This is a genomic window from Aquimarina sp. MMG016, from assembly GCF_018100805.1.
Lineage (GTDB): Bacteria > Bacteroidota > Bacteroidia > Flavobacteriales > Flavobacteriaceae > Aquimarina.
In genome coordinates, this window is sequence record NZ_JAGJEA010000013.1 from 1 (window position 1) to 115,343 (window position 115,343).

The following is a 115,343-nucleotide window of genomic DNA, read 5'->3' on the forward strand; positions in this document are numbered from 1 at the left end:
GCCTCACACTCTAAAGTAACTCCTGCCAAAGTAGGCGTTACAGGTGCTGTAGTATCCTCAGCAGTAACTATAACAGCTAACTCATCAGTACAACCACTGGAAGTAGTTGCTAATATATAATATGTTGTAGTTGTTGATGGATTTACCGTACTACTAGCTAATTCATTAGCTCCTGTTGCAGGTGTAGCACTATGATAAGTATATGTTGCTCCAGTAGAATTTGCATCTAAAATTGTTATAGACGTTAAATCAAAATTTTCATTAGGACATATAGAAGGTGTGTCAGTCGTACTAATATCTGGAGTAGCATTCACCGTTACTCCATAGGCTACAGAAGGCAAAGAAGTACAACCATTTCCATCCGTAACTGTATAGGTAATATTAGTAGTACCAGCTGAAACTCCTGTAACAACTCCTGATCCATTAACTGTAGCTACACCTGTATCTGAAGAAAACCAAGAGATAGTTCCAGCAGTTCCTTCTGTTAAGTCTATTGTTGCTCCAACACATACCGCTGTTGGGCCAGTGATTGGATTTGCAGTAGGGATAGCAGGGTCAGATAAGACAATATCCAATGTTGATCCCGAACATCCCGATAAACCTATTGTTATATTTGTATAAGCACCTTCATCTAATCCGGCGATTATGACCTGACCTCCAGTATCTGATGTAATATTATTAGGACCAATAGCAACACCATCATCTAAATAACTAACACTATATACGGTATTTGCCGTTAATCCACTTAAAGTAATTGAACCATTATTCCCTCCACAAGTAGTTGGATTAGCACCAACGGCGATAGCCGAAACATCCGGAATGGTTAAGATCGCAGCATTAGATGTTACATCTCCACAGACATAAGCACTATTACCTACAATAACCTGATATTGGTTATTGTTCAATCCATCATTAGCCCCTGTAATTGTTAATGTTGTAGTATTGGTTCCGGAATAAATTCCTCCATTACTTAAATCATTAAAACTAGATCCACCATCAGTACTTAATTGCCACTGATAAGTAAGATTAGAACCACTTGCTGCAACTGTAAAACTTCCATTAGCGCCAGCACATATTGTTTGAGGTGTAGGTTGACTATTAATTGTTGGGCCTGTACCTACCTCTTGAAAATCAAATACTGTATTTGAATCTGCATCTGCTGGAGTCGTATATCCATCAGAACCACTGGTAACAAGACCATTACCATTAACTGTTATAGGTAAAGGTCCTAACAATCCATCACTATTATCATCTGTATAACCCGCCTCTTCTACATCATTACAAGAGTCATTATCAGAGTCTAATTGATAAGGGTCGTATGTTGAGTTAGTATCACTATCTGCAATCGTATAAGCTAACACGTTACTTTCTGCGGTAGTTTCTACGGAATCAAATAATCCATTTGCTCCAACCGTTGTAGAATCTGCACCATCTATTCTACCATTACTATCCGCATCTGCAACTCCTGAAACACTATCTGCATCCGCCTCAATAATATCAAAAACCCCATCATTATCAGAATCAAGGTCTAAACTATTAATTATACCATCACCATCTGTATCTAAAATAGCTACTACCCCATTTGAATTTAAAGAAGAACCATTAGCGGCAGCATAATCTGCATCTTGATAATTTGGTATTGTATCAGTATCATCATCTGCTGCGGGATCACTAGATAGACATGTAAACTTGGAAGATACGGCTACGGTAAAAGTTTGAATATCTTCATCTCCAAAATCGGGTAAATTAGCTGACGTAAATATATTGGTTCCATTTACATCAATTGCATAGCTTGCAGTACCATTCTCATTAGAGCCACCAGTACTATTTAACCCATCTCCAAAGGAGTCAAAAATGGTAAATTCATAACTACCAGTTGTATTTACAATTGTAGAGGAAGTTATTATAGAATCACCATTCAGGTATGGACCTCCACTTGCTATTAAATTAGAAGAAGGGTCTCTAAGCTCCCAAGTTGTTTCATTTTCATACCGATCTAAATCTATTGTAATCGTAATCGTTGTAATAACAGGATCTGTACCACACAATTCTTGTGTATCTGTAATACCATCATTATCATCATCTATATCAATGGCATCCAAAATCCCATCAGCATCCTGATCTCCTGCCAGAATTGGTGAAGTAGCAACACTATCCTGATCATCTTCGGTACTTATATTATTATTTGGAGTAGAATCCGGGTCATTATTATCACTTGCAGTAATTTCAGCACTATTTAAATATAAACCAGTTCCATTAACTGTAGCTGTAATTTCTATTGTAATTGAAGCTCCATTATTTAAAGTTCCAATGTTCCAAAGTCCGGTGCCTGAATTATAATCACCTCCACTATCATCACTCACATAAGTATAACCGGATGGTAATTGATCCGTAACCTGAACTCCAGTTGCATTGATTGGTCCATCATTAGTAACTGTTATTGAAAAGATCACATTATTACCAACTACCGGTGAACTATTATTTACTGATTTAGTTAATCTTAAATCCGCATTATCATTGGCATCATCCCTAAAATCTAAATCTCCTCCTGAACTTGCATCACTATCTTCATCAGGTAAAATAACTGCCCCACTAAGTGGATCATCAATACTACCGCCAGGGTCACTATAACCCGATGATGTATCCGTAACATTATCTAACCCATCACCATCGGCATCTGAATTCGTTAGTGTCAATCCTGCTTCAGTTGTATCATCTGCTCCTTCATTATCACTATCTGTGTCTAAGTAATCAGGATTATCAGTTCCATCAGTATTAACGGGAGAAAGACCAGTTAAATAAGCGGTATCTACTCCAAATATATTATAAATTCCATTTGGAGCTGTATATCCAACAGTTGTTTGGGCTTCGACATTATCAGGTATTCCATCTCCATCACTATCCAAATCCAAATAATTCTGAATGGTATCACTATCATCCGTACTTTCGGCAATTGTATAGCTCAGAAGACCACTTTCTGCAGTAGTTTCTATACTATTAAAAACTCCATTTGCTCCAACAGCTATAGACACTGTAGCTCCATCTATTCTTCCATCATTATCACTATCCGCTACTCCAGAAACACTAATAGCATTAGATTCTATAACATCAAAAATACCATCATTATCTGAGTCTAAATCTAAACTATTAATTATACCATCACCATCAGTGTCCATATTGGCACAAACTCCATTAGAGTTTAAGGTACAAAAATCAGGATCTTGAAAATTTACAACTCCATCTCCATCTGTATCTTCATTAGGGTCGGCGGTAAAACAGGTAAACGGATTAATATTTGTGTTTACATTGAAATTGGTAGTTTCTGAAGCTCCAAAATTACCTCCGCTAGCAACCGATGCACCGTTTAATGACACATCGTACGTACCATTACCGTTAGCGCAGCAAATTCCATTACTTCCACTATCAGAAATTGTAAATGAAAAGCTACCTACCAATGGTGTAGATATTGGAGGGATTATTACGTTTGTTGAAGGCTGACCAGTATATGGACCTCCAGTGGCAATTACTCCAGAGGGGCCAGTCAACGTCCAAGTAGTTTGCTCTGGTAAATTATCTGTTAATATAGATACAACTATAGTTGCGGGAACTACAACATTAGCAGGATCGGTACCACATAATTCCTGCGTATCCGTAATCCCATCATTGTCGTCATCAAGATCTTCATTATTCAATACACCATCACCATCAAAATCATCAGTATTGAAGATATCTCTATAATCAACATCTCCTCCAGTCGTTGCATCACTATCCACATCTGGTAATATGATTCCTCCTGTCAAAGGATTATCTATAGTTCCTCCCGGATCAGAATAATCTGCAGAAGTATCAATATTATCATCTAATCCATCACCATCTGTATCGTTATTTGCTAACGTAAGCCCAGCTTCTTCTGTGTCATCTCCACCATCATTATCACTATTGATATCTAAATAGTCTGGATTATCAAGACCATCTGTATTCTCAGGAGTAATTCCTTCTCCAGAACCAGGCGTCGTTTCATAAATATCATCAAGACCATTGTCGTCTGAATCTACTTCACTAGGAATAACATAACCTATAGTTGTCTGACCTTCTATATTATCAGGGATTCCATCATTGTCCGAATCTAGATCTAAGCTATTTATGATATTATCCCCATCGGTATCCCCAACACCTTCAACTGTATCTAAAATTCCATCATTATCATCATCAATATCTGTTTCATCAAAAATTCCATCGCCATCTGTATCTTGTAAACATGATGAAAAGAAAACTACCTGCTGTGTAAAATTAAATCCCTGAACAACTGCTGTGCTACAAGTAGCATTGGCGCTTATATCAAGAAATTGAAAATTAGCACTTGCAGCAGTTGTAACTGTATTTGGGTTAGTCAAATAGTACACATTTCCACTTCCACTAGCTGCTAAATATAAATTATCATCAGGTCCTAATTGAACACCTGCCCAAGACCCCAATGTTTCATCCTCAACTCTAACAGAAGTATTATCACCGATAATATGCATATATAGATCAGACGCCCAAGCCACAGCCACGGTAAAATTCTCATGTGTGTAATAGATCCTACTACCATCAGGAGAAAATTCTAAACTATAACCTGAATCGGTAAGCTCCGTGGTTGTTCTGGGAACATGAGTCCAAGCACCAACAGCTCCAGTTTCTTCATTAAAATCAGCATAAAAAACACCTCCATCAATAGCTTCGATTGCAACTGCGATTCGGTCATTCTGTTGAGAAAAACGAATTGAAGACCTATCCGCTATTACCGAAAAATTAGTCGGCAAACTAACAGATACATCAGGATTATTAGCTCTAGCGGGCGCCAAAAGATTATCAGAATCAACTCTCCACAAATTCAAACTAGCGGCACAATCTGATGTACAACTAGGGTCGTCGTATCCTAATGTAGCCACCCAAGCTCCACATAATGCACCATTATTAGTACCATATAAGGCCTCTGAGGTTGCATTATTTAATACATTATTTTTACTAATTACAGTTTGTGAAGGAATATCTATAATAGAATAGTACGTAGTCCCAACGCTACTACCACCACTATTACCAGAGCTACCATCACCGTGTAATAAGTACACCTGTTCCAAATTCGTACCGGGTACAGGCATTACAACAGCCATTTGAGTTCTAGTAGCATTTGTATTTAAAAGATCCGTAGGAATTGTAAGGTTATTATAAAGATTACCCGCATTATCCCTTACTGTACCGTTATCTGCATAAAAAACAAGTTCTCCGGTCAATGGATCACTCCACGCAGAAGTTGCCTCAAAAGCACCGTCTGAAGGTAAATTACAAGTAATAGTAGGAGGAGAGGTTCTAAAATCCATTAAATACCCCTCACCGTTCCACCAATGAGCATCAAAAGTAGAAGTTTGTGCAATTGCCGAAGCGGAATATAAAAAAAACAGAAATAGTAATAACGCCCTAAGAAGTAGGTTATTATATTTATACTTGTGCACATGTTGGGGTTGAGTAATAATTCTCATAGGCACTTTTGATTTGGGATAATAGTATGTTTACTTAAGCTTTACATTGTAGGTTACGGTTTTACCGTAATTCTACATAACGCACAAATATCGTAAAAAAAAATAAGTTATTAACAATTTTTTGTAATAAATCATTGATGTTTTGACGATTAAAGGCATTTTACAACGATGAAATGCATAAAATTTGCTTGAAACTTAACAACAATAAACCAGAATAACCTTTTTAGTTTATCTATTTTACTTATAAAAATATACGTGCATTATACAAGTAAAGTTACAAAAAAAATTAAATAAATTAACATAATTTTAATACTAGGGATTATTCCCTGCCTCTTATTTAGTAAGGCATACACCAAAATCAAGAACTGACTCCTCATAGTTAAAATAATAAATACTAGTAATTCCCAATATTAAATTAACATTTCGCCTCCGTAGATTTGTTTCAAGAATATTTTTAAAACTAAATTTCAGTCTGTTATTATATAATTGAATAAATAATGATCAAACGATTTGATTCGAAATCTATCTGTTATCCCTATTAACTGTAGAATTAACTAAATATATAATTCATTACAAACGAAAAAGTAGCACTCACTTCATTATATTTGCGCATTATAGAGTAGATGATATATGAAATTTCTTGAAGAAATAAATAGAAGAAGAACATTTGGAATTATCTCCCACCCAGATGCTGGAAAAACCACACTAACTGAGAAGTTACTCCTTTTTGGTGGGGCAATTCAGGAAGCTGGTGCGGTAAAATCTAATAAAATTAAAAAGGGTGCAACAAGTGACTTTATGGAAATTGAGCGCCAGCGTGGGATCTCTGTTGCGACCTCTGTTCTAGCTTTTGAATATAAAGATATTAAAATCAACATTCTGGATACTCCTGGTCACAAGGATTTTGCTGAAGATACATTTAGAACTCTTACAGCAGTAGATAGTGTAATTGTGGTCATTGATGTAGCAAAAGGTGTTGAGGAACAAACAGAGAAATTGGTTTCAGTTTGTAGAATGCGTAATATTCCTATGATCGTTTTTATCAATAAGCTGGATCGGGAAGGTAAAGATGCTTTTGAATTATTAGATGAAGTGGAACAAAAGCTTGGTCTTACTGTTACTCCTCTGAGCTTTCCTATAGGAATGGGATATGATTTTAAAGGAATCTATAATATTTGGGAAAAAAATATCAATCTTTTTAGTGGAGATAGTCGCAAAAATATTGAAGAAACCATAGAGATATCGGACTTATCCTCTCCGGAACTTAATGAAATCATCGGAGATGGTGCTGCAGAAACCCTAAGAGAAGAAGTGGAACTTGTAGAAGGAATTTATCCTTCTTTTGATGCTGAATCTTACCAAAATGGTAATCTACAACCTGTATTTTTTGGATCAGCTTTAAACAATTTTGGAGTACGAGAACTACTGGATTGTTTCATAAAAATTGCTCCTCGACCAAGGCCAAAAGAAAGTGATATACGCTTAGTAAAACCTGAAGAAGAGGATTTTACCGGTTTTGTCTTTAAAATCCATGCAAATATGGATCCTAAACATAGAGATCGATTAGCTTTTATAAAAATTGTATCTGGTACTTTTGAAAGAAATGTACCCTATTTACATACCAGGCATAACAAAAAACTTAAATTTTCTAGTCCAAATGCCTTTTTTGCAGAGAAAAAAGAGATCGTGGATATATCATACCCAGGAGACATTGTAGGACTTCATGATACCGGAAACTTTAAAATTGGCGACACACTTACTAAAGGCGAAAAGCTTCAATATAAGGGCATCCCCAGTTTCTCTCCAGAACATTTCAGATACATTAATAATGCCGACCCAATGAAATCTAAGCAATTGGCAAAAGGTATCGATCAGTTGATGGATGAAGGTGTAGCACAGTTGTTTACTCTAGAATTAAATGGTAGAAAAGTAATTGGTACTGTTGGAGCGCTTCAGTATGAAGTCATTCAGTATCGTTTAGAACACGAATATGGTGCTAAATGTACCTACGAAAACCTAAATGTGCATAAAGCTTGTTGGGTAGATCCCGAAGATCCTGAAAACGAAGAATTCAAAGATTTTAAACGTGTAAAAAGTAAATTTTTAGCAAAGGACAAACAAGGACAATTAGTATTTTTAGCCGATTCTTCTTTTAGTTTACAAATGACCCAACAGAAGTATCCGTCTATTACGTTTCATTACACTTCTGAGTTCTAAATCGATTTTAAGTGTATTTTAAAGCGTTTTTAAGCAAATAGCAACTAGTTATAAACAACAAATAAAAAAACCGATTTAAACAGCATTATTTAAATCGGTTTTTTATATAAATATAGTTTTAATTAATATAAAAATTAAAAACTATAATAAAATACTATTACACTAAGCTTGACCAGTCGGACCAAAATTTAAAGGAATTGGTGGTTGATCATAGTCTTTAATTTCACCATGAGCTGCTTCAAATCTTTGCACATTATCACCCAATGCTTTTAATAAGCGTTTCGCATGCTGAGGAGTCAAAATAATTCTACTCTTAACTTTACTCTTTGGCCTACCCGGCATAATATTCACAAAATCAATAACAAACTCAGAAACCGAATGATTGATAATCGCTAAGTTGCTATATATTCCATCAGCAATAGCTTCATCTAATTCGATATTAAGTTGGTTTTGTTTTTGGTTTTTATCATCAGCCATATTCAAAATGTTTTATATACATATTATATCCTACAAAAAGTGCAGGATTAGTTCAACTATTTATTTTGAAAATTACGCATTACTGCATTTCAAAATAATGTTTCACTAAAAAGAAAGCCTGCCTAAAAGGCAGGCTTTCTATATTAATTAAAATTAACTTCTTGTCGTTGTTCCATTCGGTCCTCAAACTCTTCATTAGAACCAACAATAATGCTTTCGTAATCTCTCATTCCAGTACCTGCAGGAATTCTATGTCCTACAATTACATTTTCTTTAAGACCTTCTAGCGTATCAATTTTACCATTTACAGCGGCTTCATTTAATACTTTTGTTGTTTCCTGGAAGGATGCCGCAGAAATAAATGACTTAGTCTGTAGCGAAGCTCTTGTAATACCTTGCAGTATTGGAGTTGCCGTTGCAGGAGAGGCATCTCTTGCAGTAACTAAGTTTTTATCTTCTCTGCGTAAAACAGAATTTTCATCTCTTAGATCTCTTGGAGAAATAATCTGACCTGCTTTTAGGTTTTCACTATCTCCAGCATCCTCAACTACTTTCATTCCAAAAATCTCATCATTTTCCTCAATGAAATCAGATTTATGAACTAATTGATTTTCTAGGAAAATAGTGTCTCCCGGATCTTGGATTCTTACTTTACGCATCATCTGACGCACCACTACTTCGAAATGCTTATCATTGATCTTCACTCCTTGTAGTCGGTAAACCTCCTGTACTTCATTTACCAGATACTGCTGCACTGCAGATGGCCCTTTGATTTTAAGAATATCCTCTGGAGTAATAGATCCATCAGATAATGGCATACCAGCACGTACATAATCATTTTCCTGAACAAGAATCTGATTAGAAAGTTTTACAAGATACTTCTTGATCTCTCCTATTCTAGACTCTACGATGATCTCACGATTACCACGCTTAATCTTACCAAATGATACCACACCGTCAATCTCACTTACTACAGCTGGATTAGAAGGGTTACGTGCTTCGAATAATTCTGTTACTCTTGGCAGACCTCCTGTAATATCACCTGCTTTTGCAGATTTACGAGGAATCTTAACCAAAATTTTACCAACTTTTATCTTATCATTGTCATCCACCATTAAGTGAGCGCCAACCGGAAGGTTATACGAACGTAATACTTCATCACCTTTGCCCATTATATGGAGTGTAGGAATCTTTTTCTTATCACGAGATTCAGAAATTACTTTTTCCTGGAAACCAGTTTGTTCATCAATCTCTACTTGATAAGTTACACCTTGTTCGATGTTTTCATAACTTACTTTACCAGCAAATTCTGAAATAATCACACCATTATAAGGATCCCACTGGCAAATAACATCATCCTTTGACAGTTTATCTCCATCATTTATAAACAATTGAGAACCATAAGGAATTAAGTTAGTACTTAAAACAATCTTAGTCTTTGGATCAATTATCTTAACTTCAGAAGTACGAGAGATTACTACATCAATTTCGTTTCCTTCTGCATCTTCTCCCTTAACAGTTTTCAATTCTTCTATCTCTGCTTTACCAGCAAATTTAGATTTTAATTGATTTTCTTCAGAAATGTTACCTGCAATACCTCCTACGTGGAAAGTACGCAGTGTAAGTTGAGTACCCGGTTCTCCAATGGACTGAGCAGCTACAACACCTACAGCTTCACCTCTTTGAACCGTTTTACCAGTTGCAAGGTTACGACCGTAACATTTTACACAAATACCTTTCTTAGCTTCACAAGTAAGTGCAGAACGTACTTCTACAGATTCTACTGGAGAATTCTCTATAATTTTTGCTGTGGCATCATCAATCTCCACTCCAGCTTCAATAAGCAATTCCTGAGTTAAAGGATTAATCACATCAACTAACGCAGTTCTACCTACTATTCTGGCAGCAAGGCCTTCTATAATTTCTTCGTTTTTCTTCAACGGAGTTACTTCTACACCTCTAAGCGTACCACAATCTTCGATATTAACAATAACATCTTGTGCTACATCCACCAAACGACGTGTAAGATAACCAGCATCTGCAGTTTTAAGTGCGGTATCTGCAAGACCTTTACGAGCACCATGAGTAGAAATAAAATATTCAAGAATCGAAAGTCCTTCTTTAAAGTTAGAAAGAATCGGGTTCTCAATAATTTCTCCACCAGCAGAACTAGCTTTTTTAGGTTTTGCCATCAGTCCACGCATACCTGTAAGCTGACGAATCTGCTCTTTTGATCCCCTTGCTCCAGAATCAAGCATCATATATACAGAGTTGAATCCTTGCTGATCTTCTCTGATTCGTTTCATTGATAACTCGGTAAGATTGGCATTCGTAGAAGTCCAAATATCAATTACCTGATTATAACGCTCATTATTAGTAATAAGACCCATATTATAGTTTGCTACAATACCATCAACTTGAGTATTGGCATCAGCAATCATAGTATGCTTTTCTTCAGGAATAATAATATCTCCTAAACTGAACGATAATCCGCCCTGGAATGCAAAGTTATATCCTAGCTTCTTAATTTCATCAAGGAAAACAGCTGTTTCCGGTACACTAGTTACTTTAAGGATATCACCAATAATATCTCTAAGAGATTTCTTAGTTAGTACCTCATTAATATATCCAGCTTGCTCAGGAACTTTTTCATTAAATAATACTCTACCTGTAGTAGTTTCGATTATTTTAGTTACTAATTCTCCCTCTTCATTAAGATCTTTTGTACGAACCTTAATATTAGCATTAATGTCTAATCTCTTTTCATTATAAGCAATCGTAACTTCTTCGGGAGAATAGAAAGTTAGGTCTTCACCTTTGATTTCTAATTCTGGAGTAGATCTACGAGACTTTGTCATATAGTATAAACCTAACACCATATCCTGAGAAGGTACTGTTACCGGAGAACCATTAGCAGGGTTAAGAATGTTGTGTGATGCTAACATCAATAACTGTGCTTCTAGAATTGCTTCTGGTCCTAATGGTAAATGTACTGCCATCTGATCCCCATCAAAATCCGCATTAAATGCAGTACATACTAATGGGTGTAATTGTATCGCCTTACCTTCAATAAGCTTAGGCTGAAATGCCTGGATACCTAAACGGTGAAGCGTTGGAGCACGGTTTAGCAATACTGGATGTCCTTTAAGAACATTCTCTAAGATATCCCAAACAACAGGCTCTTTTCTATCTATAATTTTCTTAGCAGACTTTACCGTTTTTACAATACCACGTTCAATCAATTTTCTGATCACGAATGGCTTGTATAATTCTGCTGCCATATTCTTAGGCAGACCACATTCGAATAACTTTAATTCCGGTCCAACAACGATTACCGAACGAGCAGAATAATCTACACGCTTACCAAGTAAGTTCTGACGGAAACGTCCTTGTTTACCTTTTAAGGAATCAGATAATGACTTTAACGGTCTGTTAGAATCAGTTTTTACTGCTGATGCTTTACGTGTATTATCAAATAATGAATCTACAGATTCTTGAAGCATACGCTTCTCATTACGTAAAATCACCTCTGGAGCTTTGATTTCCATCAAACGCTTCAAACGGTTATTACGAATAATTACTCGACGGTATAAATCATTTAAATCCGAAGTTGCAAAACGACCTCCATCAAGTGGTACCAATGGACGTAATTCTGGTGGAATTACCGGTACTACCTTAAGAATCATCCATTCAGGACGGTTCTCTCTATTTTTATTTGCATCACGAAAAGCTTCAACAACCTGAAGTCTCTTTAATGCTTCTGTTTTACGTTGCTTTGATGTTTCGTTATTTGCTTTATGTCTTAATTCATAAGAAAGTGCATCAAGATCAATTCTTCTTAAAATTTCGATCAGACACTCTGCTCCCATCTTAGCGATGAATTTATTAGGATCGGTATCATCCAGATATAAATTCTCTTGCGGAAGACTATCTAAAATATTTAGGTATTCTTCTTCTGTAAGGAAATCCATCTTTTGTACTGGTTCTCCTTCTTCATTTTTAGCAATACCAGGCTGAATTACTACATAACGTTCGTAGTAAATAATCATATCCAACTTCTTAGATGGAAGACCTAATAAATATCCTATTTTATTTGGTAAAGAACGGAAATACCAAATGTGTGCCACAGGAACTACTAAGTTAATGTGCCCTACACGGTCTCTTCGAACTTTCTTTTCGGTTACTTCAACACCACATCGATCACAAACAATACCTTTGTAACGAATTCTTTTATATTTACCACAAGCACATTCAAAGTCCTTTACAGGTCCAAAAATACGCTCACAGAACAAACCATCACGCTCAGGTTTGTGAGTACGATAATTGATAGTTTCAGGTTTTAAAACCTCTCCTTGAGATGCTGCTAAAACAGACTCTGGTGAAGCTAAACCAATAGAGATCTTATTAAATCTCTTTACTGTATTCTTATCATTATTTCTTGCCATAATATATGGTTGCTTAAGAATTATTGTAATTTAAAATTGAATAATTAATGATTATCGTACCCTTAGCCTGCGCTCAGGGTACGATTTCATATATATTATTCTTCTAATCTGATATCCAGACCAAGACCTTTTAGTTCGTGCATTAATACGTTAAAAGACTCTGGTAATCCTGGTTCTGGCATAGGCTCACCTTTTACGATACTTTCGTATGTTTTGGCTCTTCCTATTACATCATCAGATTTTACAGTCAGTATTTCACGAAGTGTACTTGAAGCACCATAAGCCTCCAGCGCCCATACTTCCATCTCTCCAAAACGTTGACCTCCAAATTGTGCTTTACCACCAAGTGGTTGCTGAGTAATCAATGAGTAAGGACCTATAGAACGTGCGTGCATCTTATCATCTACCATATGACCTAGCTTAAGCATATAAATCACACCTACTGTTGCAGGTTGGTCAAAACGATCTCCAGTACCACCATCATATAGATATGTATGTCCAAATCTTGGAATTCCTGCTTCATCAGTCAATTCATTAATCTGATCAAGTGAAGCTCCGTCAAAAATCGGTGTAGCAAACTTTCTACTTAATTTCTGACCAGCCCATCCTAATACAGTTTCATAAATCTGACCAATATTCATACGTGAAGGTACTCCTAGTGGGTTCAATACGATATCTACCGGTGTTCCGTCTTCTAAGAATGGCATATCTTCTTCTCTTACGATACGTGCAACAATACCTTTGTTACCGTGACGACCTGCCATCTTATCACCTACCTTAAGTTTACGTTTTTTAGCAATATAAACTTTAGCAAGTTTTATTATTCCTGAAGGTAATTCGTCTCCTACAGAGATTGTAAATTTCTCTCTTCGAAGATTACCTTGTAAATCATTTTCTTTAATCTTATAGTTGTGGATAAGGTCTGCAACCATATCGTTAAGATCATTATCAGTTGTCCAAGTACCTTTAGTAAGGTGAGCGTAGTCATCAACACTGTTAAGCATTTTCTGAGTATACTTCTTACCTTTAGGAAGTACTTCTTCTCCAAGGTCATTCATTACACCTTGTGAAGTTTTACCACCAACAATAGCAAATAACTTGTCTACCAACTGAGATTTTAACAATGCGAATTTAGCATCATATGATCTCTCTAATACAGAAATATCTTCTTTATCCTGAGAGCGCTTACGCTTATCTTTAATAGCTCTCGCAAATAATTTCTTATCAATTACAACCCCGTGTAATGATGGAGAAGCTTTTAAAGAAGCATCTTTTACATCTCCAGCTTTATCACCAAAGATAGCTCTTAATAATTTCTCTTCCGGAGTAGGATCACTTTCACCTTTTGGAGTAATCTTTCCGATAAGGATATCACCCGGCTTGATCTCTGCACCTACACGAATCATTCCATTTTCATCAAGATCTTTAGTAGCTTCTTCAGAAACATTAGGGATATCATTAGTTAATTCTTCATTACCTAATTTAGTATCTCTAACCTCCAGAGAATATTCATCAATATGAATAGATGTAAAGATATCATCTCTTACTACTTTCTCAGAAATTACAATCGCATCTTCAAAGTTATACCCTTTCCAAGGCATAAAGGCTACTTTCATATTTCTACCAAGAGCAAGCTCCCCATTCTCAGTTGCATAACCTTGACAAAGTACTTGTCCTCTTTCAACTCTATCCCCAACTCTTACGATTGGCTTAAGGTTGATACTAGTACCTTGGTTGGTTTTACGGAATTTGATAAGCTCATAAGTTTTTGAATCACCATCAAAACTTACCATTCTTTCTTCCTCAGTCCTATCGTACTTGATAGTGATCTTTTGCGCATCTACATATTCTACCTCTCCAGCGCCTTCAGCGTTAATCAGTACTCTAGAATCTGAAGCTACCTGACGTTCTAATCCTGTACCCACGATTGGCGCATCCACTCTTAATAATGGTACTGCCTGACGCATCATATTCGATCCCATCAATGCACGGTTCGCATCATCATGCTCCAAGAAAGGAATTAAAGATGCCGAGATAGACGAAATCTGATTAGGTGCAACATCCGTATAATGTACAGTAGATGGATCTACAACTGGGAAATCACCTTCCATACGGGCAATTACCTTATCAGCTTCGATAGTTCCATCCTCTTTCATAGGAATATTAGCCTGTGCAATTAACTTCTCCTCTTCTTCCTCAGCACTTAGGTATCTGAATTTAGAAATATCAACTTTACCATCTTCTACCTTACGGTAAGGAGTTTCTAAGAATCCCATTGAATTCACTTTTGCAAATACAGAAAGTGAAGAAATCAGACCAATATTTGGTCCTTCAGGAGTTTCTATAGGACATAAACGACCATAATGCGTATAGTGAACATCACGAACCTCAAACCCTGCACGTTCACGTGATAAACCTCCTGGACCTAAAGCTGAAAGTCTACGCTTATGCGTAATCTCTGCCAATGGATTTGTTTGATCCATAAACTGAGATAGCTGATTTGTTCCAAAGAATGAATTAATTACAGATGATAAAGTTTTAGCATTGATCAAATCGATCGGTGTAAACACCTCATTATCTCTAACATTCATACGTTCACGGATCGTACGAGCCATACGAGCTAAACCAACTCCAAACTGCTGTGATAATTGCTCTCCTACTGTTCTTACACGACGGTTAGAAAGGTGGTCAATATCATCAATCTCTGCTTTAGAATTAATTAACTCTATTAAGTATTTTATGATAGTAATAATATCTTCTTTGGTAAGTACTTGCTTATCCATTTCGATATTAAGACCTAATTTTTTATTCATTCTGTATCGACCTACTTCACCAAGGTTGTATCGTTGGTCTGAGAAGAATAACTTGTCAATAATACCTCTTGCAGTTTCCTCATCAGGCGGCTCTGCGTTACGTAATTGACGATATATGTGTTCTACTGCTTCTTTTTCAGAGTTAGTAGGATCTTTTTGTAATGTATTATGGATAATAGCATAATCACCTTTTTGATTATCTTCTTTATGCAATAATATAGTTTTTGCACCAGAATCAATAATCTCATCAAGATGGTCTTTATCTAAAATAGTGTCACGATCTAAAACAATCTCGTTACGTTCTATAGATACTACTTCTCCAGTATCTTCATCCACAAAATCTTCATGCCATGTATTCAATACACGTGCAGCTAATTTACGTCCAAGTACTTTCTTTAATCCAGATTTAGAAACCTTTACCTCTTCTGCAAGGTCAAATATTTCTAAAATATCTTTATCGCGCTCAAATCCAATCGCACGGAAAAGAGTAGTAACTGGTAATTTTTTCTTTCTATCGATATATGCGTACATCACGCTATTAATATCGGTAGCAAATTCTATCCAAGAACCTTTAAAAGGAATTACTCTGGCAGAATATAATTTTGTTCCATTAGCATGGAACGATTGTCCAAAGAATACTCCGGGAGAACGGTGTAATTGTGATACAACAACACGTTCTGCTCCATTGATACAGAATGTACCACTTGGAGTCATATAAGGAATTGTACCTAAATACACGTCCTGAACAATAGTCTCAAAATCTTCGTGTTCCGGATCAGTACAGAATAATTTAAGACGTGCTTTTAATGGCACACTATACGTAAGACCTCTTTCTATACACTCCTGAAGATCATATCTTGGAGGGTCAACGAAGTAATCGATAAATTCTAGTACAAATTGATTACGAGTATCCGTAATCGGGAAGTTTTCCATGAAGGTATTATAAAGACCTTCGTTTCCTCTTTCTTCAGACTTTGTTTCTAATTGAAAGAAATCCTGGAAGGACTTAATCTGAATATCCAAAAAATCAGGATAATCAGGTCTATTCTTTACAGAAGAGAAATTCAATCTTTCAGTTTGCGTTGCTAACATCAATGGACGGAATTAAATTAAAATTTAAAAAATGGGTGCGTACTATATACATAGTAATTATATACGCAAAATGGTTTAGACCCCGGAGAGTACTCTCCGGGGCTAAACCTTTGTGTCAATATTTGGTAAGCTTACTTAAGCTCAACCTCAGCTCCAGCCTCTTCTAATTGAGCTTTTAGAGCTTCTGCTTCATCCTTTGCTACTCCTTCTTTGATTGCTTTAGGAGCTTCATCAACTAATCCTTTAGCATCTTTAAGACCAAGACCAGTTAATTCTTTAACAAGTTTTACAACTGCTAATTTAGCACCACCAGCTGCTTTAAGAATTACGTCGAATTCAGTTTTTTCTTCAGCAGCATCTCCTCCACCAGCAGCAGCGCCACCAGCAACAGCTACTGCAGCAGCAGCAGGCTCGATACCATATTCTTCTTTTAATATATCAGCTAACTCATTAACTTCTTTTACTGTTAAGTTAACTAATTGTTCTGCGAAATCTTTTAAATCTGCCATTTTCTATCGTTTTAAATAATTTTTTTTAATTGAAATATAATTTGTTAAAAAGTGCGTACTCGCCAATAATTATCCTTCTTTTTCGGATAATGTTTTAAGGATACCGGCTATTGTACCTCCTCCAGATTTTAATGCTGAAATAACATTCTTAGCAGGAGATTGTAACAGACCGATAATATCGCCAATAACTTCTTCTTTAGACTTGATATTAACAAGTGCTTCCAGATTCTCGTCACCAACAAATATTGCTTCTTCAACAAATGCTCCTTTTAATAGAGGTTTCTCAGATTTCTTACGAAACTCCTTGATAACCTTAGCAGGCGCATTACCAGTTTCAGCAAACATAATTGAAGTATTACCTTTTAACACATCAGGTAACTCTCCAAAGTCCTTATCAGATTTCTCCATTGCTTTTGCAAGGAGTGTATTTTTAACTACTTTTAATGATACATTAGCTTTAAAACAAGCTCTACGTAAATTTGAAGTTGTCCCTGCATCTAACCCTGAAATATCAGCTAAATAAATATTAGCATTTTCAGCAAGCTGAGCAGTCAAGTCTTCAATTACCAATGATTTTTCTTCTCTTGTCATAATCGTTTATCTTAATTACCCAGCAAAGTTTTTAGAATCAATCTCTACACCAGGACTCATTGTAGAAGATATATATATAGACTTAATATATATTCCCTTTGCAGTCTGTGGTTTCAACTTCACTAATGTTGTTAATAATTCTTTAGCATTACCAGCTATTTTTTCCGCATCAAAAGAAGATTTTCCTATTGAAGCATGTACAATTCCAGTTTTATCAACTTTAAAGTCAATTTTACCGGCTTTTACATCAGAAACAGCTTTTGCTACATCCATAGTTACAGTACCAGTCTTAGGATTAGGCATTAAACCACGAGGACCTAATACTCTACCCAATGGACCTAATTTACCCATAACACTAGGCATAGTGATAATTACATCAACATCTGTCCAACCACCTTTGATTTTATCCAGGTACTCATCAAGTCCAACATAATCAGCACCAGCTTCTTTAGCTTCTGCTTCTTTATCTGGTGTAACTAATGCTAACACTTTAACATCTTTACCAGTTCCGTGAGGTAATGTTACCACACCACGAACCATTTGATTAGCTTTACGAGGATCTACGTTCAAACGAACTGCAAGATCCACTGAAGCATCAAAATTTACGTTTGTTATCTCTTTTACTAAAGCTGAAGCTTCTTCTAATGTATATGCTTTATTGCTATCTACTTTAGCACGTGCTTCTTTTTGCTTTTTTGTTACTTTTGCCATTTTGTAAACGTTTTTGGATTAAAAAGGAGCTTGTCCTTTTACAGTTACACCCATTGAACGAGCAGTACCAGCAATCATTTTCATAGCAGACTCGATAGTAAATGCATTTAAATCAGGCATTTTATCTTCTGCAATTGTACGAACTTGATCCCAAGTAACACTTGCCACTTTTTTACGATTAGGCTCTCCAGAACCTTTCTTCTGTTTTGCTGCTTCCAGTATCTGAACAGCTGCAGGTGGAGTTTTAATAACGAAGTCAAAAGACTTGTCACTATACACATTAATAACAACCGGTAATACTTTACCAGCTTTATCTTGTGTTCTACCATTGAATTGCTTACAGAATTCCATGATATTTACTCCAGCAGCACCTAGAGCAGGTCCAACAGGTGGTGATGGGTTAGCCGCACCTCCACGAACTTGTAGTTTTACAACCTTACTTAACTCTTTAGCCATTTTTGTAATTTTAAATTTAGGATTGTTCTATAGTTGGAAGCAAGAGAACAATTCAGGATATATAATGTAACAATTATTATACTTTTTCTACTTGCATATAACTTAGCTCCAATGGTGTTTTTCTTCCAAAAATCTTAACCATCACTTCTAGTTTACGCTTTTCTTCATTTACTTTTTCTACAGTACCATTAAATCCATTAAATGGACCATCTATAACTTTTACAGTCTCTCCTACTGTGTAAGGAATTGCAACGTTATCCGTTTTCACTGACAATTCATCTACCTTACCAAGCATTCTATTAATTTCAGCCTTTCTTAATGGCACAGGATCTCCTCCTTTAACTTCTCCAAGAAATCCAATTACACCATTAATAGACTTTATGATATGAGGAACTTCTCCCGCAAGATTAGCCTCTATCATTACATAACCAGGGAAATAAACTCTTTCCTTATTTATCTTCTTTCCATTACGGATCTGAACAACTTTTTCTGTAGGTACTAATATCTGAGAAATAAAATCTTCAAGACCCATATGAGCTATTTCACGCTCTATATAGTCCTTAACTTTATTCTCTTGACCACTAACGGCTCTTACCACGTACCACTTTTTTGTATTATCTACTTCAGCCATTTTTAGAATTTAAGATTTAACCCAAGTAAAATAATACTCTATTACATTACTAAATACAGTATCAACTCCCCAGATAGCCAAAGAAAAAATAACCGAAAAAACGATTACAACTAAAGTTAATCTTTGTGCTTCTGCCCAAGGGGTCCAAGTCACATGATTTTTTAACTCGTTATATGATTCTGTAATGTAATTTATAAATCCAGCCATCTTTTTTACTTTTTGAACGAATAAAAAATATATTCGCTATACATTCCATTTAATTAACAATCAACATTTAAAAAATATTGATTATCGAAACCCGAGTTGAGAGTCTCCTTTACCTTCGTTTAGGAAAGGATTCTCATCTGGTTACTTTTTTCAATCTTAAAGAACACCCTTTAACACAATTTTGCTTAAGTATATTCTTTTGCACGGGTTGAGAGGCTCGAACTCCCGACACCTGGTTTTGGAGACCAGTGCTCTACCAACTGAGCTAAACCCGTATACATAAGGCAAGGTATTCACCTGAGTGAATACCTTACTTTAATATATAATTATTGTATTAGTCTAAAATTTCAGTTACTTGACCAGCACCTACTGTTCTACCACCCTCACGGATTGCAAAACGAAGACCTACATTCATTGCAATTGGCTGAATCAACTCAACAGTAATAGTTAAGTTATCTCCAGGCATTACCATCTCAACTCCATCAGGAAGCGCAATGTTTCCAGTTACGTCAGTTGTACGAACGTAAAACTGTGGACGGTAGTTATTATGGAATGGAGTGTGACGTCCACCTTCTTCTTTCTTAAGGATATAAACCTCTGCTTTGAATTTAGCGTGAGGAGTTACAGAACCAGGCTTAGTGATTACCATACCTCTAGAAATTTCACTTTTCTCAATACCTCTTAAAAGGATACCAACGTTATCTCCAGCCTCTCCTCTATCTAATATCTTACGGAACATCTCAACCCCAGTAATAGTAGAAGTTAATTTTTCAGCTCCCATACCGATGATTTCTACAGGATCTCCAGTGTTTGCAACACCAGTTTCAATACGACCAGTTGCAACAGTACCACGACCAGTAATAGAGAATACATCTTCGATAGGCATTAAGAAATCTTTATCTACATCACGCTTAGGCAACTCAATCCACTCATCAACAGCAGCCATAAGCTCCATTACTGTATCTACCCACTTTTTCTCACCGTTAAGTGCTCCAAGTGCAGAACCAGCAATTACAGGCCCATTATCTCCATCATACTCATAGAAAGAAAGAAGATCTCTTACTTCCATATCTACAAGCTCTAATAATTCCTCATCATCAACCATATCCACTTTATTAAGGAATACAACGATTCTAGGAATACCAACCTGACGTCCTAAAAGGATGTGCTCACGTGTTTGTGGCATAGGACCATCAGTAGCCGCAACTACTAAGATCGCACCATCCATCTGAGCAGCACCTGTTACCATGTTCTTTACATAATCGGCGTGACCTGGACAGTCAACGTGCGCATAGTGACGGTTCTGAGTTTGGTACTCAACGTGAGATGTATTAATTGTAATACCTCTTTCTTTCTCTTCAGGAGCATTATCGATAGTATCGAAATCTCTTGCTTCAGAAAGACCAGCCTCTGCTAATACTTTAGTAATCGCAGCAGTTAAAGTTGTTTTACCGTGATCAACGTGTCCAATAGTACCAATATTTAAGTGTGGTTTGGAACGATCAAAAGTTTCCTTTGCCATAATTAATTTATTTAATCTTAGTTATATATTAGTGTTCAATTTATAATTCTGAACTAAGAGCCAATGACGAGATTTGAACTCGTGACCTCTTCCTTACCAAGGAAACGCTCTACCCCTGAGCTACACCGGCTTTTAAATGAGTATAATGATAACTCAGAGTTTTCATGTCATTTAAGAAAGAAATCTGACTCATCACTACACTTATATTAAAAATCCAATCTCAAAATAAGCTCTTAAGATCAGCTCTATGCTTAGAGCGGGAGACCGGGTTCGAACCGGCGACATTCAGCTTGGAAGGCTGACGCTCTACCAACTGAGCTACTCCCGCATTTTAAATTAAGAATTCAAAATTTTGAATCCATAATTAAAAAAGTGGGGAGAGCAGGATTCGAACCTGCGAAGTTAAAAAACAACAGAGTTACAGTCTGTCCTCGTTGGCCGCTTGAGTATCTCCCCAATAATAAAAATCAATATTTTCTTCTATGAACTTATCAATTTTGAGAGCGCAAAAATAGACAATTATTTTGCAATTCAAAATTTAATTATAAAAGCTTCAGTTTTTATTCAAACTTTTACTTTTTTAGAGCCGATAGAGGGACTCGAACCCACGACCTGCTGATTACAAATCAGCTGCTCTAGCCAGCTGAGCTATATCGGCTTTTCACTATGTTTTTGAACATAAAAAAGTCCGCTATTTCTAACGGACTGCAAATGTATAATAATTTATTTTTTACACAAAACTATTTTCTAAAAAAATAGTCAAACATGTGCATTTAATTTTTCTTTCCGTTTTTTTAACTGTCTTTCCAAAGAACTAACACATTCATCTACACCTTCTTCGAACGTTTTATTAATTTTTTTGATCATAAATTCATCTCCAGGTACACTTAATAGGATTTCAGTAATTTTATTCTCCTTACCACTCGTATTCATAACTTTCAAAAACACATCGGCATGAATTATTCGGTTAAAATGATTTTCTAACTTATCCAACTTAGTTTGGGTAAAATCCACCAGTTTTTGATCTACATTAAAATTTACGGACTGCAAGTTTACTTTCATAGATGTTAGTTTAATTGGTTAAACAATATATTTCTAGCCTAAAAGAACGACAAACAAGAGTGTTTATCTTTTACTTTTTATTCCGTGGATGAGATTGTTTATAAACTTTAGCTAACTGAGCAACGCTATGATGTGTATAAACCTGCGTTGCAGCCAAACTAGAATGTCCAAGCAATTCTTTTACAGCATTTAAATCTGCTCCCTCGTTCAGCAAATGTGTCGCAAAAGAATGTCTAAGGATATGCGGACTCTTTTTTACCTTTGAGGATGCCTTACTAAAATAACTATTTATGATTCGATACACAAGTGTTTCGTAGATTTTAACTCCTTTTTTAGTCAGTAGTAAAAATGACTCTTCTAAATTACTTGTCAATTCAGATCTTAACAACAAGTACCTCTCTATAGTTACACAAACCGAAGGAAGAAGAGGCAGGTATCTTTCTTTATTACGCTTACCCAACACCTTTATCTGTTTATCACCCACATCAACATCAGAAAGTCTCAAGTTTACCAATTCGGCTCTCCTGATACCTGTGGCATAAAACAACTCTACAATCAACCGATCTCTAACACCCTCAAACCCTTCATCATCTAACAGATCCTTTAGGACATCTTCTACCTCGTTAGCCGAAAATGGAATCTGCAGTTTTTTTGGAGCTTTTAATGCCTGATGTTTTGCTAATGGGTTTTTATCTATATGTTCGATTTTTAGCAAAAACTTGTAATAGGTTTTAAGGGAAGATACTTTTCTATTGACAGAACGGTTAGACATACCTTGATCAACCAACATCACTATCCAAGATCTGATTTGTGGATAATTAGCCTTTGATATTTCAGAAATATCATGCTCCTTTAGACAAAACTCCTGAAAAGAAAGTAAATCAGACTTATAAGCTGTAACTGTATGTATAGAATATTTTTTTTCGAGAAGTAAATAATCTATAAACTCTGAAATAAACATAAAAAAACCGTTAGAAAACAAAAGTATGAAACTTTTGGAATCCCAACGGTTAAAATTTTATACTGAAAAACGAAGCTTCCTTTATAAGGACAGACTGCGCTTCAACTTTTTAAATCTCTTCCTGGTCTCTCAAGTGCTGGATGTAAGCAGCTTTCTGAACCTGAGCTCTGCGCTCTACAGAAGGTTTTGTAAATGCTTGACGCTTACGAAGCTGACGCATCGTTCCTGTTCTATCGAATTTACGCTTAAAACGTTTTAACGCTCTATCTATATTCTCTCCGTCTTTAACTGGTATAATTAACATAGTTGCACCTCCTTTCTTTAAAAATTAGGATGCAAAGATACTATAAAAGTATTATCTACAAAGCTTTTTTTACAGTAAGTTAGTTAATTTATGTTTTTGCTCAACAATACTAGATATTACTATGTAGAAAAAACGACTTTTTATCTGTCTTAGGGCTTATAGACAAACAAAAAGTCGTTTTAGAATTTATAAGTAAGTAAAGAATCTTGTTTGTTAGCAACAAGAAAGTATTTTAATCTATTTTATTTTAAAGACCAAACAGAATACCCTTTTGGCGGTGCTTGAATTTTAACCCATCTACCTCCTTGAGTAGTTGGTTGCCAACCAGAAGCACCTGTGTAATCTTTTATTTGTCTATTTGACCAATTAGTTTGAACCCATCTTTCTTTCCAAGAATTAGAGTTATTGATATATACAACCAATCCATTCTTTCCTCCTCCTCCATTTCTTCTGGCAATATATTCATCATTATCAGTCCATAGATTAGAAGTGCTACCTCCCGCAAGGTTATTATGAATCCAAATAAGATTATTTAATTTATTCTTATCTAACCAATCTTCATAATCCCTGTAGAAAAGTGCAGGGTACCCTTCATGTGTAAGAATATATGCGTATGCTAATATCTTATTATTATAAATCTCATCAGTATCATGGTTAGCAACAAAAGTTACCGCTCTAGAAGCATTTCTTTTCCACAGCATATCGCCACTAAGGGCGTTTAAATTATTACCCACAAATGCATCTCTCATTTTATAATAACAAGCAAAATCGAATGCTGACATTTGTGCTTCATTTGTCCACCAATCCAATGTATTTACATTTCCATCCCAGTATTCACCAACTGAAAATCCTCCTACATTGTTTTTCCATTCCCTAACAACCCACGGTTCAAATCCTTTTACATAATCAAATCTCCATCCATCAAATCCCATTGTGTTTTTATAATACTTAGCCACAGAGTTAGATCTCCCCCATAACCAGTCCTGTACATATACCTTGCTATGACTTAAGTCTGGAAACCCACCAAAAATTCCACTATCTGACGAATATGCCTCGTTTGGATGAAAATCATATTTAGTTCTAAAAAACTTACCGGACATTGGCTCAAACTTTGTATAAGTATCCTTTCCTGCAAATTCGTTAGACTCTAAATCTCCTCCACTGTTATGATTAATTACAATATCAGCAATTACACTAAGACTATTATTATGTGCAGCAGTAATCAAACTGGTGAGTTCTGAACGAGACCCAAATCTAGTTTCTGTACTTCCCATTTGGTTAAACTCCCCAAAATCATAATAATCAAAAGGATCATACCCCATGGAGAAAGGTCCATTCTGGGCTTTACTAACTGGCGGCAACCAAATTGCATCAACTCCCGCATTACTCCATTCACCAACTTTACTCTTTACAACATTCCACCAGGTACCTCCCGCAGGAACATCCCAATAGAATGCTTGCATCATTACTCCAGAACCGATTGGCTTTAGAGCTTTAGAAGAAACTTCTTCTACGAGATCAATAGATTCAGAATCTACAGTCTCGTATACTTCATCTTTACTACATGAAACGAAAAACAACGTTGTAGTAGCAAACCCATAAAAAAGATTACTTAATTTCATAATAATTTAGTGTTTTGTGTTAATTTATTCTCAAATTATGAATTTAGAACTTTACGAAAACGATTGAAGTTAAACGAAAACGTTTTCGTGTTAATAAAACCCTAAAAATTAACGTTTAAAACTTGTAAAAAACAACATATTACGGTTTACCCATAAAAAAAGCGTCAAAAACCAATTGTTTATGACGCTTTCATAATCTTATTATATTTTATTCTAAAAAAACCTAGGAGCTGATTTGTACTCTTTTTTGTCAATCACTATTTTGGCGAATTGAAAAAACAATTTTCGCCAAAACATCAATCCTACCTACTGTTTCACTGCTGGTTTGTACTCTTTTTTGTCAATCACTATTTTGGCGAATTGAAAAAACAATTTTCGCCAAAACATCAATTCCACCTACTGTTTCACTGCTGGTTTGTATTCTTTTTTATCAATCACTATTTTGGCGAATTGAAAAAACAATTTTCGCCAAAACATCAATCCTACCTACTGTTTCACTGCTGGTTTGTATTCTTTTTTATCAATCACTATTTTGGCGATAATCTCTCTTAAGATTTCAGAAGTACCACCTCCGATTGGCCCTAATCTACTATCTCTAAACAATCTTGCTAACGGATATTCTTCCATATATCCATAGCCACCCAGAAGTTGAAGACAATCATATATTACTTTATCAGCCATCTTGGTAGAAAGCAGTTTAGACATACTAGCTTCTTTTACCACATATTGCCCATCATTAAGTCTCTTAGCAATAGAATAGTTAAACTCTTTACACATTTCTACTTCACTAGCCATATCAGCTACATTATGTCTTAATGCCTGAAACTTATCAATTGTTTTACCAAATGCCTCACGTTCTGACATATATTTAATAGCATATTCTAATGCATGTTCAGCTCTAGCATGTGCATTAACCCCCATTATCAATCGTTCCAAAGCAAAATGCTGCATAATATAAGAGAAACCTTTATTCTCTTCACCCATCAAATTATTAATAGGAATCTTTACATTATCGAAAGCTATTTCTCCAGTATCAGAAGCTCTCCAACCTAATTTATCCAATTTAGTAGCAGAAATACCAGGAGATTCTCGATCCACAATAAAAATACTGATTCCTTTATTGCCTAATTCAGGATTGGTTTTGGCAGCAATGACTAAATAGTCACTATATACACCATTGGTAATAAAGGTTTTGGATCCATTAATAATATAATGTTCTCCATCTTTTACCGCAGTGGTTCTCATTCCTGCTACATCAGACCCCCCAAATGGTTCTGTAATAGCTAAGCACCCAATTTTTTCACCAGAAATACTTGGAGTTAAATATTCTTCTTTAATTCGGTGGTCTCCTTCTTTATTTACATGAGTCATCGCCAAGTATACATGCGCCCACATTGCAGCTGCAAAACCTCCTGAATTGATCTTCTGTAGTTCTTCTAAAAAGATAATAGTATAGAACAAGTCTAATCCCATTCCTCCATACTCTTCGGGGTAGGCAATACCAAAATAGCCCATCTCTCCAAATTTCTCCCAAATAAAACGATCTATTGTTCCAGATTCTTCCCATTTATCAATATGAGGGGTAACTTCCTTTTGCAAAAAGTCTTTAAGACTCTGTCTAAAAAGTTCGTGCTCTTCTGTAAAATACATGTTATTCATGTGACAATTTTAATTTTTTTGAAGCTTCGTGTGTTACCATATTTTAAGAAATTCTGAAAGATTCTAAACAAATCAGTAGTCAAATTTCAGAATCATCAAAAAACAAGGTTATTTTTTCCGATTTTTATTTTAATGTCAAATATAATGCTAATCTATCAATTTTTTCTAAAGAAAACCCTTCAATTTTTCCTAATTCCTCAAAATTAGATATTCCATTATTAGCTTCTACAAAATCTTTGACCTCTAAAGCAGTTTCAAAATCAAAATAAGGGATCTCCATTAATTCTTTTACACTTGCATTATTTAGATTTATCCTATTAATTTTTGAAGGTGTTTTTACCGTATATGATGATAAAATCTTGTTATAGTGATACTCATACAATCCCGAAACATCTTTAAGCTGAATGTCATCAACATACCCTTTAAATTTATTTCTATGCTTAATAATCTTATCTGCAATAAAATCAGGTATACCTAAATCTTCTTGCAATTCTTGTACAGTTACCACATTAAGATTACCCTTCTGCTTAAATGATTTAATAGGAAACTTATTCGATTTATATTCCCTTGGTTTATTATTGTTATTCAGCCATTCCGGAAATTTAAACATAGGTGAAATTATGGCTAACAAAGAATCTGAAACTCCAGTAACATTTTTGAAATCTGCAGTAGAATTTATCCATTTGCCCTGTTTACGGTATTGGTATATCTTATCCAACTGTTCTGGAGTCAAACCCAAGCTATATCCTCTATAGTCAGAAATAAAGTTAGGATTAAAAGGTCGTTGTTTATATTGAACCCTTTCCTTTTGCTCAATTTCCTTAAGAGAATCAACCTGCTTCTGAAACGCAGTTAATTCTTTAAAATTATTTTGTTTATTAGTATAATATGGGAAGAAAGTGTAGCACAAGACTAATACAAATAGCAATATAGATAAAAGAAGAATCCCATTTCGAAAACGTGAATGCATCTCGAAATGGGATTTTATATTGCTCATTAAAATAATATTCTAATTCTTTGAAGCTTTTATAGCATCAAAATATCTTGCTAATTGCTTTTTAACTACAGGGAATAAGAAGAATAATCCTACCATATTAGGGAATACCATTGCAAAAATCATTGCATCTGAGAATGCCCAAATAGAGCTCATACTAGCTGCAGCACCTATAACTACAAATGTCAAGAATAATAGTTTATATACTAAATCTGCAGTCTTACCTCTTCCAAATAAAAATTTCCAAGATTGCAAACCATAGTAAGACCAGGAAATCATTGTAGAAACAGCAAAAAGTACTACCGCAATAGTTAAGAAAACATTAGAATAAGGAATATATTTAGCAAAAGCTATCGATGTGATTCCTGCACCTTCATATGAAACACCATCAATTAAAACAGCTCCACTACCATCTCCTCCGTATTGGAAAGCTCCTCCAGAGTTAAATATAATGATTACTAACGCAGTCATTGTACAAATCACTACGGTATCAATAAAAGGCTCTAATAAAGCTACTAAACCTTCTGATGCAGAATATTTGGTTTTTACCGCTGAGTGAGCTATTGATGCAGAACCTGCACCTGCTTCATTAGAAAACGCAGCTCTTTTGAAACCAACCAATAATACTCCAATTAACCCTCCTACCCCAATAGCTTTAGGCTTAAACGCTTCAGTAACAATCATAGCTAGTGCATCATCTACAAAAGAGAAGTTACTAAAAATTATATATAAACAAGCAAGAATATACATTACTGCCATTAACGGAACCACTTTTTCCGTTACGGATGCAATACGCTTAATTCCTCCTATAATTATAATACCTACTAGAATTGCCAGTATCACACCTATAATCGTACCTGCTCCAGCACTTTCTAAACCCATCAATTCTTTTAATACTATTGTAGCCTGATTGGATTGTGCTGCATTTCCTCCACCAAAAGATCCTCCGATACAGAAAATAGCAAACAAAACTGCAGTAATTTTACCTAACCATACGAAACCTTTTTCTTTAAGCCCTTTACTCAGGTAATACATTGGTCCACCGTATACTGTGCCATCTTCACCAACATCTCTATACTGTACACCTAAAGTACACTCTACAAACTTGGTTGACATACCTAATAATCCACAGATAATCATCCAAAAAGTTGCTCCCGGTCCACCCAATGCAATTGCTAATGCTACACCTGCAATATTACCATTACCCACGGTACCTGAAACTGCAGTCGCTAATGCCTGAAAGTGACTTACTTCTCCTTCTTTACTCTCATCTCTTATAGTATCTCTAATATCTCCATCTACTACATTTACTTCTGGCTTTCCTTCGATTCCATGCCCCTCGACATCGTCATATTTTCCTCTTACTACATTGATTGCTCTAGCAAAATATCTAATATTAGGAAATCCAAAATATATAGTAAAAAACAAGGCACTCATTACTAATAATATAATAACAAATGGAGCACCACTAAAAACTTCAAAGAAAATTACATTTGAGAAAAAATCTGAAATAGGCTTAAAACCTTCATCTATTTTTTGGTCGAGACCTTTTTCTGTAGTCTCTTGTGCAAATGTTAAAAATGGAATTGTGAGTGCTAAAAATGAAAGAAGATATCTCTTCATAATTCTGTGAGTTAATTGAATTTAGTTATTAAGAAAGGCAGCAAGATGCTAAAAAAAATGGATGCATACAATTTTTATTAGGTTAAATGTTTTGTAATCGTTAAATGTCAAACTCTCTATTTAAACGATTAACTTGTTCTGGTCGACCAAGTACAACTACCTTTGACCCAGGTTTCAAAAGTGTGTCTGCTTCAGGATTAACAATGTATTCTCCATCAGGAGATTTATAGCCTATAATAGTACATCCGGTTTTTGATCTCATATCTATAGTACGAATAGTTCTTTCATTTTGATCATCAAACATATCTTCAAAAGAAACCTCTTCAATATTTATAGACTTTTTACCTACAATAGATAAGTTATCCAAAAACTCAATCAAATCAGGGACTACCACCAAAGAAGCCATATGGTCTCCTCCTATTCTATCCGGCATAATCACATTATCTGCTCCTGCTAAGCGAATCTTTTTATATGATGCATCTTGCGAAGCTCTACTTATGATCTTTAGTTTTTTATTGATTTGTCTCGCTGTTAAAACGATAAACAAATTATCTGCATCTTCAGGAAGTGTACAAATCAAACAACTGGCATTTTTTAAACCAGCTTCAATTAACACATCATCCTCTGTAGCATTTCCTTTAAGAAATAAAATATCATCGCTTTGGTATCTCTCAATAACCTCATTATCATTTTCAACAATAATAAAAGGCTTATCATAAGCCATTAGTTTAGCAGCAGCCTGCTTTCCATTACGCCCATACCCAACAATGATAATATGATTATCAAGCTTATTTATCATTTTTTGCATTTTTCTAAATTGTACTCTTTTAGGGTCATTTTTACTCACTATATATTCTGTAATTACGGATACTGAATATGCAAATATTACTACACTTGTTGAAATCAGGAATACAGTAAACAGTTTACCATTATCATCTAATGGTTGCACTTCTTCAAACCCAACCGTAGTCATAGTAATTACCGTCATATATAAGGCATCGACCCACGAATAATCAGAAAAAAATCGAAAGCCAAGTACTCCAATACTGATTACTACGATCAGTAAAACTACAGCTATATATATCCTTGGTCTTCCCCAATTGTAAATTGTCATCATAAATCGAATACAGAAGTTCGTTTAGTATATACCAAGTCTTTTAATTTCAGCCAGAATGCCATATTAAGATAAATCACAAAACCCAATCCTGCTGTAGCAAAGGTTAAATAAATAAAGAACAAACGAACATTTTTTGCTCGCATCCCTAACCTATCTGCCAATCTACTAGAAACATAAAATCCGTTTCGTTCTAAAAAATGTCTTAGATTATAAAGCATCCTGCAAATTAATTATATTATCCTAAAATGTAATCCTGATTCAATAAATTATTACCAATAGCACATTTCAGACATGCTTTCTGATCACAATAATTATTTTTAAGTTGAATCATCGCTTGCGAATGTAACGCATTCTCTATGCTAACATTCATGTTTTTAAATCCAGTTACTATATTATTTTTTTCATAAGGCAATTGAGAAATTAGATCCAAAACCTCATCCTCTACATCTTTTCCAATGCTTTTAGCGTACAAAAACTTGATTGGTATGATTGTATTTATCAAAATTAGATCTACAAAAGACTTAGTTATGTGTTTTTTTCTTGGTTTAGATTCTTTCTCGAACGTATAATGGTTTTGCCAAAAATCACTTGTCTGTATCTTAAAAACCTCATAGAAGCCCTGAATAGTATTAATCTCTATAATTTTACTAAAAAGTTGTTGATTCTTGAAATATAACATTGCTAATTGAGCCAATCTAATTGTTGGAAAATTTGGAGGTCTTAATCTAAAGAACTTAAAAGGTAAAACTCCTTCTGTTTTTAACTGAAACTTGTTTTGTAAAAATCCATACTGCTGTCTAAGTTCTCTTACATAGTTATCTTCTGAAGTATTTTCCAAAAACCCCGCTTGCCCAAAAAAAAGTGCTTCAAGTTGATTTAAATCGTTATTACATTTTCTTACGATTGAAAAATCTATAGAATCTGCTAAGCTTAAAAAAGCTTCCCCATTTACTTTTAGTCCAAAATTTTTGGCTAAAAGTCTAAATAAAACTGCCTCCCAATTATTGGCAGATTTTTTTAGTAACCCTGAAATTAACATTGATTTCTGCTCCAGTCTTTCCAGATATAACCGCTCTTGCCAACTGGAAATCACAAAACCAGAAACTTCAGGTAATTCTTTATCACAGCTAATCCACTTATTATTACCATCTCTAAAAAGTTTTTGATACTTAGACAGTAAGTCCGTAGCCACATAATCTTTTAGCTGTAATGTTGGTATTACTGAATTGTCTTTTCTAAAGATATCCATATCATCCTCCCAAACAACATGTAGGATTACATTATCATAAGCAGGATCATTTTCGTGATTATGAACATACCAATCACTAGATTTTATATGTACTTCCACATTTCCTGCCCATTTTTGGTTATTAATAACCATTTGGGAGTTAAAAAAATCTGGTCCTGAATTATCAATATTATGTACCCCAACTTGCTGGAGAACAATCTGTTCTTGAGCTGTGGTTTTTAAGTTCGATAGTTCAAACTTCTTATATTTCCATAAATATTGGACAAAATCTTCATTCATAGCCGATGAAAATACTAAAATTTATGATAACCTTGTAAGCCTAACAAACTATCATTGACTAAATAAGAAACCTTAACTAATGAATAATATTCTGAAATCTGTTTTCATCTCAGTATTTCCATTAATTGCGCTTTACTTCGCAATTGATAGTTTTATACATCTAATTAATCACGAAATATCATATAGATACATCGGAAGAATGATAGCAGCTTCTACCATCACATTTTTTTTCCTTCTAATTTTTATAAAATCTGTTGCTAGGACCGATGCTAATCTTAGAATACAGACTGTACTTATAGCTATTGGTTTACTAATTAGTCTCATTTTTGGGGGTTTTATTGAAAAAGATCTAAACGGATCATTACCCACAATTGGTTTATTTATAGGGTGGATACTCTATTTAAGGTGGTATTCTACATTTGATAAAAGAGAAACCAATACGATTATAAAAGTTGGCAATCAATTACCAGAACTAACATTACAGGATGCTGAAAAAAACAAAGTAAATCTTTCTAAATTTATTGGCAACCCTTCTATATTTCTATTTTTTAGAGGGAATTGGTGTCCGCTTTGTATGGCACAGATTAAAGAAATTGCTTCGCAATACAAAGAACTCGAAAAAAGAAATACTAACATAATACTTATCAGTCCTCAACCTCACGAGCATACAAAATCTCTAGCTAAAAAATTCGACCTAAATTTCAATTTTCTGGTAGATAAAGAAGGGAAAGCTGCTAAACAGTTAAATATCTATGCTAAAAATGGTTTACCTATGGGCTTTCAGGCGCTAGGTTATGATAACGATACCGTTATGCCAACCGTAATTATAACAAATAAAAAAGGTAAAATAATTTTTGCAGATCAAACCAATAATTACAGAGTAAGACCGGAACCCGAAACTTTTATTAGAATACTGGATCATCAAACCTCTTAGACAAAAAAAACATAATTATATCCTTCCCCCCTTAAAATGAGATAGGTAAACTTCTTCAAACGCGTAAAAACCCGAACTAACCTATATCAAACAGTACGATAATGGCCAATTATTCTTAAAGCCAAGTTAATTATGGATAAAAATGTACTATTGGTAAAATTTTATGTATTAATGGAAATTATTACAACAATTTCATTTAGTTACTTTGTTCTATAATATTACGGGAAAATAATATTCACACGACATAAAGATTACAAAACCCTAAGCTTAGTTGAGTTTGTGTTAGGTTATTGATGGTTGCCTTTTTGGCGACCATCTTTATTTTTTAACTATTCGTACTTATAAAGTTGATTAGGAAAATTAAAGCCTATACGCTTACATCAGGGTACACATCAAATCTATCGTAAAAGGCTTTTTTAAATTTTGAAGAATTTGAATAGTTAAGATTAACCATCACTTCTTTTATAGACAGCCCTTCAGAAAAAATCATATTATATGAACTTTCTAGTTTTTTGTTATTGAAGAATTCTAATGGAGTTTGATTATGAATCTCCTTAAACATATTAAAGAAATTTGTACGACTCATAAGTGCCATAGTTGCTAATTGATCAACTCCAACAAAAGGTTCTTGTAAATGATTTTCGAGATAATTACTAACTTCATATATATTTCCTACTTGAGCACTATTAATATTAAAAGGGTTATTTTCTGTATCCCATTTCAAAACATCTTTCCAAAAGGTTTCTAAAAGCCTAATTCCTCTAGCTACAAAATATAAGTAATTTTCAATTTTATTAAAATCAGGCGTAACAATTTGATCAAAAAGCTGAGACTGCCTGTAAGACAAATAAAACTTATTAATATGTTGATGGGAATATCGGATATAGCTATCTACCCGCTCAGCCATATCCCCTCTTTTTAGAAAATAAGGTTTAGTATAGGCACTCTTAAGGACAATCATAGTAGATCTGACTTCTGCACCTTTTGTAATATATACACGCTCACCATTTCTGGCATCCATGCATCGCATATTTCCAGGCGTATAACTATCAGAGTATGTACTTACAATCTCATCTTTCTCAATCTGATGATCTAACGCATATTTCCTAAAGTGTAAAATAATATCTTTTTCTGCAATAGGTTTTCTTATGTACTCAATATCTGTATTAGCCCTGTAATTATTGATCAATAAAAAAACTTCAGGTGAGATTTTATAATATGAAAGATATCCTTCTCCTATTTCTGGTGGAAAAATAATACGATCGGTGGTTCCTTCTGGATCTAATTGCGATCTATAATAACTTCTAAGCTCATCTATATCAGCAAAATCAAATGAATATCTACGCATAATCCTCTAATTTTAGAAAAACCCTCTCTACTAAAGATTGCCATTTACTACAAAAGTTGCGTATAAATCCTAAAAAATAGTTTGGGGTATAAAAACAACCCCTTTATCAGTTGAAAAAAACCGATAGAGGGGATATCTACTTTATAAAGATAAAAAAATTATTTTATATGACTTATTACGTCATATTTGGTAATGATATGATGTTTACCATTTTCTAAAGCTACCAAAACAGCGGGATTACCATTTTTGATCAACTTAGATATTTCATCAAGTGAAGTTGTAGAATTCACAATTGGGAATGGATCTTTCATTACTTCTTTAATTGGAGTGCTATCCATATTCTTATCATCCAGAAAAGCAGTAAAAAGGGCGCTTTCATCCACTGAACCTACAAAACCATCACTATCTACAACCGGTATTTGAGAAATCTGGAATTTGCGCATACGCTCAATAGCATGTGATACTAATTCTTCTGTTTTAACAGTAACCAAAGGTTTCTCTGAGTGACTCTTTATTAAATCAACTGCTGTAGAAACTTCCTCTTCCAGAAAACCTCTTTCACGCATCCAGTCATCATTAAACATTTTACCCACATATCGACTCCCATGATCGTGGAACAAAATGACCACAACATCATCTTTAGTAAAATTCTCTTTAAGCTGAAGTAATCCCTTTATTGCTGCACCTGCACTATTCCCTAAGAACATTCCTTCTTCTTTTGCTAGCCTTTGAGTATATATCGCAGCATCTTTATCAGTTACTTTTGTAAAGCCGTCAATCACCGAAAAATCTACATTTTTAGGTAAAATATCTTCTCCAATGCCTTCTGTGATATAAGAATAGATCTCGTTTTCATCAAAAATACCCGTTTCATGATATTTCTTAAATACTGAACCATAGGTATCTATTCCCCAGACCTTAATATTAGGGTTCTTTTCTTTTAAGTATTTCCCAACACCAGAAATTGTTCCACCAGTACCCACTCCAACGATAAAGTGAGTTATTTTACCTTCTGTCTGTTTCCAGATTTCGGGTCCTGTACTTTCATAATGCGCAACAGCATTAGAAGGATTATCATATTGATTTACATACCAGGAATTAGGAGTTTCTTCTGCTAATCTTTTTGAAACTGAATAATATGATCTAGGATCATCTGGTTCTACATTGGTGGGGCAAACCATAACTTTGGCTCCCACAGCACGAAGAATATCCATTTTCTCTTTAGATTGCTTATCCGCCATTACACAGATCAACTTATACCCTTTTACAATAGCTACAAGGGCTAATCCCATACCAGTATTACCAGAGGTTCCTTCTATAATAGTACCTCCTGGTTTTAATCGCCCATCCGCTTCTGCATCCTCAATCATTTTTAGTGCCATACGATCTTTTACCGAGTTTCCCGGATTAAAAGTTTCATATTTAGCCAATACCAATGCATCTACATCTTCTACCAAGGTATTTAGCTGCACCAAAGGAGTATTACCAATAGTTTCTAATATATTTTTTGCGTATTCCAATCTTTTAAATTTAGTACTCCTTTACAGGAAATTATAGAATTGCAAAGATACGATGTAGTTTATCGATTGGCAATTTTTGAGAAAGAATAACAATCTACTGAAAACGAATTGCTTTGACCGGAGCTATTTTTGAAATCACATAAGAAGGCACTAACAACATTGTCAAACAAAGTAATAATGTTCCAACATTAAGTAATACTATATAACCAATATCAATATATACCGGAGCAGTACTAACATAATATGTAGAAGGGTTCAATCCGATAACTCCGTAATGCTCCTGAATAAAAAGCAAACCAATACCTATCAGGTTACCCCAGAACAAGCCTATCAGAATTAAATATCCAGCATTGTATAAAAACATTTTTCGAATACTCAGGTCAGACGAGCCCAAAGCTTTTAGAATACCGATCATAGGAACTCTTTCTAATATCAAAACCAGTAATGCGGTAATCATATTAATTCCTGCTACTAAAATAATAATAGCTATAATCCCTATAATATTAAGATCAAAAAGCTTCAACCACTCGAATACCGTACCATATTTTAAAGCTATAGTCTGTGCATCTAAGGTTGATGGAATATTTTCAAAAATCTCCTGACCTTTTTTATCTATTTCGTCAAAATCATCAATAAAAACTTCAAAATTACCAACTTCACCCTCTTTCCATTTATTCATCCTTTGGATATGTCTAATATCTGCAAAAAGAATTTTTTCATCAAATTCCAAAAAACCAGAATTATAAATCCCTACAATTTTAAGAGCTCTAATATTTGGGCGAGAATTTACTGTAGAACTTCTTTTCATAAAGTAAGTCACTGCTTTATCGCCAATTCCTATACCTAATCGGTTAGCGATATGTTCTGACAATAAAACTTCTTGATTTAATTCATTAGAAAAATCAGGTAATCTTCCTTCAACCAAATATTCTTCTATGTAATTCCAATCATAATCTGCTCCAACACCTTTCATTAATACTCCTTCAAAATCAGATTCTGTTCTGATCACACCTACTTTACTTGCAACACCTTGAATATGGGTTACCCCTTCTACATCTTTAAATTCAGGATAAAAATCTTGAGTGGTACTAATAGGTGACCAAGATTCTAGACTATTGTTATTATCAAAACTAGAAATTATCACATGACCGTTAAATGCGGCAACTTTTTCTCTAATTTTACGTTGTAAACCTACACCCGTAGCGACTGTTATCAACATCATAATCATACCAATAGCTATAGCAGCAATGGCAATTTTTATGATTGGAGATGATATGCTACTTTTGTGTTCCTTACCTTTGATAAGGTGTTTAGCAATAAAATATTCGAAATTCAAAGGTGTTATATGGTATTAATTAGAATTATGCTCAAAAATACATTTTTATTCTTTTGTACACTTCTTATTTCTTGTGGAAGTAGTACAAAGATTTTGTCTCAGGATGTCTCATCAAAACAAAAACCTTCTTTACAACAAAATGTTGTACGAGATACTACAAAAATTATTCAACCTATTATTGTTGGTGCAAATCAAACAGATGCATATATACCTCTTCTAGAAGGCAAAAAAGTAGGTGTGGTAAGTAATCAGACCTCTGTAATTTTTAAGTATCCTGATCTTGACCCTATAATTCCAAAAAGTATAGGCAAAAGTTTCTCGCATCAATTTCCAGCATATACTCACCTTGTTGACTCCCTTTTATCCAAAAACATTACTATTCAAAAAGTTTTTGCTCCAGAACACGGTTTTAGAGGAAAAGCCGATGCTGGTGAACTTGTTGCAGATGGAAAAGACATTAAAACAGGACTACCTATTATTTCTTTATATGGTAAAAATAAAAAACCATCTAATGAATCCTTATCAGATATCGAAATTGTAGTTTTTGATATTCAGGATGTAGGAGTTCGGTTCTATACTTATATTTCTACATTGCACTATGTGATGCAGGCTTGCACCGAAAATGATATCCCAATGATCATTCTGGATCGTCCTAATCCAAACGGGAATTATATTGACGGTCCAACTCTGGAAAAGGAACATTCTAGTTTTCTAGGGATGCATCCAATACCATTAGTTCACGGAATAACCATTGGAGAATATGCACAAATGATTAATGGTGAAGGCTGGCTGGGTGATAATCTCACATGTAAAATCACAGTGATCCCTGTCAAAAACTATACTCACGATAGACCTTATAGTCTTCCGATACGACCATCACCAAATTTACCTAATGACAAATCAATAAATTTATACCCAAGCCTTGGTTTTTTTGAAGGAACAACAATTAATGCCGGACGTGGAACTGAAATGCAGTTTCAGATTTTTGGTTCACCGGATTTAACTAAAGAAAAGTTCGATTATTCATACATACCTCAACCTAATTTTGGAGCAAAATACCCTAAACATCAAGGAGAACCGTGTTATGGCAGAGATTTAAGAGATACTCCTTTACAAAGTCGAATACGTCTAGAATGGATAATTGAAGCTTATCATAATATGAAAGACAAAACAAAGTTTTTTAATACCAAATCCTTCACATTACATGCCGGAACCGAAAAGCTTCAAAAACAAATTGAAGAAGGATACAATTCTACCGAAATTAAAAAAACATGGTCAGAAGGGTTGGCAAAATTTAAAATTACAAGAAGTAAATACCTTTTATACCAATAGTTTTTAAGTATTAAAATGAAATACAACAAAGGCTTTTTAGTTATTTTTTTGACACTATTTACATTTTACATGCATTCTCAAGATATCAAAAAAGAAGTTGAAAGATTAAAAACACTTGGTAAAGATTCCTTAGTAAATCTCGCCTGGAATAAGTTCAATCAGAATAAATCGACAAAATATATTATAAACAAATCTGAATTTGATTATACTCGAGTATTAGCAAGTGATAAAAGAGTTATTATTTCTTTCGAAAGAAATGTATTCTATGTCCCATTATACTCTCAATTCTATTATAATCTAAAAGTAGAGTTTCCTTCAGGTAAAATAACCAAAGAAAATATAGAGAGTAATAATCATGGAAAAGATGGTCATTATCACCCAAAAAGCAACTCGGACCTCTTTACTGATGCTTACTTATATATTTTAGATAATGACGCCTCAGAAAATATTTCATTAGTCTTAAGAGCGATTGGTTTAGATCACCTGGACAAAACAAATAACTGGAGCTCTAAAATCACTATTAAAGAGAGAGAACATAGTTTTTGGGTAGAATCTATGGCTGGATCTTATGAAACCGGTGGTGGAAAATCTATTTACGAAGTTGAAAAAGAAACTGGAGAAATGGTAGTAGCCCCTTTAACAGGAGTACATATTATGGCCTCTCCAACCCCTCCTCCAAATGATAATGAAATTAAGGAAACAGAGGAGTTTATAGAAATAAAAAGTTGAGTTAAAAAAACTAAAATTATGCCCTCCTATTACTTTTATGCTCTAATGGAATTAAGGCTTTCATCTTTTCTACGATATTATAAGCCGCCGGACAAATAGCTATGTTCTGCATAGTTAAGTTAGAAATCTGATGAAATTTCTTTCTATCCGTATGCGGGTATTCCCTGCAAGCTTTCGGTCTTACGTCATAGATCAAACAATAATTATCATGAGCAAGAAAAGTACAAGGAGTCTCTTGTAACACAAAATCTCCATCTTCATCTTTCCTAAGATATTGTTCTTCAAACTGATGTGATTTCATTTTCAGATGTTTTGCAATACGGTCAACATCTATATCCGTAAATAATGGACCTGTAGTTTTGCAACAATTTGCACATTCCAGACAATCAGTTTTCTGAAACTCTTTAACATGCAAATTCTTCATAATTATATCCAAATCTTTGGGTGGCTTCTTTTTAAGCTTGGCAAAGTATTTTTTATTCTCTTTCTGTTTATCTTTGGCCAGTTTCGGTAATTGATCTATGAATTCTTGCATAGCAGCAAAATTAACCTATAATGGGTATTTATAAAATCTTTACCTGCAATAATTTAAAGAAAAATATCCGTCAAGTATGAATAAAGACGTCTTTGGAGAGGCTATAAAAGATTATTATAATCAAAACTATAAGGAAGATATTATTGTTCAGGCTCCCGATTTTGATGATGATGTCATACCTATCCCGTATCTATTCAGAAAGTATGATGACATGCCTTTGCTAGAGCAAAAAGCCCTGAATCTTTCCTTCGGAAAAGTTCTGGATGTAGGCTGTGGAGCAGGTAGCCATAGTGTTTATCTTCAAAAAATAAAAAAACTCGATGTCACAGCTATTGATACTTCTAAAGGCGCTATAGATATTTGTAAAAAAAGAGGTGTTCAAAATGCTTTTGAGGAAGATATTTTTAAATTAAAAGATCAGCAATTTGATACTTTATTATTTCTTATGAATGGTAGTGGTATCATAGGTAAACTAGAACAAATCGATCGATTTTTATCTCATACTAAAACATTACTAAAACCTGGTGGTCAAATTTTAATTGATTCTTCAGATATTTCTTATCTCTTTACTGATGAAGATGGAGGATTCTGGGTAGATGCTTCTGCAGGGTATTACGGAGAAATGCAATACAAGTTAAAATATAAAAATCAAGAATCTGATTGGTTTGATTGGTTATATATAGATTATAATACGCTGCAAAATGCTGCAAACGCTAATGGCCTTATTAGTGAATTGGTTTATGAAGGTGATAACTATGATTATCTAGCAAAACTTACCTTGTAAACTGAAAAACCGTAGAAATTCCCTTTTTTAATACACTGGTACAATCTTTGATGATAGAAACAAGTTCTTAATAGATTCACTTTATTAGGTAACAGCTAACTGATTTTTAAAATATACATCTATGCAAATCACCAAATTGCTTGGCATATTGTTGATCAGCTCTATCTTTTTAACGAGTTGTTCTAATGATGACGATAATGATGTTATCGTAAATCCTTTACAAATAAATAACAAACAACCTCTGGGCACTTCTGCTAATGATTTATTAAGCTCTGTAAACTTTAAAAGCTTGACTATAGAAATGGTATCTGTACAGGGGTTTGAACCTACAAATAACGCTGTAGAAAACTTTAAAAGTTTTTTAGAACAACGTCTTTTTAAACCAGATGGTATCACGATTAACCAAAGATCAGTAGCTTCTTCTAATCTCAATCCTTTTACTAATGATGAGATTACACAAATCGAAAACAATACCAGAACAGCATTTAATGTTGGTGATGATATCACTGTTTATATTTATTTTGCCGACGGAAGTAGCGTAAATGATACAGAGACCAATGTTACTTTAGGAACTGCATATCTAAATACATCCATTGTCATTTATGAAAACACTATACGTCGTTTGGGAAACAGACCTAATGGACCTACGGTAACCACCATTGAAACCGCTGCACTTAATCACGAATTTGCTCATCTATTAGGCCTTGTGAATATTGGCACAACATTACAATCATCACACGAGGATCCTGGTTCCAGAGGGCATTGCAATGTAGAAAAATGCCTAATGGAAGCATCCATAGAGTTTGGAAGCGGTATGATGGAAATGCTAGGAAAAGGAGTGCCCGAACTAGATCCATTATGTATTGCAGATCTGCAAGCTAATGGAGGAAGATAATAGTACTTAATATTAAATAATTAATGAAGCATTCAATATTTATTGAATTGATTAGTAAGAGATCATGGAAAACTGTATACTCCTTACCTAATACATCCTACCAAACTAATACACTTTTTCTCCGTTAAGATAGGTCGATTTCACTTTTATATTAGGAATTTTATCTTCTTCAACCTCCATGATATCTTCTTCAAGGATTACAAAATCTGCATATTTACCAATAGAGATACTTCCTTTTTCGAGTTCTTCAAAGTTACTATATGCCGCCCAGATCGTCATTCCTTTTAAAGCTTCTTCACGAGTCAAGGCATCTTCTTTCTGAAAACCTCCTTCAGGATATTGTTTGAGATCCTTTCTGGCTACAGCCGCATAAAAAGTATAAAAAGGACTTACATTTTCTACAGGATAATCCGTTCCTAAAGCTAGTTTACCAGTTTTATTTAATAATTTTTTATATGCATAAGCACCCTTAATACGCTTTTCCCCTAATCGCTCATCCGCCCAGTACATATCACTAGTTGCATGGGTTGGCTGTACACTCATTACCAGGTTATCATCTAAAATCTCAAATTCTTCAGAAGCAACTACTTGTGCATGTTCTACACGCCATCTTCTATCTGATTTATTTTTTAATACTTCATAATATGTATTCATTACTACAGCATTTGCAGAATCTCCTATAGCATGTGTATTCATCTGAAAAGGAGACCCAGCTAATCTTTTTGCTAAATCTTTAAAATCCTTATTACCAATTACCATAGCTCCGTGGTGATTCTCTTTATCTGAATATGGTGCTTTTAACGCAGCTCCTCTAGATCCCAAAGCCCCATCAGCATATACCTTAAAAGAAGATACATTTAGTATTTCAGTTTTGTGAACACCTTTTTCTAAATAATAATCAACATATTCCGGTACATTGCTCACCATTGCATACATCCTGATCTTTAGCTCTTCTTTTTTTTGTAAACTATCTACCAATGCTATTACTTGTGGGCTCAACCCTGCATCATCCACCGTAGTTAATCCATAACTAAAATTTATCCTCTCGGCATCTTTTAGCCCTTGTATTTGTTCATTTATCGTAGGTTTGGGAACGATTGCATTGATCAAACTCATTGGATTATCCACTAAAACACCAGTAAGCTTACCACCTTTTTTAATGATTTCGCCACCAGAAACCTTTGTATCAACAGTAATTTTAGCAAGATCTAACGCCTTTTGATTAACAAGTAATGCATGACCATCTACTCTGGTAACAGCTAAAGGTGTATCTGGAAATAAGCTATCTAGTTTTTCTTTAGTTGGAAATTCTTTCACGTCCCAATCATTCTGATCCCAACCACGACCAGTAATAAAAGATACATTCTTTTCTTTCTGAAAAGCTACAATACGCTCCAATACCTCATCATAACTTTTGGTTCCTACCAGATTTACCTTTTGTTGTTGCAATCCTAAACGATAAAAATGACAATGTGCATCAATCAATCCGGGAACAATTGTTTTTCCTTCTGCATCTAGCGAATCTGAAAACGTATATTTTTTACTAACTTCTTCTAAATTACCAACCGCTACAAACTTATTTTCTTTTATTACAAAAGCCTCTGCACTCGGTTTTGTATCGTCTACGGTATAGACTTTAGCATTAAAAACCAATAAATCAGCTTGTTCTTTAGGTTTTTGGCATGAAATAAAAAGAATGGTACTAATAAGTAAAAAAGAGAGCTTCTGCATAATATAGTTGAGTTTGATTTATGTTTACAAAGCCTAAAAATAGGTATATCAATATTTTATAGAGGTTAAGATTTTCTTAAATACGATATACAATATTTTTATGATGAAATGTATGCAGTTGCCTCAAAAAACAATACTTATATATTAAAATAACACCCCTTCTATGCTTTTTACGAAAACAAAAAGTATGATCCCCCAAACATTTATTACCAAAATAATTTGTGTAACCAAATGGTTACTAGTATATTTGTAACCGATCAGTTACTTATTTTATGAGAAGAGATGTTTTTCAAGCAATTGCCGATCCTGTGAGAAGAGATATTATAACCTTGTTAGCAAACCAAAAGTTAACCGTGAATGAAGTTGCTGAAAAATTTGACATTAGCCGGCCTGCAGTCTCCAAGCATATAAAAATCCTAAAGGAATGTGGAATTATACATATTAATCAACAAGGTAGAGAGCGTTATTGCATCATACAACCTAAAAACCTTATCCCCGCTTTTTTATGGATAGAACAATATCGAAGCTTGTGGGAAGAAAAACTGGATTCTTTTGGGGAATATTTAAATACACTAAAATCAAAAAATAAACAAGATGAGTAAAATTAATGAAATTGACAATCGCACATTAACCTTACAAAAAACATTTGATGCACCAATCCAATTGGTTTGGGAAGCTTGGACTCAACCAGAACATATCGCTAACTGGTGGGGGCCAAAAGGAATGGAAACTAAAGTAATTGAACATAATTTTGAAGTAGGTGGCAGTTGGAAATACGCTATGCAAATGCCCGATGGAAATGAATTTATTGCTGAAGGCATATATTCAGAAATTATTGAGCTCCAAAAAATAGTTACTTCCGCTGATTTTAAACCTATGACCGAAGGTGTTACGCTGCATATTCTTTTGGAGGAAAACGGTGATCAAACTAATTTTACATTTAGTGTTGTTCACGCTACAGAAGAATACTGCAAACAACAAGAGCAGATGGGATTCTACAACGGCTGGGGGTCCACGTTTGATAGACTAGGTGAATATCTTCAAAAGCAATAAACCCAAAACACCATTATCTATAACTTTCACATGTATTAAGAAAATCAGTAAATTTAGCTTAACAAAAAACTGAATACCAATATCATGTTTCAGGATAAAAGTATAAGTTTTCGCATAGCAAATATTAAAGATTTAGCACTTTTACAATATTGGGATACGCAGCAACATGTTATTGATTCTGATCCTGATGATGACTGGAATTGGGAGTATGAACTAAAACGCTTTCCGGAATGGAGAGAGCAACTTATTGCTGAATTAAATGGAAGACCTATTGGTTTTGTTCAGATTATCGATCCAAGAGAAGAAGAATCCCATTATTGGGGTACTATTCCAAAAAATCTTCGTGCAATAGATATCTGGATCGGAGAAAAAGACGATTTAGGAAAGAGATACGGTACTATAATGATGAATTTAGCCATAGAACGTTGTTTTAGAAACAATGATGTGACTGCTATTTTAATAGACCCCTTGGAATCCAATATTAATGCTATTCGATTTTATGAAAAACTTGGATTTAGATTTGTGGAGAAAAGAAGTTTTGGAGATAGTGATTGTATGGTTTATAAATTGAAACGTAAAGATTGGAAACAAAAATGAAAACAATAGCTAGTTGAACCAATAAAACTCAATATAAAATGTGGGAAGAAAAACTAAAAGTATACGATGAACTTGTTAGTAAGTGCACAAGATTTAAAAGAAAAGGCAAAACAATGCCGTATACATCAGCTAATGGATATATGTTCTCTTTATTTAATAAAGCAGGTGAAATAGGTATTAGATTCTCTAAAGAAATTCAGGAAAAGTATATGAAAGAACTGAATACTACGCTCTATAAATCCTATGGCGCAACAATGAAAGGTTATATTTTGATTCCGGATGAAATGCTCAAGGATCTAGATAATGTAGCAAAATACCTGGATGAGAGCTATGACTATGTAATGACATTAGAACCTAAGTAAAAAGCTTTCTAGCTCTTCATCAATATTGTCGCTGATATTTCTCCTTTTCCACTAATTCAATGGCTTTTTTACCATTGTCTATTAAAAATTTAGTTTTCAAGGTTTCTCTATCTTTTATTCTTTGGTAAAACACAATAAAATGTAAATGTGGACCTGTGGCCCAGCCTACATTACCGCTGTAACCGATAAACTGACCTATTTTTATCTTATCCCCAACTTCAACTTCAGCCCCATTTTTTCTAATATGAGTATATTCTGCAAAGGTTCCATCAGAATGATATACAACAATATAATTATTAGACTTTGCACACTCCGGATTGGTACAGCTTTTACTAAAACTCTCTTCAATATCAACTACAATACCATCTCTGGCTGCATAAATTTTAGTCCCCATATCCATCTTAAAATCTAAGGCGTTTTCATTTTGATGTGAGGTAGAACCATTATACCCTTGTGATAACCAATAGGATTTTCCTTTTCCAAAAGGCAAGTAATACTTAAAATTCTTATCATAAGTATCTAAATTATGATTCCCGTAATTATAGGATGTACTGAACCCTAATTTCATAGCTTTTTTTCGATCGACTACACTAAGATCTGTGATCAAATATTTTTTAGTCTTAGCAGGAATAACAAATACCTTATTATTACCATTAGAAGAATTTAAATTTTCTAATCTAAAATCTATTTTTGCCGACACTGGGCAAAACTCGTTATTATCAGCTAAGATTCTAAAGCCATTTTCGGCTTCTTCGTAATACAATTCGAAATTATCCTGAGCAACCAATGTGTTACAAAAAATAAAGAATAATAAAAATGTAAAGTATCTCATTATCAATTTTATTTAGATTCTTACCTCAATAGAAATAACGGTATATAAGGAAACTTGGAACTTAGATCCAAAGCTATTCTTATAAAATCAAAAACTATACCTAAGATAAGGATTTCAAAGAAAACTAATAATTAAACTTATAGGTTATACCTCCTAACACCTGTATACCCTGTACAGGAAAGTTTACCCAACGTTCATAATTTTCTCCGGCTAGGTTGTTTCCTTTTAAGAAAACAGAAAGTTGTTCATTAAATCGATATCCAAGGTTAACGTTAGCATCAAAATAACTATCTAAAGTAATCACAGGTTCGGGAGTTAGTGGCGCAAAGGGAACCGTATTATCAATATCTTTTCTTTCACCCACATAAAATAGTTGTGCACCAGCGAACCATTGATCAGTAATCTGATAATCCAATAGAACAGAACCTTTTACCTCTGGTAAATTCCAGGCTTGTTCTTCGTTATCCAAAGTATAATCAAAATACTCTATGGATGCTCCTAATTTAAACTTTTTAGCAATATTAAAATTTAGTTCTCCATAACCAATCACTGTTTCTACATCATCATATCTGTATGTAAATGAGTTCCCAAAATCAAAGCCTTCTGATTGCGTTGTTGGAATTCTATTATTCACAAACATTGGCTTATCACTTTCTGATGTGTAGCTTCCTCTAAAATTATAACTCACCACATCAGAGATCTTTCCTTTTAACCCTACATATGCATCATATTGATTGTGGGTAGGAGTAAGCCCTATCGTTGGTGATACATAAGGATTGGCGTGAGCAGCATTCCTATAGGTATTTTGTTTCAACTCTCCTTCTAATCCACCATAAGCAATAACTGCTTCATCTAACAACCTATACGAAGCGGTCACTTTTGGATATATAAACAAATCATTATCATCAATCTTACTATTGACACTATAAAACACAGCTGCTCCTAGATTTAAAGTAAGGTTATCTCTTAACACTATCAAACTTGGATTTACCCCCATATTAAGTATACTAAAATCATTAGGAATCTGAAGTACTGGGTTAATGTCACGCTCAAAACTTCCTCCAAGATAATCTACTATAAAATTAGTAGTAATTAATTCATCTCCTATTTCGAACTCAAAAGTTGGTTTTGCTACTACATGATGTTCTACAGAACTTAGTGCATCGCCAAAATATCTATACTTTAATTCTGCTTTTTTGAAGTACAGATCATCAAATTGAAGTTTCCCTCCTATTTTAGCTCCAAAATAATTCTGAGTTGGATCAATAGCATCGATTTGTTCTGGAGTTAATACAGGAATATCCGGCAATCCATACCAATTATATAATTGATGTTCTACTCCTACCTCAATACCATACGTATAGTCTCTAGTTCGTGAGGTATAATTAAGATCTAAAAAAGTATTATAGAATTTATCATCCAATTGTACACCATCAATACCTCCTTGGGATGAATTATGATGAAAATATAATCCTAAGTTATCAGAGCGATTCAGTTGAAAATTACTGTAAAACTCCGCTAAAACTGAAGTGAAATTACCAAAACCTAGAGTCGCATAATTATCATAAATAGGAATCTTTTTAGGACGATCGATATTTGCTGCTCTACCCTTTGCCGGCGAAAAAGTCGAAGCTACCGGAACCGAAAAAATACTATATCGTATTTCCTTTTTCTTTTGGGTAATAGAATCGTCTAAAATTGGAGTAGATTTAATTTTAAAAGCATCACTAATCTCCGGTGTATATGCTTTGACAATTACTACTCGTTCGGTTTCTATGGTTTCTTTTTCCTTTTCTTGTGCAACAACTATATTGCTGATTATTATAAGAAGTAAAAAAAGTATTTCTTTCTGAAAATATCTATGCATAAGATACAAATCGTTTAATAACTAATAAATGGATTACTGATCGGTTTGGATGGATGAATTAGTTTTTGCCTCTTCGGCTTTTATTTTTCTGAGTTCTTCTTTGGCTTCGGTAACAACATCAGGATAATCAGTGAAGTTTTTGATCACGCTTTCTAAAATATAAGTTGCTTGATAAGCATCTTCTAGTCCATAGAAGTTTTTTGCCATCAACACTAAACCTTTAGCACCATATAATTTATATCCTGAATAGTTTTTTGCCAATTGCTGAATAACTTCATTAGAAGCTTTATAACTTCCTTCTTTATTTTTGAAAAATGCATTGTAATACAAAGCTTCTGCAGCCAATTCTCCAGTTGCGATTTTCTCAACCTCAACATATGCTCTTTTGGCTCTTACATCATCAACACTCTGCAATGCTGCTCTAGCGATAAATACTTGTGCGTCACTTTTTACATCATTCTGGATCTTAGGGTTAGCCAATACTTTTTCGGCATACACAATAGTTCTAGCATAATCTATTAATTGATAGTATGACTTCATCAAGTTAGACTGTGCAAAAACGATGTTTTGAGGAAAATCTGCATCTCTTTCTAAGCGTTCCAATACTGGAATTGCTTTTTCGTAATTACGATTCTCTAAATGTATCTGCGACAGCCTAGCCAAAGCCTGTTCTGTATATTCTGTTCGTTCTTGTTTCAAAATATATTCATAATGTGGTATCGTCGCATCTTTATCTCCTTTTTTAAAATATAACTGTGCTAATTGAAAATGACTCTTAAGCGCATGTAATCCATTCGGAAATTCATTAAGATATTTCTCGAAGCCATTAATCGCTCCTGCCTCATTATTTTCTATAAATTGCTTTTCGGCTGCTTCATACGAAGTATTATCAAGGTCTGCATCTGTAACATTCACAAAACTTAACCCTTTTACCCAACTAGAATACTCATCTGTTCTTCCCAGATCCACATAAATTAACCGTGCGGTATTAACTGCTTGTACTGCTTCCTCGCTTCCAGGATATTCAGCAACTACTTTCTTAAACTTAGATAAAGCTCTATTACCCTGATCACTATTATAGTAGATTAAACCTTGCTTTAGTAATGCTTTGGGGACATAAGAACTCCTAGGGACATTCTTAATCAATCTATCATAAGCTTCGATTCCTCTATCTATTTTATTTTCGGCAACATAGGTATCACCTAATGCAAACATAGCATCATCGCGATAGGTAGAACGATCATACATCTTAAGAAACATCTCCAAGTCATTGATCTTTTTATTATTCTTTTTTACAAAACCGTAGCTAATAGCTTTTTGATAATGTGCGTAATCAGAATCTGAACCACCATTTTTAATCGCTTTATTATAGGCTTCCATTGCCGGCCAATATTTACTAGAGATAAAATTACTGTCACCCAATCTCAGGTAAGTATCGGTCACCATAGTTTTATCTATATCTGATTCCTTAGAAAACTTATCAAAATAACTAGCAGCCTGTCCGTATTCTTTTAATTTGAAATACGTATATCCCAAATTGTAATCAATATGTTTATATTCAGTAACTGTTGAAGCTCCCTGGCTACCTTTAAACTGCTTGAAACCAATTAAAGCTTCCTCAAAATTATTTTGCAAATAATCACTTTCTGCTTTCCAATATATTGCCTTGGCAGTAAACTTTGGATCTCGTTGCTGAGTAAGTGATTTATCAAAATATGTTTTTCCTTCTGTATAATTACCTTCATTATACAATTCTATCCCTCGATAAAAAGCCACTTTTTGCAAAATAACCTTATCCTCAAAATCTCGACTGCTTTCCAGCAAATCCATTGCTTCTTTATAGTTTTTAGAAGTGATATAAGAACTTATTAACAGCTCTTTGATCTCGCTTTTGAACTCAGTATTGGGATATGTATCCAAGTAAGATTGGAGTACTTTTGGAGCACTCTCAAACGAATTACCAATATCATAACTTAGTTTTGCATAATTATACAAAGCATCTTCTTTGATTTTAGCTTCAAAATCCATCTCTGAAGCATTCTTAAACGCATTAAGCGCTTGTTGTTTTTGGTCAGTCTTAAGATAAGATTCTGCTAAATGATAATATGCGTTTTGCGCAGTAGCATTTTGACCACCGACAATTTTATTGAATTCGGAAATGGCGCTAGTATAATCACCTTGTTTATAATACGCATAGCCTAATTGGTAATAATCTGTATTATTCCATTTTCCTTTTCGGCCTCGGTATCCCTTTAGATAAGGAATTGCTTTGTCATATTGACCAAGGTTGAAATAACTCTCCCCAATAATTTTATTTAATTCAGATTTTTCTGAAGGTTTCGACTTTGACAACCTACCCACCCCTTCATCAATAGCTTCTTGGAATTTACCTGCTTTAAAGTTCATATCAGCCTGAAAATAAGACAGGTTCTTATTATACTCATCAAGATCTTTTACCTCATCAAATAACTTGGTAGCCTCCTGATAGTTATCACCTTCATAGGCGATAAAACCCAAGTAATATTTCGCTTTAGCTCCGTATTTATCAGATTCCTCTACCCGATTCAGGTATTTTTTAGCTTCATTAAATCGTTGAATCTTAAAATATGCATATCCATTATTAAAATTAAACTTCTCCTTCTCTGCCCTACTCATATTACCCTCATCCACTTTTTCATACCACTTACGAGCATAAGCATATTTACCATTATCAAAATAGTAATTGGCGACATCCAGATAGGCTGCATTTCGTTTAATACTTGTAGGATACTGAACCACAAAATCCTCCATTAATTGATCCGCTCCTTTTTGATTCAACCAAACAGCACAATTAGCTATGTAATAGGTACATTCGGCATCTATATTTTCGTCATCAACGGCATCTCGGACTTTATCAAACAGGTTTTGTGCTGCAAGAAACTGCTTGTTATTGTATAACTCTAATGCTTGGTTATACAGCACTAATTCATTGGTATAAATTGCGGATTGCTGAGCGGATAATTTCGCTAACAGGCTAATCACAAAAAGCATCAAGGTGATGTATTTGTTCATCTGACTAAATTTTACAATCTTAAAAAGTAAATATCGTTTCCCGTGGATAAATTTTGTGTTAAAGATAGCCTAATCTTCATTTTAATAACGAAAGATTTTATCGATAATTACATGAATTTCGATAATACTTCGAAATAAATCCTTTTGATAAAATATTAATCTTTAAAAAAGGTTATCCTAAATAGTAAAGCTGTTTCATTAGTTTTCAATAAAAAACTTTTTACTTTTACTGAAATTAACAAATCCAGATTCTTTTTATGTCTAATATGGTTCTTGAACTCAAAAATGCTTCGATATACCAACGTGAAAACTTGATTTTATCCGACGTTAATGTAGAAGTTAACAAAGGAGATTTTGTGTACCTGATTGGTAAAACTGGTACAGGAAAGAGTAGTTTTATGAAGACATTGTACGGTGATATTCCCTTAGTTGAAGGAGAAGGAAGTATTGTGGATTTTGACCTTAGAACTTTAAAAGAAAATCAAATTCCATTTCTAAGAAGAAAATTAGGCATTGTCTTTCAGGATTTTAAATTATTGAATGACAGAACTGTAAAAGGCAATCTAATGTTTGTTCTAAAAGCTACAGGTTGGACCGATGAAAAGGCAATGGATAGTAAAATTGATGATGTCCTGGATAAAGTAGGAATGAAAACCAAAGATTTTAAATTTCCTTATCAATTATCAGGTGGAGAGCAGCAACGTATTGCAATTGCAAGAGCATTGCTCAATGATCCAGAGCTTATTCTTGCTGATGAACCAACAGGAAACCTAGATCCTCAGACTTCTGTAGAAGTTATGGAAGTACTACAGGATATCAATAAAAATGGAAACACCATCCTTATGGCTACACATGATTATGCTTTATTATTAAAGTATCCATCTAAAACACTAAAATGTGATGGAAATAAGGTTTTTGAGGTAGTACAACGAAAGGGGTAGATTATCTACTAAACAAAAACATTATGCGTCTTATAACTCTTGATGATATCATAGACACCTATGCAAAATCTAAGCAAAGAGGCGTATCTTTTATAGCATCTAAATTTAATTTTAGTGGTATCAAAAGGACCAAGAGTACGTTTAATGAACTAAATACTGTTTCCGCAAATTGGTGGATCATTCCTGAAGTAAAAAAACGTTGGAACCTATTGATTACTGGTGACAAAAACATGGAGTTTGAAGAATTTCTGGTTAAAGAGCTTCTTAAAGACACCAAAGGCTTAAAGATGTTATCGATTGGTAGCGGCATCTGTGATCATGAATTGAAATTTGCAAGTTTTGATAATTTTGAAGAAATATTATGTTTAGATATTAATGAAGTATTGTTTGATGAAGCAAAAAAAATTGCTAATCAAAAAGAACTCAAAAACATAAAATTCAAGCTTCAGAACATTTATGAATACGATTTTCCTGAGAACTACTTCGACATTGTATTTTTTCACCATTCATTGCATCATTTTAAAAACATTGATCAGTTAGTAGGTCAAAAAATTAAGCAAACATTAAAAGAAAAAGGTGTATTGGTAATTGATGAATTTGTAGGACCTAACAGATTACAGTTCCCTAAACATCAAATCAAAGCTGTCAATCAATCATTACAGCTTATACCTAAAAAATATAGAAAACGATATTTATTAAATTTTTATAAAAACAAAATTTATGGATCTGGTGTTTTACGGGTAATTCTTGCAGATCCATCTGAATGTGTTGAGTCAGAAAGTATTATTCCTGCCGTGCATCGTCATCTAAAACCTATTTATGAAACTCCATATGGCGGTAACATTTTGGCAAATACCCTTAAAGATATAGCTCATCATTTTGTTGATCTAGATCCTGAAAAAGAAAAAGTTTTAAAAGAGCTATTTGAATTTGAAAATCAATATCTAAAAGAACACTCATCAGATTTTGTTTTTGGTGTTTACCAAAAAGAGTAGCCCCTGATTAATTTTCTTTATCATTAAGTCCAAGAATACTAAAGAAAAAGCTAGATAAGATAATTTGTGTTCCAAACAGAAATGCCCCTACAGAAATTACTGTTGATTTCTGATCCAAAGCAGAAAACGTAACTGCACCGTCATATACTATAGTAAAGTTTGTATATAAATACACCATTATACCGATTAAAATTAATGTAAATCCTATAAGTAATCCTCGTTCTAAATTAATAACTTTAAATATTGAACCATACCGCTGACTTCTGGGAAGTAAACCATTACTTACTGCAAAAATCTTAGTTAACGCATAAAAAAGAATAAACTGAAAACCAACTAATGACATACCAGAGGCATATAATAATGTTCTGAGATTTAGAAAATCACTGTTCTGATCGAACGGAGTAACTATGAGTATTATCGAACAAATAATCCCAAATAAAAAAAGTATCATTCCAGGAATAAGAAAAAGCCATCTAGGGCTATATAACAGCAAAAATCGTAGATGTCTCCACCCATCTCTCCAAGTTCGTAAATGTGCTTCCCTACTCCTGCCACTAGGAAATACCTTGGTAGGCACCTCAGTTATTTTCAGCTTCTCTAGTTCTGCTTTTACTATTAATTCTGACGCAAATTCCATTCCTGTAGTTGTAAGACTCAATCCTTTATAAGCATCTCTGGCAAACCCTCTTAAACCACAATGAAAATCTCCTATTTTAGAATTAAATAACATTTTACCAATAAAAGTCAGAATAGGATTTCCTACATAACGATGTAAAAAAGACATAGATTTTTTATCTACTCCGCCTAAAAATCTGTTACCCACAACTAATTCATATCCTTCATCAAGCTTTTCAACAAATAAATTCAGGTTTTCGAGATCATGACTATCATCAGAATCACCAATAATAATATATTCACCTACTGCTGCCTCTATTCCTCCTCTCAAAGCACTACCGTATCCTTTTATTGAAATATGGACAATTTTAACTCCTAAATTTTGGGCAATTTCTATAGAACCATCTGTACTTCCATTATCCGCTACTATAATCTCTCCTACAATATTATTTAGCTCTAAAAAGCTTTTTGCCTTATTAATGCAAATCGCTAAAGTTTCTGCCTCATTGAGACAAGGCATGACTATAGATAGCTTAATTTGCATTATGATATTGAGTTTTAAAATATTGATCAACAAACAAAAAGAAAGCAATAAATACTACCCAATCATTATAAAACGTATATCGGTTTCCTGAGCTTGTAGCTATTGCCAAAAAGGCAATATTACTAAAAGTACATAAAAACACAAAAACCAGCATTTTCCCTAGTTTTGAACCATTGTTAACCATGAAATAAATACCTATTCCCAAAATAATAAAATGTAGTAATAAATATTTAGCACTACCTAATGATGATTTTATATTTTGGATATACAGCTTAAACCAGGCTTTAAAGTTATCTAATAGCAAAGGCAAATACATCTTCTGAGTTAAATTATCTGTAGCAATATAACGTTCATTCAAGGGTAATCCCTTTTGCTCATAAAACTTCATCCCATATTCATGAATAGTATGATTACATATATGTGAGTAGTTTTCATGAAATATCGAAAAAGAACTTGTATACTCTAATGTGTTAGCATAGTTATTAGTCCAATTTTGGTCTTCCAATCTTTCTTGAACTTGTTTAAAATATATCTTCTCATCCTTATCACTAAAAAGAGAAACATCTTCCTTATCTGAAACATAAAAAACTGAGGTAATGATACTCGGTCCAATAAATGGTGTAGAAACATAATATCCGTATTCTAAATAATGGAAGCTCTTATCCATGATGTTAGAAACAAAAGGAATTGATAAAAAAATGATTCCTAAAAGAATATGCTTTCTCTTTCGAGTGATAAAAAATAAGTATCCGGATAATAATAAGGCTATGGGAACTAATGATAAAAACTGGCCTCGCACAAAAACTAACAACAGTAGAGTTATTGCAGAGTGAAAAAGGTTTTTTTCTTTATGCTCTATAAATGCATATATACTATTAGCAATAAATATTAGATAGAGAGGATAGCACAGAGCTTCACTCATTATCTTATTTGCGGTAAGATGAAGATATAGAACTGGAGCCAATAAAATCAACACACTCAATACAGAAAATAGTTTCTGAAACTTGAATACATCGTTTAGACAATTATGAAGCATACGAATTCCATATAGATTAAAAATCAACTGGACAATCAGAAGAGGATATTCAAAATAAGAGCTAAATAGTTTTTTAAAAAAAGAAAGAAAAATAATGTATCCAGAAGATCTATTAATTTCCTTAGACAGAAAAGCAGAACTATCTAACTCATAAACCACTCCTCTATACAAAACTAAAAGAATAGTAATTGTATAAATCAACAACTCTATTCGATTCGTGTTTTTAAGTTTATCAATAGTTGACCTAACAATTTGGTTCATAAACACTATCTGTTATTTTTTTTATAAACATGAGGGTTTTCTTTTACTCCTTTTTTAAAAACTTTTCTTAATGCCATTCTTAATCCACTATCAATTTGCAAAACTTTATTTTTAAAATATTGACCGGGTCTTGCCCTAAAAGTAGTGACGTGAAAGCCTTTTTGAGAATCAATTGGTTCTTTTGAAAAATAATAATTAGAAACACAGCATCTTACTGAATCTATTCTCACTTCATTTACAGAATGCCAGGAACGTTTATGGGTAGACATCACAACTAATCTATTAAACTTAGACTCAATTACAAGAGGATCACCTCCTATCCCGTTAGGCCATAATTCTAAATTCCCTCCGTTTTCTAGACTCCATTCCGGAGTAACGTAGTATAGTAAATTTAGAGCTCTCCATAAGTTTCTATCCTTATCGTGCGAATTATCGAGATGTGGATTAAGGTAATTTCCTTCACCCATCATAGAAATCCCACCAGCGTATAGATTATCATCAGGTTGCACTTCTATACAGCCACATATTTTAGATATTACATCAACCACACGATTATCCTGAAATGCATAAATTACCTCCTCTAGCAATGGATGATATTTATTCATTTGAGCAGTGACATATTTAAATTCTCTGATACTTTTCTTTAAATAAACTTCTTCTTTAGAAGGAAAGTTATCGTATATTTTTTTGGCAAGTTCCATGGGTAGAACATTATCCAGAAAAAAATAACCGATATGACTTTTAGAAGCTTCAAACTGATGTTGTAATTCATTAAAACTATGATTCAATGACTCTAAAATCATCTCTGCAATTCGATCTCTATTGTACTGCTTATCTATAAATGACATAGTTTAAAAACAATGATGGAAGCAATATAGTTATTTTCGCTATTTTTGAAGCCTTTTAAGCTATGCTTTCTATACTCATTCCTACATATAATTATGATATTACTCTTTTGGTCAGACAATTGAAAGTCCAATTAGAAAAAGTATCACTTACTTATGAAATTATTGTAGCAGATGATGCGTCTTCACACTCAGAAATAATTAAAAAAAACAAAGGAATTGAAAAGCTTTCTTTTTGTAAGTACATAGGACTCAAAGAAAATATAGGTCGTAGTAAAATTAGAAACCTTCTTACTAAACAAGCCAACCACGATAATTTACTATTTCTGGATGCCGATGTAGTGCCTCTACACGATTCATTTATTCAGGTTTATTTAGATCATCTCCCTTTAGTCACTGATGTTGTCTACGGAGGAATCGTATATCAAGCAAAAAAGCCAAAAAAACAACAAGTACTTCGTTGGAAATATGGTAATAATAGAGAAGCTCTTTCTGTCGAAAAGAGAGTAAAAGAGCCTTATATTTCTTTTCTTACACTTAACTTTTTAATAAAGAAGTCAGTATTTGATAAAGTTACCTTTAACGAAGAAATACCTAATTTAAGATGTGAGGATACTTTATTTGCAATGGAAGCAAAAAAGAACAAGCTTTCTATACATCATATTCATAACCCTATTATACATCTTGGTCTAGAAACTAGTGAAATATTCTTAAAAAAATCACTAGAATCCATTGATGTAAGGAAATCCTTTGTTAAGGAAAAATTACTCTATTCTCATCAAACGAAAATTACTCATTTAGCAAAAAAAATCTACAAATTAAGACTTCACATCTTAGTAGTTTTAGCGTATAGATTGATTGGCTCTTTTCTAAAAAGGAACATTCTTTCTGCAAATCCTTCTATGATTGCTTTCGATTTATATAGATTAGGATATTATTTTGATAGTAAAGAAAGGTAATACTAAAACATATTTTAATTCATTTTAGTTTAAAACGCTTAAAATCAACAAAGTCTCTTATATAATCTTCTTCCATAAATACATTGGAAGCTAAAACTAAACAAACTGATCCCGAAGAAAAGTTTTCTAACTCTCTCCATATTCCAGGAACAATAAGTAAGCCTTTATCTGGTTTATTAAGTGTTATTTTTTGTCGTTCTTTTCCATCATCTAATATTACATCAAAAATACCACTAACTGGAATTAAAAGTTCAAACAAATCTATATGAGCATGCCCTCCTCTTTTTGAGGTACTCGGAACATCGTATAAATAATATACTCGTTTTGTTTCAAAAGGGATCGTCTCTTTTTCAATAACAGCAATATTCCCTCTAGGATCTTGGATTTTAGGGGTTTCAATAATAAAACAGTCTTCAACTGTAGTTTTAGTATTTATTTTATTGGAGGAAGTATTGCTTGCCATTGCGGAATAATATTTTCTATTTTAAATTTTGAAACACTAGACACTGTACCTTCTTTACATTTTTCATAAAAATCGTCATCCTCAACCATTTTATTAAGAGCATCTATGTAATCATTTTCTTTTTTCCAAGGTGTTAATATACCATTTTCACCAGTAACAATGATTTCTGAAGGGCCGGATTTAAAATCTACAGAAACCACTGGGGTACCCATCGCTAATGACTCTACTATAACCATTGGAAAGCCTTCAAAATTACTTGTAAGCGTAGTAAATAATGCATTCTTTACATAAGGAAAGGGGTTGCTTGTAAAATTCATAAAAACTACATGCTTTACAATTCCATAGCTTTCAACCAAATTTATAATCTTCTCTTTATCAACACCATCACCAATAATATATAATTTAATCCCTAATAAAGGTAGTTTTGATTTTGCATATGTTCTTATCAAAAATGAAAAGTCTTTATGCTCATCCACTATTCTACCATAAGCTAAGATATATTTACCCTTTGGCAAGACAACCTGTTCTTTTGATAATTTTTCATATAACTTTTCATCAAATGCATTATAAATACACAACCCTTGATCAAAACCATATTTATCTTCAAAATGTTTAACTGCAGCCTCTGAAACTCCTACTAGTTTATATGTATCCTTATATAAATACCTAGCTAAACTTCTATTTGATGGAAAATATAAAGAGAGTTTATAATTATGTACCATGGCTATTGTTAAAGCCTTATTATATATTGTTTTGTTTACAAATATCTGCTTTAGCCAATTTTGTCTTGATCTTGTATCAATTATATAATCAAAGCTTTTATTTTTAATTATTTTATAAGTGTGTCTTAGTTTTGCTATCCGTCTTAATAAATCATTTTTTAAATTAACCATTTTATCCAAAATGACAACTTCTCCTTTATACTTATATACCACTTCATCTAGCTCGCTGATGATAGTAACATCATAACCTTTATCAGTCAACATAACAGAAAGAATTGCACTTGATCGCTCTGCACCTCCAATTCCTAAAGAAGCCGTAATAATACAAATTTTTGTCTTTTTTTGTTGTGATATCATATGCTTCTGTCAGAACCAAAAAATGATTTATTAAACATTAAAACCAATATTAAAAAATAAAAGACATAATTAAAAAAATGTGCCATAGAAGCTCCCTCAAAACCATATTTCCCAATCAAATAAACACTAGAAAGGTATAAAAAACTCAACGAAAGCACTTCGGTAACAATATATTGCCAGAACATCTTTTTTGCTATTAGTTGATAAGCTATTACTAATGAGGCTATTTTAAAAACATCTCCTGACAATTGCCATATAAAAAGAGGTTCCATTGAAAGAAAATCTTTTGAAAACAACACATTGATAATTAAACCTCTAAACCAATAAATCACTAAAAAAAGAGCTAAAAATACTGGTAAAATTATTTTATAGAAATTAAGCACTTCTAATTTAAATAATTTACTACTTCTGATTTCAGATAATTTTGGAAGCAAGTATATTGTTAACAGTGTAGTAATAAACAGCATATATTGATCACTTATTCTAAGCATTGCTTCCCAATAACCTGCCTCATTAGCTCCTTGGGTATTAATTAATAAATTTCGAATGTTTATTAAAACCCAAGGTAATGCAGTAGCAGATAATAAAGCCATTATAGAGTATGAACCAAACCTTTTAATATACTTTAGAGAGATTCTGTTTACCCAAAGTAGTTTGGTAAAATTCTTTTGATTCATTATGATTACGACAGTAATCAACAGTGATATTGCAGGGTTTAAAACAATCGCTAAAAATGCTCCTTCTAATCTGAACTCCCATATCAAAAGCAAAGTCACACATAACCCTAAAATACTAGTTACTATATTCAATAGTATGAAAACTTTATATTTAGAAAAACCATTAATAATTGCCAAACATAAAGTATTAGCAGAATAGAATGGTAATGCTAAACCTAGCGCCTCAAAAACAAAATTAAAACTGTATTGTTCTCCAAATACTAAATCATTCCAAAAACCTGCATCAAAGTACAACCAACCTGCCAAACTCATTGTTACTACAAAACAAATAAAGTATGCTGTTGAAAGCATACTGATCAACTCTTCTTTACTTGATTTGTTTTCTGATATATACTTTACAACACCGTTATACAGTCCCAATGTTCCGACCGACTGAACTGAAGACAGCATATTACGAAGATTACCTAGTAAAGCCATCCCCTCAGTACCCAAAAGTACAGCGATAACTTTTGCACTAATAAGCCCAGTAACCATCTTAACAAACACCCCAATGGCATTAAAGGAGCTAACTTTTACCAATACATTTTTTCTTATTTTATCAATGTATAATTTCACTATTAGTAATCGTTAAGAGTTTTAATGATCTCTTCAATTTCTGAATCTTTCAACCCAATATTAAGCGGGATGCTTATTACTTCTTCATGTATTCTTTCAGTAATAGGCAAGCAATAGTATGAAAATTCAGCTAACGCTTTTTGCCGATGAGGGGGAATGGGATAATGAATTAAATATCCAATCCCAGAATTGGTCAAATAATCACAGAAATGTTTTCTATTCTTTACTCTAACAACAAAAAGGTGAAAAACATGAGCATCACTGCCGTCCCAGCTTGGAAGTTTTATCTTATCATTCTTAATACAAGAAATATAGAGTTTAGCAATATTTCTGCGTTTTATGTTATCGCCGTCTAAATGTAAGAGTTTCTCGAATAAAAACGCAGCTTGTATTTCGTCCAATCTGGAATTGAAACCAATATATTCATTTTCATACTTAGAAGAAGTTCCATAATTACCCAAACTTCTAACTATTTCTGCCAGATCCTCATTATTGGTAGTAATAGCCCCTCCATCTCCCAAGGCTCCTAAGTTTTTTGTCGGATAAAAACTAAATGCAGAAGCATCACATAGGCTTCCTGACGTATTACCATGTTTGTCCTTTGCTCCATGAGCCTGGGCAGCATCACTTATTACCAAGAATCCTTTTTCTTTTGCCAATGCATTGATGTCTTTCATTGGAGCCAATTGACCATATAAATGTGTAGGAAGAATAACTTTTGTTCTAGGTGAAATACTTTTTTTAATATGATCAATACCGATATTAAATGTCTCTTCATTAGGTTCTATTAAAATAGGTTTTAATCCAGCATGAATAACAGAAAGAATTGTAGCTATATATGTATTAGCCGCTACAATCACCTCATCACCAATATTAATCTTCCCTAACTCCACATACCCTTTTAGGATAAGAGTTAGAGCATCCAAACCATTACCTGTCCCGATACAATATTTTACCCCGCAAAAAGTAGCAAAAGCGTTCTCAAATTTTTCTACAGAATTACCTTTGATATAAATACCAGAATCTAAAAAGCTAGAAAAAATAGCATTGGATTTTTGTTTATATGACTTATTGATTTTTTTAAGATCTAAAAAAGGGATGGATGGTTTCTTATCTGTCATTATTAAACATATCTGATTAGCCCTATTTATCTTTTTAAGCAAGCCTGAATTCGGGAAAGTCCTATTTTTATTATTTAAGGATTAAAAATTACCTTTACAACAAATATATTTCTTTTTATGAAAGGCTATAATAGACTTTTATAGTTTTTATAGAATTTACCGAAAACTAAACGGATGAAAATAATACTTGTTGGGGAATATAGCCGACTTCATAATTCACTAAAGGAAGGGTTGATTAAAAATGGCCACGAAGTATTACTCATTGGAAATGGTGATTCCTTTAAACAATATCCTATAGATATTAATACTGATGCGCGGTTTATAAAAAACAATTTTCTACTTAATAAAGCTAGACATCTCATTCATAAAATCACCAAATTTGATATCGCTGCTATAGAGACTACGATTCGATTCAATCGGTATAAAGAGTTATTGAAAGACAATGATGTTGTACAACTTATAAATGAATCACCTTTTAGTATTGGGTATCATTCCGAAAAAAGGTTATTAAAGTTTCTTTTTGAGAATAACAAAAACGTATTTCTATCGGCATGTGGAGATGATTATAAATCAATTTCTTACTATTTAAAAGACGAGTTAAAATATCATATTCTCACTCCATATTTAGAGAATAAAAACCTATCCAAACGATTTCAATATTCATTACAATATACAACTCCTTTATATAAAAAATTACACGAATATGTATATCACAATGTTAAAGGCGTTATTCCTTCAGATATAGATTACGTATTTCCATTAAAAGACGAACCGTTAGCAAAATCATTAATCCCAAATCCTATAAATACAGATATCATAGCATATAGTCCTATAGAAATTAATGATAAAATTGTAATCTTTCACGGTATCAACAAAGAGGGAGCACTAAAAAAAGGAAACCAATATTTTACCGATGCGTTAGAGATTATTAAGCAAAAATATCCTGAAAAGGTAGAGATCATAACAACTTATAGTCTTCCATACAATGAATATCTAAAACAATACAAAAAAGCACATATTCTTTTAGATCAAGTTTTTGCTTACGATCAAGGATATAATGCCCTAGAAGCTATGGCTGCCGGTAAAGTTGTCTTCACAGGTGCAGAGAAAGAGTTTATGGATCATTATGGATTAAAAGAACCTGTAGCCATTAATGCTCTACCTGACGTTAAAGATATTGCTAAAAATTTAGAGAAACTCATTCTTAATCCTGAAGAAATTGTAGCGATTAGTAAACGTGCTCGAAAATTTATTGAAAAACATCATTACTATATTAAGGTTGCTCAAAAATATATGGATACATGGATGAATTCTTAATCAATTGATTAGTATAATATCTTTTATTTTAAACCTCAAACTAATTTATCATTTAACAAATAAAAATTCTCTGTTTGTATCTCATGATATTGTTGAACAATATTAGTAGCTCCAAAACTTTCTTTCCAATACAACAGACCTGAGCTTATAGATTCAGTATTCGGAACGGTAGATGAACCAAAACTTATATACTTTTTACCCTTATATAATTGTATAATAGTATCAAATAATATATCCAATGCTCCATCATCAGCACGGTCTTCTAATCCGGAGCTATATTGAAAATGAGCTACATTATCAGAAAGAAATAGTAAAGCTCCGGCTTTAACCGCATTGCTGTCATAAGTACAAAATAACTTGATATGATCAGGAAATTTATTTTTGAGCAAACGGATCTCTTCTTTAGTGTGAACTGGAGTAGTTCCAAATCTTTTTTGAAGATTTTTAGTAAGTATATCATCCCAAAAAACATCTATTTCATCAGATTCTTTTACTAAAAGCCCCTTTTTATTGGCCAGTTTTATTGCTCTTTGTCGATTTCTATTAGGCTTAGAAAAAGTATTAGTATTTATAACTGAGTAAATATCCGTTCTATATAATTTAGATTTTAACCAAAACAAAATCAAATCTAATTCTTGTGAAACTAAGTGATATATCATTGGAATCACTTTCAATTTCAGTATGCGAATATTATTTTGGTGTAGCTCCTTTAATAACGCTTCAAAAATTGTTAACTGATTTACAAATTTACTTTTAGCAGATAGTAAGACCCCTCCATAGCTCAACCCCTGATGTGAATACACAATATCTTTGTCAATATTAGCTGGAAAAAGTGCAACCAGCTTTTCTTTATCGAAAACCATTAAAGAATAATCTTCAAATCTATCAGCATGATATTCCATAAAATCTCTATGAAATAAAAAAGTGCCATTTTTTGACTTTTTAACAAAATCATTCCAAAGCTTATAATCCTCTCTTTGGTATTTCCTTATACTATATTTCACAAAAAAAATCTTATTGAAAAGTGAAAATAGTCAAATTGTTTTAGTATCAGGAATTTAAATATTACTTTTATAATATCTAAAACGAGCTCACGCTTGTTTTTTGATAAAAAGGTAATAAAAATTTATACTCATAATTGCCACGTTAGTTATTATTATAGGTAGCGACCAATTGAGTAACACTCCATAAATTACAAAAGCCAAACACCCCACAGAGTTTACTAAACGAAGTTTTTTGATATTTCGCATTAAGAAAGATATAAGTACCATAAATGATGCAAAATATCCAACAATTTCAACGAATAGATTTTGGTCTAAAGACATAGTTTTTGTGTTTTTTGACGATAAATATTGTTTTTTACCGATATTTTAATTGATTTTACAAGTCTTCCGTAAGTATCATTTATTACATTTGCAACGTAAAAATGAAGGAAATTAAGTATTAAGTTACTTTTTATAATACAGCATTGACCCCAAGCCTATAAATGCCCCAAAAATTACCCCAAATTATTAAGAAAAAATCCTGAGGAAACTCGGGATTTTTTATTTCATCTATTCTTCCCAAAGTATATTTTATCACCTATAAAACCTGGACCTCAAACGATAATCATTTACTCATAAACTTAAAGTTTTTATAAAATTCTTTTTTTGAAGCAACTTGGCTTAATTTCTGTAATCTATATAGTAATGAGAATATAGTATTCTTCAAAATTGGTTTAACAATATAAATATCACACTTATGAAATTGTTTTATGGAATTTTAATCGTGGATATAAAGGCATTGAAAAACTTTCTGAAGCAATTGCCTGGCGCAAGTGGTTATGCTATCCGCAAGTAACTTGAATCCTATTCACCATACATAGAAAACATCTTAGGGAAAATTTTCTTGAGTGGGTTTGATTACAAAACAAAATCCCGAGTTTCCTCGGGATTTCTTTTGATAAATATATCCACTAATGTGTTAAACTATTTTATTTCTTTTACGCTCTACTTCTGTTAAAAAAATCTTACGTAGTCTTAAGTGATTCGGTGTTACTTCTACATACTCATCTTTCTGAATATATTCTAAAGCTTCTTCTAACGAGAACTTAATTGCAGGAACAATCTTAGCTTTATCATCAGCTCCTGATGAACGCACATTAGATAATTTTTTAGTCTTCGTAACATTAACCGTCATATCATCCCCACGAGAGTTTTCTCCAATCACCTGACCTTCATAAATATCTTCTCCCGGATCAACAAAGAATTTCCCTCTATCTTGTAGCTTATCAATCGAATATGGAATTGCGGTTCCCTTTTCCATAGAAACCAAAGATCCATTAATACGACCAGGAATATCACCCTTAAGTGGCTGGTATTCTTTAAATCTATGAGCCATAATAGCTTCTCCTGCAGTAGCTGTCAATAGCTGGTTACGTAAACCAATAATCCCACGAGAAGGAATCATAAATTCACAAACCATACGATCTCCTTTAGCTTCCATGCTTAGCATTTCTCCTTTACGCATAGTTACCATTTCTACCGCTTTACCAGAAACGGTTTCCGGAAGATCAATAGTTAATTCCTCAATTGGCTCACATTTTACTCCGTCAACTTCTTTGATGATTACTTGTGGCTGTCCAATCTGTAGTTCATATCCTTCTCGGCGCATAGTTTCGATAAGTACAGATAAATGTAATACTCCTCGACCAAAAACCATAAACTTATCGGCACTATCCGTCTCATTAACTCTAAGTGCTAAGTTTTTCTCTAGTTCTTTCTCTAATCTTTCTTTAATATGTCGAGAAGTTACAAATTTACCATCTTTACCAAAGAATGGCGAATCATTAATGGTAAATAACATACTCATTGTTGGTTCATCTATAGCTATAGTTTTTAAACCTTCTGGATTTTCTATGTCGGCAACAGTATCACCAATTTCGAAACCTTCTAAACCAACTAAAGCACAGATATCACCAGCTTCAACCTTATCCACTTTTCTTCTTCCTAATCCTTCAAAAGTATGAAGCTCTTTGATTTTCGATTTCTTGATAGTTCCGTCACGCTTTACTAAAGAAACTTGCATTCCTTCAGTCAATGTGCCTCTTTGTAAGCGGCCAATAGCTATTCTTCCCGTAAAAGAAGAAAAGTCTAATGATGTAATCAACATCTGAGTAGTACCCTCCTCAATTTTTGGTGAAGGTATGTGTTCTATTACCATATCAAGTAAAGGCTCGATATTATCAGTTTCCTTCTGCCAATCTTCACTCATCCAGTTGTTCTTAGCAGAACCGTATACAGTTGGGAAATCCAATTGCCACTCCTCTGCCCCAAGTTCAAACATTAGATCGAACACCTTTTCATGAACCTCATCCGGTGTACAGTTTTCTTTATCTACTTTATTCACAACCACACAAGGCTTAAGACCAAGATCAATAGCTTTTTGTAATACAAAACGTGTTTGTGGCATTGGTCCTTCAAAAGCATCTACTAATAATAGTACTCCGTCAGCCATATTCAATACACGCTCTACCTCTCCACCAAAATCGGCGTGACCAGGTGTATCGATAATATTAATTTTGGTATCCTTATACGTAACAGAAACGTTCTTAGAAGTAATTGTAATTCCCCTTTCTCTTTCCAGATCATTATTATCAAGAATTAAATCACCTGTATTTTCATTTTCACGAAACAATTGACAATGGTACATAATCTTATCTACCAAAGTAGTTTTACCGTGATCTACGTGAGCAATAATTGCAATATTCTTTATAGCTGTCATAAAACGCTTCTTTTTTAAGGCTGCAAAGGTACGAGTTATTTCTACAGATTTTACATTATTTATATCTTATTTGAAAAGTCTTAAAATCAGCATCATAAACTCTTCATTATATTGCATAATTTGTGACAATAAAACCCCTATCTTTGCCCTTTAAAATAAGCTATTATGCAACTAAAGAACATACCAAATCTAAAACATCTTGAAGCCAACAATTTCTTTCTTTTAACTGGTCCTTGTGCTATCGAAGGAGAAGAAATGGCATTACGAATTGCAGAACAAGTAGTTGAAATTACTTCGAAGTTAAAGATTCCGTATGTATTTAAAGGTTCTTTTAAGAAAGCAAATCGTAGCCGAATTGATAGTTTTACTGGTATCGGAAATGAAAAGGCATTAAAAATTCTTCGTAAAGTTGGAGAAACTTTTGAAGTTCCTACGGTTACCGATATACATGAAAACGAAGATGCTGCATTAGCTGCAGAATATGTAGATATTTTACAGATTCCAGCTTTTTTGGTACGTCAAACTGATTTGGTGGTTGCAGCTGCTAAAACAGGCAAAACTGTAAACCTTAAAAAAGGACAATTTATGAGTCCTGAGGCAATGCAACATGCAGTTAGAAAGGTAAAAGATAGTGGAAACGACAACGCGATGATCACTGATCGTGGAACTATGTTTGGATATCAGGACATGATTGTTGATTTCAGAGGAATACCAACTATGAAACAATACGGGACAACTGTTCTGGATGTGACTCATTCTCTGCAACAACCTAACCAAACTAGCGGAGTAACCGGCGGAAGACCAGATATGATTGAAACTATTGCACGTGCAGGAATAGTAACTGGCGTTGATGGATTATTTATGGAAACACACTTTGACCCTGCTAATGCTAAAAGCGATGGAGCAAATATGCTAGATATTAAACATTTGGAAAAATTATTAAGTAATCTTGTCGCTATTAGACAAACTGTCAATCGGTTATAAACTTTTCATTTCTAAAAGTATACGCTTGCTCCAGGATTTCGATTAACACTTGATCATCTATTTCATCCGGAGTTCTATAACGAAGAGATTTTACATACTTCCTTTTATCGGATTCTAATTTCTCGATATGCTTGGTAAAATACTGGGCTCCCCAGAATCCTACATCGACATATCCTTTGGTTACGTTAAGATAACAGATTGGACTTTTCTCTACATAATAAAACGGAACTCTCCATTTATACAACAGCTCTACTCCAGGAACAGTTGTTTCAACAATTACTTGTAGATGTAACAATATTGACTTAAAAGGTTCCGGTTGTTTAAGAATATATGCTTCTGCTGGATTCATTTGTGAATTTTATCCTTTAGTGATTGCAAGATATTTATTACCTTTTTAATCCAGAAGAAATTGCTTGATAAAGTGGACAGAAAACTAAAACATCTCGAATTGATTCAAAACATCATTAATAGAATGAATTCGAGTTCTTTTATCATTAAAGGCTGGAGTATTACATTGGTATCTGGGTTATTTGCCCTTTCAATAACATATGGAAATATACCCCTGATCATTGCGTCCCTTTTTGTTCTTTTAATTTTCTGGATTATGGATGGTTTTTATATTTCCAGAGAGAGAATGTTTCGCGATCTTTATGAAGATGTTGCAACTAAAAATGAAGATCAGATTGACTTTAAAATGATGATAAATCATTATTACAAAGGTAATAGAACTTGGTTTGCAAGCATTTTTTCAAAAACTTTACTACCCTTTTACCTCCCTATATTACTAGGATTAGTTACTATTTATATTGTAACTCGATAATTAATCTTATATAGAAAAATTAATAAATTTTGCACAATTCAATATTTTAATTTTACTTTGCATTTCAAAGTACTTTTAAAATGAGCACAGAAGAATACTTAAAAGATATCACTGAGATTAAAGATATGATGAACAAATCGTCACGTTTTTTCTCTCTTAGTGGGTTATCAGGAATTATGGCCGGAATTTATGCTTTAATTGGGGCAGCAATAGCATATTACCTAGTAAGCATTAGTGGTAGAGAATACTTGATTCTTGACGGAAAAATATTTAACTATATTCTTTTAGATTTAACACTAATAGCTTTATTAAGTGTACTAACCGCAATTTATTTAAGTCATAGAAAGGCTAAAAAGAACAATGAAACGCTATGGAATACAGCATCTAGAAGGTTGATTTCTGCATTTCTAATTCCATTAGTAACTGGTGGTATATTTATTGCCATCAAAATCTTTAATAACCATTACGGTCTTACTGGGTCATTAATGCTAATCTTTTATGGATTAGCTTTGGTTAATGCCTCTAAATATACAATTGGTAATGTAAAATACTTAGGGTATATAGAAATCATATTGGGTTTGATTTGTTCTATGTTTCCTACCTATGGGTTTTGGTTTTGGGTAGCTGGATTTGGAGTAATGCATATCATATACGGAAGTTTGATATACTTTAATCACGATAGATAAGCAATGAACTCAATCACATTACCATATCACCTGCTTATTCCTTCGGTTATAAGTTTAACTATATTGATTTTGTTAGTCAGTAAGAGGAAATATTTTGATAAGAAATACAAAAAAAGTTTATGGATATATAGCCTAATCTTTTTTGTAATATATAGTTTTATGGTTGGTAAAAATACTTTTGATGATATCTATTATCAATGGAATCTTAATCAATATGACCTCAACCAAGATGGTTTTTTTACCGGTGATGAAGTTACAGAAGAATTTAGAATAGCATTGAAGCTTTTAACACAAGACACAAGTAGAAATTTTTCCTTTATTACCGGAGCTATTTTTTCGCTCTTAGTATCAACACCAATATATTTTATGAGTTTGATAATTGAAAAGGTGAAAAGTAGTAATTACATTCATTGTAATCCAAAGAATTTTAATATTTAATAAAGAGATTTTTCTGCTTATGCGGAAACAAGAATGAAAAATATAATAGGTAATATAAACAAAGCATTTGATCATCGAATCCGGTTAGGTATTATGTCGGTATTGATGGTGAATGAGCATGCTGATTTTAAAATGCTAAAAGAATTACTTGGTGCTACTGATGGAAACCTTGCAAGCCATACTAAAGCGTTAGAAAAAGAAGAATATATCGTGGTAGAAAAATCATTTATCGGTAGAAAACCCAATACACGTTACAGTGCCACAAAAAAAGGTCGTGAAGCTTTTAAAAAACACGTAGAAGCTATTGAAAAACTATTAAAACAATAGTCATATTTTTTTTGATTATTTACTTTGAATTTCAAAGTACTTTTAAAAACACAAAATGAGAGCATTTATTTTAGAAACAATATATGAATGGAGCAAGATCCCTTATCAGAAATGGTTCAAGAAAAACACACCTTGGGATATCTCTTTAAAAACTTTACTGCAATATCCTAAAGAAAGCTTAGGATTTCACTTGGGTTGTTTTTTACTAAAACATGATTTTAGCCCACAACCTAAACTGGAAAATCATGATGTATTCCATGTATTAACTGACATAGGGATCTCAGTTCCGGAAGAGGTTGCTATGCAATATTATCTTTTGGGGAATGGGAAACGAAGCCTATATCTACTATCTGTAATTTTCTTAGGCACACTACTCTACCCTGATAAATTAAAATTATTTAGAAAAGCATATCGTACAGGAAAAGCAGCTTATACTTTTCACCAGCTGGATTATCAAAAATTATTACACAAAGACATTCAAATATTACAAACTACATTTTTAATATCACCATTATGGAAATAAGACAAACCATTAACAAAAAAGCTTTAATACTAGCGACAATAAGTTTTCTTTTAGGAACATTAATTCTATTGCTCTATCTGGTTTTTGGATCAGAAGCCTTTCTGGTGGGAGGATTGTTTTATGTCCTCATAGCATTAGTAATTAATGGAATCACATTCATCGGTATCATTGCTAATGCTATTATCAATTATCAATACTATAAAGAAAATCTGACAACCATTCTACTTTTCTCAATCAATATTCCGGTAGCAATTGGCTATGTATTCCTGGTTATGAACAATCCATTTTTAACTAATTCTTATTAAATGAATACGATCTATAAACAATTACCTTTTATTAAGGGTTTCGCAGCAGCTTTAGCATTCAGTTTTATCCTATTATTTATTAGAATTATAAAAACAGATTCAATATTTTTTATGTTTCTGGTATGGAATCTATTTCTAGCATGTATCCCATATGGAATTACTTTTTTATTGAGTATAAAAAAAGTCAACAAAATTCTATTTTGGTTAGGTTTTGTGATATGGCTGGCATTTTTACCCAATTCACCATACATACTTACCGACTTGCAACATATAAGATTAAGCACTTTAACATCTGTTTGGTTTGATGTACTACTGATCTTATCATTCGCTATTAATGGTTTGATCATTGGTTTTGCTTCTCTACAGTTAATGCAAAATTTACTCAGAGAACGGTTTTCTATAAAAATTACAAATTTTATAACCTACATAACCTTACTCCTGTGTGGTTTCGGAATTTACCTGGGTAGGGTATTACGATGGAACAGTTGGGATATACTACAGGATCCAATTGGTATTCTATCTGACATCCTCAAAAGAATTCTGTTTCCGATAGAACATCTCAACACTTGGGCATTTACTATAGGTTTTGGTGGATTTCTAATCATTACTTATCACCTTATTCAATATCATCAAGAAAAAAAATAATTCAAACACTATAAATCTTACATATCATGGATACACAACCGCAAAAAAAGTCATTTGGGCAATGGATAAAAACCTCCATAACCGTTCGTATGTTAATGGTAGGAATACTAATTCTAGTATTATTAATTCCATTATCGTATATCAAAAACCTAATACAAGAACGATCTTTTAGACAAGAAGAAGTGGTTAGCGAAATCAATCAAAAATGGGGAAACCAAGTTTTGTTATATGGTCCAGTTCTAAAAATCCCTTATCAAATTCATCATCCAAAAAAGATTTGGGATGAAAAGACTAAAGGATATATTACAGAGGATAAAATCACCGTACACTATTCTTATTTTTTTCCTAACACCTTAGATATTAATGCCAATATTGAATCCGAAACTTTAAAAAGAGGCATCTATGAATCGGTAGTATACACTTCTGACATGAATATCAAGGGAGCTTTTACAGCACCAAATTTTGAAATGCAAGATATCAAAACCGAAGATATCTTATGGAACAAAGCTACCGTAATCATCAATTCTACCAACTCCAAGGGAATCAAAAGCAATCTGGAATTACAATTAGGATCAGAAAAATATCCACTACGATCTCGATACTCAAAGAACTCATACACCAATACCTTAGAAACAAAATTTCTAAAGGAAGTATCAATTCCTAAAGAGAATTCTATAGATTTCAGTTTACATCTTAAAATAAACGGAAGTGAGCAACTACGATTCATCCCGGTAGGCCGTGAAACAAACGTATCCATGACTTCGAACTGGTCATCCCCAAGTTTTAATGGCAATTACCTACCGGACACTAAAACCAAGCAAATTACCAAAGATGGTTTTAAAGCAGATTGGAAAATATTGGAAATTAATAGAGAATTCGAACAAGAATTTTTTGGTGAGTTACCCGAGATCACTTCTTCCGCTTTTGGTGTTAAGTTACTTATCCCTGTGGATGAATACCAAAAGAGTGAGCGTGCCACTAAATATGGATACCTGGTTATTGCTTTAACTTTTCTGGTATTCTTTTTAATCCAAAGTATTAGTAAAATTCATATTCACCCATTTCAATACCTGATGATTGGACTGGCACTGACGATGTTTTATACACTTCTGATTTCTATATCTGAGCATTCTAGTTTTTTACACGCTTATGGTATTGCAGGTGTTTCCGTAGTTATACTCATTTCTATGTACTCTAAAGCAATCCTAAAAAGTTTCAAGTTCATGGGATTCATCGCAGCTTCTTTAGCGGCTTTGTATGCTTTTATTTTTGTGATCATTCAACTAGAAAATTATGCTTTACTAGTGGGTAGTATAGGGTTGTTCTTAATTCTTGGAACCATTATGATGGTATCTCGTAAGATTGATTGGGGAAATTATTAGGTTGTTAGCCACAATTATTTAAAAAATCATTCAGTTATAATCAAAAAACATAAAATGTTGAAAAAAATATTGTCATTACTGTTTTTCACCGTATTTCTATTTCCAAAATACGGTATTGCTCAGGAGAAAAAAATAACTACAGGAAGTAAAAACGGAACACTCATAGCCATAGGAGGAGGGAAAATTGGTGATACCGACATTATGAAAGAATTTCGTAATCTGACTGGTGGAGATTCTGCTAAAATAGTTGTAATTCCAACTGCTTTTGTTAGAAATAACCAAATTGATACGACGTTGCTAAAAACAAATTTTAAAAAATACGGTATCCCCAATTTTACTATTTTACATACCAGTGATCCTGCAAAGGCCAATACAGATGATTTTGTTAAGCCCATTAAAGAGGCTACAGGTATCTTTTTTACTGGCGGCAGACATTGGCGAATTGCAGATAGTTATTTAAACACTAAAGTACAAGAAGAATTATTTAAGTTGTTAGACAGAGGAGGTGTAATTGCAGGATCCTCTGCAGGTGCAACTATCCAAGGTTCTTATTTAGCAAGAGGAGACACTAAAAACAATCAAATTATGATGGGAGATCATGAAGTTGGATTCGGATTTATCTCAAATATTACAATTGATCAACACGTTTTAACCAGAAATAGACAATTTGACATGTTTACAATTCTTAAGAATAAACCTGAGCTATTAGGTGTAGGAATTGATGAGAGCACAGCTATTATTGTCAAAGGAGATATTCTCGAAGTTATTGGAAAAAGTTATGTTCTTATCTATGACCAATCATTCTGGTCTATCGAGGTATCTAACCTGTATACAGGTTCTGCTAAAAAGAATTTACCTAATAAAGATCAATTATTCTATTTTCTTAAAAATGGGGATAAATATAATTTAAGAGAAAGAAAAGTAATTTGGGAATAAATATAAATGCTTAAACGTAGTGCATCACCTCGTAAAATAATTTCAAAACCCGCTGTAATTTAATTGAAAAAAGGAGTGCTTCAGATTTTTGAAGCACTCCTTTTTTATATATTTTTAGTCTTTAAAATAATTTTAATGAAAAAAAACATTTGTTTATCTCTCGTTGCAGTCGCTACAGTCTTTTTGTTTTCTTGTAAAACTGAATCTAAAAACGAAAAAATAGTTACTCAAGAAGTTTCCTTTAAAAAGGAAGGAGAACTGACATTATATAGCGTAAAAGACTCTGTTACGAATACGATTACAAAACTAGATATCGAAATTGCTGATAATGAATACGAAATCCAGACGGGTTTGATGTATAGAAAGTCAATGCAAAATGATCGAGGTATGCTATTTATATTTCCAGAAGATGCTCCTCGTTCCTTCTATATGAAGAATACTGAGTTTTCTCTGGACATTATATTCATTAATTCTAAAAACAAAGTGGTAAGCATCCAAAAGAATGCAAAACCTCTTAATGAAAGCTCTTTACCCTCTGAAGCTCCTGCACAATATGTTTTAGAAGTAAATGCAGGTCAGACTGACAAATGGAATCTTAAAACCGGGGATTCTATTGCTTTTATTAAAAAGTAAGCACAACGATTTAGTTAAAATAAAAAATCCGTACATCAAGGTGCACGGATTTTTTATTTATATCCACAAAGAATTACTTCTTAATTACTCTTCGGTCTTCTTTTCTTTTAAACCTACTTTACTTACCGTATCATGCATAATTGGTGTAGCGATAAATAGAGACGAATACGTACCCACTAATACACCAATGATTAATGAGAACATAAACCCTCTTAATGGCACAGCAAAGATAAAAATTGCTACCAATACTAATAAAGTAGTCAATGAGGTGTTTAGCGTACGGCTTAAGGTACTATTTAATGCTCCATTAACATTTTTACTTAGTGGCCAAGTTGTATGCTCCTGGAAGAATTCACGAATTCTATCAAATACTACCACGGTATCATTCAGAGAGTAACCAATTACTGTAAGTATAGCAGCGATAAATGCCTGGTCGATCTCCATATTAAATGGCATAAACTTCCAGGTTAATGAGAATACACCAAGTACTACTAATACATCATGGAATACAGCGGCTACTGCACCTAAACTAAACTGCCATCTTCTAAATCGGAATAAGATATACAAGAATACCACAATCAAAGATCCTAATACAGACCAGAATGCTGCTTTTTGGATATCATCCGCAATCGTAGGACCTACTTTCATAGAAGACATTATACCCACTTGTTTATCCTCATCTCCATCAGAGAATTGCTCATATGTTAAGCTATCCGTTAGGTAAGGCTTCAAAGCTTCATATAATTTCTTAGAAATTTCAGCATCTACTTCTGCACCTGTTTCATTCACCTTATATTTAGTCGTAATCTTTAACTGATTGTTTGCTCCAAGAGTTTTTGCTTGTGCACTTTCAAACACGGCTACAAGATCTTTTTCTACCGCCGTAGGAACAACATCTTTAGCAAAACGAACAGTATAAGTTCTACCTCCAACAAAATCAACACCATAATCTAAGCTATTTGTGAACAAAGAACCAATACCTGCAATTATGATAACTCCTGAAATAACGTAAGATATTTTACGCTTCTTTAAGAAATCAATATTTACATTTTTAAACAAATTCTTAGTAGCTCCCGTAGAGAAAGCTAATTCTTTACCATTTTTACCATATCCATCAATAAACAATCTAGTGATAAAAATTGCAGTAAATAGAGAGGTTAAAATACCAATTAATAAAGTTGTTGCAAAACCTTTAACCGGACCAGTACCAATCACTAATAAGATTAAACCAGTAAGGCCTGTTGTAATGTTAGCATCCAGAATTGAAGATAAAGCATTTCTAAATCCGTCTTTGATCGCATCTACCTGAGATTTACCTTTGGCTAATTCTTCTCGAATCCTCTCAAAGATAAGTACGTTTGCATCCACAGACATACCAATCGTTAATACAATACCAGCGATACCAGGAAGTGTTAATACTGCTCTAAGACCAGCCAATACTCCAAATATAAACAAGATATTTACTACCAACGCAACATCCGCAAAAGCACCTGCTTTACCATAATAGAAAATCATCCAGATCAAGATCAATACTAACGCTATTGCAAAAGACATAATACCACTATCGATCGCTTCTTGACCAAGGGATGGACCAACAATCTCACTTTGAATAATATCTGCAGAAGCTGGTAACTTACCCGCTCTTAATACATTTGCTAAATCTTTTCCTTCTTCTATAGTAAAGTCTCCTGAAATTTCACTTCTTCCTCCACTAATTGGACCTGAAGATACACCTGGAGCAGAATATACTATGTTATCAAGTACAATTGCAATCTGGCTTCTTTGGTTATAAGCACGCTCGGTCATTTCTTCCCATTTCTTAGCACCTTTACCATCCATCTGCATAGTAACCACTACATTATTAGTCTGATCAAAAGTTTGAGCAGCATCAGTGATAACTCCACCACTTAATTCAGGTTCATTATCTCTATTACCCTTAAGTGCATAAAAATCTACTACCTCAACATCTTTTTTACCTTTGCTCCAAGCAAATTTAGTATATCTGACACTTTGTGGAAGTAATGCTCTAATATCAGATCTTCTGAAAAACGCACCTAACTGAGCGGTATCTTTAACATTAGCAGAGAACAATGCTCCCGGTACTAATGGAAAACTAATCAAATCATTAATTGGATTTACTTGTGCTTCTACTTCTGCAGAATCTACAGCGTCTTCTAACAAATCTTCTATAGCTGCATCTGCATCAGTTTTAGTTGTATCTACTTGCGCTGAATCTGCTACTTTTTCAGTATTCTCCTCTACTTCACTTTTTAATTCTTCTACTTCTTTTGGAGCGTTCTTTGCTTCAAGTTCTTGCTTTAACAACTGATTTGCTGCTCCAATAAAAGTACCTAATTCCTGAGAAGTTTCTACATCCCAAAATTCTAACTGAGCCGTACTCTGTAATAATTTCTGTACACGATCTACATCTTCAGCTCCAGGTAATTCTACTAAGATACGTCCAGATTCTCCTAAACGCTGAATATTTGGCTGTGTAACACCGAATTTATCGATACGTTTACGTAATACCTCGAATGCAGAGGTTACAGACTCATCTATTTTCTTTCTTAAAACAGGCTTAACCTGGTCGTTAGTCATATCATAAGTGATATCATCACTTAAGTTTTTATTCGCAAAAATATCCGGCGAAGCTAATTTTGCATCTGGAATTTTCTCAAACTCTGAAAAGAAATCCTCCAAATATGTATTCTGGCTATCTTTTTGTAATTCATCGGTAGCTAGCAAAGCCTGATTGAATGAAGGGTCTTTAGATTTATTAGCTAAACCTTTTAAAATATCTTTTACGGATATCTGAAGAATTACATTGATCCCTCCTCTAAGGTCAAGACCTTTGTTAAGCTCCCACTCTTTTGCTTCATTATAGGTAATACCGGCAAAAATTTCTTCTTTTCCTATGGAATCTAAAAACACACCTTGTGCAGTTTCTCTTAATTTAGAGTCTCCGGCTTCTGGATATTTTTGTTGTGCATATACTTCTGCTTCTTTCTCTTTTGTGTAAGTTAGATACGTAAACGATAATTGGTAAACACATACCAAACCGAATAAAATCGCAAATACCCTAACAAGTCCTTTATTTTGCATTATTTATTTATTTTGGTCAAACCTGGTTAAACGAATACCTATCGAACTCACGCAGAATTTGACAATTGTTTTTAATTATTTACTATGTACTTTTGCTATATCATAACATTGATATAAGCTACATCTAAAAGTTAAAATGATTTTTCAAGAGTTATAAACTACTCTGCTTAACTTTTAAAAATCTGATTAGATTTTTGGAATTTCTTAAAAGCTATGAATTCCAATTAAGAAATTGGTCCGGCTCTTACTTCTGGAATGTTATGAAAAGTGTTATCTATTGCAATTGCAATATTTGTATTTACTTTTTCGGCTACTTTTACAAGCCGGTCTATATTCTGGACATTAATTCCGGAAACAAAACTATTTAGATTATAGGAGGAATCCCCGTCTTGTTCTATGTTTATTTCTAAAACATATTTACCATTAAAGTCAGCATCAAAATCTGTGCTTTTTTGGATTTCATAAACATCAAGGTTGTAATCTCTTGAATCTTCTTTCTTTTTAGGAAATGAGTCATTTTCACCATTTTGATCATAAAATATATGGCTGAGCTCAACATTGCCCTCTTCAGAAAGTATACCTTTTATATAATCTACGTCCTCTTCACTATAATATGTGATTTTGAGCTTACCGTCTTTTAATCCTTTTGATATCCTAGTGTTTTTTACCCCTATAGATTGTAACTGTCTTTTTACAACAGCAATCGCATTTTGGGCTTCTAGAGAGGTAACTTCAACATCAACAAATTCTAATACAATTTCCTGATTAGGTACAACAGTTTGTTGCTGAATAACAACAAGGGCTGCAAGTGCAGAAATTAAAATTCTGAAGTACCATTTTTTCTTCATGCGGCAAATATAAAAAAATTAAAACTGCATTTCTAAAGTCTTTAGATAAATATCTAGTGTAATCCCTTTAATATTATAAATCATTCAAAGAAGAATAACTTAAAATTCTTGCTTTAAATAACAAAAGCTGCAATAAAGCAGCTTTTATTATAAATATTATCTGGATCAAGAAGTATTACAACTCCAATAATCCATTGGTTTTCTTAACGCCTTCTGCACTTTCGGCAAGTTTCGCTTTTTCAGCATCGCTAAGTTCAATTTCTACTATTTTTTCAATACCATTTTTGCCTAATACAACAGGTGCACCGATACATAAATCATTTAATCCATACTCTCCTTCTAACAAAGTAGAACATGGGAATATTTTCTTCTGATCACAAGCGATTGCCTGAACTAATCCAGACACAGCTGCTCCGGGAGCATACCAAGCAGATGTTCCAAGAAGTTTAGTTAAAGTAGCTCCACCAACTTTAGTATCGGCAGCTACTTGCTCTAAACGATCATCAGAAATAAATTCTGAAACCGGCACACTATTTCGGGTTGCCAATCTTGTTAGCGGCACCATACCTTTATCGCTATGTCCACCAATTACCATTCCATCTACATCAGAGATTGGAGCACCTAAAGCTTCTGCTAATCTGTACTTAAAACGTGCACTATCTAATGCTCCTCCCATACCAATGATTCTATTTTTAGGAAGATCAGTTGTTTTATGCACTAGATAAGTCATCGTATCCATAGGATTACTCACCACAATGATAATTGCATTTGGAGAATGCTCTATTAAACTAGAAGACACGGTTTTTACGATTCCTGCATTGATACCAATCAATTCTTCACGAGTCATACCTGGTTTACGAGGTATTCCAGAAGTTATCACAGCAATATCACTTCCTGCAGTTTTAGAATAATCTCCTGTAGTTCCTGTTATTTTGGTATCAAAACCGTTTAAAGAAGCTGTTTGCATTAGATCCATCGCTTTCCCCTCTGCATATCCTTCTTTGATATCTAACAACACTACTTCTGAAGCAAAATCCTTAATGGCAATATATTCGGCACAACTGGCACCTACTGCTCCTGCTCCTACTACTGTAACTTTCATTGTATATATTTTATGATTGAAATTAAATTTATTTGCTTCGCGAAAATACGAATTCTTTAACGATTTCTTTTCTCAAAAAAAGGTTAATTACTGATAAATGATATTGGTCATAATTCCGGTAAAAATCATTCTTTTTCTCATAGAAAAAGGTTCGTAAAATTACGAACCTTATAATAAATCATAATTTAATATTATCAACCAAAATTTATGAATGTGACCCTAAAAAATTATTGAATCACTAATTCGCCACTATACATCTTTGTAGAGGTTTCAATATTAAAAATATAGATTCCTGATCTTAAACCTTGGATTATGGTTTGATCTGATGCTACTCTCATTTTTCTAACTTCTTTTCCGGAAATATCAAACAAAGTAAAAATAAAACCTTCGTCAATATTGCTAAATCTAAGTGCATTTCCGTTTACAATAGGATTCGGGTATAACTCGAATTTTTCATCTTGCACTTCCACCTCATCTGTACTTAAAATTTGTCCGATTCCGTTAAAAAATTGGCTAAAAGAAGTAATATCCGGATTGGAATAGGTTACTGATTGTGCCCCAATGTCAAAAGCAGTTCCTGAAGCTACTTCTCCAGCACTCCAGGTTCCTGATGTATCATCATTGCTATTACGTTTAAAAAGCTTGAGTTCTGATGGATCTGTAATCGATGAAATATCTCCTACTCCTGTAAACTCGATGTTATTTAATACATCAAAAGTAGTATTGGTTCCGTAATTATTAATCACCCAATAAGTATCGCTAATTACAGTCGTAATTGGGTTTGTATCGGGAGCAGCATTGAGTTTTGTCACTACGACCTCTCCATTAGGAACTGTTCCTGAAGCAAAGTCTATACTAACTCCAGCGCCTGCAAAATCCTTAACTCCAGAAGAATTAACCTCCATTTTTGCTGATGTTCCGATACCTACAGGAGCGGTAGAACCTAAAAACTCAGGAGTTCTTCTTAAAATAAGATCTCTACTCGATTTTTTATCATAAATCTTAGATCCGTCAATTAATTGATTAAACTGCCAATATGCCCGAAGATTGGGATCAGACATATCTGTCTGAATTAAATGTCGCTGTAGCCTTATTTCGTCCTCTGTTAGGGCTCTATCCCAAACTTTGAGCTCATCAATAAACCCACGAAAAACACGATACCATAATCCCGCATGATTACCAACATAATAATTATCCATATTAAATGGATTACTATTAGAATTCGATTTTGCTGCTTTTTGTTCATTTACATATAACGTAATCTCAGTTGGTGTGGTTACCATAGCTACATAATTCCATTCTCCAGGGTTTACAAAAAGTCCTGGATTCCATTGCCACTGACTTCCCTTATAATGAATTTGCAACTCATTAGAGGTTCTTATATTAAGTGCTATGTTACCACCATTTGTATTATCTTTTGAAGAAAAAATAGCCGCAGCTCCTTGTTGAGTAACATCATCAGGTTTAATCCAAGCGGTCATGGTAAAATGAGTAACATTATCTAATCCAAAATCTTCTCCCTGTAAATATTCATCATTAAAATTATTGGTAGATGTGGTATACATTGCATTTCCGATATCTGCAACTGCGGTAGTACATAAATCTTCCTCAAATTCTATCATATTTACTACAGTTTTAGTATCCGAATTACCCCCTACATCTGTTACGGTTAGGGTAACATCATAAGTACCAGGAATATCATATCTCACAATAGGGTTTCTTATCGTAGCATCAGAAACATAACTCGCACCAGGAAAACTCCATAACCAACTTGCCCCCTGATGTTTTAACACCGAAAAATCTTCAAACTGAATATCATCTCTTGAACAATAATATTTTTTATTAAGTGTAATAGGTTGGGCAATGGGTTTTGAATCTTCATATAAATTACTTTCTAACATTCCGTAATTATAAGTTGCCGCCCTTATTTTTCCATCTCTGTAAAATGGAATGAGTTTATTAAAATTTCTTCTTCCCGGTAAACCATCTCCAAATTCTATCCAATCCGTCATACTATCATTTCGATAATACACATCCCTATAGGTTACAGCATAAACCCCACCTTCAGTTCCATCCTGAATAATCAAGTGTCGTACAGAACGATCTAGTGTTGATGTCGTGAGATTTGTCCAACTTACGCCTCCATCTATAGATTTAAAAACCTTGTTTCCGTTTGACCAATCATTACCATAAGAAACATACACTTCATTTTCATCATCTGTAGCTACCTGTAGTTCTACATACGAATTACTTCCTGGACCTGCCAATTCTGTCCAGGTAGCACCTCCATCTACAGATTTCCATAGTTTAGTAGCAGAGCTGGGCAAATATTGTACTACATATATATAATCAGGATTTGCTCTGGGGATTTCTATATCTGTAACTTTATGTTCGATATCTGTACCAAATTCATATATCATATTATAAGTAGCACCCCCATCTACTGTCTTCCATAATTTATTATCCCTCCCTAAATATTGTGTGTTTGCATATCTGGGGTCACTTACTACTTCACTTCTTTTAGCTAAGCTATAAATTTCTTGATTAGGATATTTGGATACATTAACAATTGCGTTTGTAACAGGGTCCGTAAAATTTTCGGGTATTACCTTATCACTAATATCACTAAAGCTAGCTATATTATTTGCAGGGTTCATATATCCTGTCGGGGCTTCTCCACCGCCTAAAGCAATAAATCTTCCATTGGCATAATTAGGTTTATATACAGCATTACCATTATGATAGCGCCCTCCAACCACAATATCCTCATTCCACCCTTGACCAAATCCCCAATATTCGGTTCCGTCTATTCCGGTCATTTTACTATCTATATAATCAAAATTAGGATCATACAAGTCTAATCCTCCATCAGAAGCTACCCAAACATCATTTCCATTAATCTCTATTTCTTGTATATCCGGATGACGATAGTGATCCCCGCATCCATCACATTGATAACCACCCCATCTGGTAAAAGTTTTCGCTCCGTCTTCTGATTTAAAAAGATTCAACAGTCCTACTAAAAATCTATCGGGATCCGTATCCGAAACATCAATAGCCGCATTATAAAATCCTTGATCATAATTACCACCACCAATTCCAAAACAAGACATACACCAATCGTCTGTTGCATTATAAGGTCCTCCGGGATCATTATCAGCATTACCATCACCATCACCATCATACGGCAACACCCAAGTTTCTCCCGCATCACTACTCATATAAATCCCTTGAAAATTTACATCCTCTGCATATGAATCATCATTTCCTAATAACAAAACATACAGCCTATTAGGGTCTGCAATTGTCACTCCAATCCTGGCACCACCTGCACTTACCGCAACATCTCCTGTCGGGCTGTACCACCCGGATGTTTTTGCTGCAAAGGAAGTTCCACTATCTATTGACTTCCATATTTCAACAATATTTTTAGTTGAATTTGTTCGCGCTACAAAAATGGTATTGTTATCATCTGTTTTTCGTTCTATATCCCAACACCTCTCTCCAGATAGAATATGACTCCAGGTACTACCCCCATCTATACTTTTGTATAAACCAAGCCCCCCAGCTGTAATAATCTCCTGACTATTGTCTGGATTAATTGATATATCCGTAATCCGTAATCCCGAAATATTATGGATCTCTGACCAACTACCCCCTTGATTAGTGGATTTATATAACGAATTGGAATTAGCGATATAAAAAATCTGATCACTATTAGGATCAATCGCTACGGCACCAATTCCTCTAGAACCAAATAATAACTCATTAGCAGTTAACGTCCAACTTTCTGCCTTATCGGTAGAAAAATAAACAGTTCCTGTTTCAGTTCCGGCAATAAGCACATTAGTATTACTCTGAGATTGATCAATGGCATATATATTAGAATGTCGAGACTGTTTTCTAGAGCCTGTGGATTGGTAGGTATCAAAAGGCCCCATTCTTGTCCAATTGGCCACTAGTTTATTATTTTTTATTCGAGATTTTTTAGGAGCATTCGCTTTCTTAAGTATTTTTTCTTCAGTTACAGATGGGATATAGATACTTCCATCTTCTTTTACATATTGATTGGAGTACACCATTCGCATGAAATGCTTATAATTCTGTGTATGCACATTTTTTACCAAAGGTTTGTCATGATAATATCTCTCATAAGCTAAAGCAATTTTTTCGACATTTGGGTTTTCGCTATACATTAGCTCAACCCATTCTGGTGAATCTGATGTTAGCGTAGGTATTGATTTGAATAGTTTAGGATACTTAGGCGATACAACAATCACATCATTTTGACCTAGCAAAATGCTATAATTAAAGACAAATGCGATAATTAGTGTCCAGTGTATTTTTTTGTTCATAGCAGTGAATTTTATATACAATGTGATTACTAAAGTTACAAAAAAAAGCGGAAATTTCCGCTTAAAAATCACATCTAAACACTACTAAACCGTTATTAACAAGTAATAAATAGTTGTTTACAAGTAAATTAAAATCCTACTTTCATTCCTAAGGTAAGGTTTTGATAATTCTGAAGAGAATAATCTAAATTAGCTCTAAAAACTCCATATTGAACCTTAGCTCCAATTGTTGCTTTAACACCATTTGTCTTATTTCTTACGCTAATAGGATTGGTAATTATATCTGAAGCAAATGGCCCATTCTGGATCTGATATGTACCCAATACGTCTGCATCTGTAGAGCCAAAATAATATCCAATACCTCCATAGAAATTAATTACAGGTAATTTTGTAGATAAGATACCAGATATCACCCAGGAATTAGAGTTTAATTTTACTTCCTGACCACTACCTCCAATACCACTTTCGGCATTGAGATCATAAAACCCCTTAACATTAGTATACCCTAATAAACCAGAAATCCTTAAAGGAAATCTCTTTAAGCTAAAAATCCAATCCGTAATTTCATGTTGTAAAGCTGCTCCGTACAGCTGTATTTTTGCATTATCTCTAACTTTAAGTTTTGGCAAAAAACGTAACTTTATTTCTGTACTCTTTATCAGTCCCATTGACCCCTGAATAAATCCTCCCGGAATTGAATTAAGTGCAGATCCTCCAATACCATTAGGTAGAGTTACCTGAAACTCCGAAATCTGTCCTGGGTTAATAGTTACAGAAATACCATTTTGATTTTGCCCTAATGCGTTAGGAACATTTTCTGCTGTTCCTAAATTAGGATCTGTAAAAACAAGATCTACATAATCCCGGGTATTTAATAAAAATGTTTGCTTTTCCTCTCTTACAAAAGATAAATTACCTACGACACCTATTTCAAAATGAAATAGTTTTTTGACTTTAGCAGTATTATACCAACCATTAGACATATTATTAACAAGAGATTCTCCTCCAGCAGCAAAATAATCCTGGCTATAGCGTTGGGCATTAACAATACCTATTTCTAGAATACGGTCAATATCCGTCTGAGAAAATGATAAATGGCTAACAAGTAATACTAATAAAAGAATTAGTTTTTTCATAAGATTTGGGCTTAATAGGCAATGCAATATAAAAAAAATCCGCTATACCCAAGTATAACGGACTTTAATAAAGAATCTTATATTTTGTTAGGCATCAATATTAGCATATACCGCATTTTTCTCTATAAACTCTCTGCGAGGAGGTACTTCATCACCCATCAACATAGAAAAGATACGATCTGCTTCGGTTAAATTATCGATACTAACTTGTCTTAGTGTTCTATATTCAGGATTCATAGTTGTATCCCACAATTGTTCTGCATTCATCTCTCCAAGACCTTTATATCTTTGGATTTTGGAATTTTCTCCAAACTGCTGTACAATTTGATCTCGCTGATCGTCATTCCAAGCATACTGTTTCTTAGCACCTTTCTTTACTAAATAAAGTGGTGGTGCAGCAATATAAATATGTCCTGCCTCAATCAATTCTTTCATATATCGAAAGAAGAATGTCAAAATTAATGTCGAAATGTGACTACCATCTACATCCGCATCACACATAATTACAATCTTATGGTATCTTAATTTAGAAAGATTTAATGCTTTACTATCTTCTTCAGTTCCAATAGTGACACCAAGAGCCGTAAAAATATTTTTTATCTCTTCATTTTCAAAAACCTTATGATGCATGGCTTTTTCTACATTCAAGATCTTTCCACGAAGGGGAAGAATTGCCTGAAACATACGATCTCTTCCTTGTTTAGCAGTTCCACCTGCAGAATCTCCCTCAACCAGAAATACTTCACATAATGCAGGATCTTGCTCTGAACAATCAGATAATTTACCAGGAAGCCCACCAATACTCATTACGGTTTTACGTTGCACCATCTCACGTGCCTTCTTAGCAGCATGACGTGCCTGAGCAGCCAAAATTACTTTTTCGACTATTGTTTTAGCATCACTTGGGTTTTCTTCAAGATAGTTTTCTAACATTTCAGAAACTGCCTGAGATACCGCAGATGTTACCTCTCGGTTACCTAATTTAGTTTTAGTCTGTCCTTCGAATTGCGGTTCTGCAACTTTTACAGAAACAATAGCCGTTAATCCTTCGCGAAAATCATCTCCCGCTATTTCGAATTTCAACTTATCTAACATTCCTGATGAATCTGCATACTTCTTTAGTGTCGAAGTCAATCCTCTTCTAAACCCAGAAAGATGCGTACCTCCTTCATGAGTATTGATATTATTAACATAAGAATGTAAATTCTCTGCATATGAGTCATTATAAATCATCGCAACTTCTACGGGAATATCATTCTTCTCTCCTTCCATAGAAATTACATCACCAATAATTGCACTACGGCTTGTATCCAGGAATCTCACAAATTCTTTTAAACCTTCTTCAGAATGAAATACTTCTGAAACATAATTTCCATCATCATCTTTATGACGCATATCCGTCAGGGTAATCGTAATCCCCTTATTTAAATATGCTAATTCACGCATACGACTAGCCAACGTATCATAATTATATTCTGTAGTCTGCTGAAAAATAGAAGTATCCGGTTTAAAGGTTACAATTGTACCATTAAAATCAGTGTCCCCTGTAGACTTTACAGGATACAACGGTTTACCTCTCTCATATTCCTGCTCCCATACTTTACCATCTTTATGAACAATGGCATGTAAATGATCTGATAATGCATTTACACAAGAAACCCCAACCCCGTGAAGTCCTCCTGATACTTTATAAGAATCTTTATCAAATTTTCCTCCTGCCCCGATCTTAGTCATTACAACCTCTAAAGCAGAAACACCTTCTTTTTTATGAATTCCTACCGGAATACCTCGACCATTATCTTTGGTTGTGATAGAATTATCTTCGTTAATGGTAACATCGATAGTATCACAATGACCAGCAAGCGCCTCATCTATAGAATTATCTACTACCTCATACACTAAATGATGTAACCCTCTTACACCAACATCTCCAATATACATCGACGGACGCATACGCACATGTTCCATCCCTTCCAATGCCTGAATACTATCGGCTGAATACTTATTTTTGTTTGCTTCTTCGCTCATAAACCAGCTTTATTTTTATGATAATTTTGGTTAACGAACAAAGATAAAAAAACAGTAAAAGGATAAAAGGATTTTATTGAAGATGATTTAAAGAGTTATCAACAATTAGTTAAGAATAACACTATAAAAAGAAAAAACGCTCTTAAAAGTGATAAAAACAAGCTTAAAAACGATTTAAGAATATCATAACATTTTATTATTTGACAATTTCTGCATCACAAGTCTTTAAAAATGAGCTGTATAATATTCATACACTAGGAACAACAACTATTCAAAACAATTTCTAATTAATATTCAAAAAATTATATACACAGATATCACTTTAACCCATATTATAACCTACACTAATACTCTTATTTACTAGTAAAATCATAAAATCAAAGAGATAAGGATTCAAAAAGTTTACCAATAAACCTATAAAAAAGATGTATAAAGTACATCATACCGAATTGCAAAACAAAATAAATCTATACGCATACTAGTCCAGATATTACGAATACTCAATCATTAACATGAATTAAGAGTTTTTAAAATACTTTTAACTTATAAAATTGTAATAACAGTGACAACAAGTTAGTTATCACCTTGGAAAAAACAAACTCAAATTTTAAAAAATGAAAACTAAAAATCTTTTTAATTTAGTAAAAGTAACTACATTAAGTCTTGGGCTTTTTATCACTTCCTGTACTAATGAAAGTTTTGAAGAAAGTCCGGAAAATCTGGAAACTCCTCAACTTGTAGAAAAATATTTCAAAGGAACTCTTATAGAAGTTGAAGAACTTGAAAACGGAATGTTTAAATGGGGGGATGTGGAATTTAATCCAGAGCAATTACAAGACGAAAAAACTATCTATGACTCAAACCAAACCCCAGGTGAAATCGATGCCAAGCTTGGGCTTGCTTCCGGAGTTAGAAAATGGAGAGACAACACCATTGTTTATGTATTAGATCGTAGCCTTACTAGCAATCAACGTGATGTTACTTTTAAAGCCATGGAGGAATGGACTTCCAAAACCAATATAAAGTTTAAAGAAAGAACTAATGAACGTTCTTATGTAACTATTCTTAATAATGGTGACCAATGTAATTGTGCTTCTGCGAGTTTAGGAGACAATGGTTCTAGAGGTAGAATCAACATGGGAGTAAGAACTGGAGTTGGAGTAATGACTCATGAAATTGGACACACTCTAGGTTATCTACATGAACAAAACCGTAGTGACCGAGATCAATTTGTTGATATTTTTCCTGAAAACATTCAGAATGGCGCTATAAGCCAATTCAGAGTAGATAACAACTCAGTAAACCCGGGTCCTTTTGATGTTAGGTCTATCATGATTTATAGTAGTTTTACTTTCAGTAAAAACCGTCAACCCGTAATGCTAGAGAAAAATGGTGATCGTATACCGTTTAGAAGTGTATTATCTGCCGGTGATATTGCTGGGACCAATAAGCTGTACCCTGCAGGAGATGGCGGTGGTGGAGATACCGACACTTGCGAAGGGATTGATGAATGGGTAAGCGGTAGACAATACCAAGTTGGTGACAGAGTAACGTATAGAGGAAAATTATACGAAAGAGATTTCTCCTCGTGGAATCTAATTAAAGAATGTGACACCACTAACCCGCCTGCAGATATTTGTGACGGAGTAGCTGAATATAATAGATTTACAAGATACAATCCTGGTGACAAAGTAACTTATCGAGGTTTCTTATACGAATTACAAAGTAATAGAAGATGGTCTAATCAAGGGCGATGCGGAAATTAAGTCAAGTATCTTAATAACTTGACAGAACAAAACGGAAGGCTTTAGTATATCTAAGGCCTTTTTTGTTTTTATAAACTAAACATAAAACAAAAACCCTAAGGACTATCCTCAGGGCTTTCACATCTCAATTAACTCAACTTACAGCTATGCTCTAGCCGCATGTTATTATTATGACTCAACTTGCTCTAACTTGTATGCGTCATCATGTACATTTGCTACTGCTCTACCACTTGGATCATTCATGTTTTTAAATGCCTCATCCCACTCTAAAGCTATCTTTGTGCTACATGCTACAGAAGCTTCCTGTGGCACACTTAGCGCTGCGGCATCACTAGGAAAATGCCCCTCGAAAATAGAACGGTAATAAAATTCTTCTTTGTTTTGCGGTGTTTGAATAGGAAACCTAAAATGTGCGTTAGCCATTTGTTCATCTGTCACCTCTTGTTCAACTACTTCTTTTAGCGTATCAATCCAGCTATACCCTACTCCATCAGAGAACTGTTCTTTTTGCCTCCAGGCAACACTTTCGGGAAGATATGACTCAAATGCTTTACGAATTACCCATTTTTCCATACGTTCTCCATTAATCATTTTGTCTTGAGGATTGATTCTCATAGCAACATCCATAAACTCCTTATCCAAAAATGGTACTCGACCTTCAATACCCCAAGCAGCAAGAGATTTATTAGCTCGTAAACAATCATACATATGTAGCTTGTCTAATTTACGAACGGTCTCCTCATGGAATTCCTGAGCATTTGGTGCTTTATGAAAATATAAATACCCACCAAAAATCTCATCGGCACCTTCTCCTGATAATACCATCTTTACACCCATAGATTTTATCACCCTCGCCATCAAATACATAGGAGTAGAAGCTCTGATCGTAGTAATATCATATGTTTCCAGATTATAGATCACATCTTTAATAGCATCCAGACCTTCTTGGATTGTAAATTTGATTTCATGATGAACCGTGCCTATATGATCGGCTACTTTCTGTGCAGCAGCCAAATCCGGAGACCCTTCTAACCCAACAGAAAAAGAATGTAATTGTGGCCACCAAGCCTCTTTAGTATCATTTGATTCTACTCGCTTATCAGCATATTTTTTTGCAATTGCAGAGGTAACTGAAGAATCCAGCCCTCCAGACAACAACACTCCATAAGGAACATCTGACATTAATTGTCTATGAACTGCCGCTTCTAAAGCATCTCTTACCTCATCAATACTAGTTTGATTTTCTTTAACAGCATTATAATCAGACCAATCTCTTACATACCATTTTTTCAACTCTCCTTCTTCACTACTCAAATAATGCCCTGGTAGAAACAATTCTATTTTTGTACAAACACCTTCTAGAGCTTTTAATTCTGAAGCTGTATAGAACGTTCCATTTTGATCCCAACCCATATATAAAGGAATAATTCCCATATGATCTCTAGCAATCAAATAAGAATCTTTTTCTACATCGTATAATGCAAATGCAAAAATCCCATTAAGTTCATCTATAAAATCAGCACCTTTCTCCTGATACAATGCTAGAATTACTTCACAATCAGACTCTGTCTGAAAGTTATATTTTCCTTCAAACTGCTTACGAAGTTCTCTATGGTTATAGATCTCACCATTGGCAGCTAATATTATTTTTTTATCCTCACTAAATAATGGCTGCTTACCAGATACCGGGTCAACAATTGCCAAACGTTCATGAGCTAAAATAGCTTTGTCATCTGCATAAATCCCACTCCAATCCGGACCTCTGTGTCTAATCTTCTTAGACATTTCTAATAATTGAGGTCTTAACACCTCTGCATCTTGCTTTAAATCAAAAGCACAAACAATTCCACACATAATCTTTTCTTTTTCTATTAATTGAGTGGTCAAATATCATTTTATAGTTACAAATTAAAAACCATAAACCCGTTATACATTTCATTTTGAAATCAAAAAACAACAAAAACAATATTTATTGAAACTAAAAACCCTTAATATCCCCTTTTTACTATCAAACTGTTATTTACAACTTTTAACAGAATTTATAGACCTGATTAACATTTACCATGTAAGATCAAGAATATCTTTACGTCAGTAAATAGAAATCAAAATCAGTATTATGAAAAAATCACTCTTATTAGTTGCTATTATGTTTTTAGGTGCGTTATCAACTGCAAACGCCCAGAAATTTACCGGATTACAAAAAAGTCCAACCGATATTACGTATGCAAAAGCGGATAGAAGTGCCAAACCAGAAATCAAAGTTGTATACAGTAGACCACAGAAAAAAGGTAGAGACATATTTGGAAAGCTCGTAAAATATGACAAAGTATGGAGAACCGGTGCTGATGAAGCAACCGAGATAAAGCTTTTTAAGGACATGAAAATGGGAGACAAAACCATTAAAGCGGGAACATATAGTCTTTATACCATACCTGGAGAAAAAGAATGGACTGTTATCCTGAACTCTGATCTGGATAGCTGGGGAGCTTATTCTTATGATGAAGGAAAAGATGTGGCCAGGATTAAAGTTCCTGCATCATCGGGGGATGCTTTAGAAGTATTCTCTATAGCTTTTAAGAAAGTAGATAAAGGTTATCATATGGTTATGGGATGGGACAAGACTCGTATTGAAGTTCCTTTCTATATGTAAAACATAATATCACACCAAGAAAAAACCGGTGATTGACTAGATCTACCGGTTTTTTCTTTTTTATTAAATTTCCCTAAATAAACTTATTCCAAGAAAAAGGAATAATTTGTTCTCACCCTATCTATGGATTGCGTTACTAGACGCTCCAGGTAATTCTTTTAGAAAGTCCATGACAACTCTAAAAGTTAATCTAAATTTTGTGTAAAATAGCCCCATAATTTTTATTTACATTAATATTAAACAAATATAACACCTAGACATCCTGATGTCAATATTATTACTTCAATTTTAGATAAAACTTTAGGTATTCTCGATAACCAACACAAAAAAACACCCTATTATAATACCTACGTTTTTGAAAGATTATTACTACAAGTAAAAACATTTACTTACAATACAATTTTCAATTTAAAATTCGACTCCTATCTATGGATTGCATGACTGCAAGCCGATGGTAATTGTCTCAAAAAACTCTTCAACGCCTTAATATCTATCGTCAATATACCGTAAAAAAACTTCATAATTAATTGATTTTTAAATTGTTATACAAATATATGGTAGAGGGCATTTTCGATGAAAATAATTAACACTTTTAGATAATTATTTTAGATATAAAATAATTTACAAACGACACTTGGCACAAAAACCCATTTACGATGTTAAATTTTGAAGAATTATCTTACACTAAGATCTGTTATTTATGGGGTTTTGTCCCCCCATGAGCATAAAACCCTAACTTCAAACAGCTTCCCAAAAACAAAAAAATAAGTTAAAAACACCAATTACAAGTTCAATTATCACTTAGTATCCTATGATAATCACATTCTTTACAAGAAATAATAAAACAAAAAAGAGACTACCGAGTATTTTGGGGAAGTCTCTTATTATAAATTAAATCTGTAATAAATTTCAAAAATATCCTAAAACTAGTCTTATTTACGAATTGCGTAACCAGAAGCTTCAGGAAGATCTTTTAAGAACTCAATCATTACTTTAAAATTAAGCCCAAGAATAGAGTAAATTTGATTCATATGATACAATTAAGTGATTAATTGGTATTAAATTTATTAAATCGTTGTAAAATATTCAAGATAATTATTAAAAAGATTTTAACTTTTTGGTAAAGCATCAATTTAATAAGACAACGGTAAATAAATGTTAAAATTCCTGTTAATAAATATTAAAATTTCCTACAAAAAATAAGAGATTATCATTATCTGATAATCTCTTATTTCTTACTTATCATATGATTAAGTAAAGTACAAAATTCTAACTACACATAAAATTTAGTATTATCGGTGTATGGCATAACTGCATGCACCTGGTAAGTCTTTTAAAAAGTGAAGTATAACTTTAAAATTTAATCCTAAATTTGAGTAAAACTGTTTCATAGCGTATTCATTTTTAATTAGTTATGTAAATTTAACAAGTTTGCTTGCTACAGTAAAACAAAAGTTAATTCAAAATGAATAATTTCGACAAAATGTTTAAAAAAAAGGTAAAGCTTATATTTAAACTAAAAAAACTAATCTAATTTGAAGAAATTTACTACAAAAATAACTCAATCTATAGGGGGTTTTCCCCTAGTATTACGGTTAAACCATAAACCCTTAACAATCAATTACTTGTAATTATATCCAAAAAAGTTAGAAACCGTAAATTAAAAAAGTTTTTTATGGAATATTTAAGTATTTATGAGTCTGAAGAGAGACTTTCCATTTTGGGTTTTTCATCACATAATCTACTATTAAAGGAATCATTTTTTCACGAACACTCCATTCCGGCTGTAAATACAATATACAGTCCTCAGAAACTTTGGTTGCTTGTTCCTCTGCAAATTCAAAATCGCTCTTATTATATACGATACATTTTAGCTCGTCTGCTTTATGATAGGCTTCTTCTTTAGGAAGTTTAACTTTTTTAGGAGATAGGCAAATCCAATCCCAATCTCCTGTTAAGGGATAAGCTCCAGAAGTTTCTATATGTGTTTTAGCGCCTTTAGTTTTTAAACCTGTAGTTAGTAAAGTCATATCCCATGTAAGAGGTTCTCCACCAGTTACTACAACCACATCACTGTACTGCAAAGCATTATTAACAATCACATCAGTATCAGTTGGAGGATGCAAATCTGCATTCCAACTTTCTTTTACATCACACCAATGACATCCAACATCGCATCCCCCTATTCTAACAAAATAAGCTGCTGTCCCTTTATGATATCCTTCTCCCTGGATGGTATAAAACTCTTCCATAAGTGGAAGCATCTTACCTTCATCTACCAATTTCTGTATACTTTTTTGCATAAGGGTGCAAAGGTACACAACAATACTTAATTTAAAAGAAAATCGTCCTTAATGAATACTATAGTATAATTAGCTTTTGACGGCTACACACTCAATCTCAATTTTGGCACCTACTGCTAAACCTTTTGCAGCAAAAGTGGTCCTAGCAGGTTTTTGAGGAAAATATGTTTTATACACTTCGTTAAAGGCCGCAAAATCTTCAATATCTGATAATATCACTGTGCACTTAACAACATCATTCATATCCATATCATGATGTTCTAAAACTACTTTTATATTTTCCAAAGTTTGTTTGGTTTCGGCAGTGATCCCACCTTCTACTAATTTTCTTGTAGTCTGATTCATGCCTACCTGTCCCGCTAGAAAGTATAAATCTCCAACCTGAACAATATCAGAAAAAGGAGCATTTTCTTTTTTGGGTTCATGGGTTTTATGAAAAATAGGGTCAGCTTGCTTCGTTTGGCAACCAATTAAAGAAAAACTAATTACAATAAGGATAAAGAATCTTTTCATGTGAAAAAAATTAAAAGTTGATATTTACCATTGCATTAAAATTAAAGTATATTTCTTCAATAGAATTATTAAGATTCCTATTTTTATCAAAATTTACATCTACTATGAGTGATAATCAAGCGTTCTTTGATCATATAAATAAAGGATATACTACCAAAGGTGATTTTATTACCCTTGGAGCTGCAATACATAATGAAGAAACTATTACTAATGCCCATGTAAAAGTTCCCCTAAAAACATTAAATAGACACGGACTTATTGCGGGAGCAACTGGTACTGGTAAGACTAAAACATTGCAAGTACTTGCAGAAAACCTAAGCGAGAAAGGTATACCTGTATTACTTATGGATATCAAAGGTGACCTTAGTGGAATTGCAGCAGCAAGTCCCGGTCATCCTAAAATTGATGAACGTCATGAAAAAATAGGTATTCCGTTTGAAGCTAAAGATTTTCCGGTAGAAATACTATCGCTTTCAGAGCAAAATGGTGTAAGACTTAGAGCCACTGTAAGTGAATTCGGGCCAGTACTTTTATCAAGAATCCTGGATGTAACAGAAACTCAAGCGGGAATTATTTCTATTATCTTCAAATATTGTGATGATAATAAATTACCTCTTTTAGACCTAAAAGATTTAAAAAAGGTTTTACAATTCTCAACACGAGAAGGTAAGAAAGAACTAGAAAAAGATTATGGCCGCATATCTACAGCATCTACTGGTGCTATTCTTCGTAAAATAATTGAATTAGAGCAACAAGGTGGTGATATCTTTTTTGGAGAAAGATCCTTTGACCCACAAGACTTATGCAGAGTAGATGATGATGGCAGAGGCTTTATCAACATTATAAGACTGACAGATATACAAGATAGACCTAAACTATTCTCTACTTTTATGCTTAGTCTACTTGCAGAGATTTATGGAACTTTCCCTGAACAAGGTGATAGTGGACGTCCTGAACTAGTAATTTTCTTAGACGAAGCTCACCTTATTTTTAAAGAAGCTTCTAATGCATTAATGGGACAGATAGAAAGTATAGTTAAATTAATTCGTTCTAAAGGTGTAGGATTATACTTTGTAACCCAAAACCCAACTGATGTTCCGGATGGGATACTGGGTCAGTTAGGACTTAAAGTTCAGCACGCATTAAGAGCCTTTACAGCAAAGGATCGTAAAGCTATCAAACTTACTGCAGAGAATTATCCAATTTCTGAATACTATGATACAAAACAAGTACTTACTTCTCTAGGTATTGGTGAGGCTCTGGTTACCGCACTTGATGAAAAAGGACGCCCTACCCCACTTGCAGCAACTATGCTAAGAGCTCCAATGAGTAGAATGGATGTTTTAACCGATACCGAACTAAAAGCTTTACTTAAAAAATCAAATCTTACTTCAAAATACAATGAAGACATTGACAGAGAGAGTGCTTATGAAATTTTAAATGAAAAAATTGAAAAGGCTGAAGCTGAAGAAGCAAAAGCTGCTGCCAAAAAGGAAAGAGAAAAACTAAATAAAAGTTCGTCCAGATCTCGTTCCAGTAGCAGAAGAGCCAGTACAACTGAAAAAGCCATTGTAAAGGTATTGACCAGTGCTACTTTTATTAGAGGAGCATTAGGAGTCTTAAATAAGTTATTAAAATAATTTACGTTTAAGTATTATCACAAATTATTTAACTGACTAATTATGTACACAAAAAAAAATATTATCACATTATTTATTGGCATTGTTTTAATAAGCTGTCAAAAGGAAAAGAAATTAAACCCTTTTGAAATATCAACAAATAGAATAGGGCATTTAACTAATGTCATTAAAGTAAATCAGTTGGATTCTATTTATGCCAGTGATTCTATTGTAAAACGAAAAAAAACCGATCAATTTATAACTGCCTCCAATGAGATAGAAATTTTTGAAAAAGGCGGAGCAAAACTTTTGATCTTAGAACCTAGAGAAGAATTGAATCCAGAATCTACCATCGAAACCATACAGATCATAGATCCAAGATATCATACAGATTTAGGATTATCAGCTGATGGCGTTTTTATGGATATCAAAAATAATTATAAAATATCCAAGATTAATAACACATTAAGCTCTGCAGTAATATTTATTGATAGTATTCAGGCTTACCTGACGATTGATAAAAAAGAATTACCTAGTGAATTTAAGTTTAATACGGATACTAAAATAGAAGCTGCTAATATACCTGATTCTGCAAAAATTAAACATTTTTTAATCACCTGGGATGAAAAATAAAACAGCATGAGTAAAAAATATACTATTCAGCAATCTCCGTTTATTGTTCCCACCACTGACAATAAATTAATAGAAGAACATTTTGGCAAAGCAACAGATGGAAATTCTGAAATAAGTATTGCTCATATGATTGCTCCACCAAATTGGAGTGAACCTTTTCAGACTCCGGAATTTGATGAATACACATATATTATTCGAGGTAAGAAGCAATTTATTATAGATGGAGAAAAAGTAATTCTGGAAGCAGGACAATCTATTAAAATAGAAAAGAATACCAGAATTCAATATTCCAATCCTTTTGACGAGGAATGCGAATATTTAGCCATATGCCTTCCTGCTTTTACTATGGAAACAGTACATCGTGAAGATTAATGAAAGAAAGACTGAAAAAATACATCCCTATTATTGTAGGAAAACGACTTTTATTACTGTTCTTTTTTGCTCCAAAAAAAGCCTTGCATAAAGCATTTGTTTTGTTTTGTACACCAAGAAAAGGTGACATTTTACCTGAACAAGAATATTTTTTGGAAGAAGCAGAAGATGAAGTAGTAATGATAGATGATATCGCTTTGCAAACCTATTTATGGCCAAGTATGGGCGAAACTATACTCATGGTCCATGGCTGGGAAAGCAATACTCATCGTTGGAAAACCTTAATCCAAAAGCTACTTCAGGAAGGTTATAATGTTGTAGCATTTGACGCTCCAGCCCAAGGTAATTCATCAGGAAAGCTACTAAATGTCCCATTATATACAGAATCTCTTCAGAAAATTGTAGAATTATACCGCCCCAATCATATTATAGGACATTCTGTTGGTGGTATGACTACTATTTTTCATCAATATAAATATCCAAATCCCGAAATAGAAAAACTCGTTGTACTGGCTCCTCCTTCTGAATTATCAAGGATTATGAAAGATTATCAGGGTATCCTAAAGCTTTCTTCTAAATTCATGAACGCGTTAAGTGACTATTTTAAGGGAAAATTCGGATACGATTTCGAAGAATTTTCTATTGCTGAATTTGCTAAAAAAATGACTCACAAGGGGTTGCTGATTCATGACAAACACGATGATATAGCTCCTTTTTCTGAAGCAGAAAGTATTAGCAAAAACTGGAAAGGAGTTAAATTTGTGGCTACAGAAGATTTTGGACACTCTTTATTCTTTGATGAAGTTGATGATATGATCATTGATTTTTTGAAAGATTAATTTTTATGATCACCTTTGCACTGTGGAAAATAACAAACTCACCAGACTTAATAAGTACCTTAGCGAGGTTGGATATTGCTCACGACGTGAGGCAGATAAATTAATTGATCAAGGTCGTGTAACAATCAATGATGTAGTTCCTGAAATGGGAACCAAGGTAGCTGCAGATGATGTGGTAAAAGTTGATGGAGAATTGATTACAGAACCAAAAGAAAAACACGTCTACCTTGCATTCAACAAACCTGTTGGTATCGTTTGTACCACTGCACAAAACGAAAAGGATAACATCATAGATTATATCAATTATCCCAAGCGTATTTTTCCAATTGGTCGTCTTGATAAACCAAGCGAAGGTTTAATTTTTTTGACCAGTGATGGTGATATTGTCAATAAAATACTTAGAGCAAGAAACAATCACGAAAAAGAATATCTGGTTACAGTAAATAAGTTAATTAGTCCACAATTCATTAAAAGAATGGCTAACGGAATTCCCATTCTGGATACCGTTACTCGTAAATGCGAGGTAGAACAAATCAACAAATATGATTTCAGAATTGTACTAACCCAAGGACTTAATCGACAGATTCGTAGAATGTGTGAATATTTAGGATATGATGTAGTGCGTCTTAAACGAATTAGGATTATGAACGTTTCACTTGATGTACCAGTTGGTAAATGGCGATATCTTACAGAAAAAGAATTAAAAGTCATTAATTCAGACGTTGGGGATTCTAGTAAAACGGAAGAAGCTTCAGTTATAGAGGATTCTAAACCTAGAAGACGCAATCCAAATGCAAAACATTTTAATACCAAAAATGATAGTAGAAAGACCTCCATTCAAAGAGATTCCTCCAGGTCCAAAAACAAAAAAAGGAAAGATCGTAGAAGATAAATATCGCTGTTAATTATTTCCTAATTTCTAACTTCTCAGATTTATTCTTTTCACAAAATACCTAAATTACTTTACTAATCAATACAAAATCAAGTGAAGAAGTTAGTCTTTTCATTGTTTTTAGTGAGTACTTTTACGTTTTCGCAAAGTGAATATGAACCCTCAGAAGCATATCCTTTTGGGCAACCTAACCCCAAAGCACCAAAAGAAATTCTGGATTTCGCACCTTTAATTGGAATTTGTGACTGTATCTCAGAAACTCGAAACCCGGATAAAACCTGGGCAAAACCCAATACAATGACTTGGGAATTTAAATACATCATGAACGGAATGGGAGTTCAGGATCAAACGATAAAAGAAGATGGTAAAAATTCAGGTAGTATAAGACAATTTATTGCAGATAGTAGTAAGTGGTATGTACATTACTACTCTTCTGCTAGCCCGACTCCTGTTCTTTCTGCCTGGGAAGGAAATAAAAAGGATGATAAAATTATTTTATATCGTGAGCAAAAAGCTCCGAACGGAATGGATGGTTTTTACAAAATTAATTTTTATGATATAAACGATAAAGGATTTAAATGGTTAGGCGAATGGGTTAATACTAACGAGTCTTTTTCATATCCAACCTGGAAAATTGAATGTACAAAAAGAGTAAATACTCAAAAACTTTCTGACAAAGAACAAATTATTGCAGCTACCAAAGCTTTTTCTAAAGCATACTTAAAAAGAGATTTTGAAGCGTTGGCAAAATCATATACGGATAATGGAAAGCTTTTTCCAAACAATGCTCCTATAATTTCTGGATATATAGCTATCAAAAAACGATGGTCAGGGTCATCAGGTTACACACCAGTAGAGCATGAAATTATTCCTAAAGAAATCGTAATTCTTGGAGATACTGCGCATGATTATGGAATATACCGAGGTAAGAATAAAAATGATGACGGAACGGAAATGAGTTATAAAGGCAAGTATGTTGTAATCTGGAAAAAGGTAAATAATCAATGGAAAATGTACCTTGACATCTGGAATAGAATAAAAGAATAAATTATAGATATTATACTAACAAACGAAAACATGAATACGCTATCTCCTTTTCATCTTGCTATTCCCGTAGATAACCTTATTAAAGCAAGAGATTTCTATACTAACATTCTTAATCTGGAAGAAGGCAGGAGTAGTGATCATTGGGTAGATTTTAACTTCTTTGGTCATCAATTAGTTATTCATTATCAGTCAAAACCAGAAGCCGAAAACAATCACACCAATCCTGTTGATGGCAAAGATGTTCCGGTTCCACACTTTGGAATTATCTTAGAGTGGGATACGTGGCAAAATCTAGCAAAAAGCCTTACGGAAAAAAAAGTTCAGTTCGCAATAGAACCTTACATTAGATTTAAAGGTGAAATTGGTGAACAAGCAACTATGTTTTTCTACGACCCTTGTGGTAATGCATTAGAGTTTAAATCTTTTAGAGAACCTACTCAGATTTTTGTGAAATAAAGATCTAAAAATCAAAAATTGTAGCTTTATTCCTACTAAAAATAAGTTATTTTTATTTAAAATATGTTTTTTAAAGTATTTTATTTATATTTAAACGTTTGCTCTTAATAACTCCCAATTAATACTTAACGAATTTAAAATTTATAATTAACATCATTTTAATTGTAAATCATAATTGTAACATATACTGATTATGAAAAAATCTATACCTATTTACACCCTGATACTACTATTCATTATTGGTTGCGGAATACCTGAAGCTGAATATAACAAGCTGAAAAAAGAAAATGAAAAGCTTAAGCAAGAAATTGCAGAATGTCAATTAACCTCTAGTCAACTATACGAGCAGGCAACTGGTTACTATGATAAGGCAGACTATTTATCTAGCAGAAAAAAACTTAAGACGCTGATCAAAAAATACCCAAGCTCTAAGGAAAGCAAAAAAGGTAAAAAGTTTTTGAAAAAAGTCGAAAAGAACATTATAGCAACCAGGCATGGAGAAGAAGTAGAAGAAAAAGAAGAAAAGAAAATCTCTGAGAAAGACTATAAAAAGGCACTTAGTAAGTTAAAAAAGAAATATGATGTTGCCAATGATGTTACATGGTATTCTGACAAATATAGTCCTAAGAAAAATAGTATTAATGCGCTTTATGCCTATATAGGAAAAAAAGAAAAAAAGAAACCTTGGCTAGCCATGGTGATTAATCATTTTTCAAAAAAAGAGTGGTTATATATACAAGAAATTATTATTACTGCTGACGGAGAAGTTTTTACCATGGAAGAAGAAAAACCAGGAGATTTTAAAGCTCTTGCTGAATCTGGTGGGACTAGAGAATGGTTTGACAAAGTAGCAGATGATGAAGATATATTCATGATGCAAGCTATTGCATCTAGTAAAAAATGCAAAATAAAATATATTGGCAAAGAAAAAAAAGAAGAACGTACCATAAGTAGTAAAGAAAAAAGAGCTTTAAAAAATGTACTTAAAGCCTATGAAGCTATGGGAGGTAACATGGACTAATACTTGTATTTTTAAATGTGTAAAAAAAATTATAAGAATCAGATCATAATTTTTTGCATAGACAATCGTTAAAAAAGTCAGTTCAATGCAATAAGCTCTATGATTGTTAAAGGATAATTAAAAATTCTTCCTATATTCTGCGGCAATAAAAAAAATAAAGAAAAAGAATGGATTTTACTAACCCATTAGTCTATGGAGTTCCCTGCTTTTTAGGACTAATTTTACTAGAACTTACCTACAGTAAGACTCACGATCACAATCATAAAGAACTCTATCAATGGAAGGATCTTGGCGCCAGTCTATTTATGGGAGTCGGCTCTGCAATTCTTGGGCCACTGATCAAAACGGTACTAACCATATTGATCTTTGACTATATTTATGAGCTTTTTAATCCAGAGATCAACGGTGTTCGCACGAATATTCTGGGTTGGACATCTTTTGGATATGCTTGGTATGTTTGGTTATTATGTCAACTTGCAGACGATTTTACGTACTATTGGTTTCATAGACAAAATCATATGGTAAGAGCCTTATGGGCAGCACATATTGTACATCATTCTTCAGACAATTTTAATCTAGGGACTGCGGTTCGTAATGGTTGGTTTACTTTACTTTATAAACCGTTATTCTATATGTGGATGCCTGCGATTGGTTTTCCTACAGAAATGGTGGTAGTATGTTTAGGTATTGAAGCGTTATGGCAATTTCAATTGCATTCGGTTTATATCCCTAAAATGGGGTTCATCGAAAAAATATTCAATACACATACTATGCATCAGGTTCACCACGCTAAAAATGTAGAATATATGGATAAAAACCATGGAGGATTTCTAAATATTTTTGATAAAATCTTTGGTACCTGGAAAGAATTAGATGATAATATCGAAGTTCAGTATGGAGTGACACATGCTCCTAACTCTTATAACCCATGGGTAATTCTCACCCATGAATACAGAGATATATGGAATGACACTAAAAAATCAAAAAACTGGTATCATAAGTTCATGTATATTTTTGGACCACCCGGATGGAGTCATGATGGCAGCACACTTACCGTAAAACAAATGCAACGAGAACTTGAACTTAAAAAACAAAAAGCTTAACTTAACACCTGTTAGTTTTAAAACAACATCTCAATGCTCTCCCAATTATGAACTATCAAGAAATTATAGATTCACAACGTGATTTTTTTAACACGAATGCTACCAAAGATGTGTCCTTTAGGATAAACGAATTAAAACGTCTTAAGAGTATTTTAAAGAAAAATGAAGCAGCTCTTTATAAAGCTATAGATGAAGATTTCAGAAAATCTGAATTTGAAACTTATGTTACAGAATTATCTATAATTTATCATGAAATAGATTTAGCATTAGTAAAAGTCAAGAGTTGGTCTAAAAAAAAGAAAGCTTCTACAGGGTTAACCAATCTTCCCGGAAAAAGTTATATTATACCTGAACCTTATGGTACTGTATTAGTAATTGGTGCATGGAATTATCCATATCAATTATCATTATGTCCAGCCATAGCTGCCATAGCTGCAGGATGTACAGTTATTCTTAAACCAAGTGAGGTTCCATCTAGAACCTCAGAAATCATGGCTCAACTCATTAATCAAAATTTTGATGCTAAGTTTTTTAAAGTCATAGAAGGAGGTGTACAAGAAACGACCGATTTATTGGCTATAGAATTTGATAAAATATTTTTTACCGGTAGTATACCAGTGGGAAAAATTATATACCAGGCGGCAGCAAAACACCTAACGCCTGTAACTCTAGAGTTAGGTGGTAAAAGCCCAGCAATTATCACTAAGGATGTCAATATCCCAATGACTGCAAAGCGTCTAATTTGGGCAAAATTCCTTAATGCAGGCCAGACTTGTATTGCTCCTGATTATGTTTTGGTAGAATCTAGTATACACGATCAATTATTATCCGCAATGAAAGAACAGATAGAGAAATCTGATTACAATGTAGATAACCATAATTATACTCAGATCATTAATGAAAAGAATTTTGACCGACTACAAGATATGATCGATCCAAACAAAGTATTTATTGGTGGAAATGGTAATAGAGATCAAAGAGTGATACCTCCTACGGTATTAAAAGATGTGGAATTCACAGACAAAGTAATGCAAGATGAAATCTTTGGTCCTATTTTACCTGTACTAACATTTGAGACCATTGACGAAGCTATTGAAAAAGTCAAAAAACTATCAAAACCTCTTTCTTGTTACGTTTTCACAAAAAGTAAATCCACAAAGAATAAGGTTCTTAATGAAATATCATTTGGGGGTGGCGCTATAAATGATGCTATGATGCATTTTACAGAACAAAGTCTTCCTTTTGGTGGTGTTGGTAACAGTGGTATTGGCAACTATCACGGAAAGTACGGTTTCGAAACGTTCTCGCATTATAAGAGTGTTTTGCAAAAACCTTTCTGGATTGAGCCTAACTTTAAATACTCACCATACAGCACTAAAAAATTGAATTTTTTAAAAAGGTTTATTGGATTGTAGATTCAATAATTGGAACAAAAACTAATTACTATATAGTAAACATCCAATTAAGAACTTTTCACTTTTTTATATTTTTTCTCCTCTAAAAGTTCAAGAATATATTGTTCTACTTCTTTAGTATCCCAAATAGCATCAATATGTTCCATTTGCATCACCTGATCCATTATCGCTGATTGCCGAACTCCAATATTAAAAGCTTCATCATAGGGTTGATGGCTAAATGTTACTCTAGAGTATAGAGGCACCCATTTATCAGGGTATTTATCATAGAAATGTTTTTCAATTTTTTTTCGTAATAAGAAATTAGGATCTGCTGTTTTACTACTCATCTCAATAAAATTGAGGTAAGATAACTTGGCTATGGCATCGGCATTAGGCTTTCTGGATTCTTGGTATGCTTCAAAGATATCCTGCCAATTATCATCTCCCATATCTTCTATAAGTTCATCAAGTACTGTAATATCTTCAAACCCGGCATTCATTCCTTGCCCATAAAACGGTACAATTGCATGCGCGGAATCTCCTACTAATGCTACTTTATTCCAATACGTCCAGGGATAACATTTCATCGTTACCAAAGCACTTGTTGGATTATTTGCAAAATCTTCTAAAAGTGAAGGCATGAATTCTATAGTATCAGGAAAATATTTTTCCCAAAAAGCTTTTACTCCATTATCAGTAGTTAGTTGCTCAAATGAATTTTCTCCTTCATGAGGCATAAACAAAGTACAGGTAAAACTACCATCAAGATTAGGTAATGCAATGAGCATAAACTTACCTCTTGGCCAAATGTGTAGTGAATTCTTATCAAGCTTATGAGTTCCATCGGGATTAGGAGGAATACCTAATTCTTTATATCCTGTATCTAAAAATTTCTGCGAGTAATCAAACCTACTTCTCCTTTGCATTTTATGTCGAACTCTTGAAAAAGCACCATCACAGCCAAAAATAATATCGAATTGATACTCTTTCCACTCACCTTTTTCAGTTTCTCCAGTATAAATTTTTGCTTCAGGTAAATTGATATCCCATACTTTCTCATTAAACCGAAATTCAACTCCCTCTTCTTCCGCAAGTGTGATCATTCTTCGGTTAAGAATCCCGCGAGGTATAGAATAGATTGCTTCACCATCTTTTCCATAATTTTGATGATATATTGGTTCACCTGTAATATGCATTGTTCTTTTATGCATAGGGATAGCAAGTTTTCGTACTTCTTCACCAATACCTATAGTATCTAAGGTTTTCCAACCGCGTACGGACATGGCCAAATTTATAGATCGACCACTAAACTCTACTGTTCTGATATCTGGTCTTCTATCAAAGACAGTAACCTTATAATCCCTTTTTCTTAAATAGATGGCTAACAGTGAACCCACGAGGCCACTTCCTACGATAGCTATGTCTTTTGTTTGCATAAATTATTATAATTCTCAACTTGCCGGAATTATGTAGAATCTCGAAATGATCCGAGTTTTAATGTTCCGACAGGTCCGCCACAACCAATAGGAAGAGCATATGCAAACATTAAAACCTTCGGTAAATGTAAGAATTATTACCGAATTATTCCTTTACTGCCTTTATTGTAAATAGTAACGGATACAATTTATCTTTAGTTTCAAATATCCCCTTCTCCTTCTTTACCAAATCAGGAAATATTTGATATGGAGATTGATCATATTCTCTAAGATATTCGATTCGTAATCCTGCTTCAGTTAAGGCTGATATTACCTCTCCCAACCCATGATTCCATCCATATTCTTTACTTATTATATTAGATTCCATATTTGCATAAGTTCCCTGATATTCCTCATAAATAACCTCCTTTTGATGATATCCATATTTAATAATTGGTTTTTCTTCTAAATAATCAAACATCCATACTATGGGATGAAATTCTGCTATATAAAAAACACCTCCAGGTTTTAAACGTTCAGCGATCATAACTGCCCAAGGCTTTAGGTCTGGCAGCCATCCAATAACTCCATAACTTGTAAAAACGATATCAAATTGATCTTTTATATGATCAGAAGTATCCAATACATTACAACAAACAAATTTTGCATCCAGTTCTAGCTCCTTATTTAATTCTTTTGCCAGTATAATTGCTTCTTCAGAAATATCTACTCCTGTACATCGAGCTCCCATCCTGCTCCAACTAAGAGTATCTTGCCCGAAGTGACACTGTAAATGCAGCAAAGACTTACCTGAAACATCACCCAAAGCTTCCAACTCAAAACGTTTTAAAGTAGTCTCTCCTTTTTTAAAAGCTTTCATATCATAGAATTCACTTTTTGCATGAATAGCTACTTTTTCGTTCCATGTTTGCCTATTGGTTTCAAAATATTTATCAAATTCTTTGTTCATAATATTTTTTGAATAGGTAGTTTTGATATATAAATACTTTATTAGAATGATAAATCACTTCACGGCACAAGACCTACTCGGATTACCATCCAGATATCGTGCTAATTTAATTAACAGTTGTACAGGCTACAAATCTTGTAACTTGTTAGCAACTAAAGATAAGAATGATGTGACCAACGTGGCTATTTTCAATTCTATTATCCACATCGGCAGTAATCCACCGATGCTTGGTTTTATCCTAAGGCCCACCACTGTTCCCAGAAATACGTATAAAAACATTAAAGAAACAGGATATTTCACAGTAAATCAAGTTCATAAAGATATAATTGCAGATGCACATCACACCTCTGCAAAATATGATGAGCATATTTCAGAATTTGACAAAACTGATCTTAATGAAGTGTTTCTGGGTAACTTTCACGCTCCATATGTAAAAAATAGCGCTATACAATTAGGTTGTAAATACATAAATGAATACCTAATCCAAGAAAATGATACCATTCTTATTATAGGAGCCATCGAACATTTATATATTGACGAGAAAACCCTTCATCCAGACGGTTGGACCCAACTTGATAAAGTAGAGACAGTAGCATCTATAGGGTTAGATGGATATGCGCTACCTGCATTGTTGGATCGTTTTAAGTATGCAAAACCTGATCAACAAACAGAATCGTTATTGAACAAATCTTAAATTAAGAGGTCAATTTTATAAAAATCTTAAGAAAACACCCTTTGTGAACTATTGCAAAGGGTATTTTAATTAATTATTTTTAGTCTAATGAAAGTTACCACACAACGTCTTCGTGAAATTCCTGATTTTATTAATGTTCCAGACAAACAATTACAATGGTTAATTGACAACTCGACTGTACAATCTTTTAAACAAGGAGAATACATTTTCCAAAGAGGAGATACTATTGATAAACTCTCTATTATTCTGGAAGGAAAAGTAGAAATTAAAATTGAACAAAATGGCAATTATAAGGTTACTGGGGAAATCTCTAAAAATAGTATTGCCGGCACACTACCATTTTCAAGGTTAAGTTCTGCTTTGGGTTATGGCGAAGTTATTGAAGATATAGAAGCACTTGTCTTAGAAAAATCATTGTTTAGAGAAATGATTTCCAGTCATTATGAACTTACTGAAAGCCTAGTGCATAATATGACCTCTCGTGTCCGGGAGTTTACCAAAAACAATGTTCAGTCCGAAAAAATGATGGCGCTTGGTAAATTATCTGCCGGTTTAGCTCATGAGCTAAATAATCCCGCTTCTGCTATGTTACGAAGTGCCAAAGCCCTAAAACAACATTTAGGTAATGTTCCAGAGAAATTTAAAAAAATCACTTCGATTAAAATTTCTGAGCAACAAGTAGATCTCTTGAATAATATCCTTTTTGATAAGATTAATAATCGCCCGGAAAATAACATGAAACTTACAGAACGTAATGAAAAGGAAGATGAGTTAGAAGAATGGCTAGAAGATCATGGTTTGGATAACGCTTTTGAACTTACCGAAACCTTACTAGATTTCTGTATGGGGATTCCAGCTATGGAAGAAATTCATAAAACTACTGGTGATCATAATTTTCCCAACGCCATAGAATGGATCGAAAACGTATTAACTACGGAGAAAATGGTTGGTGAAATTGAAGAAGCATCAGACAGAATTTCGAGTTTGGTACAATCTGTAAAAAGTTATACTCATATGGATCGCGCACCAGAAAAGGTTGCCAACGATATTCATATTGGTATCAAAAGTACGCTTACTATGCTTAATCATAAGTTGAAGAAGAAAAACATCGAAGTACATAAAGAGTTTCCTGAAGGATTACCAGAACCCAAAATATTCGTTAGTGAAATAAACCAGGTATGGACTAATCTTATTGATAACGCTATTGATGCCATGGATCACTCCGGGATTTTAAAAATTACCACACTCCAGGATCAGAATTTTATAAAAATCGATATTACAGATAACGGAGAAGGAATCCCTGAAGAGCATCTGAGTTCTATTTTTGATCCTTTCTTTACTACCAAGAGTATTGGCAAAGGCACTGGAATGGGTTTAGAAGTGGTACAACGAATTATTAACCAGCATAACGGAGATATTAAAGTGACCTCTAAAAAAGGCGAAACTACTTTTACAGTTTGTTTACCAATTGATTAAAGAAATATGAAAAAAATCACAGATATTAAAGGAACATTCACTTTGCATAATGGGGTAGAAATGCCTTATTTTGGGTTAGGCGTTTATCTTGCCGATAACAATAATGAAGTGATTGATTCTGTTCACTGGGCATTAGAAACCGGTTATCGGCATATAGACACGGCAAGTATCTATAGAAATGAAGAAGGAGTGGGACAAGCTGTCAATAGCAGCAACATCTCTAGAGAAGATATTTTTGTAGTAAGTAAAGTATGGAATTCTGATCAAGGTTATGATCAGACATTAAAAGCTTTTGAAAAAAGTTTAGACCGTTTACAATTAGATTATCTAGATCTTTATTTAATACACTGGCCGGTAAAAGGGAGATATATAGATACCTGGAAAGCTTTAGAAAAACTTTACAATGAAAAAAGAATAAAAGCCATAGGTGTGAGTAACTTTATGCAACATCATCTACAACAGCTTTTTGATAATTCAGAAATAAAACCAATGGTCAATCAGATGGAATTTCATCCATACCTAGTGCAACAAGACTTAATTGATTTCTGCAATCAACATAAAATTCAATATGAAGCTTGGTCTCCAATGATGCAAGGAAAGATTTTTGAACTTGATGTCTTTAAGAATTTAGCTTCAAAATATAATAAAACAGTCGCCCAAATTGTATTACGCTGGAATCTACAAAAAGGAGTAATAACAATCCCAAAGTCAGTCAAAAGACAACGAATCATTTCTAATGCTGATCTTTTTGATTTTGAGATTACTAAAGAAGATATGAATTATATTGATTCTTTGGATAAACACCAACGTACAGGGCCCGACCCTGATAATTTTGATTTTTAAGAAAAATAAAACGAATGAAGAAACCTATCATATTTGCATTAGACGATGATCCACAAGTATTAAGAGCGGTTACCCGAGATCTGAAATCAAAATATAGAAAGGAATATCGTATCATGAGTACAGATTCTGCCAATGATGCTTTAGAAGCATTGGCGGATTTAAAAAAGAAAAACGAAATCATTGCTTTATTCTTAGTTGATCAACGAATGCCGGAAATGTTGGGTGTAGAATTTTTAACAGAAGCCAAAATATTCTACCCTGATGCCAAGAAAGTACTACTAACAGCATATTCTGATACTGATGCCGCTATTAAAGCTATTAACGATGTTCAACTTGATTATTATTTGACCAAACCCTGGAATCCACCTGAAGAAAAACTATACCCCACATTGGATGATCTGCTGAACGTTTGGCAATTAAATTTTCAACCCGAGTTTGACGGAATTAAAGTTATTGGATATCAATTTTCACCAAAATCTCATGATATCAAAGATTTCTTATCTGCAAATTTATTTCCTTTTCAATGGTTAGATGCAGAAACTAGTGATAAGGCCAAAGAAATTATAAAACTGCATGATCTAACTGCGGCAGATATGCCTGTGGTTTCGTTACAGGATGGCAACTGTTTTAAAAACCCCAATATTGTTGAGCTTGCAACATCTTTAGGGTTAAATGCTCATCCAAAAGACAGTCTGTATGATGTGGTCATTATTGGTGCAGGACCATCCGGATTAGCTGCAGCAGTATATGGTGGTTCTGAAGGCCTAAAAACCTTATTAATCGAAAAACACGCCCCTGGTGGTCAGGCAGGAACGAGTTCCAGAATAGAAAACTATCTTGGCTTTCCTAATGGATTGAGTGGACAAGAACTAACACATCGAGCTATTACTCAAGCTAAAAGGTTCGGGATAGAATTTTTATCCCCTCAAGAAGTAACTTCTATCACAGAAAAAGATGGGTATAAAAGTATTACCTTAGAAAATGGTGAATGTATTAGCACCAAAAGTGTTGTCATTACTACAGGTGTGAATTACCGAAAACTGGAATCTGAAGGCATTGAAAAATACACAGGTGCCGGAATCTATTATGGATCATCAATGACCGAAGCTCAGGCCTGCCAGAACAAAGAAGTATTTATTGTGGGTGGTGGTAACTCTGCTGGTCAATCCGCAGTGTATCTCTCTAAGTTTGCCAAAAATGTATATATCACAGTGCGTAAGAAAGATTTATCACACAGTATGTCTAGCTACCTAATTGATCAGATAAACGCAATTGATAATATAACATTACTGGGACACACAAATATCACCAAAGCTTCAGGAGAAAACGATCGTCTTACCGAACTTGAATTATCTAATAGTGAAACTTCTGAAATAAGAAGAGTTCCTGCAGATGCTTTATTTATTTTCATTGGGGCTAGGCCATATACCGATTGGATTACACTAGATATTATTAAAAATGAAAGAGGTTTTATAGAAACTGGAAGAGATCTTACTCGATACGAAAACTTTAAAAGGGTTTGGAAAAAAGATAGAGAGCCTTTTTTACTAGAAACCTGTAGCCCAGGAATTTTTGCATCAGGAGATGTAAGAGCTGGCGCAATGAACAGAGTGGCATCAGCTGTAGGCGAAGGTGCTATGGCAATAAAATTTGTACACGAATATCTAGCAGAAATATGAAACTAAAAACTAAGATATGTGAGCATTTGCAGGGTTTTGACGCTAATAATATCAAAACCGACAACAATTACGAATGTGCAGAATGTATAAAAAGTGGAGATCACTGGGTGCATCTCAGAACCTGTCAGGAATGCGGAGTTACGCTATGTTGTGACTCTTCTCCTAACAAACATGCAAGTCAACATTATAAACTACACAACAATCACACCGTAGTCATCTCTGCCGAACCTAATGAGCGATGGGCATGGTGTTATGAACATAAATCTTTTCTAAAATATTAATGTAAGTTTTGCAGTACTAAAACGACTTAAAGCCTATGATCAAAGAGTTTAAAGAATTTTCTACCGATGCGGTATTAAAAATAGCAGATGAAGAGTTATTGAACTTTTATTCTGAATCAAAAAATGTAGAATTATTCACATTTATTTGGACAAGAAAAACATTTGCTACATTAGAAGTTGATGGTATAAACGTTACTCTGGAACCAAATGGAATAATTGTTCTCACCCCCAATCAATATCTCAAATTTATTGAAGGGCAACATCTAACAGTATATCAATTCAATAGAGAGTTTTATTGTATCAAAGATCATGATAAAGAAGTAAGTTGTATGGGATTGTTATTTTATGGAAATAATACTATCCCGATAATAGAACTTGACGCTAATAATCAAAAAAAACTTGATTTTTTGTATAACGTCTTCTTAGACGAACTGCAAACCGTAGACAACATTCAGGCAGAAATGCTACGTATGCTTATGGCTCGTTTTATTATTACCATTACGCGCTTAATGAAACAACAAAGTGATTTTGAAAATGTATATAATGAACAGATTGATTTAATGAGAGCTTTTAACTCATTGGTAGAAAGTTATTTTAGAAAAGAGCATTCAGTATCTTTTTACGCCGGAAAACTTTTTAAATCTCCTAAAACATTATCTAACAACTTTGCAAAATTTAAGAAAAGTCCTTTACAGATTATTCATGATCGAATTATTTTAGAAGCTAAACGCCTACTTATATATACAGACAAAACAGCTAAAGAGATTGCATATGAAATTGGTTTTGAAGATGCGTCACACCTAAGCAGAATGTTTAAGAAACATACATCTTTTTCTCCTTCTGAGTTTAAAAAACAACTCAAATTAGAACCTGAAGGGAAGTATTGACATGTTCCTAGGAAAAAGTGCAATGTCATTTTATTAGTTTTTGCCCCAATTTTGTATGGTAAATTATAATCAACCACCGAAAACAATTCGGGTAAAACATAAAATCATGAAAACTTCAATACACAATATAAAAACAAGTGTCCTGAGCCTATTATTATTCTCTTTTTTAATAACAAATGCTCAGGTCATATATGAGGACCAATTAGAAACAGTTTACCTAAATAACCAAACTGAAGAAGTTGTATATACCAACAATTTTAGTGATTTTAATTCAGAGTTAATTGAAAAAGAATACATTAACTTTAGAATTGAGATCAAAAAAGCTAAAGAAAACCCAGAAGTACTATTATTCCTATCAGAGAGAAGTAATTTAGAAATTTTAAGCATTGTATATCTAAAAACTATTAGAAAAGGAGCAAACCTAAGTTCTGATGTTCAATCTTTTAAAGACTTTTTAAACGAAAACTTACCTGAGTTGCTTCATCAATTTAAGAAAGATAATAACCTTGAAGAGTTGTATTTTCTTACAAGAAAGAATACTTTTAATGGTAAAATAGACGCTCTCCCCAGTGTTCTATAATTGATTTAACGTAATTAAAAGCTAACAACAAACTCAACATGAAAAAGATTTTACCCCTATTGCTTCGGATCATTGTAGCAATAATTTTAATCCAAACACTACGATTTAAATTTACTGCTCATCCAGATAGTGTTTACATATTTACCAAAGTAGGAATGGAACCCTATGGAAGAATTAGTATAGGCATTGTAGAACTTATTTCTGGAATACTACTTTTAATCCCAAAAACAGTTTGGATAGGAGCAACACTGACTCTAGGAATAATTGGAGGAGCTATTCTTATGCATCTTACTAAACTTGGAATTGAAATTAACAACGATGGTGGTGTTCTTTTTATAACAGCCGTAGCAACTTTTGTCTTAAGTGCTTTAATTCTTTGGATACACAGAAAACAAGTTAAGTTTTTTTAATAAAAAATATTTCACCAATTTAATCTCAAGACCTCTATTATTTAGAGGTTTTTTTATGTTCGGGAAAAATTGACAACCCATCGGGAAAAACTACCATTTCTTAACCTCTCTTCTAAATGCATCTTTGTATCATAAATTTAAAACAATATAAAGATGATTCAGAATAAATCAATTTTCAATTTAATAGAGATTTTTCGTCAAGGAAAAAAACAAATCATAAACTCGATTAGCCCAAAAACACATTGCGAACAAAAAGCAATCCACGATTTTTATTGTGATGCAGAAAAACCTTTTGTCAAAAACTAAAAAGTGATCGGGAAGATTTGACATGTACTCGGGAAAAACGAACATTTTATTACCCTGGTTTCTGTCGCAACTTTGTAAAATCAAATTAAAACAAATAATTCAATAAAATATTAATTAAAAAAACTAAAAAATGAGCACATTTAATGTACCAACAAGAGAAGAAGTAAGCGCTAATAATCAAGCCATATTTGACAATCTAAACAAAGCCTTGGGGTTTGTACCCAACTTATTTGCTACTTATGCACATAGTGAAACAGCATTAGAAAATTATTTAAACTTTTCGAATGCTAAAACCTCACTATCTAACAAAGAAAAAGAAGCAGTAAATCTAGTGGTAAGTCAGGTAAACGAATGTGACTATTGTCTTTCTGCACACACAGCTATTGGTAAAATGAATGGTTTTACAGACGAACAAATCTTAGAATTAAGAGCAGGAGGCGCTTCTTTTGATCAAAAACTAGACGCATTGGCAAAACTAGCTAAGAATATTACTGAAAATAGAGGAAGAGCTGATCAAAATGTAGTAGACAACTTCCTTGCGGTTGGATATACTAAAGGGAACCTAATTGATACTATTGTACTTGTTGGAGATAAAACAATTTCTAACTATATAAACAACACCACACAGATTCCGGTAGACTTTCCTGCCGTACAACCACTAGAAACTGTATCTATATAAATAATCACATAAACATTCTCGGAAAGGAAAAATATTTGGATCATTTTATCCTTTCCGGGTTAATTACAAAAAACTATTAAATCATTTAAATTATAATTAAAATCATGAAAAAGTTAATCACAGCATTCACATTTATTTTAGCAATCACTTTTAGTGCACAAGCGCAAGATGTAAAAACAGTCACTTTAGAACAAACTAAAGGAGAGTTTACTCAAAAAGAAATAAAATTATCAGAAGGAGCCTATATTTTCAACATCTCTAATAACAATGCAGGTACTGACGTAGGATTCGTATTAGTCCCTGAAGGAAAAGATGCTTCTGACTCTAAAAATCATATTAAAAATGCTTATGTAACCAAAGTGGTAAAAGAAGGTAAAACCGAAAGTTCGAATACGGTTACTTTACAAAAAGGTACATATAAATACTTTTGTCCACTAAACAAAACTCCTCAATATACATTGGTGGTGGAATAACCTTTTGAAAAATTTCAAAACCTAAAACCTTGTTAATTCAGTTTAGCAAGGTTTTTCTTTTTATATTTTAGCCAAAAAACTAATCCTACATGAAAAAGTTCATCCTTTTTACTTTTATTTCTTTGTCTATAGTTTCTTGTAAAACGGAAATTAAAACCGAAAAAAAATATGAAGATGATAAAGAAGTAAGAAATCCTGAACCTATTAGAGTAGAGAAAGAAAAAATGACTACAACTGCTGAGGCCATTGCTCAGGCTCACGGCATAAAAAAGTGGAATAATGTAAAAGAAATAAAATTCACTTTTAATGTAGATCGTGATACTACTCATTATGAACGTTCTTGGAGTTGGAAACCCAAAGAAGATATCGTTACACTTATCACTGCGGAAGATACAATTACATATAACAGAAACAATATTGATAGTTTATCTGTAAAAGCAGACCAAGGATTTATCAATGATAAATTTTGGTTATTGGCACCTTTTAACTTAGTATGGGATGCTTCGAGTTATAATTCTACACTTAAAGTAAATGAAGTCGCACCCATTAGCGGAAAACAAATGCAAAAACTCACTGTAGTATATAACAATAAAGGTGGTTATACTCCGGGAGATGCATATGATTTTTATTTTGAAGGTGATTTTATAATTAAAGAATGGGTATTTAGAAAGAAAAATACCGAAAAACCGTCATTAATAACTTCTTGGGAAGATTATAAAAACTTTGATGGAATAAAAATTGCCAAAGCGCACAGGAAAAATGAAGGTGATTGGAAATTACATTTTACTAATGTAGAAGTCACAAGAGAATAATCAGATTGTTTTTCTCTTTACTAAGAATGTGATAATTAGAGCTATTACCGCTGCAGCTAATAATGAGATAAAACTTAGTTGTAGGCTTTCTATCTTTGATAAAAATCCTAAAAAAGGAGGACTCAATAAAAACCCAAGGTAACCGAATCCGGCTACAAAGGATATTCCTTGAGCAGAAGAAACTCCATTGTTCTTTCCTGCCAATCTAAATAGTTCTGGAATAATTACCGAAAAACCTAATCCAACCAAGCCAAACCCAATAATCGAAATAATAAAGTGAGACATCAGAACAGCTGCAAAACCAAAAATACTGATTAAGCACCCTCCTATTATGATTGCAAAAGAGCCAAAACGTTTACTTACTTCATCTCCTAAAAACCTTCCTAAAGTCATCATTGCAGAAAACGACACAAAACCAAATCCAGAGATTTTTTCGGATGTAATTAGCACAATATCTTGTAGATATAATTTACTCCAATGCTCTATGGCACCCTCACTACCCATTATTAAAAAAGCAATCATCGTTAACCCTAATAAAGGTTTCATTAATTTAAAATTATACCTTCTTTTTTCTTTCTCCTCTTTTCGGCCTTTGATAAAAAAATACACTCTGAATATGAGCAGATTTGTAGCTATCACAAAAATAACTGAACATAACATGTGAACTAGTGCAACTTCAAAATAAGTAATAACCAGACTACCAATACCAGCACCGATTACACCTCCTAAACTAAAAAACCCATGTGATGCAGACATAATATGTACTCCATCTTCTTGTTCA

At 33.5% G+C, this 115,343-nt stretch carries 99 protein-coding genes and 5 tRNA genes (1 of these 104 running past the window's edge); 48 read left to right on the forward strand and 56 right to left on the reverse strand.

Annotated elements, in window-relative coordinates; genetic code table 11:
* On the reverse strand, nucleotides 1–5,519 hold a 5,519-nt coding region (locus J8M14_RS18900; RefSeq protein WP_211076395.1), incomplete at its 3' end, for an Ig-like domain-containing protein.
* Between the two features lie 630 nt (nucleotides 5,520–6,149).
* Here J8M14_RS18900 and J8M14_RS18905 point away from each other — a divergent pair.
* Complete coding sequence (locus tag J8M14_RS18905; protein WP_211076396.1) at nucleotides 6,150–7,736, forward strand: peptide chain release factor 3; 1,587 nt, start codon at nucleotides 6,150–6,152, stop codon at nucleotides 7,734–7,736.
* Between the two features lie 162 nt (nucleotides 7,737–7,898).
* Here J8M14_RS18905 and J8M14_RS18910 read toward each other — a convergent pair whose 3' ends face one another.
* The 25 genes from J8M14_RS18910 to J8M14_RS19030 form a co-directional block, all read right to left on the reverse strand.
* Nucleotides 7,899–8,213 (reverse strand): DUF3467 domain-containing protein, encoded by a 315-nt coding sequence (locus tag J8M14_RS18910; protein WP_211076397.1) that lies wholly within the window; start codon nucleotides 8,211–8,213, stop codon nucleotides 7,899–7,901.
* Nucleotides 8,214–8,356: 143 nt separating this feature from the next.
* Nucleotides 8,357–12,658, reverse strand: coding sequence for a DNA-directed RNA polymerase subunit beta' (gene rpoC, locus J8M14_RS18915; RefSeq protein WP_211076398.1), 4,302 nt, complete (start codon nucleotides 12,656–12,658; stop codon nucleotides 8,357–8,359).
* A 95-nt stretch (nucleotides 12,659–12,753) separates the two neighbouring features.
* Nucleotides 12,754–16,563 (reverse strand): DNA-directed RNA polymerase subunit beta, encoded by a 3,810-nt coding sequence (rpoB, locus tag J8M14_RS18920; RefSeq protein WP_211076399.1) that lies wholly within the window; start codon nucleotides 16,561–16,563, stop codon nucleotides 12,754–12,756.
* Between the two features lie 131 nt (nucleotides 16,564–16,694).
* On the reverse strand, nucleotides 16,695–17,072 hold the full coding sequence (gene rplL, locus J8M14_RS18925; protein WP_211076400.1) for a 50S ribosomal protein L7/L12: 378 nt from the start codon (nucleotides 17,070–17,072) through the stop codon (nucleotides 16,695–16,697).
* Nucleotides 17,073–17,141: 69 nt separating this feature from the next.
* Entirely contained in the window at nucleotides 17,142–17,663 is a 522-nt protein-coding gene (gene rplJ, locus J8M14_RS18930; RefSeq protein ID WP_211076401.1) for a 50S ribosomal protein L10, read from the reverse strand.
* Nucleotides 17,664–17,678: 15 nt separating this feature from the next.
* The gene (gene rplA, locus J8M14_RS18935; protein ID WP_211076402.1) at nucleotides 17,679–18,374 is read right to left on the reverse strand and encodes a 50S ribosomal protein L1; all 696 of its coding nucleotides are present in this window, start codon (nucleotides 18,372–18,374) and stop codon (nucleotides 17,679–17,681) included.
* Between the two features lie 18 nt (nucleotides 18,375–18,392).
* Nucleotides 18,393–18,830 (reverse strand): 50S ribosomal protein L11, encoded by a 438-nt coding sequence (gene rplK / locus J8M14_RS18940; protein WP_211076403.1) that lies wholly within the window; start codon nucleotides 18,828–18,830, stop codon nucleotides 18,393–18,395.
* Between the two features lie 76 nt (nucleotides 18,831–18,906).
* The gene (gene nusG / locus J8M14_RS18945; RefSeq protein WP_211076404.1) at nucleotides 18,907–19,461 is read right to left on the reverse strand and encodes a transcription termination/antitermination protein NusG; all 555 of its coding nucleotides are present in this window, start codon (nucleotides 19,459–19,461) and stop codon (nucleotides 18,907–18,909) included.
* Nucleotides 19,462–19,470: 9 nt separating this feature from the next.
* Nucleotides 19,471–19,668 (reverse strand): preprotein translocase subunit SecE, encoded by a 198-nt coding sequence (secE, locus tag J8M14_RS18950; protein ID WP_211076405.1) that lies wholly within the window; start codon nucleotides 19,666–19,668, stop codon nucleotides 19,471–19,473.
* A gap of 202 nt (nucleotides 19,669–19,870) precedes the next feature.
* A tRNA-Trp gene (locus J8M14_RS18955) sits at nucleotides 19,871–19,943 on the reverse strand.
* Between the two features lie 59 nt (nucleotides 19,944–20,002).
* A complete protein-coding gene (gene tuf, locus J8M14_RS18960) occupies nucleotides 20,003–21,190 on the reverse strand; it encodes an elongation factor Tu (protein ID WP_211076406.1) in 1,188 nt (395 codons plus the stop codon).
* A gap of 58 nt (nucleotides 21,191–21,248) precedes the next feature.
* A tRNA-Thr gene (locus J8M14_RS18965) sits at nucleotides 21,249–21,320 on the reverse strand.
* Between the two features lie 125 nt (nucleotides 21,321–21,445).
* A tRNA-Gly gene (locus tag J8M14_RS18970) sits at nucleotides 21,446–21,518 on the reverse strand.
* Nucleotides 21,519–21,563: 45 nt separating this feature from the next.
* Nucleotides 21,564–21,646 (reverse strand) — tRNA-Tyr (locus J8M14_RS18975).
* 128 nt (nucleotides 21,647–21,774) lie between these two features.
* A tRNA-Thr gene (locus tag J8M14_RS18980) sits at nucleotides 21,775–21,848 on the reverse strand.
* Between the two features lie 101 nt (nucleotides 21,849–21,949).
* The gene (gene raiA, locus J8M14_RS18985; protein WP_211076407.1) at nucleotides 21,950–22,252 is read right to left on the reverse strand and encodes a ribosome-associated translation inhibitor RaiA; all 303 of its coding nucleotides are present in this window, start codon (nucleotides 22,250–22,252) and stop codon (nucleotides 21,950–21,952) included.
* A gap of 70 nt (nucleotides 22,253–22,322) precedes the next feature.
* Nucleotides 22,323–23,213, reverse strand: coding sequence for a tyrosine-type recombinase/integrase (locus tag J8M14_RS18990; RefSeq protein ID WP_211076408.1), 891 nt, complete (start codon nucleotides 23,211–23,213; stop codon nucleotides 22,323–22,325).
* 109 nt (nucleotides 23,214–23,322) lie between these two features.
* Complete coding sequence (gene rpsU, locus J8M14_RS18995) at nucleotides 23,323–23,517, reverse strand: 30S ribosomal protein S21 (protein ID WP_109299973.1); 195 nt, start codon at nucleotides 23,515–23,517, stop codon at nucleotides 23,323–23,325.
* Nucleotides 23,518–23,759: 242 nt separating this feature from the next.
* Entirely contained in the window at nucleotides 23,760–25,139 is a 1,380-nt protein-coding gene (locus J8M14_RS19000) for an alpha-amylase (protein ID WP_211076409.1), read from the reverse strand.
* Between the two features lie 486 nt (nucleotides 25,140–25,625).
* Complete coding sequence (locus J8M14_RS19005; protein WP_211076410.1) at nucleotides 25,626–26,798, reverse strand: acyl-CoA dehydrogenase family protein; 1,173 nt, start codon at nucleotides 26,796–26,798, stop codon at nucleotides 25,626–25,628.
* Nucleotides 26,799–26,922: 124 nt separating this feature from the next.
* The gene (locus J8M14_RS19010; RefSeq protein WP_211076411.1) at nucleotides 26,923–27,768 is read right to left on the reverse strand and encodes a helix-hairpin-helix domain-containing protein; all 846 of its coding nucleotides are present in this window, start codon (nucleotides 27,766–27,768) and stop codon (nucleotides 26,923–26,925) included.
* A gap of 39 nt (nucleotides 27,769–27,807) precedes the next feature.
* Complete coding sequence (locus J8M14_RS19015; protein ID WP_211076412.1) at nucleotides 27,808–29,415, reverse strand: alanine/glycine:cation symporter family protein; 1,608 nt, start codon at nucleotides 29,413–29,415, stop codon at nucleotides 27,808–27,810.
* Nucleotides 29,416–29,515: 100 nt separating this feature from the next.
* Nucleotides 29,516–30,532: a potassium channel protein gene (locus J8M14_RS19020; RefSeq protein WP_282100269.1), complete on the reverse strand. Its 1,017-nt coding sequence runs from the start codon at nucleotides 30,530–30,532 to the stop codon at nucleotides 29,516–29,518.
* Nucleotides 30,529–30,759, reverse strand: coding sequence for a PspC domain-containing protein (locus J8M14_RS19025; RefSeq protein ID WP_211076504.1), 231 nt, complete (start codon nucleotides 30,757–30,759; stop codon nucleotides 30,529–30,531). Before J8M14_RS19025 ends, J8M14_RS19020 begins: the two co-directional genes overlap by 4 nt.
* An 8-nt stretch (nucleotides 30,760–30,767) precedes the next feature.
* Entirely contained in the window at nucleotides 30,768–32,060 is a 1,293-nt protein-coding gene (locus J8M14_RS19030; protein WP_211076413.1) for a DUF2851 family protein, read from the reverse strand.
* A gap of 79 nt (nucleotides 32,061–32,139) precedes the next feature.
* Here J8M14_RS19030 and J8M14_RS19035 point away from each other — a divergent pair, with 79 nt between their 5' ends.
* A complete protein-coding gene (locus J8M14_RS19035) occupies nucleotides 32,140–32,994 on the forward strand; it encodes a peroxiredoxin family protein (RefSeq protein ID WP_211076414.1) in 855 nt (284 codons plus the stop codon).
* A gap of 367 nt (nucleotides 32,995–33,361) precedes the next feature.
* On the opposite strand, the gene J8M14_RS19040 is transcribed toward J8M14_RS19035, so the two are convergent.
* The 3 genes from J8M14_RS19040 to J8M14_RS19050 form a co-directional block, all read right to left on the reverse strand.
* Nucleotides 33,362–34,342, reverse strand: a complete 981-nt coding sequence (locus tag J8M14_RS19040; protein ID WP_211076415.1) for an AraC family transcriptional regulator — start codon at nucleotides 34,340–34,342, stop codon at nucleotides 33,362–33,364.
* A gap of 158 nt (nucleotides 34,343–34,500) precedes the next feature.
* Complete coding sequence (locus J8M14_RS19045; RefSeq protein ID WP_211076416.1) at nucleotides 34,501–35,862, reverse strand: pyridoxal-phosphate dependent enzyme; 1,362 nt, start codon at nucleotides 35,860–35,862, stop codon at nucleotides 34,501–34,503.
* Between the two features lie 94 nt (nucleotides 35,863–35,956).
* Nucleotides 35,957–37,198, reverse strand: coding sequence for an FtsX-like permease family protein (locus tag J8M14_RS19050; RefSeq protein WP_211076417.1), 1,242 nt, complete (start codon nucleotides 37,196–37,198; stop codon nucleotides 35,957–35,959).
* 27 nt (nucleotides 37,199–37,225) lie between these two features.
* Between J8M14_RS19050 and J8M14_RS19055 the strand changes: the two genes are divergently transcribed.
* A complete protein-coding gene (locus J8M14_RS19055; RefSeq protein WP_247672705.1) occupies nucleotides 37,226–38,530 on the forward strand; it encodes a DUF1343 domain-containing protein in 1,305 nt (434 codons plus the stop codon).
* Between the two features lie 69 nt (nucleotides 38,531–38,599).
* Complete coding sequence (locus tag J8M14_RS19060) at nucleotides 38,600–39,259, forward strand: hypothetical protein (RefSeq protein WP_211076419.1); 660 nt, start codon at nucleotides 38,600–38,602, stop codon at nucleotides 39,257–39,259.
* Between the two features lie 16 nt (nucleotides 39,260–39,275).
* Here J8M14_RS19060 and J8M14_RS19065 read toward each other — a convergent pair whose 3' ends face one another.
* Entirely contained in the window at nucleotides 39,276–39,794 is a 519-nt protein-coding gene (locus J8M14_RS19065) for a YkgJ family cysteine cluster protein (protein WP_211076420.1), read from the reverse strand.
* Between the two features lie 76 nt (nucleotides 39,795–39,870).
* Between J8M14_RS19065 and J8M14_RS19070 the strand changes: the two genes are divergently transcribed.
* Together J8M14_RS19070 and J8M14_RS19075 are read left to right on the forward strand one after the other, a co-directional pair.
* Complete coding sequence (locus J8M14_RS19070; RefSeq protein ID WP_211076421.1) at nucleotides 39,871–40,578, forward strand: class I SAM-dependent methyltransferase; 708 nt, start codon at nucleotides 39,871–39,873, stop codon at nucleotides 40,576–40,578.
* Nucleotides 40,579–40,699: 121 nt separating this feature from the next.
* The gene (locus J8M14_RS19075) at nucleotides 40,700–41,473 is read left to right on the forward strand and encodes a hypothetical protein (protein ID WP_211076422.1); all 774 of its coding nucleotides are present in this window, start codon (nucleotides 40,700–40,702) and stop codon (nucleotides 41,471–41,473) included.
* A gap of 105 nt (nucleotides 41,474–41,578) precedes the next feature.
* Here the strand turns inward: J8M14_RS19075 and J8M14_RS19080 are convergent, their stop codons facing one another.
* On the reverse strand, nucleotides 41,579–43,204 hold the full coding sequence (locus tag J8M14_RS19080) for an amidohydrolase (protein ID WP_211076423.1): 1,626 nt from the start codon (nucleotides 43,202–43,204) through the stop codon (nucleotides 41,579–41,581).
* A 272-nt stretch (nucleotides 43,205–43,476) separates the two neighbouring features.
* Here J8M14_RS19080 and J8M14_RS19085 point away from each other — a divergent pair, with 272 nt between their 5' ends.
* The 4 genes from J8M14_RS19085 to J8M14_RS19100 all read left to right on the forward strand — a co-directional run bounded on the left by J8M14_RS19085 (nucleotide 43,477) and on the right by J8M14_RS19100 (nucleotide 45,216).
* The gene (locus J8M14_RS19085; protein ID WP_211076424.1) at nucleotides 43,477–43,806 is read left to right on the forward strand and encodes a metalloregulator ArsR/SmtB family transcription factor; all 330 of its coding nucleotides are present in this window, start codon (nucleotides 43,477–43,479) and stop codon (nucleotides 43,804–43,806) included.
* On the forward strand, nucleotides 43,799–44,257 hold the full coding sequence (locus J8M14_RS19090) for an SRPBCC domain-containing protein (RefSeq protein ID WP_211076425.1): 459 nt from the start codon (nucleotides 43,799–43,801) through the stop codon (nucleotides 44,255–44,257). Before J8M14_RS19085 ends, J8M14_RS19090 begins: the two co-directional genes overlap by 8 nt.
* An 84-nt stretch (nucleotides 44,258–44,341) precedes the next feature.
* Complete coding sequence (locus J8M14_RS19095) at nucleotides 44,342–44,854, forward strand: GNAT family N-acetyltransferase (RefSeq protein WP_211076426.1); 513 nt, start codon at nucleotides 44,342–44,344, stop codon at nucleotides 44,852–44,854.
* A gap of 38 nt (nucleotides 44,855–44,892) precedes the next feature.
* Nucleotides 44,893–45,216, forward strand: a complete 324-nt coding sequence (locus J8M14_RS19100) for a hypothetical protein (RefSeq protein WP_211076427.1) — start codon at nucleotides 44,893–44,895, stop codon at nucleotides 45,214–45,216.
* Nucleotides 45,217–45,235: 19 nt separating this feature from the next.
* Here the strand turns inward: J8M14_RS19100 and J8M14_RS23335 are convergent, their stop codons facing one another.
* The 3 genes from J8M14_RS23335 to J8M14_RS19115 all read right to left on the reverse strand — a co-directional run bounded on the left by J8M14_RS23335 (nucleotide 45,236) and on the right by J8M14_RS19115 (nucleotide 50,966).
* Nucleotides 45,236–46,048 (reverse strand): M23 family metallopeptidase, encoded by an 813-nt coding sequence (locus J8M14_RS23335; RefSeq protein ID WP_211076428.1) that lies wholly within the window; start codon nucleotides 46,046–46,048, stop codon nucleotides 45,236–45,238.
* 124 nt (nucleotides 46,049–46,172) lie between these two features.
* A complete protein-coding gene (locus J8M14_RS19110) occupies nucleotides 46,173–47,915 on the reverse strand; it encodes a TonB-dependent receptor (protein ID WP_211076429.1) in 1,743 nt (580 codons plus the stop codon).
* A gap of 33 nt (nucleotides 47,916–47,948) precedes the next feature.
* A complete protein-coding gene (locus J8M14_RS19115; RefSeq protein ID WP_211076430.1) occupies nucleotides 47,949–50,966 on the reverse strand; it encodes a tetratricopeptide repeat protein in 3,018 nt (1,005 codons plus the stop codon).
* A gap of 257 nt (nucleotides 50,967–51,223) precedes the next feature.
* Between J8M14_RS19115 and J8M14_RS19120 the strand changes: the two genes are divergently transcribed.
* On the forward strand, nucleotides 51,224–51,907 hold the full coding sequence (locus J8M14_RS19120) for an ATP-binding cassette domain-containing protein (RefSeq protein WP_211076431.1): 684 nt from the start codon (nucleotides 51,224–51,226) through the stop codon (nucleotides 51,905–51,907).
* A 23-nt stretch (nucleotides 51,908–51,930) separates the two neighbouring features.
* Nucleotides 51,931–52,902 carry a methyltransferase domain-containing protein gene (locus J8M14_RS19125; protein ID WP_211076432.1) on the forward strand — a complete coding sequence of 324 codons (972 nt, stop codon included), beginning with the start codon at nucleotides 51,931–51,933 and terminating at the stop codon, nucleotides 52,900–52,902.
* A gap of 7 nt (nucleotides 52,903–52,909) precedes the next feature.
* Here the strand turns inward: J8M14_RS19125 and J8M14_RS19130 are convergent, their stop codons facing one another.
* The 3 genes from J8M14_RS19130 to J8M14_RS19140 are packed head-to-tail and all read right to left on the reverse strand — an operon-like array spanning nucleotide 52,910 to nucleotide 56,206.
* Nucleotides 52,910–54,061, reverse strand: coding sequence for a glycosyltransferase family 2 protein (locus J8M14_RS19130; RefSeq protein WP_211076433.1), 1,152 nt, complete (start codon nucleotides 54,059–54,061; stop codon nucleotides 52,910–52,912).
* Nucleotides 54,051–55,358 carry a hypothetical protein gene (locus tag J8M14_RS19135; RefSeq protein ID WP_211076434.1) on the reverse strand — a complete coding sequence of 436 codons (1,308 nt, stop codon included), beginning with the start codon at nucleotides 55,356–55,358 and terminating at the stop codon, nucleotides 54,051–54,053. Before J8M14_RS19135 ends, J8M14_RS19130 begins: the two co-directional genes overlap by 11 nt.
* 5 nt (nucleotides 55,359–55,363) lie before the next feature.
* A complete protein-coding gene (locus J8M14_RS19140) occupies nucleotides 55,364–56,206 on the reverse strand; it encodes a 2OG-Fe(II) oxygenase (RefSeq protein WP_211076435.1) in 843 nt (280 codons plus the stop codon).
* A gap of 62 nt (nucleotides 56,207–56,268) precedes the next feature.
* On the opposite strand from J8M14_RS19140, the gene J8M14_RS19145 reads away from it, so the two are divergent.
* The gene (locus J8M14_RS19145) at nucleotides 56,269–57,162 is read left to right on the forward strand and encodes a glycosyltransferase family 2 protein (protein ID WP_211076436.1); all 894 of its coding nucleotides are present in this window, start codon (nucleotides 56,269–56,271) and stop codon (nucleotides 57,160–57,162) included.
* 19 nt (nucleotides 57,163–57,181) lie between these two features.
* On the opposite strand, the gene J8M14_RS19150 is transcribed toward J8M14_RS19145, so the two are convergent.
* The 4 genes from J8M14_RS19150 to J8M14_RS19165 are packed head-to-tail and all read right to left on the reverse strand — an operon-like array spanning nucleotide 57,182 to nucleotide 61,117.
* Nucleotides 57,182–57,625: an FdtA/QdtA family cupin domain-containing protein gene (locus tag J8M14_RS19150; RefSeq protein WP_211076437.1), complete on the reverse strand. Its 444-nt coding sequence runs from the start codon at nucleotides 57,623–57,625 to the stop codon at nucleotides 57,182–57,184.
* Nucleotides 57,595–58,704, reverse strand: coding sequence for a glycosyltransferase (locus J8M14_RS19155; RefSeq protein ID WP_211076438.1), 1,110 nt, complete (start codon nucleotides 58,702–58,704; stop codon nucleotides 57,595–57,597). Before J8M14_RS19155 ends, J8M14_RS19150 begins: the two co-directional genes overlap by 31 nt.
* A complete protein-coding gene (locus J8M14_RS19160) occupies nucleotides 58,701–59,996 on the reverse strand; it encodes an O-antigen translocase (RefSeq protein WP_348772860.1) in 1,296 nt (431 codons plus the stop codon). The genes J8M14_RS19155 and J8M14_RS19160 overlap by 4 nt, the downstream gene beginning before the upstream one ends.
* A 2-nt stretch (nucleotides 59,997–59,998) precedes the next feature.
* Complete coding sequence (locus tag J8M14_RS19165; RefSeq protein ID WP_211076439.1) at nucleotides 59,999–61,117, reverse strand: DegT/DnrJ/EryC1/StrS family aminotransferase; 1,119 nt, start codon at nucleotides 61,115–61,117, stop codon at nucleotides 59,999–60,001.
* Between the two features lie 174 nt (nucleotides 61,118–61,291).
* Between J8M14_RS19165 and J8M14_RS19170 the strand changes: the two genes are divergently transcribed.
* Complete coding sequence (locus J8M14_RS19170) at nucleotides 61,292–62,434, forward strand: glycosyltransferase (protein WP_211076440.1); 1,143 nt, start codon at nucleotides 61,292–61,294, stop codon at nucleotides 62,432–62,434.
* 35 nt (nucleotides 62,435–62,469) lie between these two features.
* On the opposite strand, the gene J8M14_RS19175 is transcribed toward J8M14_RS19170, so the two are convergent.
* Together J8M14_RS19175 and typA are read right to left on the reverse strand one after the other, a co-directional pair.
* The gene (locus J8M14_RS19175) at nucleotides 62,470–63,438 is read right to left on the reverse strand and encodes a GNAT family N-acetyltransferase (RefSeq protein ID WP_211076441.1); all 969 of its coding nucleotides are present in this window, start codon (nucleotides 63,436–63,438) and stop codon (nucleotides 62,470–62,472) included.
* A 958-nt stretch (nucleotides 63,439–64,396) separates the two neighbouring features.
* Complete coding sequence (typA, locus tag J8M14_RS19180; protein ID WP_211076442.1) at nucleotides 64,397–66,196, reverse strand: translational GTPase TypA; 1,800 nt, start codon at nucleotides 66,194–66,196, stop codon at nucleotides 64,397–64,399.
* 165 nt (nucleotides 66,197–66,361) lie between these two features.
* Here typA and kdsA point away from each other — a divergent pair, with 165 nt between their 5' ends.
* Nucleotides 66,362–67,180: a 3-deoxy-8-phosphooctulonate synthase gene (kdsA, locus tag J8M14_RS19185; RefSeq protein WP_211076443.1), complete on the forward strand. Its 819-nt coding sequence runs from the start codon at nucleotides 66,362–66,364 to the stop codon at nucleotides 67,178–67,180.
* Here the strand turns inward: kdsA and J8M14_RS19190 are convergent.
* Nucleotides 67,167–67,529, reverse strand: coding sequence for a DUF1801 domain-containing protein (locus J8M14_RS19190; protein ID WP_211076444.1), 363 nt, complete (start codon nucleotides 67,527–67,529; stop codon nucleotides 67,167–67,169). The genes kdsA and J8M14_RS19190 overlap by 14 nt on opposite strands.
* A gap of 60 nt (nucleotides 67,530–67,589) precedes the next feature.
* On the opposite strand from J8M14_RS19190, the gene J8M14_RS19195 reads away from it, so the two are divergent.
* The 10 genes from J8M14_RS19195 to J8M14_RS19240 all read left to right on the forward strand — a co-directional run bounded on the left by J8M14_RS19195 (nucleotide 67,590) and on the right by J8M14_RS19240 (nucleotide 73,875).
* A complete protein-coding gene (locus tag J8M14_RS19195; RefSeq protein ID WP_211076445.1) occupies nucleotides 67,590–68,000 on the forward strand; it encodes a hypothetical protein in 411 nt (136 codons plus the stop codon).
* Nucleotides 68,001–68,080: 80 nt separating this feature from the next.
* Nucleotides 68,081–68,686 carry a hypothetical protein gene (locus tag J8M14_RS19200; protein WP_211076446.1) on the forward strand — a complete coding sequence of 202 codons (606 nt, stop codon included), beginning with the start codon at nucleotides 68,081–68,083 and terminating at the stop codon, nucleotides 68,684–68,686.
* Nucleotides 68,687–68,845: 159 nt separating this feature from the next.
* Complete coding sequence (locus tag J8M14_RS19205) at nucleotides 68,846–69,124, forward strand: hypothetical protein (RefSeq protein ID WP_211076447.1); 279 nt, start codon at nucleotides 68,846–68,848, stop codon at nucleotides 69,122–69,124.
* A gap of 33 nt (nucleotides 69,125–69,157) precedes the next feature.
* A complete protein-coding gene (locus J8M14_RS19210; RefSeq protein ID WP_211076448.1) occupies nucleotides 69,158–69,451 on the forward strand; it encodes a transcriptional regulator in 294 nt (97 codons plus the stop codon).
* Nucleotides 69,452–69,506: 55 nt separating this feature from the next.
* Nucleotides 69,507–69,974 carry a Coq4 family protein gene (locus tag J8M14_RS19215; protein ID WP_211076449.1) on the forward strand — a complete coding sequence of 156 codons (468 nt, stop codon included), beginning with the start codon at nucleotides 69,507–69,509 and terminating at the stop codon, nucleotides 69,972–69,974.
* Nucleotides 69,965–70,279: a hypothetical protein gene (locus J8M14_RS19220; protein ID WP_211076450.1), complete on the forward strand. Its 315-nt coding sequence runs from the start codon at nucleotides 69,965–69,967 to the stop codon at nucleotides 70,277–70,279. Before J8M14_RS19215 ends, J8M14_RS19220 begins: the two co-directional genes overlap by 10 nt.
* Nucleotides 70,280–70,924: a DUF1361 domain-containing protein gene (locus J8M14_RS19225; RefSeq protein ID WP_211076451.1), complete on the forward strand. Its 645-nt coding sequence runs from the start codon at nucleotides 70,280–70,282 to the stop codon at nucleotides 70,922–70,924.
* A 26-nt stretch (nucleotides 70,925–70,950) separates the two neighbouring features.
* Entirely contained in the window at nucleotides 70,951–72,306 is a 1,356-nt protein-coding gene (gene creD, locus J8M14_RS19230) for a cell envelope integrity protein CreD (protein WP_211076452.1), read from the forward strand.
* A gap of 54 nt (nucleotides 72,307–72,360) precedes the next feature.
* On the forward strand, nucleotides 72,361–73,242 hold the full coding sequence (locus J8M14_RS19235) for a cyanophycinase (RefSeq protein WP_211076453.1): 882 nt from the start codon (nucleotides 72,361–72,363) through the stop codon (nucleotides 73,240–73,242).
* A 135-nt stretch (nucleotides 73,243–73,377) separates the two neighbouring features.
* The gene (locus J8M14_RS19240; RefSeq protein ID WP_211076454.1) at nucleotides 73,378–73,875 is read left to right on the forward strand and encodes a DUF192 domain-containing protein; all 498 of its coding nucleotides are present in this window, start codon (nucleotides 73,378–73,380) and stop codon (nucleotides 73,873–73,875) included.
* 84 nt (nucleotides 73,876–73,959) lie between these two features.
* On the opposite strand, the gene secDF is transcribed toward J8M14_RS19240, so the two are convergent.
* From secDF to gyrB, 6 genes are all read right to left on the reverse strand, one after another.
* Nucleotides 73,960–76,977 carry a protein translocase subunit SecDF gene (secDF, locus tag J8M14_RS19245; protein WP_211076455.1) on the reverse strand — a complete coding sequence of 1,006 codons (3,018 nt, stop codon included), beginning with the start codon at nucleotides 76,975–76,977 and terminating at the stop codon, nucleotides 73,960–73,962.
* A 224-nt stretch (nucleotides 76,978–77,201) separates the two neighbouring features.
* Entirely contained in the window at nucleotides 77,202–77,825 is a 624-nt protein-coding gene (locus J8M14_RS19250) for a hypothetical protein (RefSeq protein ID WP_211076456.1), read from the reverse strand.
* A 175-nt stretch (nucleotides 77,826–78,000) separates the two neighbouring features.
* The gene (gene mdh / locus J8M14_RS19255) at nucleotides 78,001–78,927 is read right to left on the reverse strand and encodes a malate dehydrogenase (protein ID WP_211076457.1); all 927 of its coding nucleotides are present in this window, start codon (nucleotides 78,925–78,927) and stop codon (nucleotides 78,001–78,003) included.
* 227 nt (nucleotides 78,928–79,154) lie between these two features.
* The gene (locus tag J8M14_RS19260; protein ID WP_211076458.1) at nucleotides 79,155–83,282 is read right to left on the reverse strand and encodes a LamG-like jellyroll fold domain-containing protein; all 4,128 of its coding nucleotides are present in this window, start codon (nucleotides 83,280–83,282) and stop codon (nucleotides 79,155–79,157) included.
* 128 nt (nucleotides 83,283–83,410) lie between these two features.
* Nucleotides 83,411–84,418 (reverse strand): DUF6588 family protein, encoded by a 1,008-nt coding sequence (locus J8M14_RS19265; RefSeq protein WP_211076459.1) that lies wholly within the window; start codon nucleotides 84,416–84,418, stop codon nucleotides 83,411–83,413.
* An 87-nt stretch (nucleotides 84,419–84,505) separates the two neighbouring features.
* On the reverse strand, nucleotides 84,506–86,446 hold the full coding sequence (gene gyrB, locus J8M14_RS19270) for a DNA topoisomerase (ATP-hydrolyzing) subunit B (protein ID WP_211076460.1): 1,941 nt from the start codon (nucleotides 86,444–86,446) through the stop codon (nucleotides 84,506–84,508).
* Between the two features lie 614 nt (nucleotides 86,447–87,060).
* On the opposite strand from gyrB, the gene J8M14_RS19275 reads away from it, so the two are divergent.
* Entirely contained in the window at nucleotides 87,061–88,212 is a 1,152-nt protein-coding gene (locus J8M14_RS19275; protein WP_211076461.1) for a M12 family metallopeptidase, read from the forward strand.
* A gap of 168 nt (nucleotides 88,213–88,380) precedes the next feature.
* Here J8M14_RS19275 and asnB read toward each other — a convergent pair whose 3' ends face one another.
* Entirely contained in the window at nucleotides 88,381–90,066 is a 1,686-nt protein-coding gene (gene asnB, locus J8M14_RS19280; protein ID WP_211076506.1) for an asparagine synthase B, read from the reverse strand.
* 262 nt (nucleotides 90,067–90,328) lie between these two features.
* On the opposite strand from asnB, the gene J8M14_RS19285 reads away from it, so the two are divergent.
* Complete coding sequence (locus J8M14_RS19285; RefSeq protein ID WP_211076462.1) at nucleotides 90,329–90,862, forward strand: DUF2911 domain-containing protein; 534 nt, start codon at nucleotides 90,329–90,331, stop codon at nucleotides 90,860–90,862.
* Nucleotides 90,863–92,535: 1,673 nt separating this feature from the next.
* Here J8M14_RS19285 and J8M14_RS19290 read toward each other — a convergent pair.
* Together J8M14_RS19290 and J8M14_RS19295 are read right to left on the reverse strand one after the other, a co-directional pair.
* Nucleotides 92,536–93,165: a 7-carboxy-7-deazaguanine synthase QueE gene (locus tag J8M14_RS19290; RefSeq protein WP_211076463.1), complete on the reverse strand. Its 630-nt coding sequence runs from the start codon at nucleotides 93,163–93,165 to the stop codon at nucleotides 92,536–92,538.
* Nucleotides 93,166–93,234: 69 nt separating this feature from the next.
* Complete coding sequence (locus J8M14_RS19295) at nucleotides 93,235–93,678, reverse strand: RidA family protein (RefSeq protein ID WP_211076464.1); 444 nt, start codon at nucleotides 93,676–93,678, stop codon at nucleotides 93,235–93,237.
* A gap of 104 nt (nucleotides 93,679–93,782) precedes the next feature.
* On the opposite strand from J8M14_RS19295, the gene J8M14_RS19300 reads away from it, so the two are divergent.
* The 10 genes from J8M14_RS19300 (at nucleotide 93,783) to J8M14_RS19345 (ending at nucleotide 103,075) form a co-directional block, all read left to right on the forward strand.
* Complete coding sequence (locus tag J8M14_RS19300) at nucleotides 93,783–95,318, forward strand: helicase HerA-like domain-containing protein (RefSeq protein ID WP_211076465.1); 1,536 nt, start codon at nucleotides 93,783–93,785, stop codon at nucleotides 95,316–95,318.
* A gap of 42 nt (nucleotides 95,319–95,360) precedes the next feature.
* Nucleotides 95,361–95,930: a hypothetical protein gene (locus J8M14_RS19305; protein WP_211076466.1), complete on the forward strand. Its 570-nt coding sequence runs from the start codon at nucleotides 95,361–95,363 to the stop codon at nucleotides 95,928–95,930.
* Between the two features lie 6 nt (nucleotides 95,931–95,936).
* Nucleotides 95,937–96,302 carry a cupin domain-containing protein gene (locus J8M14_RS19310; RefSeq protein ID WP_211076467.1) on the forward strand — a complete coding sequence of 122 codons (366 nt, stop codon included), beginning with the start codon at nucleotides 95,937–95,939 and terminating at the stop codon, nucleotides 96,300–96,302.
* Nucleotides 96,302–97,141: an alpha/beta hydrolase gene (locus tag J8M14_RS19315; RefSeq protein ID WP_211076468.1), complete on the forward strand. Its 840-nt coding sequence runs from the start codon at nucleotides 96,302–96,304 to the stop codon at nucleotides 97,139–97,141. Before J8M14_RS19310 ends, J8M14_RS19315 begins: the two co-directional genes overlap by 1 nt.
* 22 nt (nucleotides 97,142–97,163) lie before the next feature.
* The gene (rluF, locus tag J8M14_RS19320; protein ID WP_211076469.1) at nucleotides 97,164–98,033 is read left to right on the forward strand and encodes a 23S rRNA pseudouridine(2604) synthase RluF; all 870 of its coding nucleotides are present in this window, start codon (nucleotides 97,164–97,166) and stop codon (nucleotides 98,031–98,033) included.
* A 93-nt stretch (nucleotides 98,034–98,126) separates the two neighbouring features.
* Nucleotides 98,127–99,080, forward strand: coding sequence for a DUF4440 domain-containing protein (locus J8M14_RS23425; RefSeq protein ID WP_211076470.1), 954 nt, complete (start codon nucleotides 98,127–98,129; stop codon nucleotides 99,078–99,080).
* Nucleotides 99,081–99,110: 30 nt separating this feature from the next.
* Nucleotides 99,111–99,536: a VOC family protein gene (locus J8M14_RS19330; protein WP_211076471.1), complete on the forward strand. Its 426-nt coding sequence runs from the start codon at nucleotides 99,111–99,113 to the stop codon at nucleotides 99,534–99,536.
* Between the two features lie 193 nt (nucleotides 99,537–99,729).
* A complete protein-coding gene (locus J8M14_RS19335) occupies nucleotides 99,730–100,557 on the forward strand; it encodes a hypothetical protein (protein WP_211076472.1) in 828 nt (275 codons plus the stop codon).
* 167 nt (nucleotides 100,558–100,724) lie between these two features.
* Nucleotides 100,725–101,660 carry a sterol desaturase family protein gene (locus J8M14_RS19340; protein WP_211076473.1) on the forward strand — a complete coding sequence of 312 codons (936 nt, stop codon included), beginning with the start codon at nucleotides 100,725–100,727 and terminating at the stop codon, nucleotides 101,658–101,660.
* 47 nt (nucleotides 101,661–101,707) lie between these two features.
* Nucleotides 101,708–103,075 (forward strand): aldehyde dehydrogenase, encoded by a 1,368-nt coding sequence (locus tag J8M14_RS19345; protein ID WP_211076474.1) that lies wholly within the window; start codon nucleotides 101,708–101,710, stop codon nucleotides 103,073–103,075.
* A gap of 47 nt (nucleotides 103,076–103,122) precedes the next feature.
* Here J8M14_RS19345 and J8M14_RS19350 read toward each other — a convergent pair whose 3' ends face one another.
* Together J8M14_RS19350 and J8M14_RS19355 are read right to left on the reverse strand one after the other, a co-directional pair.
* Nucleotides 103,123–104,493 carry an NAD(P)/FAD-dependent oxidoreductase gene (locus J8M14_RS19350; protein ID WP_211076475.1) on the reverse strand — a complete coding sequence of 457 codons (1,371 nt, stop codon included), beginning with the start codon at nucleotides 104,491–104,493 and terminating at the stop codon, nucleotides 103,123–103,125.
* A 145-nt stretch (nucleotides 104,494–104,638) separates the two neighbouring features.
* Entirely contained in the window at nucleotides 104,639–105,442 is an 804-nt protein-coding gene (locus J8M14_RS19355) for a class I SAM-dependent methyltransferase (protein WP_211076476.1), read from the reverse strand.
* Between the two features lie 46 nt (nucleotides 105,443–105,488).
* Here J8M14_RS19355 and J8M14_RS19360 point away from each other — a divergent pair, with 46 nt between their 5' ends.
* The 11 genes from J8M14_RS19360 to J8M14_RS19410 all read left to right on the forward strand — a co-directional run bounded on the left by J8M14_RS19360 (nucleotide 105,489) and on the right by J8M14_RS19410 (nucleotide 114,562).
* The gene (locus tag J8M14_RS19360; RefSeq protein ID WP_211076477.1) at nucleotides 105,489–106,136 is read left to right on the forward strand and encodes a flavin reductase family protein; all 648 of its coding nucleotides are present in this window, start codon (nucleotides 105,489–105,491) and stop codon (nucleotides 106,134–106,136) included.
* An 87-nt stretch (nucleotides 106,137–106,223) separates the two neighbouring features.
* Nucleotides 106,224–107,612, forward strand: a complete 1,389-nt coding sequence (locus J8M14_RS19365) for an ATP-binding protein (protein WP_211076478.1) — start codon at nucleotides 106,224–106,226, stop codon at nucleotides 107,610–107,612.
* A gap of 6 nt (nucleotides 107,613–107,618) precedes the next feature.
* A complete protein-coding gene (locus tag J8M14_RS19370) occupies nucleotides 107,619–108,455 on the forward strand; it encodes an aldo/keto reductase (protein ID WP_211076479.1) in 837 nt (278 codons plus the stop codon).
* Between the two features lie 14 nt (nucleotides 108,456–108,469).
* Nucleotides 108,470–110,134: a response regulator gene (locus tag J8M14_RS19375; RefSeq protein WP_211076480.1), complete on the forward strand. Its 1,665-nt coding sequence runs from the start codon at nucleotides 108,470–108,472 to the stop codon at nucleotides 110,132–110,134.
* The gene (locus J8M14_RS19380) at nucleotides 110,131–110,415 is read left to right on the forward strand and encodes a hypothetical protein (RefSeq protein ID WP_211076481.1); all 285 of its coding nucleotides are present in this window, start codon (nucleotides 110,131–110,133) and stop codon (nucleotides 110,413–110,415) included. The genes J8M14_RS19375 and J8M14_RS19380 overlap by 4 nt, the downstream gene beginning before the upstream one ends.
* A gap of 35 nt (nucleotides 110,416–110,450) precedes the next feature.
* The gene (locus tag J8M14_RS19385; RefSeq protein ID WP_211076482.1) at nucleotides 110,451–111,302 is read left to right on the forward strand and encodes a helix-turn-helix domain-containing protein; all 852 of its coding nucleotides are present in this window, start codon (nucleotides 110,451–110,453) and stop codon (nucleotides 111,300–111,302) included.
* Between the two features lie 106 nt (nucleotides 111,303–111,408).
* Nucleotides 111,409–111,882 carry a hypothetical protein gene (locus J8M14_RS19390; RefSeq protein ID WP_211076483.1) on the forward strand — a complete coding sequence of 158 codons (474 nt, stop codon included), beginning with the start codon at nucleotides 111,409–111,411 and terminating at the stop codon, nucleotides 111,880–111,882.
* A 38-nt stretch (nucleotides 111,883–111,920) separates the two neighbouring features.
* Nucleotides 111,921–112,292, forward strand: a complete 372-nt coding sequence (locus tag J8M14_RS19395; protein WP_211076484.1) for a DoxX family membrane protein — start codon at nucleotides 111,921–111,923, stop codon at nucleotides 112,290–112,292.
* Nucleotides 112,293–112,728: 436 nt separating this feature from the next.
* Nucleotides 112,729–113,277, forward strand: a complete 549-nt coding sequence (locus J8M14_RS19400; RefSeq protein ID WP_211076485.1) for a carboxymuconolactone decarboxylase family protein — start codon at nucleotides 112,729–112,731, stop codon at nucleotides 113,275–113,277.
* 104 nt (nucleotides 113,278–113,381) lie between these two features.
* Nucleotides 113,382–113,750, forward strand: coding sequence for a cupredoxin domain-containing protein (locus tag J8M14_RS19405; RefSeq protein ID WP_211076486.1), 369 nt, complete (start codon nucleotides 113,382–113,384; stop codon nucleotides 113,748–113,750).
* 89 nt (nucleotides 113,751–113,839) lie between these two features.
* A complete protein-coding gene (locus J8M14_RS19410) occupies nucleotides 113,840–114,562 on the forward strand; it encodes a hypothetical protein (RefSeq protein WP_211076487.1) in 723 nt (240 codons plus the stop codon).
* Here the strand turns inward: J8M14_RS19410 and J8M14_RS19415 are convergent, their stop codons facing one another.
* On the reverse strand, nucleotides 114,563–115,343 hold the 3' portion of the coding sequence (locus J8M14_RS19415) for an MFS transporter (RefSeq protein ID WP_211076488.1). The gene runs 380 nt beyond the window's last position; the window shows 781 of its 1,161 coding nt (coding positions 381–1,161); its start codon lies beyond the right edge, outside the window; the stop codon is at nucleotides 114,563–114,565.

Bases quoted from the DNA above. Each gene is read 5' to 3' on its own strand.
- J8M14_RS18905 (WP_211076396.1), top strand. From the start codon at position 6,150: ATGAAATTTCTTGAAGAAATAAATAGAAGAAGAACATTTGGAATTATC.
- J8M14_RS18910 (WP_211076397.1), bottom strand. From the start codon at position 8,213: ATGGCTGATGATAAAAACCAAAAACAAAACCAACTTAATATCGAATTA.
- rpoC (WP_211076398.1), bottom strand. From the start codon at position 12,658: ATGGCAAGAAATAATGATAAGAATACAGTAAAGAGATTTAATAAGATC.
- rpoB (WP_211076399.1), bottom strand. From the start codon at position 16,563: ATGTTAGCAACGCAAACTGAAAGATTGAATTTCTCTTCTGTAAAGAAT.
- rplL (WP_211076400.1), bottom strand. From the start codon at position 17,072: ATGGCAGATTTAAAAGATTTCGCAGAACAATTAGTTAACTTAACAGTA.
- rplJ (WP_211076401.1), bottom strand. From the start codon at position 17,663: ATGACAAGAGAAGAAAAATCATTGGTAATTGAAGACTTGACTGCTCAG.
- rplA (WP_211076402.1), bottom strand. From the start codon at position 18,374: ATGGCAAAAGTAACAAAAAAGCAAAAAGAAGCACGTGCTAAAGTAGAT.
- rplK (WP_211076403.1), bottom strand. From the start codon at position 18,830: ATGGCTAAAGAGTTAAGTAAGGTTGTAAAACTACAAGTTCGTGGAGGT.
- nusG (WP_211076404.1), bottom strand. From the start codon at position 19,461: ATGGCTGAAGTAGATAATACAAAAAAGTGGTACGTGGTAAGAGCCGTT.
- secE (WP_211076405.1), bottom strand. From the start codon at position 19,668: ATGGCTGGATTTATAAATTACATTACAGAATCATATAACGAGTTAAAA.
- tuf (WP_211076406.1), bottom strand. From the start codon at position 21,190: ATGGCAAAGGAAACTTTTGATCGTTCCAAACCACACTTAAATATTGGT.
- raiA (WP_211076407.1), bottom strand. From the start codon at position 22,252: ATGAAAGTAAACTTGCAGTCCGTAAATTTTAATGTAGATCAAAAACTG.
- J8M14_RS18990 (WP_211076408.1), bottom strand. From the start codon at position 23,213: ATGTTTATTTCAGAGTTTATAGATTATTTACTTCTCGAAAAAAAATAT.
- rpsU (WP_109299973.1), bottom strand. From the start codon at position 23,517: ATGTTAATTATACCAGTTAAAGACGGAGAGAATATAGATAGAGCGTTA.
- J8M14_RS19000 (WP_211076409.1), bottom strand. From the start codon at position 25,139: ATGAAATTAAGTAATCTTTTTTATGGGTTTGCTACTACAACGTTGTTT.
- J8M14_RS19005 (WP_211076410.1), bottom strand. From the start codon at position 26,798: ATGAATAACATGTATTTTACAGAAGAGCACGAACTTTTTAGACAGAGT.
- J8M14_RS19010 (WP_211076411.1), bottom strand. From the start codon at position 27,768: ATGCATTCACGTTTTCGAAATGGGATTCTTCTTTTATCTATATTGCTA.
- J8M14_RS19015 (WP_211076412.1), bottom strand. From the start codon at position 29,415: ATGAAGAGATATCTTCTTTCATTTTTAGCACTCACAATTCCATTTTTA.
- J8M14_RS19020 (WP_282100269.1), bottom strand. From the start codon at position 30,532: ATGATGACAATTTACAATTGGGGAAGACCAAGGATATATATAGCTGTA.
- J8M14_RS19030 (WP_211076413.1), bottom strand. From the start codon at position 32,060: ATGAATGAAGATTTTGTCCAATATTTATGGAAATATAAGAAGTTTGAA.
- J8M14_RS19035 (WP_211076414.1), top strand. From the start codon at position 32,140: ATGAATAATATTCTGAAATCTGTTTTCATCTCAGTATTTCCATTAATT.
- J8M14_RS19040 (WP_211076415.1), bottom strand. From the start codon at position 34,342: ATGCGTAGATATTCATTTGATTTTGCTGATATAGATGAGCTTAGAAGT.
- J8M14_RS19055 (WP_247672705.1), top strand. From the start codon at position 37,226: ATGCTCAAAAATACATTTTTATTCTTTTGTACACTTCTTATTTCTTGT.
- J8M14_RS19060 (WP_211076419.1), top strand. From the start codon at position 38,600: ATGCATTCTCAAGATATCAAAAAAGAAGTTGAAAGATTAAAAACACTT.
- J8M14_RS19065 (WP_211076420.1), bottom strand. From the start codon at position 39,794: ATGCAAGAATTCATAGATCAATTACCGAAACTGGCCAAAGATAAACAG.
- J8M14_RS19070 (WP_211076421.1), top strand. From the start codon at position 39,871: ATGAATAAAGACGTCTTTGGAGAGGCTATAAAAGATTATTATAATCAA.
- J8M14_RS19075 (WP_211076422.1), top strand. From the start codon at position 40,700: ATGCAAATCACCAAATTGCTTGGCATATTGTTGATCAGCTCTATCTTT.
- J8M14_RS19080 (WP_211076423.1), bottom strand. From the start codon at position 43,204: ATGCAGAAGCTCTCTTTTTTACTTATTAGTACCATTCTTTTTATTTCA.
- J8M14_RS19085 (WP_211076424.1), top strand. From the start codon at position 43,477: ATGAGAAGAGATGTTTTTCAAGCAATTGCCGATCCTGTGAGAAGAGAT.
- J8M14_RS19090 (WP_211076425.1), top strand. From the start codon at position 43,799: ATGAGTAAAATTAATGAAATTGACAATCGCACATTAACCTTACAAAAA.
- J8M14_RS19095 (WP_211076426.1), top strand. From the start codon at position 44,342: ATGTTTCAGGATAAAAGTATAAGTTTTCGCATAGCAAATATTAAAGAT.
- J8M14_RS19100 (WP_211076427.1), top strand. From the start codon at position 44,893: ATGTGGGAAGAAAAACTAAAAGTATACGATGAACTTGTTAGTAAGTGC.
- J8M14_RS23335 (WP_211076428.1), bottom strand. From the start codon at position 46,048: ATGAGATACTTTACATTTTTATTATTCTTTATTTTTTGTAACACATTG.
- J8M14_RS19110 (WP_211076429.1), bottom strand. From the start codon at position 47,915: ATGCATAGATATTTTCAGAAAGAAATACTTTTTTTACTTCTTATAATA.
- J8M14_RS19115 (WP_211076430.1), bottom strand. From the start codon at position 50,966: ATGAACAAATACATCACCTTGATGCTTTTTGTGATTAGCCTGTTAGCG.
- J8M14_RS19120 (WP_211076431.1), top strand. From the start codon at position 51,224: ATGTCTAATATGGTTCTTGAACTCAAAAATGCTTCGATATACCAACGT.
- J8M14_RS19125 (WP_211076432.1), top strand. From the start codon at position 51,931: ATGCGTCTTATAACTCTTGATGATATCATAGACACCTATGCAAAATCT.
- J8M14_RS19130 (WP_211076433.1), bottom strand. From the start codon at position 54,061: ATGCAAATTAAGCTATCTATAGTCATGCCTTGTCTCAATGAGGCAGAA.
- J8M14_RS19135 (WP_211076434.1), bottom strand. From the start codon at position 55,358: ATGAACCAAATTGTTAGGTCAACTATTGATAAACTTAAAAACACGAAT.
- J8M14_RS19140 (WP_211076435.1), bottom strand. From the start codon at position 56,206: ATGTCATTTATAGATAAGCAGTACAATAGAGATCGAATTGCAGAGATG.
- J8M14_RS19145 (WP_211076436.1), top strand. From the start codon at position 56,269: ATGCTTTCTATACTCATTCCTACATATAATTATGATATTACTCTTTTG.
- J8M14_RS19150 (WP_211076437.1), bottom strand. From the start codon at position 57,625: ATGGCAAGCAATACTTCCTCCAATAAAATAAATACTAAAACTACAGTT.
- J8M14_RS19155 (WP_211076438.1), bottom strand. From the start codon at position 58,704: ATGATATCACAACAAAAAAAGACAAAAATTTGTATTATTACGGCTTCT.
- J8M14_RS19165 (WP_211076439.1), bottom strand. From the start codon at position 61,117: ATGACAGATAAGAAACCATCCATCCCTTTTTTAGATCTTAAAAAAATC.
- J8M14_RS19170 (WP_211076440.1), top strand. From the start codon at position 61,292: ATGAAAATAATACTTGTTGGGGAATATAGCCGACTTCATAATTCACTA.
- typA (WP_211076442.1), bottom strand. From the start codon at position 66,196: ATGACAGCTATAAAGAATATTGCAATTATTGCTCACGTAGATCACGGT.
- kdsA (WP_211076443.1), top strand. From the start codon at position 66,362: ATGCAACTAAAGAACATACCAAATCTAAAACATCTTGAAGCCAACAAT.
- J8M14_RS19190 (WP_211076444.1), bottom strand. From the start codon at position 67,529: ATGAATCCAGCAGAAGCATATATTCTTAAACAACCGGAACCTTTTAAG.
- J8M14_RS19200 (WP_211076446.1), top strand. From the start codon at position 68,081: ATGAGCACAGAAGAATACTTAAAAGATATCACTGAGATTAAAGATATG.
- J8M14_RS19205 (WP_211076447.1), top strand. From the start codon at position 68,846: ATGGTTGGTAAAAATACTTTTGATGATATCTATTATCAATGGAATCTT.
- J8M14_RS19210 (WP_211076448.1), top strand. From the start codon at position 69,158: ATGAAAAATATAATAGGTAATATAAACAAAGCATTTGATCATCGAATC.
- J8M14_RS19215 (WP_211076449.1), top strand. From the start codon at position 69,507: ATGAGAGCATTTATTTTAGAAACAATATATGAATGGAGCAAGATCCCT.
- J8M14_RS19220 (WP_211076450.1), top strand. From the start codon at position 69,965: ATGGAAATAAGACAAACCATTAACAAAAAAGCTTTAATACTAGCGACA.
- J8M14_RS19225 (WP_211076451.1), top strand. From the start codon at position 70,280: ATGAATACGATCTATAAACAATTACCTTTTATTAAGGGTTTCGCAGCA.
- creD (WP_211076452.1), top strand. From the start codon at position 70,951: ATGGATACACAACCGCAAAAAAAGTCATTTGGGCAATGGATAAAAACC.
- J8M14_RS19235 (WP_211076453.1), top strand. From the start codon at position 72,361: ATGTTGAAAAAAATATTGTCATTACTGTTTTTCACCGTATTTCTATTT.
- J8M14_RS19240 (WP_211076454.1), top strand. From the start codon at position 73,378: ATGAAAAAAAACATTTGTTTATCTCTCGTTGCAGTCGCTACAGTCTTT.
- secDF (WP_211076455.1), bottom strand. From the start codon at position 76,977: ATGCAAAATAAAGGACTTGTTAGGGTATTTGCGATTTTATTCGGTTTG.
- J8M14_RS19250 (WP_211076456.1), bottom strand. From the start codon at position 77,825: ATGAAGAAAAAATGGTACTTCAGAATTTTAATTTCTGCACTTGCAGCC.
- mdh (WP_211076457.1), bottom strand. From the start codon at position 78,927: ATGAAAGTTACAGTAGTAGGAGCAGGAGCAGTAGGTGCCAGTTGTGCC.
- J8M14_RS19260 (WP_211076458.1), bottom strand. From the start codon at position 83,282: ATGAACAAAAAAATACACTGGACACTAATTATCGCATTTGTCTTTAAT.
- J8M14_RS19265 (WP_211076459.1), bottom strand. From the start codon at position 84,418: ATGAAAAAACTAATTCTTTTATTAGTATTACTTGTTAGCCATTTATCA.
- gyrB (WP_211076460.1), bottom strand. From the start codon at position 86,446: ATGAGCGAAGAAGCAAACAAAAATAAGTATTCAGCCGATAGTATTCAG.
- J8M14_RS19275 (WP_211076461.1), top strand. From the start codon at position 87,061: ATGAAAACTAAAAATCTTTTTAATTTAGTAAAAGTAACTACATTAAGT.
- asnB (WP_211076506.1), bottom strand. From the start codon at position 90,066: ATGTGTGGAATTGTTTGTGCTTTTGATTTAAAGCAAGATGCAGAGGTG.
- J8M14_RS19285 (WP_211076462.1), top strand. From the start codon at position 90,329: ATGAAAAAATCACTCTTATTAGTTGCTATTATGTTTTTAGGTGCGTTA.
- J8M14_RS19290 (WP_211076463.1), bottom strand. From the start codon at position 93,165: ATGCAAAAAAGTATACAGAAATTGGTAGATGAAGGTAAGATGCTTCCA.
- J8M14_RS19295 (WP_211076464.1), bottom strand. From the start codon at position 93,678: ATGAAAAGATTCTTTATCCTTATTGTAATTAGTTTTTCTTTAATTGGT.
- J8M14_RS19300 (WP_211076465.1), top strand. From the start codon at position 93,783: ATGAGTGATAATCAAGCGTTCTTTGATCATATAAATAAAGGATATACT.
- J8M14_RS19305 (WP_211076466.1), top strand. From the start codon at position 95,361: ATGTACACAAAAAAAAATATTATCACATTATTTATTGGCATTGTTTTA.
- J8M14_RS19310 (WP_211076467.1), top strand. From the start codon at position 95,937: ATGAGTAAAAAATATACTATTCAGCAATCTCCGTTTATTGTTCCCACC.
- J8M14_RS19315 (WP_211076468.1), top strand. From the start codon at position 96,302: ATGAAAGAAAGACTGAAAAAATACATCCCTATTATTGTAGGAAAACGA.
- J8M14_RS19330 (WP_211076471.1), top strand. From the start codon at position 99,111: ATGAATACGCTATCTCCTTTTCATCTTGCTATTCCCGTAGATAACCTT.
- J8M14_RS19335 (WP_211076472.1), top strand. From the start codon at position 99,730: ATGAAAAAATCTATACCTATTTACACCCTGATACTACTATTCATTATT.
- J8M14_RS19340 (WP_211076473.1), top strand. From the start codon at position 100,725: ATGGATTTTACTAACCCATTAGTCTATGGAGTTCCCTGCTTTTTAGGA.
- J8M14_RS19345 (WP_211076474.1), top strand. From the start codon at position 101,708: ATGAACTATCAAGAAATTATAGATTCACAACGTGATTTTTTTAACACG.
- J8M14_RS19350 (WP_211076475.1), bottom strand. From the start codon at position 104,493: ATGCAAACAAAAGACATAGCTATCGTAGGAAGTGGCCTCGTGGGTTCA.
- J8M14_RS19355 (WP_211076476.1), bottom strand. From the start codon at position 105,442: ATGAACAAAGAATTTGATAAATATTTTGAAACCAATAGGCAAACATGG.
- J8M14_RS19360 (WP_211076477.1), top strand. From the start codon at position 105,489: ATGATAAATCACTTCACGGCACAAGACCTACTCGGATTACCATCCAGA.
- J8M14_RS19365 (WP_211076478.1), top strand. From the start codon at position 106,224: ATGAAAGTTACCACACAACGTCTTCGTGAAATTCCTGATTTTATTAAT.
- J8M14_RS19370 (WP_211076479.1), top strand. From the start codon at position 107,619: ATGAAAAAAATCACAGATATTAAAGGAACATTCACTTTGCATAATGGG.
- J8M14_RS19375 (WP_211076480.1), top strand. From the start codon at position 108,470: ATGAAGAAACCTATCATATTTGCATTAGACGATGATCCACAAGTATTA.
- J8M14_RS19380 (WP_211076481.1), top strand. From the start codon at position 110,131: ATGAAACTAAAAACTAAGATATGTGAGCATTTGCAGGGTTTTGACGCT.
- J8M14_RS19385 (WP_211076482.1), top strand. From the start codon at position 110,451: ATGATCAAAGAGTTTAAAGAATTTTCTACCGATGCGGTATTAAAAATA.
- J8M14_RS19390 (WP_211076483.1), top strand. From the start codon at position 111,409: ATGAAAACTTCAATACACAATATAAAAACAAGTGTCCTGAGCCTATTA.
- J8M14_RS19395 (WP_211076484.1), top strand. From the start codon at position 111,921: ATGAAAAAGATTTTACCCCTATTGCTTCGGATCATTGTAGCAATAATT.
- J8M14_RS19400 (WP_211076485.1), top strand. From the start codon at position 112,729: ATGAGCACATTTAATGTACCAACAAGAGAAGAAGTAAGCGCTAATAAT.
- J8M14_RS19405 (WP_211076486.1), top strand. From the start codon at position 113,382: ATGAAAAAGTTAATCACAGCATTCACATTTATTTTAGCAATCACTTTT.
- J8M14_RS19410 (WP_211076487.1), top strand. From the start codon at position 113,840: ATGAAAAAGTTCATCCTTTTTACTTTTATTTCTTTGTCTATAGTTTCT.